Source organism: Shimia sp. MMG029 (assembly GCF_027947445.1).
Classification (GTDB): domain Bacteria; phylum Pseudomonadota; class Alphaproteobacteria; order Rhodobacterales; family Rhodobacteraceae; genus Shimia.
Window position 1 is genome coordinate 1 of the sequence record NZ_JAQJIM010000008.1, and the last position, 114364, is coordinate 114364.

The following is a 114364-nucleotide window of genomic DNA, read 5'->3' on the forward strand; positions in this document are numbered from 1 at the left end:
CAGGCAGCGTGCAGTGGCGGGCTTTGTGCCGTTGATCTGTCTGGGGCGTCGCAGCCGCGATATGATCCCTGCGCTCCCTGAGTAAAGATCCAAGTGCCTGACATGCTGCATGTTGGATCTCACGGCGCAAAAGGCGCGAAGATCTACTTGAAAACCTGTCTTTAAGTCTATGATTTAGATAAGATTTACCTCGTGAAATTTTCCGCTTTGAGACTGCCAGTCAGAGCGCTAGCTATCTGCCCTTGCCGCGCTATTTCTGTCAAAAATCCGTTGACACTTCAGATATGAAGTGGCTTTATATATGAAACGTCAGCCTTTGGGAGGAGGAGGATGATTCCAGCATCCACGCTGGCGCAGGAGGATTTCCTAGCGCAGAACAGCAAGATCACAATGCAGCTTCACGGGATTGGAAAATCATTTTCCGGGGTGAGCGTGCTGCGTGATGTGAGCCTTCAGATTTCAGGTGGCGAGATCCACACACTGATGGGCGAAAATGGCGCAGGCAAAAGCACACTGGTGAAGATCATCAGTGGCGTGCAGGGGCAGAGCTTTGGGGCCATTGAAATCGATGGGCAAGAGGTGCAGTTCAACTCGCCTGCTGAGGCCAACGAGAGTGGCATCGTGATCATGCATCAAGAGTTGAGCCTGATCCCGGAGATGACAGTCGCGCAGAATGTCATGCTGGGCCAAGAGCCGATGATTGGCGGTGTCATGGTGGACAACGGCAAGCTGCGTGAAACGGCCCAAAAGGCGCTGAAGAAGTTTGGCTTCTCTCTGGAAGTGGACACGCTGGTGAAAGACCTGCGGGTTGGCGAACAGCAACTGGTGGAGATTGCGCGGGCCTTGCTGATGGATGCGCGGCTTCTGATTATGGATGAGCCGACCAGTGCATTGTCGCAGGCCGAAGCAGATATCCTGATGGAGGTGGTGCGCGATCTGGCGCAGCAGGGTGTGGCGATTGTCTATATCTCTCACCGCATGGATGAGGTTTTTGAAATCTCTGACCGGGTCACGGTTTTGCGTGATGGTGACATGATCGGCACAACGCTGGCGGCGGATACGACACCTGAAGATCTGGTCCAGATGATGGTGGGGCGGTCTGTTGAAATCAAACCGGTGATCCGCCAGACGCCTGCCGTGTCAGAGACGGTTTTGTCGGTGCGAAATCTGAGTGCAAAGGCGGGTGGTCGTCAAGTTTTGGACGAGGTGTCCTTCGATCTGCGGCGCGGAGAAGTTCTTGGTATCGGTGGCCTGCTTGGTGCTGGTCGCACGGAATTGCTTGAGACGATTTTTGGGGCACGCGGTGACAGCTTTGCCGGGGAGATCCTTGTGCATGGCGAAAGCGTGCGACTGGCAACCCCGTCTGATGCTGTACGTCATGGTTTGGCGTTGATTACCGAGGATCGCAAAGGCAACGGGCTTTTGCTTGACCGCTCTATTGCGGACAATGTGATCTTGCCTTTGCTGCCGTTGAAGTCCCGCTTTGGTCTGCTGTCAAAAAACCGGCGCAATGCAGAGGCCGAAGATGCGATTGCGCGACTGCGTGTGGCGGCGAACGGTGTGGAGCACGTTGTGGGACGTTTGAGCGGGGGGAACCAGCAAAAGGTTGTGCTTGGCAAATGGTTGGCCACATCGCCGAGTATTTTACTTTTGGATGAGCCGACGCGCGGGATCGATATCGGTGCGAAAGATGAGATTTACGATCTGATTGGGCAACTGGCAGATCAAGGTATTTCAGTATTGTTTGCGAGCTCTGAAATATCTGAATTCATGGCGGTTTGTGACCGCATGATCGTGCTCTGTGACGGGCATGTCGCTGGAGAGCTGACGCGGGACGAGATGTCCGTGGACGCGATCAAAGACCTTTCTATGCAATTTGACCAAGCGTGAGCCGAGACATGAGTATGACAGACGCCCGTCCCCCTGCAACTCCCAAGCCTAGTGTCGAGCCAAAGGCTGATCGAAAATGGCTGTTACAGCTTTTGGACAAGACAAAACTTTACTGGGGCCTTGTGGCGCTGATCGTGTTTGGCGCGTTGACCTCGCCGCTCTCGTCCAAGGGCAACAATATCTTTCTGTCGCTTGGCAACCTGACGGATATTCTACGACAGGTTTCGGTGACAGGTATTGTTGCCGTTGGCATGACGCTGGTGATTTTCATTGCTGGAATTGATCTTTCGGTGGGGTCGATAATGGCGCTTGGCACAGTCATCTGCGCAATGCTGTTGACCCAGTCGGGTTGGACGGCTGCGAGCATGTTTTCCGTACCTGCGACCGGCGTGATTTTGTTTGTTGCGGTGGCTGCGCTGATTTTCTTTGTGCAATCGCAGATGCGTGCGGCAAGTACAAAAGATCAACCAAGCGTTCCCTCAAAGTTGCCCTCCATGGCGATTGGTCTGGTGGTGGCACTGGCCGCGATGTTGTGGCTTGGCTTGCAGGTTGATGACAAGTTCGGCGTGATGGGTGTTCTGATTGCCGTACCTTGCGTCGGCATCATCATGGGCACACTCAATGGCGCGCTGATCGTTTATGGCCGCTTGCAGCCCTTCATTGTGACACTGGCGATGATGGTGGGGGCGCTTGGTTTGGCGCGGGTGATTGCTGGACAGGATACCGCGGTTTACCCGGTCTATACCGGCAGCAATGCCGTGCAGGAATTTGACGTGCTGCGCAGCCTGCTGTGGGGCGTGGTGCCGGTGCCGGGGCTGTTTTTCCTCGCCATTCTCGCGATCTTCTTTGTGCTGACGCGTTTCACCACCTTTGGCAGCTATCTGCTGGCGATTGGCGGCAATGCGGAGGCGGCGCGTCTGGCCGGGATCAATGTGAAGCGCAACACCATTGTGACCTATGCGATTGCGGGCGGGCTGTCGGCGCTGGCGGGCATTCTTTATGTTGCGCAATTCCGGCAGGGCAAGCCGGATGCGGGCCTTGGGCTGGAGCTGGATGCGATTGCTGCTGTGGTGATCGGTGGCACTAGCTTGATGGGGGGACGTGGCGCGATCTTGGGTACCTTTGTGGGGGTGCTGATCTTTGGCTTCCTCAGCAATATTTTGCAGCTCAACAACATCGACAGCAACACCCAGCTGATTCTGAAAGGTGTGATCATTATTGCCGCCGTCCTGTTGCAGGAAGGCCGGATCGAAGAATTCCTCTCTGCGGTGAAACGCAAGATCCGTGGAGAGAAATAGCCTTGACCTCGCAGTTTGGAGGACCGGAGATCAGGGCATTTGCCAAACAGCCTACTGGCTGAACCATGACAAGGGAGAAGATTATGCAAAGAAGAACTTTCGGCAAGAGCCTATGCGTTGCGGCGCTCGCAGTTACAACCAGCGCGACAGCGCTGTTGGCAGCGGACAACTATGTCATTGGCTTTTCACAGGTGACAACGGTTGAACCATGGCGTGTGCAGTTCAACAAAGACCTGCGGGCGGAAGCGGCGCTGCATGATAATGTGGAGTTGTTGATTGCGGATGCGAATGACCGCACCGAGAAGCAGGTTGCGGATGTAGAAAACTTCATCCGTCAGGAAGTGGATGCGATCCTGATTTCGCCAAAAGAATCCGCGGGCCTGACTGGTGTTGTGGAACAGGCCACAGATGCGGGCATTCCTGTGTTTGTTCTCGACCGCAACGTGGACACGGATAAGTTTGTGCAGTGGGTCGGTGGTGACAATGAGCTGATCGGCCGCGCGGCGGGGCAATTTGCACTGGACAAACTCGGTGGTGAAGGCAGCGCGTCCGGCACCATCGTCGAAATCTGGGGTGGGCTTGGCACGCAAGCGGCGCACGACCGCGCAAATGGTTTCCATGAAGCGTTTGAGGGTGAAGCCGGTGTGAAATTCCTGCTCGATCAGCAGTCGGGCGATTGGAAGCAGGATCAGGCTTATGACATCATGTCCACAGCCCTGCGCAACTATGAAGATATCTCCATGGTGTATGGTCACAATGACCCGATGGCCTATGGCGCCTATCTGGCGGCCAAAGATGCAGGGCGCGCAGATGACATCCTGTTTATCGGCGTAGATGCATTGCCAGGTGAAGGTGTCACTTGGGTGTCCAATGGTGAACTGGCCGCGACATTCCTCTACCCAACTCCGGGTGCCGAAGGGCTGCGTCAGGCGCTGGCGTATCTTGGGGGCGAAAAGGTAGAAAAATCCGTTGTGATGGGCACAGAAGCGGTCACCGCTGAAAACGCCGACGATATCCTTAAGCGTAATGGCTTGAAGTGATCCCCGTGCGGCCCTTGACCTCCCCCAAGGGTCGACAAAGTCTGCGCAGGAGCTTATGGCTCCTGCGCAACTTGCTTTAAATTCCTGAGCTTAGCGACCGCCGTGACCGAGCCAATCAGCAGACTGCAAAAATACTCCGCACCGGCCCTTGAGAAGGGGTTGGACATTTTGGAGCTTCTGTCGCTGAGACCCGGTGTCGCACTGACACATGCAGACATCGCCAAAGGCATTGGCCGTTCAAAGAACGAGATTTTTCGGATGATGGTGGTTCTGGAAGAGCGCGGCTACATTTGCCGGGGCGAAGGGGATGTGTTTTTTCTTACACCAAAGCTGGGTGAGCTTGGCGGTGTCCGAAACCCGACTGGTCAGATGATTGATATTGCGCGCCCTTTGATGGCGCAGCTTTCCCAGAAAATTGAGCAATCCAATCACTTATGGGTCATTGAAGACAGTAAAATGCGGGTTGGTGCGGCTGCGAGTGCGGCTGGTTCTTACAGTCTTGCATTGAGCGAGGGGGTGCAAGCGCCGGTGTTTGGGTCTTCTGCTGGGGCGTGTTTCCTAGCGGGCTTGCCAGATGCAGATGCCCGTCTGCAAAAACTCGCCACGATGGATGAGTTTGTCGCGGCAGGTGCGTATGCGCCTTTTGATAAGGATGTCGAGGACTGCGCGCGCACGGATGTCTGTGTTCTCTCCCATGCTGAGAATGCCGGGATCGTGGAGATTTCTGCGCCGCTTTGGACCAAAGGTCGCACAAAAGTGGTTGGCGCGTTAAGTGTGCCTATGATCCGCAGCGGCGATCGCCCAAATGAAATTGGTGCGGTGGTTGCCGCATTGAAAGAGACCATAGAAGCCATTCGCGCGAAACTGGTTCTTTTGGCTGTCTTTGAGGAAGTCATCTAAGAACTGGATTTGGTCTTCTTATGGGGTGTGTTGTGTGATTAATCGACCCCACTGCATCTCATAGTGTCCCAAAGCTAAGCCCTGTTTCCACTCCAAAGCAGTTATCCCTGCTCCCGCCATGGGGGCTGAGATTGCGCCAGCCTCGTGATCGGTCACAGTGGTTATGCGCGGTACACAAGCACCGAACAGGATGCGTGGCGCACCACCCGCGCGGCAGTAGAGCCGAGCAGATAGTCAGACAAGTCGGGTTTATGTGACGCCATTACAATGCAACCGATGTCGTTGTCTGCTGCGTATTCCACAATCGTGCGATAGCTGTGACCGGTGACGATCACCGGTTTGACCTCCGGATGGGATGCGGTTTTTTCCCGCAATAGGTCCTTGGCAGTTTCAAAGCCCTGCTGCAGCAATTTTTCACCGAGAGCGGCTTTCGCCATGCTGTGCGGGGATTCGTAGACATGCAGAGCGATGATCTGACCGCTGGGCTTACAGAGCGCCTTGGCGGCTGCAAGTGTTTCGGGTGAAATGTCGTGATTGAGTGCCATGGGCACGAGAATTTTATCGTACATTGCCATCTCCTGTTTGCGGCCACTTGGTGTTCAGATCGGGCTTAATTCCAAGGGGTAAGTATGACTTTGGGCGCGGCCACTGTGCCTGCGTGCAGCTCTTCAAATGTGCGCACACCCGTTTCGAGCGTACGTTCTTCGAACCACTCCAATGATCCCAGACCTCCGGCAAAAAGTGCCTGTGCGGTGTCTTGAAAATCCTGGGAGGTATAGGTGTAAGTGCCAATAAAGGTCACTTCCTGAAGCGTCATGCGTCGAATGTCCAAACCGCCCAAGTCTTCTCCGAGGCCGATATGAGCGACCACGCCTCCGGGTTCAACGTGCGCCGATGCCGCAGCGCGTGTGGCCGCGATACCGACCGCGTCGATGATGAGCGGTGCAGCTCGTTCCGGTTTCGGCAGGATCTGTGCAGTACAATGGTCGCTGAGGAACTTGGCGCGGGCCGGGTTCGGCTCAACAATGTCGACCATTGGCAGCCCTTGGGCACGCAGGCTGAGGTAGCTGGCCAGCCCAATCGCACCTCCTCCGATGACCAATGCGCGTGGTTCCATGGCTGGATGCAGGGCTTCAAGCCCCAATCGCGCTGCGTGCCATCCCACCGCTAGCGGTTCTGCCAATGCCGCTTTACTAAGCGGGAATGTATCCGGGACAGTGACCAGATTTTCGGGAGGCAGCGCGACAAATTGTGCGAAGGCGCCTTCGCGCGGTGGCATGGAAATGATCTGTCGTTGCGGGCAAAGGTTCTCGCGCCCGGAATGACAGGCCGCGCAATTTCGGCAAGTCACCAGGGGGTTGAGTGTCACACGGCGGCCCTTCTCTGGGCCTTCTTCGACGATGCCTGCTGCCTCATGACCGAGGATCAAGGGGGCAGGGCGACGGCTGTCATGACCCAAGAAGGCGTGCATGTCTGAGCCACAGATGCCAACGGCCTCCACCCGTATCAGTGTGTCGCGTTCCTGCATGGCGGGCATGGGGACGTCTTGAAAGCGAAGCGTTTTGGGGGCGTCGTAGATGAGGGCTTTCATTTGGCGGTATATCCTCCGTCGACCATAAGGAGCTGACCTGTCACGTAGGCCGAGGCGTGAGAGCAAAGAAACAACAGGGGGCCGTCGATGTCTGTCATCTGTCCATTGCGTCCAATGCAGGTTTGGGCGGCATTGCGGGCAGCGCGGTCTGGATCTTCAAAGACGGGTTGGGTGAGCTCTGTCGGAAAGAAGCCGGGGCCAATTGCGTTCACGTTGATCCCATAAGAGGACCACGCTTCTGCCATCGCGCGGGTCAGCTGTGCAATTCCGGCCTTTGTGGCTCCATAGGCAATTCCGCCCGGGAAGGCGCGCGTGGTTTGCAAAGAGGCAAAATTGACAATCCGCCCCCATCCTTTGGCTTTCATGGCGGGCGCAAAGGCTTGGCTGACAAAGAAGGGCGCCGATAGGTTGAGAGCGAGGGTTTTGTCCCAGCCGTCGGCGGTGACCTCATCTGCGGATTGCCGCGTGTTGATGCCTGCTGCATGGACGAGGATATCGGGTGTGCCGAAGGGCGCAGAGACTGCATTTCTGAGATTGGAGAGGCCGTCACGGTTTGTCACATCAAACGCAACAAAACCCGACTTTTCGCCAAGCTCTTCGATCAGTGAGAGGAGTTCTGGTTTGCGACGGGCGACGGCAATGACATTAGCGCCAGCGGCAGTGAGTGCAATCGCCGCGCGGCGTCCAAGGCCAGAACTGGCGCCCGTGACACAGGCCGTTTTGCCCGTCAGATCAAAAAGCACACGGGGATCATCCATTGGCAGAGAGGTCGAAGTTTTCGCCTGGGAAGTATTTTGCGAGGCGCGCGTCGGCGGCGCGGGCGTGTCCTTCCATGCCTTCAAGGCGTGAGATGCGCGCTGTGGCCTCTGCAACAGGTTTTGATCCCTCACGCGTGGCCCGCTGCCAGGTTACGATTTTCATGTATTTGTGCACAGACAACCCGCCTGTGTAGCTGGCGGCGCGAGATGTGGGCAACACGTGATTGGTGCCGGCGGCCTTGTCGCCGTAAGAGACTGTGGTTTCTTCGCCCAAGAACAGCGAGCCATAACAGGTGAGGCGGTCGAGCCACCAATCAGGTTCTGCGGCTTGTACTGTGAGGTGCTCTGGGGCGTATTCATCGGAAGTTGCGGCCATGTCTTCGCGGTTGGCGCAGAGAATGACCTCTGCATAGTCGCGCCAAGCGGCGGAGGCGTTGTCGCGGTTCACCTCTGGCAGAGTGGCAATCAGATCGGGGACGCGGGTCAGCACCTCTTCGGCCAAGGCGCGATCATCGGTGACGAGCCACACCGGTGAATTGTAGCCATGCTCTGCCTGACTGACGAGATCGGTTGCGACGATGTGGGGGTCGGCGGTGCCATCTGCCAGGATCAGGCTGTCTGTCGGACCGGCGATCATGTCGATGCCCACGCGGCCAAAGAGGATGCGTTTGGCCTCAGCCACGAACTGGTTGCCGGGGCCGACGAGGATATTGGCTTTGGGCAGACCAAAGAGGCCGAAGGTCATGGCAGCAACCCCCTGAACGCCGCCCATCGCCAGAATACGATCAGCGCCGCAGATATGGGCGGCATAGGCGATGGCTGGGGCCACACCCACGCCGGGCTGTGGAGGGGAGCAGGCGGTGATGTGGCGACATCCGGCAACTTTGGCGGTGGTGACGGTCATGATCGCGCTGGCAATGTGGCTGTAGCGCCCGCCGGGGACGTAGCAGCCAGCCGCATCCACCGGGATCGCTTTTTGGCCGGTGATAAAGCCCGGGATCAATTCGGTTTCAAAGCTTTTTACCGTGCGTTTCTGCATTTCGGCAAAGCGGCGCACATTGTCGTAGGCAAACAGAATGTCGTCTTTGAGTTTGTCAGGCACCAGTTCAGATGCGTGATCAACATCAGCCTGTGTCATCAGGGTTGGGCCATCGTATTTGTCAAATTTGGCCGCATATTCCAGCGCCTTAGCATCGCCACCCGTTTCGATGTCATTGAGGATTGTCTTGACCGTTTCATGCACATCCGAGGCATCGGACTTCGGGGTCAGCGTTGCTTTCTTCAGATAGGTTCGGGCCATAGACGATGTCCTTTTGTGCGCAAGCAGGGTTATTGACCGTAGATGAAATTGGGCAGCCAGAGAGCGATTTGGGGGAAGAGGAAGATCAGGGTGAGGCCGATCAATTGGATCACCATGAACTGCATCATGCCGAAATAGATGTCGCGCAGGTCCCATTCCGGCACGACGCCTTTCAAGAAGTAGGCAGAGAGCGCCACAGGCGGGCTGAGCCAGGCTGTTTGCAGGTTTACGGCTACCAAGATCGCGAACCAGACCAGCAGATCATTGGTGTTTTCAAAGCCCAGATCAAGCGAGGTGACTGTGGGGATCAGGATGGGCACAATGATCAGCACGATGGGCACCCATTCCAGAGGCCACCCCAGCAGGAAGATCAGGGCCATAATCAACATGAGGATGAGCACGGGGCTCATGTCGAGCGACAAGAGAAGCTCGGTCAACATCTTTGGCGTGCCAAGGTTGGAGAAGACGGCGCCAAAGAAATTTGAGGCGGCCACCAAAAACATGATGAGCACTGTGATTTCCAGGCTTTTCAGAAGGGCCTCATAGAGACCGGGGATCGTGAATTTGCGGTACAGTACGGACAGTACAATCGCGCCGAACGCGCCGCAGGCAGAGGCTTCAGCTGGTGTTGCCCAGCCCGCGAGAATGGATCCGAGTGCGAAGGCAATCAGCACCGTGGGTGGCACAAGCCCCATGAAGAATTCATACCAAAGTTCAGAAAAGTAAAATCCTCCCGGTCGGGTTTTGTTGAGCCAGCCGTAGACGGCAAACATCACTCCAATCCACGCGCAGGGCACCACCAACGCGCCGAGCGGAAAGCCGAATCCCTCTACAAGGCCACGGGTGATGAGCCAGATCAAGAAAACCAACGAGGCCATCACCAGAACGACTTCGAGCAGGTAGTATGGAGATGTTTCAGGCTGTTCTTCTGGAGGCAGGATGGGGCCGAGATCCGGGTTCAGCCAACAACGGCCCAGCGAATAAAGTAGGTACAGTCCGGCGAGCATTATCCCGGGGATGATGGCGGCGCGGAAGAGGTCGGTCACTGGCACTTCGAGCACAGGTCCCATCACAATCAGCATGATGGAGGGCGGGATCAGAATGCCCAATGTGCCACCTGCTGTGATGGTGCCTGCGGCGAGGCGCACATCATAGCCGGACTTGTTCATCGTACGGGCGGCCATAATGCCGAGGATCGTGACCGATGCGCCCACAATGCCGGTTGCGGCGGCGAAGATAGTGGACACAAACAGCACCGCGATGAAGAGGGCGCCGCGGGTACGGCTCATCATCATCTGCACCGCTTGGAAGAGCCGCTCCATCAGGCCGGCCTGTTCCATCACGATGCCCATGAAAATGAAGAGGGGCACCGCGACCAGTTGATCAGAGAGCATCACCGAGTTGGTTTGCAGCGTCATCAGGAAGGTGGCGAGTTTGAAATTCGCGCCCCATGTGCCGAAGACAAAACCGAGGAAGATTAGGGTGAAGGAAATTGGGAAGCCCACAAAGATGGCAAACAGCATCACGGCAAGCATGATGAGGCCGATGGTGGGTTTGTCGATGCCCGGCCCGCTGCCAAAAATGCTTTCCCAGACATCACCAAGCGGCAGTACATCGGGGAAGAACACTCCCACGGTGACGACCGTGAGAACAATGGCATAAAACGGTAAGATCCGCAGGAAGATCCGTTCACGCTCTTTTCCCATCTGGTGAAAGGCGCGGAAGAGTTCCGGGAAACCTTGCAGAAACAGCAGTGCGGCGCCAACTGGCATGGCAAGACGCGCGGGCCATAAAATCGGGGCCCATGTGCTGTCTGCTGCGGTTTCATTCACCAGAAAAGCCTTCAGCCAGTATTCTGTTGAAACCCATGTAAAAAACAGCATCGCGGGCAGGTAGAAGGCCATGTAGAGCGTCGCATCGACTGTGGCCTGCGTCTTGGGGGACCACGTGCGATAGAGAAAGTCGGCGCGTATATGCACCCCGCGCAACAGCGCGTAGCCTGCAGCGGCCATGAACAGCACGCCGCCAATCATGCGGCTGATGTCATAGACCCACAGCGTCGGGCCAAGCCCCCAAGCGGTTGCGACACTGTGCATGCCGTTTTGCGTGAGGATCGCAAACAGATTGCGTGAGACCACTTCAAACACGATCGCGAGGATCAGTGGCAGCATCAGAAGGCAGATCAGCCGCCCCGCCCACATGTTCAGGATATCGATTGCCGCAGTGATCGGTCGCTGCCACGGCGTCATGTCTTCTGGCGTCTCACCTGGTTGTTCTGTGCGCCTTTCAGCGATCAGCTCATCGGTGATGTCGAGCTCGTCTGGTGTCACCTCTTCGGCCATCTGGCACGTCCCCGTTGAAAAGTATTTGTGTTTTATCGGTGTTGGTCTGCCCCGAGCGGCTTGGGGCAGACCAAGGTGTAATGCAGGTTTATTTCAGGCTGTCAGCAAACGCTTTTCCGAGGTTTGCGTTTGAAGTCTGCGCCCCTGCCCAGAACGGAACTGCGATTTCGGCAAAGTCTTTTTGGGACTGCCAGACTTCGGCGAAAAATTCATTTTCAGCCGCCGCTGCCTCAAGGGACGCCTGCGCCGCGGTCATATATTCGCTGAAATAGTCCGTTGGGGTATCATGCAGTTGCACGCCGTGGTTTTCTGTCAGATCCTTGAGCGCCTTGCCGTTCTCAAAAATGCGGTATGACATTGCCTTTGACAGGGAGGCATTGGCCGCCACTTCCAGGGCTTTTTTCTCTGTATCTGTGAGACCCTCATAGACATCGCCATTGATGTAGAGGTCTGCGTTCACAACCACCTGATGCAGACCCTGCAGGTAGTAGTGTTTCAGCACTTTCTGGAAGCCAAAGACGGAGTCTGGCTTGGGGCAGCACCATTCAGCGGCGTCAATTGTGCCTTTCTCAAGTGCGGGCAAGATGTCTCCACCGCCCATAGCAACGGCCGCCACGCCGATATCGCTGTAAGCTTTCCCAACCATGCCGGGAGGGGCGCGGAAGCGCAGCTTGCGGAAGTCGTCCATGGAGGCAATCGGTTCTGGGAACCACCCAAGCGCTTCAGGGCCAACCGGTTGCAGCATGAACCCTTTGACGTTTACCCCCATTTCGTCCCAGAGGCGGTCATAGAGCTCTTTACCGCCGCCATATTGAAACCAAGACATGAAAGCGATGTTGTCCAGTCCAACACCTGCGCCCGCGATTGGGGCCCCAAAGAGGTTGGCTGCAGGGTGCTTACCGCCCCAATAGTGGGTCCAGGCAAAGCCCCCCTCGATCAGGCCGCTGTCAACGGCATCTAGCGTTTCACGCACACCCACAACTGCTCCTGCGGGCAGAACTTCGATCTTCACAGATCCATTTGTCAGAGCGGCCACATCGGCGGCAAACTCATTTAGCATTGTCACTTCGTCTGCCTGTGCCGGGATCACGGATTGTACCCGGATCACCGTTTCTGCAAACGCCGCTGATGCGGTCAGGGCGAAGGTCGCAACGCCCACCGCAATGGATTTCAAATTCAGCATTTTAGTTCCTCCCTAGATGTTTGCCTCCTGGACTTGTTTTTGTCTCACCAAGGCCGAAGGCTTTAACCTGGCGGTGTCTTTGTTGGCATGTTGCCCTTCCTCTTTTGAAAACTGTGTCATGGGGTGACGTCCTCTAAGATGAGGTCGCTGGCCTTTTCGCCGATCATAATGGCGGGGGCGTTGGTGTTGCCGCTGACGATACGGGGCATGATGGAGGCGTCGGCCACGCGCAGTCTGTCGATGCCGCGTACGCGCAGACGGGCGTCCACAACGGCAAGAGGATCGTTGCCCATCTTACAGGTGCCTGTGGGGTGATAGATGGTCACTGCCGTTTTGCGCGCCCATTCCAGCGTGCCAGCTTCATCATCGTAGGCGATGTCGCGCCCAGGTGCATGTTCTTCTATGATGTGCGACTTAAGCGGTTCAGTTTGTGCAATTTTGCGTGCGATCTGAATGCCTTTGACGATGGTTTGGCAATCTGTATCGGTGGCCAGATAATTGGGGTGGATGGCTGGGTGGTCGTCCATTTTGGCCGACTTCAGCTCCAAATGGCCCGCACTTTCCGGGCGCAGTTGCAGGACGGACGCCGTGAAAGCAGAGAATTTATGGGGGCCTTCTGCCGGACTGTCCGCACTAAAGGGCTGGATGTGAAATTGGATATCAGGTGTTTCTAGATGCGCCGCAGTTTTCAAAAAACCGGTGCCAAGGCTCGCCGCCATTGTCATAGGGCCGCGCTGGGTTGCCGCATACTGCAGCGCAATTGCGGCCTGCTTGATAATATTGTTGGTCTCAACATTTATTGTGCTGAGGCGGGTTTTGAAAACCGGGCGGGCTTGCAGATGGTCTTGCAGGTTTTTGCCGACACCTGGCAGAGCGGTTTGGGTCGGTATGCCGTGCGGTTTCAAGGTCTCGGGATCACCGATCCCAGAAAGCATGAGGATATGCGGCGAGCCGATTGCGCCAGCGCTTAAGATAACTTCACCCAGCGCGGTTATGGTTGTTGGTTCGCCGTTGATGCGCACGCGTACGCCGGTCGCACGACCATTGGCGAGGAGAACTTTCTCTGTCTGGGCGTTTGTGAGAATTTCAAGATTGTGTCGGTGGCGCGCTGGGCCGAGGTAGGCCACCGCCGAGGAACACCGCCGCCCCCCGCGCATTGTAAGTTGAAAATACCCAACGCCTTCTTGATCTGCGCCGTTGTAGTCTGGGTTTCGCTGGTAGCCTGCGGCCTCGGCGGCATCGATCCAACGATCGACCACGTCACGTGTGAGGCGTGAGTTTTGCACCGAAAGCGGACCTGACGTGCCACGCAACCCGGAATGATCTGGTCCTTCCCACCGTTCTGAGCGCTGGAAATAGGGCAGGACGTCTTCCCATGACCAGCCTGTGCACCCCAGTTGCGCCCAGCCATCATAGTCTTGTGGCTGGCCGCGCACATAGAGCAAACCATTGATGGAGCTTGAGCCCCCCAGCACACGCCCGCGAGGCCACGGAATGCCGCGACCTGCGATGCCCGGATCCGGGGAGGTGTGATAGCACCAGTCGGTTCCGGGATTGCCCATGGTTCGAAAATATCCGACGGGAATGTGGATCCAAGGATTGGTGTCGCGTGGTCCGGCTTCGATCAAGGCAACGTTATGCCGCCCATCAGCTGAAAGCCGATTGGCGAGAGCGCATCCGGCCGAGCCGGCCCCTACAACGACGTAATCAAACTCCAAATTGCCTCCAAAGATCAAAAAATGAGACTTTTTGTCTTGTTTTTTGCTCAATTATTGACGCTACAATGATTCACCGACAAATCAAGAACCTTTCTTACCTAAGGGAAAGATGACCGAGACTGACCGTATACCAACCAATTTACGCACGTTGATGATCTTGGAAGTGCTGGGTCGCAGCGATCGGGCTATGAGCGCGACGGAGATCAACACAGCGCTGGGCTTGCCCAAACAGACAGTGCATCGGTTGTGCGCAACGCTGGAGCAGACTGGATTTTTGACGCGGCAAGGCAATTCGCGGCGGTTTCAAGTGGCGCGGCGGTTGCGAGAGTTGGGGGCTGGATTGCTGTACAATTCGCGTGACCACATCGCACGACGCCAGATCCTCTTGGATGTGGCAGATCAGATTGGCGAGACCGTGAATTACGTTGTGCCGGAAGATGCGGGCATGAGTTATTTGGATCGTGTCGAGACGGATTGGGCGTTTCGTATTCAACTGCCAATTGGCACGCATGTGCCGTTTCACTGTACGGCAAGCGGGAAAAGCTTCCTTGCCAGCCTTGCGCCGGCGGCACGCAGAAAATGTGTTGCATCGCTTACTTTACAGCGGATGACACCGGCGACACATACGTCGCAAGATACCCTTCTTGACGAATTGGAGCTGATTGCAAGTCGTGGGTATGCCTTTGATGAAGAGGAGTTTTTAGAGGGTATGGTCGCGATGGCCGTTCCTGTGAAAGATCCGGCCGGTCGCTTTGTTGCCGCGCTTGCCTATCATGGGCCGACGCAACGTGTGGTGCTCGCAGAGGCTGTTAAGCAAGTCGATGTTTTGCACACAGCAGCCAAGCGGCTGAGTGTCGCGCTTTTTGGCGAGCACTAGGCGTTTCAGGCACATCTCAGACGTGCACAACGCGCAAAAGGAAAAGCCCCGCACGTTTGTGCAGGGCTTTGAACTGTTTCACTTGGCGCAGAGATCAGGCGCCGACCATGCCGACAATTTCATAGGTTTTCTTCAAAATCGGTGCAGCTATTTCACGCGCTTGACCTGCGCCGTGGGCAAGGATTCTGTCGATTTCTGCTTGGTCTTGCATCAACCGTGCCATTTCGGTGGAGATTGGCGCAAGCTTCTCAACCGCCAGCTCTGACAGCATTGGCTTGAATTCAGAAAATTGTTTGCCACCCACATCCGCGAGAACCTGTTCGACAGATTGCTCAGACAGACCGGCGTATATATTCACCAAATTGCGCGCCTCTGGGCGGTCTTCCAGACCTTTGGCTTCAGAAGGCAGGCCTTCTGGATCGGTTTTCGCCTTGCGAATTTTCTTGGCGATGGTGTCCGTATCATCCGTCATGTTGATGCGGGAGGCATCAGAGGGGTCAGATTTGGACATTTTCTTTGAGCCATCACGCAATGACATAACGCGGGTGGCTGCGCCTTCGATCACAGGCTCCGTCACCGGGAAGAAGTCTACACCGTAGTCATGGTTGAACTTCAGCGCGATGTCACGGGTCAGCTCCAGATGCTGTTTCTGATCCTCACCGACAGGCACGTGAGTGGCGTGATATACGAGAATGTCAGCCGCCATAAGAGCCGGGTAAGCAAACAGGCCAAGAGATTGGTTCTGTGCGTTTTTTCCAGCTTTGTCTTTCCATTGTGTCATGCGCTGCATCCAACCCATGCGGGCGATACAGTTGAAGATCCATGCCAATTGCGCGTGTTCGGCAACCTGACTCTGGTTGAACAGGATCGACTTTGCAGGGTCGATGCCCGCCGCAATAAAGCCTGCGCAGAGCTCGCGGGTGTTGGCCGCCAGCGTGGCTGGGTCCAAGAGCTTTGCTGTGATCGCGTGCTGGTCGACCATGCAATAGACGGTCTCATGAGAGCCCGCATCCTGCATATCGACAAAGCGCTTCATTGCACCGAGGTAATTGCCCAGCGTCAGGCCGCCCGAGGGTTGAATCCCGGAAAAGACGCGTGGGGTAAAGGTGGAGGACGTTTGGACCGCCTCGTTCATAGGAATACTCCGTCTGGATTTGTTAACGCGCTTGGCTTACCTACGGTGTCAAACCCCGTCAAGAAGGACGGGCAAGGAGTACAGGCATGTCACATCCCGACGATCAAAGCCCCATCAACCCACTGCCGCCCGTTGTGACGGCATTGTTCCTGATTCTGGCAGGGGTGGAGGCCGTGTTGTGGCTCGGCTCCAAGGGGATACTGGGCGGGCCTACCGCAGTGGGTTGGCGGCTTGAAACCATTCAACGCTATGCATTTTCCGCAGAAATTTATGACTGGATGGTAACCACCGGCAATTGGCCGATGGAACATGTTGTTCGATTTGTGAGCTATTTGTTTGTGCACGGAAATTTCACACACGCGCTGTTTGGCGGTGTTTTGCTTCTGGCGATGGGCAAAATGGTTGGGGAAGTGTTTTCTGGTTGGGCGACACTCGCGATTTTCCTGTTGTCCGGTGTGATCGGGGCCTTTGGCTATGCTGTGGTTTTGGACAGCGAGATCCCGCTGCTCGGGAGCTATCCCGGGGTCTATGGCCTGATTGGCGCATTTACTTTTTTGATGTGGACCCGGCTCGGCGCAGTTGGCGCGCCACAGGCACGCGCGTTTTCGCTCATTGGCATGCTTGTGGGGATTCAGCTGATCTTTGGCCTCATCTTTGGCGGAGCGCCAGATTGGGTTGCGGATGTGATCGGATTTGGCACAGGGTTTGCCATATCTTTTGTTCTCACACCGGGTGGCTGGCAGCGCATCGTGGAAAAAATCCGCCGCCAGTAGAGGCGCATTCTAAGCGGGGTTTTCGCTGTCGATTTTGCGAACAGCGAGCCCCAATGCCAGTGCGCTGACGCCGTTGGACAAAAGTTCAATGGCGAGAAGCACACCGAGCAGAACCGTCGCGGACTGCGGGAAATTGTTCAAAACCATTAAGCCGAGGGCGACTGAGATCACGCCTGAGAGCACGAGGGCCAAGCGGGCGCTGCCTTGGAAATTCAAAAGACCAAAGCCCAATTTGAACGCACCGGAGACAAGGAACAGGATCCCGGCGATCAGTGTCAGCGATAGTAGGCCTTTGAGCGGCTCACCGATGATATGAACACCAATCACTGTGGCGATGAGGCCCAAAAGGCTCCCCACAATTTTCGCGCCAGTTGTCTCAGCTCTGAACGCGGCGAAGACCTGTAGCAACCCCATGATCACAAAACTCCAGGCCACGAACAAGGTGGCTGTGATTGAGGCCGCAAACGGATACACCAGCGCAACAATGCCCAGAACGATGGCCAATACGCCAACAATCATCAATAGGACAGAATTTTTCATTTCCCACTCCATACATAAATCTATGGATCCATCTAAGGGCGAGTGCGCGGGCGTAAGCAACCGTTTATCTTTAAAACATCAGCCTTTGCCGCGCTTTGCTGCGCTTCGAAGGTCCTGCATGTCAAAAGCGCCGATCACTCGGCCAACCAAGGCGTAGATCGAACCGCTGAGTACGACAAGAAGGCCGAGAGCAAGGTAGCGCCACCCCTCTGTGCCAAGCCAGGGTGTGAAGATCACCGAAAGCCACCAGAGCGCGCCGCCCATGACAGTGGCTGCAATACATATGCGCCAAAGACGGCGCCTCAATCTGTCGTCAAAGCGCGCGACGTCTCCGAATATACGTGCGCCAAAAGCAAGCTGAAACACCATGACCCATGCGGCGACGGTTGTTGCAATCGCAGGAGCGAGCCATGAAAGATAGGGGGAAAGACCAACAGCCAAAACAGCATTGATCACCATGGCCCAAACTGCGTATCGAAATGGGCGTTTTGTGTCTTCGCGTGCGAAGAAGAGTGGTTGAAGCAATTTCTGGAGCACAAAGGCTGGCAGGCCAACGGCATAGATCGCAAGTGCGACGGCGATGGCTGCGCTGTCGTCTGCGCCGGTTGCACCACGTTCAAACAGCACCGAAACCAACGGCAGTGGGATCACCAAAAATGCCACTGCGCAAGGGATTGTCAGGAACATGGAAAATTCACCCGCACGCGAAAAGGCATAGCGCGCACCTTCATCGTCGTTGGCTTTGAGGCGGCGGGAAAGATCCGGCAGCAAAACGATGCCGACCGCGATGCCAATCACACCAAGCGGCAGCTGATAGAGGCGATCAGCGGCGTAGAGCCAGCCCAAGGCGCCTGTGGTGTCAGAGGCCACAATTTGACCGACCATCAGGTTAATTTGTACGACGCCGCTTGCCAGAGCCGCAGGTACAGCAATACGCACCATTTCAGACATGTCTGAGGTGTAGCGGGGGCGTTTAAGCCGAATTTTCAGGCCCGCCTTGCGGGTTGCCGTCCAGACCAGCGCAAGCTGCAGAATTCCGGCAACCGGGATTGTCCAAATCAGCCATAAAACAACTTCACCACCGATCCAATGTCCGATCAGCAACGCGGGAATGATCAGAATATTGAGCAAAGTTGGGGCCGCGGCGGCCGCTGCGAACCGCCCGGTGGCATTCAGAACACCGGAAAACAGCGCGGCTAGCGACATGCACAGGATATAGGGGAAAACAATACGCCCATAGCTGACAGTAAGGTCGAAACGCCCATCACCCACGAAACCCTCTGCCGTGAGCCAAACGAGTGCGGGCATGAAAATCATACCAAGCGCGGTGAGGCCAAGCACTGCTGCCGCCAGCAGACTTAACGCATCACTTGCAAAGCCTTCCGGATCTTCTTTGCCTTCGTATCGTTTGGAAAACATCGGCACAAACGCGGCGTTGAATGCGCCTTCGGCGAAGAAACGGCGAAACATATTGGGGAGGCGGAACGCGGCGACAAAGGCATCCATAACGGGACCTGGACCGATCAGCCCTAACAACAGGATTTCGCGTGCAAAACCGAGGATGCGGCTCGCCAAGGTCCAAAACCCAACAGTCATAAAGCCGCGCATCAGGCGGATCGGCGTCATGCGTTGGCCCTTTCTGCGCCAATTTTGATCGCGTCGCGTAGTTTTTTCTCAAGTGCCTTTTGTTTGTTGTCTGCGTGAAATTTCAGGCCGAACATGTCTTTTACATAAAAGGTGTCCACTACCTGTTCACCAAAGGTCGCAATCACGGCGGAGGCGATATATACATTTGAATTTGCAAGTGTCCGCGTGAGATCAAACAGCAGGCCCGCGCGATCGCGGGTGTCCACCTCGATGATGGTGTAGATCTCTGAGCCCTCGTTATCAAAGGTGATGGTTGTGGGAACATTGAAAGCCCGTTCGCGCTTCTTGATCACGTCACGGGATTTAATCGCCTCTGTTGTCACCACTTCACCGGCCAGAGTTTTCTCAATCGTCTGACGTAGGCGGGGCAGGCGCGCGGCTTCATAGGGCTTGTCTTCGGCATCCTGGATCCAGAAAGCCGCCGTGGCGTAGCCATCTTTTGACGTAAATGTGCGCGCATCCACGATGTTGGCGCCGACAAGCGCCAATGCTCCACACATGCGGGAAAAGATCCCGGGATGGTCCGCCATCGCAAAGCAGACCCGGGTGGCGTCGCGATCATCATCCGGATGCAGGTCGATACGGACCTCGTCATCTGGGATATCGCGGAGCAGGGCTGCGAACACCTTGTGTGCCGTGATGTGCAAGCCTTGCCAATAAGGTTCATAGTGGCGGCCCGTCTCTTTCTTCAGGTCTTTGGGGGACCAGTCGGAAAGTTCCTTGCGCAACAGTTTTTTCGCTTGCGCGCCGCGGTTTTCGCGTGTGATTGCCTCCATCCCGTTTTCAAGGACGAGTTTGGTCTGACCATAAAGCGCGCGGATCAGGACGGCTTTCCAGTTGTTCCACGTATCAGGTCCCACGCCGCGAATATCGCAAACCGTTAGAACCGTGAGGAGGTTCAAACGGTCTACGGTTTTCACTGCTTTGGCAAAGTCGCGCACAGTGCGTGGGTCAGCAATGTCGCGTTTCTGCGCCATATCGGACATTAGCAAGTGATAGCGCACCAACCATTCGACGGTTTCGCTTTCGGATTTGTTGAGGCCCAGTGCCGGGGCCACTTTACGCGCGATTTGAGCGCCAAGCACCGAATGGTCGATATCCCTGCCTTTGCCGATATCATGCAGGAGCATCGCAACCATCATCACCTTGCGATTTATGCCGTTTTTCAGAATTTCGGAGCTGAGGGGAAGCTCAGATTGCAGTTCTTCGCGCTCAATTTCCGCAAAATTTGAGATCACCTGAATGGTGTGTTCATCCACAGTATAGGCGTGATACATATTGAACTGCATCATCGCGACGATGGGCTCAAACTCCGGGATAAATGCCGACAAAACGCCAAGCTCATTCATGCGGCGTAGGGCGCGCTCCGGGTTGCCATGTTTAAGCAGCAGGCCAAGAAAAATGCGCTGTGCCTCTTTGTCCGCGCGCACTGTTTCATCAATCAGATGGAGGTTGGCAGTTACCAGGCGCATTGCATCCGGATGGATGAGCATGCCCGTGCGCAATGCCTCTTCAAAAAAGCGCAATAGATTGAGAGGGTCGGCTAAAAATGCAGCCTCATCAGGAACATCCAGGCGGTTGTGCGTGACGGTGTAGCCCGCTTTCACGCGTGGGCGACGCCGGAAAATGCGCTCTAGAAGCGGTTCGGCCTTGGCGTGAATCGCCTCAAGTTTCGTGAGCAGGATGCGGGTGAGATCGCCAACGGAGGTGGTGTGCCGGAAATAATCCTGCATAAAATGCTCAACTGCGCGCCGCCCTCCTTTGTCACTGTAGCCCATGTTGTCTGCAACTTCGACTTGCATATCGAAAGTGAGTTGCTCACTCGGACGTCCAGCGATCAGGTGCAGGTGGCCGCGTACGGCCCAGAGAAAGTCCTCAGCCGAAATAAACCGGCTCAGCTCGTCTTCTCGAAGGACTTCTTTGGCGACAAGTTCGGAGACGTCAGAGATGTGGTAGACATATTTGCCAATCCAAAAAAGCGTTTGCAGATCGCGCAGCCCGCCCTTGCCCTCTTTCACATTGGGTTCGACCACATAGCGTTGACCCTGTTTGACATGTCGCGCGTCTCGTTCATCGAGTTTTGCTTCGATAAATTCGCGTTCTGTACCTTGAAACAGGTCTTCTTCTAGACGTGTTTTGAGTTCGGCGGCGAGCGGTTCAAAACCGCGCAGGAAACGATTTTCCAAGAGTGCGGTACGAATGGTGAAATCTTCGCGCCCCAAACGCAGGCAGTCCTTCACCGTGCGAGAGCTGTGTCCTACTTTAAGGCGCAGATCCCAGAGAATGTAGAGCATGGATTCAATCACACTCTCAGCCCAAGGGGTGATTTTGTAGGGCGTCAGGAACAGAAGATCGACATCTGATTGGGGCGCCATTTCTCCCCGGCCATAACCGCCAACCGCAAACAGCGAGAGGCGCTCTGCTTCTGTTGGGTTTGACAGGGGATGAAAGCGCAGGGTGGCCGCGTGAAATGCCGCTGCGATCAGGCAATCCGTCAACCAAGAGTATGATCGCGTCATCGCGCGCGCCGCATGTGGGCGTTCGCGAAAGGACGCAGCGATCTGGATCATGGCCGCTTTTCGTCGGGCCATCAACAGGGTTACCAGCTCTTTGCGGAGCTGTGTTTCCTTGCCCTCCTGGGAGAGGATTGCACGCAATTCTTCCTCAACTTCAGCGCAGTGGAAGATGTCGTCTGGTGTACAAATCAGCCCCGCTTTCGGCGGGGCTGGAAAGAGATTATCGGCGTTAGAGGCCAGCGCCTGCAAAATTTGTTGGGGCAGGGTCAATGATCACCACCTTCTTGTCACGGATCGTGGCAACAGCCAGACCGCGCTCGTTTGTTCCATCATTCCGTAGGCGGAAAATGCCATTCACGCCTTGAAAACCAGCCCCTTGTGTCAGTGCCGAAGAGGTAAGCGCATCCGAATTGCCTGCTTTCACAAGGGCACCGATGGCCGCGATGCCATCATATGCCAATCCACCAATCGGGTGTGGCAGTCCACCATAGCTTTGCGCATACCGGCTTTGGAACTGATCTGTCAAAGCAGGATCGGGCATGGCGAACCAGCCACCCTGCACGCCTGGCAGTTCAAGGGTTTGCGCCGGGATGTCCCAGCGCGTGAGGCCCATGAACTGCGTGGTGTCAGGACCAAGCCCAGCTTCTGGCATCAGCTGCGTCAGAAGTGGCAGCGCACCTGAGGTATTGGATGTCAGAAACACAGCATCTGCGAGATTCTGCTCGGCAGTCTGTTTGATCACGTTGACCGCAGCGACCACGCCCTTTTGCGAGAATTCGTAGCTGACAGACCCCGCAGCGCGTGCACCTTGCGCTGCAATTGCGTTGTTGATTGCGGTGTTGCCAAGTTCACCAGCGCTGTTTTGCGCATAGACGGACATGATCCCATCTTTGCCATTCGCGCGTGCATAGGCGACCAGCCGATTTGCCGTGTTGTCAAATGTTGGCCCCAGGACGAAAAGGTTGCCGCCAGCGATGGTTGTGTTGTTGGAAAAGGACAGCACATTCACGTTTTTGCTGGCCACAGCAGTTGCCGCGGCATTTGCCGCTTCGCCAAAGACTGGACCAAGGATGATTTTTGCACCCTCATCCACGGCTTTAAGCGCCGCAGCCTGCGCCGTACCGGGATCGCCTGCAGTCGCATAGACGCGCAGGTCAATCTGTACGCCATCCAAATCAGAAATTGCGAGTTTCGCAGCGTTTTCGAGGCTTTGTGCCAGCAGGGCATCGCCAGAGTTGCTTGAACCGGCAGGCACAAGCAACGCAACAGGAACGGGAGCACTTGGCGAAATACGCTGGCCTGTGTTCAGGCTGGACGGGTCACATGCTGCCATGGCAAGAACCGCAGCACTAAGCGCGGCCCCTTTTACAAAGCGCTTGGCAGGTTTAAGAAAAGACAAAATTGGCAAAGCTCCACTCCCGTTGGGGTCGCGCCCGTGATTGAGCCCCGGCCGCGTTGGTGCGAATAATAAACGAGTGGAAAGGCGGGTCTACCCATGAAATTTCAAACGGTTAAATTGCAGCCCGGGTTGTACTTTGTCGCCACACCTATCGGCACCGCACGTGACATCACATTGCGCGCGCTGGACATTTTGGCCTCCGCCGATGTGATCGCCGCGGAAGACACCCGTTCCATGAAAAAGCTGCTGGAAATACACGGGGTCTCGCTGAATGGGCGTCCGGTTCTGTCGTACCACGATCATTCTGGCGAGGGGGCTCGGGCCAAACTTTTGGCGCATCTGGAGGCGGGGCGCTCGGTCGCTTACGCGTCTGAGGCGGGCACGCCTTTGATAGCCGATCCGGGTTATCATCTTTCTGTTGCAGCGTCTGAGGCGGGGCATCTGGTGACAAGCGCGCCGGGTCCAAGTGCGATTATCACGGCATTGTCGCTTGCCGGCTTGCCGACGGATTCGTTTTTCTTTGCTGGATTTTTGCCAAATGCAAAGAAAGCGCGACAAACGGCATTGGAGGCGCTGCGCGAGGTGCCGGGTACATTGGTTTTTTACGAATCTCCTAAACGTGTCGCTGCGATGGTGGCCGATGCGGCGGAGGTGCTTGGCGGCGGACGGCAAGCTGCCGTCGCGCGGGAGTTGACCAAGAAGTTCGAGGAAGTTCTGCGGGGAAGCCTTTCGGATTTGGCTGGCGAATTGCCTGAGCGCCAGATCAAAGGGGAAATCGTTGTTCTGATTGATCGTCAGCGTGGTGAAGCGGCAAGCGAGGATGACGTAGAAGATGCCTTGAGGGATGCGCTTGAAACACTGTCGGTGCGGGATGCCGCGGATGCCGTGGCCAAAGCCTATGGAATCAACCGGCGCAAAGTGTATCAATTGGCGTTGAAGCTTCAGAAGGCGGAGTAAGTTCAGCCGAAAGGCAGTGCAATGGGTGACAAGCGCAGGGCAGATACCGGGCTCAACAACTATCTGGCAGGCGCAGCGGCAGAGGATGCCGTTGAACGCCACTATCTTGACCTTGGGCTGAGGCTTGCTCGGCGCCGCTGGCGCAGCAAAGCTGGCGAAATTGATCTCATTTTTCACGATGGAGAGACGCTGGTCTTTGTGGAGGTTAAGAAAAGCAATTCTATTGAGGCTGCAATGGCACGCTTGTTGCCAAGACAAGTTGCGCGTTTGCGCTTGGCCGCAGAAGATTTTGCCGGGCGCGCGCCGCAGGGGTTGCTGACAGAGATGCGATTTGACCTCGCGCTTGTGGATGATCAGGGCTGCGTTCACATCCTCGAAAATGCGCTTTGTTAGACGTCTGCCCCCATTGCAAGCGGGGCAGGCATGGGCCATGTAGTTTGAGCAACTCAAGAGGTCTTTGACATGAAAATTGCCTTCCAGATGGATCCGATCACCGCCGTTGACATCAACGCGGACAGCTCTTTCCGCATCGCCGAAGAGGCGCAGGCGCGGGGTCATGAGCTGTTTTACTACTCCCCTGATCATCTGGCTTATGAAGAAGGTGAAATCACCGCGCGGGGGCATTCAATGGTGGTGCGGCGCGAGCAGGGCAATCACGTGGATCTTGGCCCGATGGAACGGGTGAACCTTGCCGACTTTGATGTGGTCTGGCTGCGTCAGGACCCGCCGTTTGACATGCACTACATCACCAGCACGCATCTGTTGGATCGGCTGGCGGGCAAGGCGCTGGTGGTGAATGATCCGTTTTGGGTGCGCAACTACCCTGAAAAACTACTGGTCCTTGATTTTCCAGAGCTGACGCCGCCAACGACGATTGCGCGCGATCTGGACACCATCAAAGAGTTCAAGGCCAAACATGGCGATGTGATCTTGAAGCCGCTTTATGGCAATGGCGGCGCCGGGGTGTTCCGATTGGATGCCAATGACCGAAACCTCACCTCCCTGCATGAGTTGTTTACAGGCTTCAGCCGCGAGCCGCTGATCGTGCAGAAGTTTCTGCCGGATGTGAGCAATGGCGACAAGCGCGTCATTCTTGTGAATGGCGAGCCTGTGGGGGCGATCAATCGCGTGCCCGCGGCGGGGGAAACCCGCTCCAACATGCATGTGGGTGGGCGGCCCGAGAAAATCGGGCTGACAGAGCGTGATCTGGAAATTTGTGCAGCGATTGGCCCATTGTTGCGTGAGAAAGGTCAAATTTTCGTCGGTATCGACGTGATTGGTGACTATCTGACGGAAATCAATGTGACCTCTCCCACCGGTATTCAGGAGCTTGAACGCTTTGATGGTGTGAACATCGCCGAGAAAATCTGGGAAGCGATTGAAGCCAAAGTGGCCTAAATGTCTTGGGCGCTGCTCAGGCGGAAGCTGATGGCTTCCGCCAAATGGGGGCGGCGCACGGTGTCGCTTTGATCCAGATCGGCAATTGTGCGCGCCACACGGAGCACGCGATGGTAGCCGCGTGCTGAGAGACCGAAGCGCTCCGCCACATGGCTGAGCAGGCTGCGGCCCTCCGCGTCAGGTGTTGCGATTTCTTCCAGCTTTTGGCCATGGACATCGGCATTCACGCGAATTGTTGGGTCGTCTTGTCCAAAGCGCGCGGTTTGACGGGCCTGCGCAGCCGATACGCGTGCGGCCACGGTTTCTGAGGTGTCCCCGTCATTGGGTAAATCGAGATCTTGAAAGCTGACCGGTGGCACTTCAATACGCAAATCTAGCCTGTCCAGCAGCGGCCCTGACAGGCGACCAAGGTAGTCCTGCCCACAGTCTGGGACACGGGCGCAGGCTTGCGCTGGATCGAACATATGACCGCATCGGCAGGGGTTGGCTGCCGCGATCAGCATGAACTTGCAAGGATAGGTCACATGGGCGTTCGCGCGGGCGATCATGACCTGACCGGTCTCTATGGGCTGTCTCAGGGTTTCGAGTACGGGGCGGCTGAACTCCGGCATTTCGTCCATAAACAGCACCCCATTGTGAGCGAGGGAGATTTCGCCGGGGCTGGCCCGTCTGCCGCCTCCCACAATTGCGGCCATAGAGGCGGTGTGATGCGGTTCGCGAAACGGGCGGCTGCGCGAGATGCCGCCTTGGTCCAACAGGCCTGCGATGGAATGGATCATCGATGTTTCCAAGGCTTCTGCGGGGCTGAGAGGCGGCAGGATGGTGGGCAGGCGCGCCGCGAGCATGGATTTGCCGGATCCCGGAGCTCCCACCATGAACAGGTGATGGCGCCCAGCAGCTGCGATCTCCAACGCGCGTTTGGCGCGTTCCTGGCCTTTGACGTCGCGCAGATCTCGGGCGTTTTTGGGGGTGTGCACTTCGCCGGGCTCAGAGGGTTTGAGGGGGGATTGGCCACTGTAGTGGCGCACCACATCCGCCAGTGTGGCTGCGCCGATCACCTGAGTGGCGGCAACCCATGCCGCCTCGGGGCTGGATACTGCCGGGCAGAGCAGGGTGCGGTCTTCCTCTGCGGCGCTCATGGCGGCAGGCAGCGCTCCAGTGACGCCGACAAGAGAACCATCAAGGGAAAGCTCTCCCAAGCTGACGGTGCTTTCTGAGGCGTCTTCGGGAATGATGCCGATGGCTGCGAGCAGTGCGACTGCGATTGGCAGATCAAAATGGCTTCCTTCTTTGGGGAGATCCGCCGGGGAGAGATTGATGGTGATGCGTTTGGAAGGCAGTGCAATCGCCATTGATGCGAGCGCCGAACGGACGCGATCGCGCGCCTCAGAGACGGCCTTGTCTGGCAACCCGACGATTGAGAAGGCTGGCAAGCCAGGCGTGAGTGCGCATTGCACCTCAACTTGATGGGCCTCAACCCCTTCAAATGCAACAGTGTACGCACGCGCAACCATGCCAAACCCCACCACCAAAACCGATTAACAAACCTTAAAGAATTGGTAGCGGAGGATGGTTAGCGAAAGGTTAACTTAACATGGTCACTGGCATCAGAGGATGGCTGTGAAAGCGGGCCAAACCTCTGGGTTTGCAGCAGTTTTGTCTCTGCAGAACGCGTTGCAAAAGCCGAAAATACGCCCGTCCATTTCCATAAAATGGGTCACGGGTTTGCCTGAATAGGGGCATGTGGTGTTTTCGGAACTTGTGGCCGCAACTGGGATCGCCTTGCGTGGGGTTGGGCCGGGCCAAGCGCGTGTTGCATAGTCTTTGGCATACCAAGGCAGTGTCTGACCTTGGACCATGCCCATGGCACGCCAGCGGCGGAATGCGGGGTCTGCGAGATGGGCCGCAACATAGGACTGTGCCATTTCGCCCATGGGCAGATTGTAACCAGCAATGCGTGCAGCGACTGGTGCAAAAAACGCATCCGCCGCGCTGTAGTCGCCACAGAGCCAAGGGCCGTCCGCGCCGTAAGCGGCGCGTGCGTGTGCCCAAATGGTTTCCAGCCGCGCAAGATCCGCCAAAACGGCGTCTGAAGGCAAAGCATCTTCATAAGACAGACGCAGGTTCATCGGGCAGTCATTGCGCAAGGCAAAGAAGCCTGAGTGCATTTCAGCGGTCAGATTGCGCGCGGTTGCGCGGGCGGCTGGGTCTTTGGGCCAAATGCCTGCCTCTGGGTGGCGGGTGGCAAGCTCTTCTGCAATGGCAAGACTGTCAGACAGGACCGCGCCGTCAGGGAGCTTGACGGCCGGCACAGTCCGTGCCGGCGCGATTTCGCGGAGTTGTGCAGCCACAGACTGATCAGAGAAGTCCACCAACGTTGTGGTGCGTTCAATGCCGAATTTTTCAAATAAGAGCCAGCCACGCAGCGACCAGGACGAATAGGCGTAATCGCCAATGTAAAGATCGTATGTCATGCGATGAAGCTAGCAAAGCCCAATTCATCACAAAAGCAAAACGTTTTGATGGTTTGTATCAAGATGTGTGATTTATTTGGGTTGTCTTCCACCCAGCTTCTGTGACTTTAAAGGAGGTTACAGAAAGATTGTCGATACGATGGCTAAACGCCTCTTCCGCTGTGAGCATCTCGCCGCGCTGTACTTGCGTAAGGATGACGCCAAAGTGCACGACCGCGATCAGTTTGCCCCCTTTGTGGGTTTCGATCAAGCGATCAATGGCGTGGTTCACGCGGGCGCAGACCTCGTTCCAGCTTTCGCCGTTTGGGGGGCGCACATCGCCCGGATTCTCCCAATAGGCCCGCGATAGGACGGGGTCCTCTGCTTCGATCTCTTTGAAATTCTTAAGCTCCCAATCGCCGAAGTGAATCTCACGCAGCTGTGGGTCGTGTGGCAAGCGCAGGCGTTTGCGTTGAATTGCGTCTGCCGTGGTGACGCAGCGTACAAGATCTGAGCTGACTACAATGCCATCGTCGGGCAGGTGATCGGAGAGGCGTGCCAGCGCGTCTGTATCAGACAGGTCGGCAGGCAGGTCAGACCAGCCGACCATCGTCTTTGCATGGGTTGGCCCATGTCGCACCAGATGCAGCTCAGTCATGGCAGCTGTCCTTTCAGAACCATAGGCAACCCGGCAACCACCAAAACGGCCAGATCGGCTTGGTGCGCAAGTGCCTGATTAAGCGCGCCCTGCGCGTTGCGAAATTGGCGGGCAAGTTTGTTTTCTGGCACCACATCCAGACCGACTTCGTTAGAGACGACCACCACACTCGCGTGGCAGTTGCGCAGGGCGGTAAGAAGATTGTCTTGCTCAGTGGCCAGATCGTTTTCAGCCATAAGGTGATTTGACAGCCACATGGTGGCGCAGTCTAGAAGAACCACCGCATTCGCGGGTAAATTCAAGAGCGCCTGTGCTGTTTCCAGTGGAGATTCAATGGTTTGCCAGTCTGGTCCCCGCTGAACCAAGTGTTTTTCAACCTTCGCCTCCATCTCTGCATCAAAGGCCTGCGCGGTTGCCAGATACATCCGGGGCTGGCCGGTGGACACCACCAATTTTTCTGCAAAAACAGATTTTCCTGACGCTGCACCGCCAAGTATAAGGCTCAGTTTTGGAAGCATTTCGGCGTCCTTTCCAAGAGTTGGCGCACCCTGCGGTAAAGCGCATGGGAGGGCAAGCGTGAAATCAGCAGATCACGCGAGGGATCTGAACCGGACTTGCATCCACCGAACAGGGGCGTATTGGTAAAGCCATGAAACAGATGGTGACAGCAGCTGCTTTGGCGTTTGCCTTGGCAGGCGATGCAGCAAAGGCAGAACAGCTTGACCATACCCTTCTGCAGGGTGTGGATGTGGTGTTCTTGGGTGAGGTTCATGACAATCCGGTGCACCACAGTGCGCAGGCAGGGGCAACGCTGGCGCTTGCGCCAAAGGCCATGGTCTTTGAGATGTTGACGCCAGAGCAGGCGGCGCTTGTAACCCCGGAGTTGCTGGATGACGAAGCCGCCTTAGGGCAGGCATTGGCTTGGGATGACAGCGGTTGGCCCGAGTTTTCCATGTATTATCCAATATTTGCTGTCTCAGGCGGTGCGCGGATTTATGGTGCGCAGGTGCCTCGTGGTCTGGCGCGCGAGGTGCTGTCGAGCGGAAACATGGACGCGGCCATGGCTGGGGAAGCGTCGCAATATAAGCTGACAGAGCCTTTGCCAGAAGCACAGCAAACGGAGCGTGAAGCGCTGCAAATGGAGGCGCATTGCAACGCGTTGCCAGAGGAGATGTTGCCGATCATGGTGATGGCGCAGCGGTTGCGGGATGCGCGTCTGGCGCAGTCTGCCACACAGGCACTGCGCGAGACCGGCGGACCGGTTGTGGTGATCACCGGCAATGGCCATGTGCGCAACGATTGGGGCGCGCCAACTCTGATGGATCCAAGCATTTCGGTGGTGACATTTGGTCAACTCGAAGCCGAGCCTGAAACTGCGCCGCCCTATGACACATGGGTGGTCACGGCGCCCGTTGAGCGCGAAGACCCTTGTGCGGCTTTTCAGTGAGTGACCCGATTGTGGGATGACTTGTTTCTGTAGGCTCTGCAGCCTAACCTTTGCCAAATCGGCGTAGAAAGGTCCGCTAAATGCTGACGAACAAACGTATTCTTCTGATCATTTCTGGCGGCATCGCGGCCTATAAATCGCTGGACTTGATCCGCAGGTTGCGCGAACGCGGCGCGCAGGTCACGCCTGTGTTGACACAATCTGCCGAAGAATTTGTGACCCCGCTTTCGGTTTCCTCACTGGCGGGATCGCAGGTTTATCGGGATTTGTTTGACCTGACGGATGAGGCCGATATGGGCCACATTCAGCTGTCGCGATCTGCTGATTTGATTGTCGTCGCCCCTGCCACGGCGGATTTGATGGCAAAGATGGCGCACGGGATGGCCAATGATATGGCCTCGACATTGCTGTTGGCGACGGACACACCTGTTTTGGTGGCTCCGGCGATGAATGTGCGCATGTGGGACCACCCGGCAACGCAGCGCAATCTGGCGCAGCTCAAAGGGGACGGGATCTCTTTTGTAGGGCCCAATGAGGGCGACATGGCTTGCGGTGAATTTGGCCCCGGCCGGATGGCGGAGCCGATGGAGATTGTTGAGGCTGTGCAACGTGCTACATCGGCTGGACCGTTGGTTGGTAGGCGTATTTTGGTGACATCGGGGCCGACCCATGAGCCTATTGATCCGGTGCGCTATATTGCCAATCGCTCGTCTGGGGCGCAGGGCAGTGCGATTGCTGATGCGCTTGTGAAACTGGGTGCTGACGTTGTTTTTGTGACCGGCCCCGCAGATGCTGCGCGGCCCGCAGGGGTAGAGCTGATTGAGGTGGAAACCGCTCAGGAGATGCTGACCGCGGTGCAGAAGAACCTTGCAGTGGATGCGGCGATTTTCTGTGCGGCTGTGGCAGACTGGCGTGTCGCAAGTGCTTCTGACAGAAAGATAAAAAAGACCAAGGGTGGTTTGCCTGTTCTGGAGTTTGCTGAAAACCCGGACATTCTTGCAACTGTGAGCCAGATGCCCACGGGGCGCCCGCCACTGGTCGTTGGATTTGCGGCGGAAACCGATGATGTGATCGAAAACGCCACTGCGAAACGTATTCGCAAGGGGTGCGACTGGATCGTGGCCAATGACGTGAGCCCGGCAACTGGAATTATGGGCGGCAGCGAAAATGCAGTGACCCTGATTTCCAACGAAGGATCAGAGGCTTGGCCGCGCATGGGCAAGACTGAAGTGGCCGAGAAACTGGCGGTGCGCCTAGCAGACGCCCTAGGGGCATGACCCGCAAACGCGGGGTCTCTGGCGGGGATATTTGAGGAATGAGAAGATATGGTAGCGATTAAGCTGAAATGGTTGGACGGGGCGGATCAGGCGCTTGGATTGCCATCCTATGAAACTGCGGGGGCGGCTGGCGCAGATGTGCGGGCGAATTTTGCAGAGGAGAACAGAGGGGGGCTCACACTGGAGCCTGGCACGCGCGCGTTGATTCCCACTGGTCTTTCTCTTGAAATTCCATTGGGTTACGAGGTTCAGCTTCGCCCGCGCTCTGGATTGGCGCTTAAGCAGGGGCTGATGCTTCCGAACTCACCCGGCACCATTGACAGTGACTATCGCGGTCCACTTGGGGTTATTGTAATGAACGCCGGGCAGGATGCGATAGAGATCAGCCATGGCATGCGCATTTGTCAAATGGTGGTGGCGCCCGTTGTGATGGCAGATTTTCAGCTTATTCAGGAGCTTAGCGACACAGACCGTGGGACCGGAGGCTTTGGCTCCACTGGGGTCGGCTGATGCTGCTTGTTCTTGTGATAGCGGCGGTTTTGTGGGGGATCGGCCTTTTGATGGGGGCTCCCAAATCTGCGCGCTTGAGCATGATTTTTATTTTATATCTTGCCGTTATCGGCGTTCAGGCGACCTTTCCGCAAGGGCATCCTCTTGTTGTTTCGACGGGTGGCAGTCTTGCGATGTGGCTGATGATCGGTGGTGCCGTGGCTTTGGTGCTGGCCTATTCAACAGCGCTGCAGAAATTGCGCCAAAAAGCGGACGCAAGGGCCGCAGAGGAAACGCAGGATACAGCCGCAAAAAGCGTGTTTTCAGACACCGAACTCAACCGATACGCCCGCCATGTCGTGTTGCGCGAAATTGGTGGGCTCGGGCAGAAAAAACTCAAAGATGCCAAGGTCTTGGTCATCGGTGCCGGGGGGCTGGGATCGCCCGTTCTGCTGTATCTGGCGGCCGCTGGTGTTGGGCGCATCGGCGTGGTGGATGACGATGTGGTCGACAACTCAAATCTGCAACGACAGGTGATCCACAAAGATGATGCGATTGGCACGCCTAAAGTGCTGTCAGCAGCGGAGGCGATGGTGGCGCAAAACCCTTTTGTGCAAGTGGTGCCATACCCTCGGAGGTTGACTGTTGATGATGCGGAGGAGATCATTGGCGAGTATGATCTTGTGCTGGATGGTACGGATAATTTTGACACACGATACTTAGTAAATGAAGTCTGCGTAGATCAAGGTAAGCCACTGATTTCAGGGGCTTTGTCCCAGTGGGAAGGGCAGCTCAGTGTCTTTGATACAGCCAGCAATACGCCCTGTTATCAGTGTATTTTCCCAGAGGCCCCCGCGCCTGAGCTGGCGCCAAGCTGCGCAGAGGCTGGGGTGATTGGACCGCTGCCAGGGGTTGTGGGAACGATGATGGCTGCGGAGGCAATCAAAGTTATCACCGGAGCTGGTGCGGCCTTGCGCGGTGAGATGATGATCTATGACGCGCTTTGGGGCGAAACACGAAAAATAAATCTGAAGCGTCGCGCGGGTTGCCCTACCTGCGGGCGGCGTTAACCATAAAATTCAACGTCGGTATTGCGTCTGTATCGCGGCGGTAAAGCGACGGTGCAAATTTCGGTGCACGGGATGCGTTAACCTTTGTGTACGCTGCCTGTTGCGTGGCAGTCGCAGGCGATTGCGGCCCCGGCATGGGCTGCTAAGATCGTCGTCAAAGGAGATTCCCGAATGACCAATCCGCTTCTGTCCCATTGGGACACCCCATTTGCGCTCGCGCCATTTGACAAGATCAGCGATGAGGATTTCGCACCTGCGTTTGCCGAAGCGCTGGAGACGCATAAAGCAGAGATTGCGGCCATCGCTGACAATGCGGCGGCGCCGACGTTTGCCAATACAATTGAGGCGATGGAAGCGGCAGGGAGTGGGCTCGACAAAGTGCTGTCGGTGTTCTTCTCTGTGGCAGGGGCGGACAGCACACCAGCACGCGAGGCTTTGCAGCGAGAGTTTTCCCCGAAACTGGCGGCGCATGGTGCGGAGATTTCTGCGAACAAGGCGCTGTTTGGCCGGATCAAAGCGGTATGGGATGCGCGCGAGACGCTTGAGCTGTCAGAGGAGCAGCAGCGGGTATTAATGCTAACCCATCGGGGCTTTGTGCGCGGTGGCGCCGCGTTGGAAGGCGCGGATGACATTCGCATGAAAGAGATCAAGTCCCGACTGGCGGTGTTGGGCACGGACTTCACCCAGAACCTGCTGGCGGATGAACGCGACTGGTACATGACTCTGACAGAGGATGATCTGGAAGGGTTGCCCGGTTTTGTGGTGGATGCAGCGCGCGCTGCGGGAGAGGAGAAAGACGCGGGTGGCCCGGTTGTGACCCTGTCGCGGTCCCTGATCGTGCCGTTTTTGCAGTTTTCTCCACGACGCGATTTGCGCGAGAAAGCCTTCGCTGCTTGGGCCGCACGTGGTGCGAATGGCGGGGAAACGGACAACCGAGAGATCGCTGCGGAGATCCTTTCGTTGCGCCAGGAGCGGGCGGCACTGTTGGGATACGGCAGTTTTGCAGATTATAAGCTTGAAACAGAGATGGCAAAGGCGCCCGGTGCGGTGCGGGATCTGTTGATGGCGGTTTGGGAACCGGCCAAGGCACGCGCCGAAGCAGATGCCGCTGTGCTGACCGAGATGATGCATGCGGATGGTGTGAATGGTGATCTGGCCCCATGGGACTGGCGGTATTACGCAGAGAAACGGCGCAAGGCGGAGCATGATCTGGATGAGGCGGCGTTGAAGCCTTACCTGCAATTGGACCGGATGATCGAGGCGAGTTTTGCCTGTGCGACGCGCCTGTTTGGGCTTGCGTTCAAGCCGCTTGATGTGCCGCTCTATCACCCGGATTGCCGTGCCTGGGAGGTGACGCGCAACGGCGCGCATGTGGCGGTGTTTATTGGCGACTATTTTGCGCGGGGCGGCAAACGCTCGGGCGCGTGGTGTTCGGCCATGCGGGGGCAGGCGAAGTTCCCGGAGGTGCAGGCGCCTGTGGTGATCAATGTCTGTAACTTTGCCAAAGGCGATCCTGCGCTGCTGTCTTATGATGATGCGCGCACGCTGTTCCATGAGTTTGGTCATGCGTTGCATCAGATGCTGTCGAATGTGACCTATGAGAGCATTTCGGGCACCTCTGTTGCCCGTGACTTTGTGGAGTTGCCGAGCCAGCTTTATGAGCATTGGCTGGAGGTGCCTGAGGTTCTGGCAGAATATGCCACCCATGCAGAGACCGGCGCGCCGATGCCTGAGGAGATGCTGAACAAGGTGCTGGGGGCGGCGAATTTCGATCAGGGTTTCGCCACGGTGGAATATGTGGCTTCGGCGCTGGTGGATCTGGCGTTCCATGAAGGCGCAGCACCCGGTGATCCGATGGCGCGGCAGGCGGAGGTTCTGGCGGATCTTGGCATGCCAGCGGCGATCACCATGCGCCATGCGACACCGCATTTTGCCCATGTCTTTGCCGGGGACGGCTATAGCTCTGGCTACTACAGTTACATGTGGTCAGAAGTGATGGATGCGGATGCGTTTGAAGCTTTTGAGGAAGCTGGGGGCGCTTTTGATGCTGATACGGCGAAGGCGCTTGAGACACATATCCTGTCTGCTGGAGGATCGGTGGAGGCCGATGAACTCTACAAGCGTTTCCGGGGTCGATTGCCAGATGTGGAGGCGCTCTTGAAAGGGCGCGGTCTGGCCGCCTGAGGGATCTGAAGTGTTGAAAAACCCCGCGCACTCTTGTGACTGCGCGGGGTTTTTTGTGGCGAGGTAAGCCGGGCTCTGAGGTCAACCGATAACGTCGTGACCCCGGTTCTGCATGCAGCGGATCAACACATCGCGCCGGGTGTGATCCCGCTCTGATGCGGCTTCAGCTGAACCAACAAGCCCGCCAACAGCCGCGCCCACAACGGCGCCTTCCAGAGCGTCATCTGCGTCTGCTACGCCAATCAAGCCGCCGACAACAGCGCCCGTGGCGGCGTATTCAGTGCCGGTGCCGTCAGTAAATGTCGCTGCTTTGGTGTGGCAGTGGGCATAATCATCATCAAAATTGGCATTGCGCGTGCCGTCCACCGTGAGGGGGCGGTCCACTGGTGCTGTGCAGGCCCCAAGGACCATGGAGGCGCAAAGGCAGGCGAGCAATGCATTGTGGGACAGTTTGCGGTTGGTCATGTGTCATTCCTTTGAAAATCGGTTTGTCTTGATGGCGGCTACCTAAGAGGAGTCGTTTTTCAGTTCAAGAGGAAAGTTTTATGTTTTACGATAAAATTTGCATGTAAGCTTTAATTGCTTTAGTGAGAGGCAACAACTTTTGGAGCAAAATCATGAAATTAGTGGCTCGCCTCGCCATGTTAATCACCATTGTCTATTTCACATTCGGCTGGTCTGTTTTGTGGGTCAGCGCGTTTCAGGGGCAGGGGGAAATGCTGGCGGACGCGTTTGACTTGCCGCTGGATATGCCAGTGCCTGGCGCCTTGGCGTTGGTGGTGGGGATGATCATGATGTGGCCCGCGCTGATCAGTCTTGCGCTTGGTTTCTGGGCGCTGGACCGGATTTTATTGCTGCGTGACCCGCAGGATTTCTCGCGAATGGGAGACCACTTGCGCCGCTGTGCATGGGCTTTTCTTGGGTTTTGGCTGCTTAATGCGCTGAATGTGGCCATGCAGCCGATTGTGCTGACCGCGCATCTTGCCCCGGAGATGCGCCCAGAATTTGAGCTGATCGACATAGATGTTGATGTGGTGTTCCTGGTTCTGGCGGCGGTGTTTCTGGCGATCAGTCGATCGCTCAAACAGGCGCAAGAAATTGCTGACGAGAACAGCCAGTTCCTGTAGGAGGCCGCATGCCCATTCGCATCAATCTCGACCTTGAACTGGTGAAACGCAAAATGACCTCGCGCGAGTTGGCGCAGGCCATTGGTTTGACGGAAACCAATCTGAGCCTGCTCAAGTCTGGCAAGGTGAAAGGTATTCGTTTCAACACATTAGAGGCGATCTGCGCGCATCTTGGATGTCAGCCAGGTGACATTTTGGAGTATGTGCCGGAAGAGGAGTAGGTATCACGGGCACTTCCCCTGCCACATCCGCGATGTGGCGACTTCGGGATTTTTTCAGAATGAAAAAAGCCCGGGCGGTGCGGCCCGGGGTTTTATGTGTTTCTGATGCGCAAGGGGCGCGTCAGATGGTTTGATCGTACTCGCCAACACCGGGTTCGGTGCGGATGACAGCGTCAATGTCAGCGAAAATGGCGCGCATTTCCGCTTCGCTTTCGGCACTTTCAATCACAACAACGAGGTTGGGGGTGTTGGACGAGGCGCGCACGAGGCCCCAGCTGCCATTTTCGAGAATGACGCGGGCGCCGTTGACGGTGACGACCTCTTTGATGACGCGGCCCGCGATGGTTTCGCCAGCCTCATGTTTGGCCACCAGTTTGGCCACCAGACGTTCGAGAATGTCGTATTTCTCGGTGTCAGAGGCATAGGGCGACATGGTGGGGGTGGACCATGTTTTCGGCAGCGCTTTGCGCAGGTCAGACATTTTCATGTCTGGATTGCGGTCAAGCATTTTGCAGACTTCCACGGCAACACGCATGCCGCAGTCATAGCCGCGGCCAATCGGTTCGGCGAGGAAGTAGTGACCGGATTTTTCAAAGCCTGCCAATGCGCCGAGTTCATGCACACGGCGTTTCATGTGGCTGTGGCCGGTTTTCCAGTAGTCGGTTTTGGCGCCGGTCGCGAGCAGGTCAGGATCTGCGGCATACAGGCCGGTGGATTTCACGTCCGCCACAAAGGTTGCGTCGGGATAGATTTTGCCCAGATCCTTGGCCATGATCACGCCGACCTTGTCGGCAAAGATTTCTTCGCCTTCGTCATCCACCACGCCGCAGCGGTCGCCATCGCCATCAAAACCAAGCGCGAGATCGGCGCCGGAGGCTTTCACGCTGTCAGACATGTCGTGCAGCATCAGCATGGCTTCGGGGTTGGGGTTGTAGTTGGGGAAGGTGTAGTCAAGCTCACAATGGCTCTCGACCACCTCAACGCCGATGCGTTTGAAGATTTCGGGCGCAAAGGCGGCGGCGGTGCCGTTGCCTGTGGCGCAGACCACCTTGAGCGGGCGCGACATTTTGAAATCACCCACCAGATCGTCAATGTAGGCTTCGCGCACGCCGTCCACGACCTCATGCTTGCCGCCGTCATGGGCGTCAAAATCACCATTCAAGACGATGTCACGCAGTTCCGCCATCTCATCCGGGCCATGGGTGAGAGGCTTCTCAAAGCCCATTTTCACACCGGTCCAACCGTTGGGGTTGTGGGAGGCGGTGACCATTGCCACAGCGGGGGCGTTGAGATGAAACTGAGAGAAATACGCCATTGGTGACAGGGCAGGGCCAATGTCTTTGACATGAATGCCCGCCTTCATCAGACCGACGATCAGCGCCATTTTGATGGCCACAGAATAGTCGCGGTAGTCATTGCCAACGGCGATCACCGGCTCAATCCCACGGCGGCGCATTTGAGTTCCGAGACCGAAGCCAAGCGCAGTCATGCCAGGTAGGTTGATCTCTTCCGGAAACTGCCAGCGGGCGTCATATTCACGAAAGCCGGTTGGCTTGATCATCGGATCGCGCAGAAATTCCCATGTATTGGGACGCACGTCGGCAATCGGTTTCTTCATGTCAAATACTCTCTACTAAAATATGCTTCGGGATCGTCGGAAGCGGGATAAAAGCGGGTCAGATGGCAATTGGATTGGCCTTTGCCAAAGCATCAAATTGCATCAGAGACGTGACAAGCGCACCCATTTGATCAAGCGGGATCATGTTTGGGCCATCAGAGGGGGCATTGTCTGGGTTTTCGTGCGTTTCGATGAAAACAGCGGCAGTTCCGATACTCACGGCAGCGCGCGCCATGACCGGGGCAAACTCACGCTGGCCACCAGAGCTGCCGCCTTGCCCGCCGGGTTGCTGCACAGAGTGGGTGGCATCCATCACGACAGGATAGCCAGTTTTTGCCATCTGCGGCAGGGCGCGCATGTCCGCCACAAGCGTGTTGTAGCCAAACGACGTGCCGCGCTCTGTCAGCAGGATGTTTGTGTTGCCGGTGCTTTCGATTTTGGTGACGATATTGCCCATTTCCCAAGGGGCAAGGAACTGGCCCTTTTTTACATTCACCGCGACACCGGTGTTGCCTGCTGCGAGCAGCATATCTGTCTGGCGGCAAAGGAAGGCTGGGATTTGCAGAATGTCGACCGCCTGTGCGGCAATGGCGCATTGTTCCTCGGTATGAACATCCGTCAGCACCGGCACGCCAAAATCTTTGCGAATGCCATCGAGCACGGCGAGGCCGGCGTCAATGCCCATGCCGCGAATGCCCGAGAGCGAAGTGCGGTTGGCTTTGTCATAGCTGGCCTTAAACACATATTGCGCCCCAGCCGCCTCGCAGGCTTCTTTCATGGTGCCTGCGATCATCTCTGCGTGGTCTTTGCTTTCCAGTTGGCAGGGGCCTGCAATCACGGTCAACGGGAGGTCGTTGCCGATGGTCAGATTGCCAACGTTTACATGTTTCATCACGAAGATACCTGTTCTCTGAGGATGGACGCTGTGAGCGAAATCATCAGATAGATGCCTGAAAAGATGAGGAAGGCCAAGATCGTGTTTTCAAATTTGCGCGGATAAGAGGGATCTTGCGACGCAACGGGCACCACAGATGTGGTCAGGTAGCGCACTTGCCGGTTTGCCTCAAGCTCGGTCTGTTTGAGGGTTTGCAGGGCGGATTGCATCAATAGATCCGCCGTGGCGAGATCGGCCTGTGCCATTTGGATCTGGGCAGTTTGTTGCGCCAGAGATGTCTCCCCTTGTGTGGCCTCTGTCATTTCGCTTTGCAGTCGGGCCAAAAGGGTGTTGAGGCGGCGGATGTCACCGCGCACACCATCGACACGGGCCTGATTTGGGCGCGCATTGTCCTCCAGCGCGGCCAGTTGCAGTTCTTTTTCCTGCAGCTGAATTTGCACATTGGAAATCTGTTGGCGCAGGGAGGCGATCACGCCCTCTGGGTCAAGAATGGTGGTTTCTTGCAAGGCCACCATCGCAGCCTGTGCTTCGCGCCGCTCGGCCTTGGCCTGTTCCAGGCTGAAGCGGGCATCTTTCAGCTGGTCTTCGCGCTTGCGCTGCGACAAATCATCGACGCGTTGTTCGGCATATCCGATCAGAGCCTCCGCAAAACGGGCGGAGGTTTGAGGATCAGGCGTTGCGATTTCCATACGTATCACGCCTTCGGTCGGATCGTAGCCGATTTTGACGTACTTCTTATAGAGCTTGTAGGCCTTTTCGTTTGAGGCATCCACATCGAGGCGCTGCACGGGATCAACCTCAGGCTGGCTGAAGGTGGATTTGAATCCCTCATCGCTGTCCAGACGGAGCATCGCATCCTTGGAGGCGAGATAGCTTTGCGTTGCGATGCTGTCCTGATTGGTTGCAAACTGCGTGCCAGACAAAAGCCCGCCAATACCAGACCCGCCACCCGTCGCGTCGGCTTGTAGGATCAGGAACTCTGATTTGGTAGAGTACATTGGCGTTGCAACAGCGTAAAAATACCAGCCTGCAAAGATTGTGGGCAGGAAAACAAAGGCAGACAGGCGTGCAAGCAACAGCAAAAGACGTCTGCGGCGGCGGCGTGCGATGTCTTTTTGGATTTCTCCGATTTCCATCGCGCGCATTTCGGACGGCGAGACGGTTTCTGTTGAGGGGAGGCCCGCTTTGCCAACAGGCGCGGTTTGGGGCAATTGGATGCGCCCAACAGCAGCAGACTTTTCCGCTTTGTTGGAGGGGATCATATCCAACATGTTGGTGCGTTGAAACGGGTCAATGCCCGCTTTACGCAAAACCCGCACGGCATCATAATCTGAGGTTGCCGGGAGTTCGTTTTTTTGTGCCACACGGCGCGCCAGCCGCAGTTGACGGCCTGTGAGACCCTCACGCTTGATTGCGTCAATCTCAGCGTCTGCGCCTTGTGGCGTCGGCTGTGCGGGATCTTGCGCGTGAGGGGTTTGGGGTGCAGCCCCTTTTTGCGGGAGCACCATTTTCATCTGCGCGCGCGCCTCCGCTGCTTCAGGAGCAGGGGCGCCGCTTATGTCCTGCGCGGCGTCGGCGATCGGTTCTGAGCGCCGGATGCGGAATTTCTTAGCCCTGGGTTTGGTAGTCATAGAGCTGCTTCGCTTCTTCCAAGGTGTCGAACATGTGGAGCTTGCCGTTCAGCAGAACGGCGGCCGAGCGCGCAAATTTCTCAAGAACCTGCGGCTGGTGTGACACGATCACGATTGTGGTGGTGCGCAGGCGTTCGCGCAGCACATCACCGGCTTTTTTGTTAAACTCAACATCTGTTGAGGAGGGCATGCCCTCGTCAATCAGATACATATCAAAATCCAGAGCAAGCATCAGCGCAAAGGTGAAGCGTGAGCGCATGCCAGAGGAATAGGTGCCCAGAGGCTGGTCGAAATATTCGCCAAGATTGCAGAGCCAGCGACAGAAGGCTTCAACATAATCCGGGTCGAGACCATAGAGGCGGGCGATATAGCGGCTGTTTTCCACGGCGGTGTGTTTGTTCACAACACCGCCCATGAACCCCAATGGGAACGAAATACGGCAGTCGCGCCGGATCACGCCTTCATCCGGTTTTTCAAGACCGGCCATCATATTGATCAACGTGGTTTTGCCGGTGCCATTGGGCGCAAGGATGCCCAGAGAGTTTCCCAAGTCCACGCGAAAAGACACCTGCTCAAGGATGACCTTGCGCTGTGTGCCGGTCCAGAAGGACTTACTCACGTTGTCGAACTCGAGCATCGACTGCTCCCGAATACTGCCCAAATATATGTAAGCTGAGGGAAGTTTAGCTTACGATTGTTAACGCTCTGTCGGCGATTTGTCCCAATATGAAGGATTGTAGGTCGTTTTAGCAACTATCTGCGGCAAGATTGCGGCGATAACGACAGAAAATTGAAGCGTATTTCTCACAATTTGTGGTGGGCTGTTGTTGCGGGGCCGAAAGACCACCCTCCAGACGAAAAAAGGCGCTGCAATCTGCAGCGCCTTGGGATGCTCGGTTCGGGCTTTATTAGGCGACGGCCTGCCAGACAGAGCCTGCGATCAGAGCGCCCAACATCGCGTAGCCAAAATAGGCGGCAAACACGCGCGGCTTTACAAGGGCCCAGACAGCGATGGCTGCCGGGATACAGCTGACACCACCCGCGATGACAAAAGACATGGCAGCGCCGTTGGACATGCCCTGCTCCAGCAGACCCGCGACCAGAGGTACGGCGGCGTAGCCATTGAGGTAGGCCGGTGCGCCGACCAATGCGCCGAGCACGATGGGTTTGAAGCCGTCGCCGCCCAGAACCTGAGCAATCCATTCTGCGGGAACATAGTGGATCATCAGGGCTTCAATCACATAGGCGAGCAGCAGCCATTTGAGCAGGAATAAGCCGTTTTCGAGCGTAGTCTCGCGAAAGATCACGCGGCGGTCGCTGTCTTGCCAGAACTTCCATTCGGGTTTGCCTGAAAAGGGTTTCTTTGCGCCACAGCACCCACCAACTTGCGGTTTCTCACGCAGTGGATCCGTGAACACGGGGGTAGATTTCAGAAGCATCGTGCCAAACCCACCGAGCAGGCCGAGGCCAATGGCAGACAGTGTTTTGGCGATGGCAAATTCAAAGCCGAGCGTGCCGGAAGTGATGGCAAACATCGCTGGGTCCATCAGCGGAGAGGCCAGCCAAAACGCCATGACGGCAGAAAGCGGCGCCCCAACAGCGAGCAGAGCGGCGATAAAGGGGATCACTTCACAAGAGCAGAAGGGAGAGAGGCCCCCCAGAAGCGCCGCCAGAAAGATCATCCGGGTTTCGCGGCCCTCAAAGGCTTTGGCGAGCAGAGTCTCTGCGCCGGTTGCCTTGAGATAGCCAATTGCAAAGACAGCAAAGAGGATGAAGGGGGCTGTGTGCATCAGCGCCCCGGTTGTGAAATCCACTGTGGGTATGAATTGCGGCCAATCGAGCACCGCCACCGCGAGCAGAATCACAATGCTGGCCGCCCATGCGGAGTCGATGCGGGCCAGGGTTTTGCGCAGGGGGGATGGAGCTTGCGTGAGATCAGTCATGGTCATGGTCCTTGCAGGTCTGCAGCTCATCAGCGCAGCATTCTTTGAGCAGAAAGGCTGACAGATCGCGCACCGCGTCATAGGCGACGGCGGCGCAGATGATCGAGCGGCCCTGTTTTTGCTGTGTCACAAGCCCGGCTTGGGCGAGGATTTTCATGTGATGCGTGAGGGTGGAACCGGTGACGCCGGTGCGTTTTCCAAGTTCACCAATGGAAAGCCCGTCTGCACCGGCCCGCACAAGACAGCGCAGCACGGCGAGGCGTTGCTCTGATCCGAGGGCGGCGAAGGTGGAGGCGGCCACTTCAAGAGAGATATCGGAGGAATCATTGTGTTTCATATTTCTAAAAATATCGAAATAAAGTCTTCGTGCAAGGTTTATTTCGAATATTGTCGAAATAACTGTCGGCGGGTATCTGTTCTGGCATGTCGTTGATCGAAGAGATTCAAGCCTGCCGCCTCTGCACGGACCGCTTTGCGCATACTGCCACGGCGCATATCCCGCGCCCTGTGGCCTGGTTTCGCCCTGATGCGCGCATTTTGGTGGTTGGACAGGCGCCAGGTGCGCGCGTGCATGAAAGCGGCCGACCTTTCACCGATCGGTCAGGGGATCGGCTTCGGGAATGGATGGGCGTGCAAGATGCTGTTTTTTATGACCGATCACGTATCGCCATAGTGCCAATGGCGTTTTGTTTTCCCGGCTACAACGCCAAGGGCAGCGATCTGCCACCTCCGCCGATTTGCGCAAAAACATGGCGCAGTGACGTGATGGAAACGCTTGCAGATGTGTCCCTGACTTTGGTGATTGGTGGCTATGCACAGAAATGGCATTTGGGCACTAAGACCGGCGTGACAGACACTGTGGCGCAGTGGCGTCGCTTTGCGCCGCATGTCTACCCCTTGCCTCATCCGTCCTGGCGCAATACGGCATGGCTGAAGAAACATCCGTGGTTTGCTGAGGAGCTGTTGCCCAGCCTGCAGGCCCGTATCAAGGAGGCTCTGGCGTGAGCGACATGACCCCACTGGATCAGGCCCATGCGGCTATGGAAGCGGCCCCGCAAGAGGATGCGGCGCGGTTGCGGTTTTATGAGCGGCTGGCAGATGCGGAGCTGTTCCTGTTGCTGGAAAAAGAGGCCGAGGGCGACAAGATTGCGCCAGAGATTTTTGAAACCTCTGATGCAAGCTTTGTGCTGGTGTTTGACACAGAAGAGCGTCTGGCGCAGTTCGTGGGCCGCGTCGCGCCTTATGCCGCGCTGTCCGGCCGGATCATTGCCTCAATGCTTGCAGAGTCAGGTATTGGGCTTGCGGTGAACCCGGAGGTGGCCCCGTCTTCCATCCTAATCCCCGGTGAGGCGCTTGGCTGGCTCTCTGAAACGCTGACCCATGCGCCTGATGAGGTCGAAGCCAAAGTCGAGAGTTTTGCGCCGCCCAAAGGCTTGCCGGAACATCTGATCACTGCGCTGGATATGAAGCTTTCCACCGCGGCGGGGCTGGCCAAGATGGCCTATCTTGTGGCCACCAGCTATGAGAATGGCAGCCGCTCTCACATGCTGGGATTTGTGGACACATTGCCCGGCTCCGAAGGCGCACTTGCCAAAGCGGTGAACGAGGCGTTGACGTTTTCCGGGATCGAGGCGGGGAGCCTTGATGTGGGGTTCTTTGTCGCAAAAGATCCGGTGGCGGCGCAGCTGGCGAAATCTGGACTGCGCTTTGATCTGCCAGAGCCGCCCAAGGCGCAGGAGTACAAACCTGTTGCGCCGGGCAGCGATCCGGACGCGCCGCCGCGCCTGCGCTAGCGCTCTTTTTCCTCTTGCCCCCATTATCCCGAGGGGACTGTGGCAGCGTGCTGCCACAGCGGGGCTTGCCCCTTGTCCGCCTTCAATATCCCGCGCTGCGGTCGACCAGATGCAGAAACGGTTCGCCTGCCACACCGCGCCGGATGTTTTCGGCAATCACCAGACTCGCGGTTTCCGGGCGGGTTTCTGAGGCGATATGCGGTGTGACCGTCACATTGGCATGCGCCCAATAGGGATGGTCGGTGGGCAGGGGCTCCACACGGAAGACATCCAGCGTGGCATGGGCGATGTGGCCGCTGTTGAGCGCTGCCAGCAGGGCGTCATCGTCGATCAGCGGACCGCGCCCGGGGTTCACGATCATTGCACCCTTGGGCATCTGCGCCAAACGCGCGGTGTTCAGCAGATTTTCGGTGGCGGGCGTTTTGGGCAATAGCAGCACCAGAATATCTGCCCGTGCAAGCGCCTGCGACAAGCCCTCATCCCCAGAGAGGCAGGTGACACCGGCCAGCTCTTTGGGCCGGCGGCTCCAGCCGGTCACGTCAAAGCCGATCTGGCTGAGTGAGGTGGCACAGGCGCTGCCAAGTTCACCAAGACCGAGCACTGTGACACGCCGATTTTGCGCGATTGGCGGCACGTGTGGGGCCCAGCTGCCGTCTTGCCTGAGAATATTGCGATCCATATCGAGGTGGTGGCGCATGACATGGCCGACCACCCATTCTTTCATGCCTTGTGTCATGCCCGGATCCACCATGCGGGCCAGCGGCACGTGCAGCGTGGGGTTGCCGACGATACCCTCCACACCTGCCCAGAGGTTCAGCACAGCTTTGAGACGGGTGTAGGGTGTGAAATCCTGCACCGCGCTGTTGGGGGCGTAAACAATGTAGTCCACCTCTTTGGGGGCAAAATCGACGCGCAGATCGGCGGTGAGGTCGAGCGCGTTGAAGGCGCTGTTCAGGTGTGGCTCATAGGTCTGCCAGCGGTCTGGTGTGGCGGCGAATAGCACGTTGGTCATGTGGCAAACACTCCGGACATGTCAGCAAAGCCTTTGATCTCAATTGGGTTTCCAGAAGGATCGGTGAAGAACATGGTGCTTTGTTCGCCCGGCTCGCCGGCAAAACGGGTGAAAGGTTTGAGCACAAACTCGACGCCAGCGGCGGTGAGTTTTTCAGCCAGCGCCTCCCAGTCTGCTTTGGGCAGGATCATCCCGAGGTGGGGCATGGGGACGAGATGGTCACCCACATGGCCGGTGGCTGCGGTGGCAAAAGGTTCACCAAGGTGCAGAGAAAGCTGGTGACCAAAAAAGTTGTAGTCGACCCATGTGTCAGTGCTGCGGCCTTCGGCACACCCCAGAAGGTCGCCGTAAAAGGCGCGCGCTTCTGCCAGATCGCGGACGTTATAGGCCAGGTGAAAGATGCTCATATCTGTGGCTCTCCCTGCATTTCCATTTTTGCGCAGAGAGGGCCACAGTTGGTGCGTGAGTGCAAGGGCGTCTTAGCGGGGGCGATGTACGTGGGCGCTTTGAATAAGGCCGAAGCCAACCATCAGAACCAGCATGGCAGAGCCGCCATAGCTGACCAGCGGCAAGGGCACGCCCACAACCGGTGCAAGGCCCATGACCATGGACATATTCACCGCAAAGAACAGGAAGAAGGCTCCGGCGATGCCGAGTGTAAGCAGCGCGGCATAGCGATCCCGGTTGGAGATGGCGGAGGCGACGCAGAAAACAATGATAAGCGCATAGAGCGACAACAGTGAAATCGCGCCCACATAGCCGAACTCTTCGGCCAGGGTGGTGAAGATGAAGTCGGTGTGTTTTTCCGGCAGGAAGTTCAGGCGACTTTGGGTGCCTTGCATAAAGCCGCGGCCGGTCCAGCCTCCTGAGCCAAGCGCGATTTTTGATTGGGTGATGTGGTAGCCAGCCCCAAGGGGATCCTGAGAGGGGTCAAGAAAGGTGTCGATGCGGCGATATTGGTAGTTCTTCAGGAGTTGCCAACTGGTGCCACGGGACTGGAACACCGCGACCACGACGCCCACCCCCATGCCAATGACGGTGACAAAATAGCCCCAATGCACCCCGGCAAGGAACATTACCATCGCGCCACCAATGACCAGCAGCAGCGAGGTGCCCAGATCTGGCTGGCGCAAGACCAGCGCCGTGGGCAGAAGGATCAGCAGCACAGGCAAGATGACCCAGAGAATGCGCGAGGTTTTTTCTGTGGGAAGCCAGTCATAGTAGGCTGCAAGGCACATCACGAGTGTGATCTTCATCAGCTCTGAGGGCTGCAGGCGCATGAAGCCTAGGTCGATCCAGCGCTGCGCCCCCATGCCGACGCTGCCCATGACCTCCACGCCGACGAGCAATGCGAGGCTGACAAGATAGGCAAAGCCCGACACGGAGCGCCAGAACCAAATTGGCACCATAGCCACAATGAACATGACGATCACGCCCATCACATAGCGCTTCATCTGCGGCTCTGCCCATGGCGTGAAGGAGCCTCCGGCCACGGAATAGAGCATCAAGAAGCCGGCGCCTGCGACGGCGGTCACCAAGAGAAGCAGTGCCCAATTGAGGTAGAGCACTTTGCGCAGGCCGGTGGGAACGTGTTTGACGTTATATTCGAGATAACTCATCTGTGCGCGCTTCCCGATCAGGCCCGATTGCGTCGGGTGATTTCCCGGTTTGGTGCGAGCTTTTCCATTTCTTTTTGCTGCGCTTTGATTTTCTCTCGGTCTTTGGCTGGATAGGCCGTCAGAGGAGGCGGGCCGCCATAAAGTGCCTGAAGCGTGATGTCGCGGCCAATCGGTGTGGCTGCTTTGGAGCCGCTGCCATGTTCGACCACTACCGCCACGGCGATTTTGGGGTTGTCAAAGGGGGCATAGTTCACAAAGAGGCCGTGGTCGCGACGCCCCCATGGCAGGTCTTCGTTGCGGGTCACACCGCGGGCGCGTTCTGCCGCAGTGATGTTGCGCACCTGCGAGGTGCCTGTTTTGCCCGCGATGCGATAGCGATCCTCGATGATGCGCTGGCTGTAGGCTGTGCCTCTCCGGTGATTGGACACGGCGTACATGCCACGCTGCACCTCGGCGAGATGGGCCGGGTTGATGTCGAGTTCGGGCATGTCAGGCACGGGTTGTTCCACACCGTTGATGGATTTCACAAGACGCGGTGGGATGGCTTTGCCGGTGGCCAATCGCGCCGTCATCACCGCCAATTGCAGCGGGGAGGCAAGGACGAAACCCTGCCCGATGGAGGCGTTGGCGGTGTCGCCCACCACCCAATCCTGTCCCCGTACCGAGGATTTCCACTCCCGCGAGGGATTGAGGCCGCGTGCCACACCTGACAAGGGCAGGTCAAATTTCTCGCCGATGCCAAATCGGGCGGCGACCTCAGACATTTTGTCGATGCCAACCTGAATCGCGAGTTCGTAGAAATAGACATCGCAGCTTTCGCGTAAGGCCTGCACAAGATTCATATGCCCATGGCCACCGCGCTTCCAACAGTGGAAGCGACGGTTTGAAATCTTCATATGACCCGGACAATAGACGGTGTCTTCAAAGCCGACGATGCCCGCTTCCAAGGCCGCGAGCGCGGTGATCATCTTGAAGGTGGAGCCCGGTGGGTAGGTGCCCTGCACCGATTTGGCGGCAAGGGGGCGGTGATCATCGCTGGTCAGTTCGCCGTAGTCGGCAACGGAGATGCCTTGGACAAAGAGATTTGGATCAAAGGAGGGCGCAGAGGCGATTGCCAAAAGGTCGCCTGTTTCACAGTCTATGACCACGGCTGCGGCGCTTTCGTCTCCGAGGCGGGCCTGCGCGTAAGATTGCAGCGCGTGATCAATGGTCAGTTGGACATCATCGCCCTGTTCGCCTTCGCGGCGGTCGAGTTCGCGCATCACACGGCCAACCGCGTTGACCTCCACCTGTTTGGTTCCTGCGGTGCCGCGCAAGTCATCTTCCATGCGGCCTTCAAGACCCACTTTGCCAATCTGAAACCTCGGAATGCGCAGCAGCTGATCCGGGTTGTCGATTTTTGAGAGGTCATAGTCAGAGATCGGGCCAACATAGCCAAGCACATGGGCGAGATCGTCTTTGAGCGGGTAATAGCGCGACAGGCCCACTTCGGGGGTGATGCCGGGCAGGGCGGGGGTGTTGACGGCAACCCGGGAGAGCTCTTCCCAACTCACACGATCCGCGATGGTGATGGGCAGGAAGGGGGGAGAGCGGCGCATTTCTGTCATCGCGCGGTCCAACTCGTCTGGATCCAGCTCTACCAAGGTGGCGAGTTTGGCGATGACCTGATCCACATCGTCGGTGTCTTCGGGCACCAGAATGATCCGGTAGGAAGGTTCATTGCGGGCCAGTAGGATGCCGTTGCGATCAAAGATTTCGCCGCGTGCGGGAGGGATCAAACGAATGTTGATGCGATTTTCTTCGGCCAGCAGGCGGTATTCATCAGACTGATCAAGCTGCAAGTGGCGCATGCGAAAGCCAAGACCGGTCATGAAAGCGGCCATGCTGCCGCCCAAAAGCAGCGCCCGACGGGAGAAACGACTGTGTGTTTCTGTCAGCTCAGTCGGTGTTTTGCGCATCAGTTTGCCCCCAAGCCACCGTCCGGTGCCGTTGAGCGCCGGACGCCAAAGAGAAAGTGAGAAAGCACCACAATTACAGGATAGATCGCAATGTTCATGATCACTTGCATCAACATAAGCCCGAGTGGCGGAACCGGCAACAGCATCAGGCTGGCGATAACGCGGTAGCTTACGGCGATCACAAGCATGAAACCCGAGGCGGTGAGCCACTCATAAGCAAAGGTGGCTTCGCGCAGGCGAAAGGAGCGATTGCGCTGCACCTCTGAGACCAATAGCACGATGGCGGCAGCCAGACCCGGTGGGCGCAACAATAAAAAATCCGCGAGCAGAAATACGATTGCGACAAGCCAGCTCGGAACATACTCGGGTTTGCGCAGGGCCCAGACAAGGGTGAGCACCACCATGAAATCGGGGCCTGCCCATCGGCGTGGTGAGGTTTCCAGCGGCAAAAGTTGCGCAAATAGCAGCGCCAGGCTCAGCATCGCAAAGACGCCACGCATCACCCATTTGCGGGAGGGGGCCGTCTCAGCCATCAGTCTCTTCCACAAACACCTCTGGGGTCAGCGGTGCGATCAGAGTGCCTGTGGTTCCGGGGGTTTCCTGACCATGGTGGCGCAGCACGCGCAGAAACTCGAGCCGTTCATAATCAGCGGCCAGGCGGACACGCAGTCGGCCGGACGGGTCGGTGGCAACCTGACCAATCAGCAGCCCTCCCGGGAAGACCCCGCCGTCGCCAGAGGTGACCACACGGTCGCCGGGGCGGACCAGATCAGGTGTTTCCAAAAAGTCGACATGCGGCGCAACGGTGTTGTCGCCGACGATCAAGGCTGATTGGCCTGAGGGTTGAATGCGGGCGGGAATGCGGCTGGAGCTGTCGGTGAGCAGCATCACGCGCGAGGACGAGGCCCCAACGCCAGAAATGCGCCCCACAAGGCCGATGCCGTCCATGGCCGCCCAGCCGTCGACGATTCCATCGCGCGCGCCGATATTTAGAAGGACGGACTGACGGAAAGGAGAGCCGCTGTCGGCCAGAACCACGCCGGTGATATAGGTGAGCTGGGGATCAAGTCGCACATTGTTGAGATCCAGCAAGCGCGCATTTTCCTGGCGCAGCTGGATGGCAGCTTCTTTCCAGGCTTTCATCTGCTGAAGTTCGCGACGCAGCTCGCGGTTTTGGTCTGCTATGCGCTGATAGCTTTGAAAATCGCGCAGCAAATTCACAGTCCCGGTGACGGGTGCCATGGCCCAGTCAAAATTCGGAACCACCGCATCAGTGATCTGCGCGCGGAAACGCTCCACACGTGGGCTATCAATGCGCCAGACCAAAAAGATCCCGATTAGGATCAGCAGAAGAACGCCAAGAAGCAGCCGCCGAAGCGGTGCGGAAAAATCCTCGCCCTGATTGCGGTCTCTGGCCAAGATGCCTCCGGTGATTTTGGGTGTGTCCCATACTACACCGCCGGATGGCTCTCGCCAAACCGGCAGCGTATTTTGGAAAAATTAGCTGTCGTAGTCGATCGCGTGACGCAGCTGTTTTTCGTATTCCAGCGCTTTGCCGGTGCCCATGGCCACACAGTTGAGGCTTTCATCGGCAATGGAAACGGCAAGACCCGTCTGTTCACGCAAGGCAAGATCCAGATCGCCGAGCAGCGCACCGCCACCGGTGAGCATGACACCACGGTCCACAATATCAGCGGCGAGATCAGGCGGGGTGGCTTCGAGAGCGGTCATCACTGCCTCGCAGATCTGCTGCACCGGTTCAGCCAAGGCTTCGGCAACCTGCGCCTGGCTGATTTCGGTCTCTTTGGGGACGCCGTTTAGCAAGTCACGGCCCCGGATTTGCATGGATGCGCCACGGCCGTCATCTGGCATACGTGCCGTGCCGATGGAGGTTTTGATGCGTTCGGCGGTGGCTTCGCCGACCAGCAGGTTTTGTTGGCGACGCAGATAGTTGATGATGGCTTCGTCCATGCGGTCACCACCGACGCGCACGGAGCGGGCGTAGACGATATCACCCAAAGACAGAACCGCCACTTCGGTTGTGCCGCCACCGATATCGACAACCATGTTTCCGGTTGGATCCGTGATGGGCATACCTGCGCCGATGGCCGCTGCGATCGGCTCTGCGATCAGGCCAGCGCGCCGAGCGCCTGCAGAAAGAACCGACTGACGGATGGCACGCTTTTCAACAGGAGTCGCGCCATGTGGGACGCACACAATAATCTTGGGCTTTGAGAACGTGGAGCGTTTGTGCACTTTGCGAATGAAGTGCTTGATCATTTCTTCAGCGGTGTCAAAATCAGCGATCACACCGTCGCGCATTGGGCGGATGGCTTCGATGCTGCCGGGGGTACGCCCGAGCATCAGCTTGGCGTCTTCGCCAACGGCGAGGACTTTTTTCACACCATCTTTGACGTGATAGGCCACCACGGAAGGTTCGCTGAGGATGACGCCTTTGCCTTTGACATAGACCAGCGTGTTCGCCGTTCCCAGGTCGATCGCCATGTCAGATGTAAACAGGCCGCCCAAATTTCCCAGCATATGAATTCGTTCCCAAAATTGTCCCTTAGCATGCGACTCTGTAATCGCAGGCGTCTCCTTATAGGAAGAGGAAACACTTTGTTAAAGGCCCCGGATTGGTGGAAGGCAACATTCTGCCACGAAATTAGGCTGGCGCCACGTTGCGATGCGCGCAACCTAGGAGCTTTCTGGTGTTGTGGCTCGCAGTCCCGTGGGAAAACCTGTTTTAACCGCTGGGCAGCGCGCCGGCTCTTCGATACAAGGCGCGCATGCTGTCATACCAACATATCTATCACGCCGGAAATCTTGCAGATGTCCAGAAGCACGCGCTTTTGGCGGTTATGCTCAACTATATGGTGCAAAAACCCAAACCATTGAGCTATCTTGAAACCCATGCTGGGCGTGGGGTCTATCAACTTGACGCTGACGCGGCGGTTAAGACCGGGGAAGCTCTGGCAGGCATTGGGCGCGCCGAAGACTGGTTTGACAAAGACCACCCCTACATGCGGGCGCTGGAGGCGGTGCGCGCGAAACATGGGGCGGCAGCCTATCCCGGATCGCCAGCCTTGGCGGCAGCCCTCACGCGCAAAGATGACACGCTGCAGTTCTGTGAGTTGCATCCCCAAGAAGCTACCGCGTTGCGTGGGGCGATGCGGGGCAGCGGAGCGAAGGTGCATCAAAAAGACGGGTTTGAAACCGTAATGGGCATTTGCCCCCCGACGCCAAGGCGCGGTGTGCTGCTGATCGATCCGAGCTATGAGATTAAAAGTGATTACAAGGTGTTGCCCAACATAATTGCCCAGTTGCACCGCAAGTGGAATGTGGGTGTGATCGCGCTGTGGTACCCGATTCTACGCGATGGGCTGCATCGGCCGATGATCGATGGCTTGAAAGAAAAGGCGTTGCCGAAAGTGTTGCATCACGAAGTGACCTTTCCCGCAGCGCGCGAGACCCACCGTATGATTGGATCAGGCATGTTCATCGTGAACGCGCCGTTCGGCCTTGAGCAAGAAGCCGCTCATCTGACCGCAAGATTTGACGCCTTGGCGCGCCGCTCCTAAGCGCTGTTCATGGCTGTGTGTCCGCGCAGTTTACGCTATGTATTAAGAGCGATGATGTGCCTGATCGTTGTGAAAACCTTTTGAAAATTAAATATTTATGCGCGCAGGAATTGAAAACCTTACCTTGTGTGTATGGTGCGGCGGGTTGACAACCCTGGGTGGATCATCGAAAACGGCGCGCGTTACACTTGCCTGATTTTTTTGGACTTTTCGACAAAATCATCGTTTCATAGAGTGCAGGTGTATTTTTTTAAGGAGTTCCGAGCGATGATATTATCGCCACTTAAGACCGTTCGAGCGTTTTCGGCGGTCGCAGCAGTTCTAACGACAGTTGCAACAGCCGTGTCTGCGCAAGACAAACCAAACATCCTGGTGATTTGGGGCGATGACATTGGCCAGTCCAACATCTCCGCCTACACCATGGGCATGATGGGCTATCGCACGCCGAACATCGACCGTGTTGCAAACGAAGGCATGATCTTTACGGACTACTACGGTGAGCAGTCCTGTACTGCGGGCCGTGCCTCCTACATCATGGGGCAATCGGTGTACCGTACCGGTCTGTCCAAAGTGGGCCTTCCGGGTGCTGAACTTGGCATGCAGGAAGAAGATCCAACCATCGCCGGTCTTCTGAAAGAAGAAGGGTACGCGACTGGTCAATTTGGCAAAAACCACCTTGGCGACAAGGATGAGCACCTGCCAACCAACCACGGCTTTGATGAGTTCTTTGGCAACCTGTATCACCTGAACGCTGAAGAAGAGCCTGAGAACTTTGACTATCCGGGCGACACTGTGCTGCCTGATGGTCGCACCTTCCGCGAAGCGTTTGGTCCGCGTGGCGTGATCAAGTCTTCTGCTGATGGCGAGATTGAAGACACCGGCCCGCTGACCAAGAAGCGTATGGAAACCGTGGATGAGGAAACGCTGGCAGCTGCCATCGACTTCATCAAACGTGCCAACGATCAGGGCAAACCTTTCTACGTCTGGTGGAACGGTACGCGCATGCACTTCCGCACACACGTGCAGGACACCATGCGTGAAAAAGCCAACCAGATCACGGGCAAAACGCTGGATGAATACTCTGCAGGTATGATCGAACACGACATGCATGTGGGTCAGCTGCTCGACGTGCTCGACGAGCTGGGCATCGCAGACAACACCATCGTTCACTACTCCACCGACAACGGCCCACACTACAACACCTGGCCGGATGCGGCATCGACCCCATTCTTTGGTGAGAAAAACACCAACTACGAAGGTGGCTGGCGTGTGCCATCCATGGTGCGTTGGCCTGGTAAAATCGAAGCGGGTTCTGTGAGCAACGAAATCGTGCACCACATGGACTGGTTCCCAACCCTTCTGGCGGCGGCTGGCCGTCCCGACATCAAGGAAGAGCTGAAAGCGGGTGGTGTTCAGGCGATTGGTCGTGAGTACAAAGTACACCTGGATGGCTACAACATCCTGCCAATGCTGACCGGCGAAACCACCGAAAGCCCACGCAACGAGATCTTCTACTTCTCTGACGATGGTGATCTGACCGCGCTGCGTTATCAGGACTGGAAGTTCATCTTCATGGAGCAGAAAGAGTACAAGACCCTGCGTGCATGGATCGAGCCGTTCACAGTGCTGCGTCTGCCGTTGATCTTCAACCTGCGTCGCGACCCTTATGAGCGTGCGTATCAGACCTCCAACACCTATTATGACTGGCTGCTGAATCGTGCGTACTTCCTGGTGCCTGCGCAGCAGTATGTTGGTCAGTTCCTGGCCACATTCCAGGAGTTCCCGCCACGTCAGAAAGCGGCGAGCTTCAGCCTGGATCAGGTGATGGAAAAAATGTCCTCGCCAGTGGGTGACTGATACTGAGTTGATCTCAGTTTGACAAAAGGCCATCCCGCAGCGCGGGGTGGCTCCAAGATTTTCACTATTTTTTCTTTGGAGTGATTGGGTGATGCGAAAGCTAGCGCATATGGCCGCCTTTGTTGTGAGTGGCGTTGGAGTAACCTCTGGAATGGCGCTGGCAGATCCTTTGCCCTCGTGGAACGATACTGACGCGAAAACGCGGATCATCTCTTTCGTTGAGGCTGTGACCGATCCGGCGTCTGAAGATTATGTCACCCCGGCGGATCGCATTGCGACCTTTGACAACGACGGCACGCTTTGGGCCGAACAGCCGGTGTATTTCCAATTGATTTTTGCGGTCGATCAGGTTGCCAAATTGGCAGAGCAGGATCCGTCGATTTTGACCAGCGACGCTCTGCGTGCAGCGGCGGCAGGCGACTATGAGGCGCTTGCAGCCACGGGCAAAGAAGGTCTGATTGAGGTGCTTGCGGCCTCTCATACCGAAGTGTCACTCTACCAGTTCCAACAGGATGTTGCGGCTTGGCTAGCGGAGGCGCGCCACCCCAAAACAGGCCTGCGCTATGATGAGATGACCTATCAGCCGATGCTGGAGCTTTTGCGCTATCTGCGGGATGAGGGGTTTGCGACCTATATCGTTTCCGGCGGCGGTATTCAGTTTATGCGGGTCTTTGCAGAGGATGCCTATGGCATTCCCCCACAGCAGGTGATCGGCAGCTCTATCACGTCGACTTATGAAGTTGTGGATGGCGTGCCGGTGATCATGAAGGGCGCGGAGCTGTTCTTCAACGATGATAAAGCGGGCAAGCCAATTGGAATTATGCACCACATTGGCAAACAGCCCATTTTGGCGGGCGGCAACTCTGATGGCGATTTCGAAATGCTGGAATTTTCGACGTCTGGTGAGGGCGCGCGTCTGGGTCTGTATGTGCATCACACAGATGCAGAGCGTGAATGGGCCTATGACCGTGAAGGTCATATCGGCGTGCTGAATCGGGGGCTGGACGAAGGCCCGGATCGGGGCTGGCTGATTGTGGACATGGCGCAGGACTGGTCCAAAGTTTTTGCGAACACCAAAGCTGAGTGAGCAGGACAATGACGCCAAGAGAGCAGATTGAGCGCCTTGCGGCCCAGATGGGCGAAAGCATCATTGGTCAGCGCGATGTGATTGACCGGTTGTTGATTGGCCTTTTGGCCAACGGCAACCTGTTGCTGGAAGGCCTGCCGGGCCTTGCGAAAACCCGCGCGGTGAAGGCGTTGGCAAAAAATCTGGAGTGTGAGTATGCGCGCATCCAGTTCACGCCGGATCTGTTGCCGGCGGATGTGACTGGCACGGAGATGTATTTCCAGAGCGAAGGCGGCGGCCAGTTCAAATTTCAGCCGGGGCCGATTTTTGCCAATCTGGTGCTGGCGGATGAGATCAACCGCGCGCCTGCGAAAGTGCAGGCGGCCCTGCTTGAGGCGATGGAAGAGCGGCAGGTGACAGTTGCGGGCACAACCCACAAAATGGCACCGCTGTTTATGGTTCTGGCGACGCAAAACCCGGTAGAGCAGGAAGGCACCTATCCGCTGCCTGAGGCGCAGATGGACCGATTTCTGATGCATGTGCGGATTGATTATCCGCCGCTTGAAGATGAGGTGAAGGTGATCCGGCTGGTGCGCGCCGAAGAGCAGGCGGCGCTGGCTGATACCCAATCCGAAAAGACATCCAATGCGGATGCACCGATGTCGCAAGAGGTGGTTTTTGCAGCACGACGCGAGATTGCGACGCTGCATTGTGCGGAGGCGATGGAATCCTATATGGCGACAATTGTGCAGGCCACACGGACACCTGCAGACTTTGATGGCGACCTTGCAAAATGGATCGACATTGGCGCGAGCCCGCGTGCGTCGCTGGCGCTTGATCGCTGTGCGCGGGTGCATGCCTGGCTGGCCGGGCGCGATTATGTTGACCCGGAGGATGTGCGCGCGATTGCCCCGGATGTGCTGCGCCACCGATTGGCGCTAAGCTATGAAGCGCAAGGCAGCGGTGTCTCTGCTGATCAGGTGAGCGCGCGCGTTCTGTCTGTGGTGGCTTTGCCATGAGCTGGGACGTCTGACCATGAGCCGCCGCGCCAGCATATCGCGCATGGGGCTATCAGCGGCCAGTGTTGAGGCGACGGATGACTGGGATTTGCGGGTGCATGTGACGCTGCCGCATTTGCAGAGTTTTCGGGCCGCCGCACGGGCCATATCTTTCTTGCCGCACCAGCCTGCGCGCTCTGCGTTGCAGGGCAGACACCGTGCGCGGATACGCGGGCGGGGTCTCGATTTTGAAGAGCTGCGCAACTATTTGCCCGGGGACGATGTGCGGGCGATCGACTGGAAAGTCACCGCGCGTTCGGGCGCGCCTTATGTGCGGGTTTATAACGAAGAGCGGGACCGACCAACTTTGATTGTGGTGGATCAGCGCATGTCGATGTTTTTCGGCACGGTGCAGAACACCAAATCAGTCACTGCTGCTGAAACCGCGGCGATTGTGGCGCATCGCGTGATTGATCAGGGCGACCGGCTGGGCGGTATTGTTTATGGGGATCAGGCGGTTGAAGAGTTGCGCCCCGGACGTGGCGCAACGGCGCTGACCCGCTTCTTGAGTGTTTTGACACAGGCCAATCAGCGGCTGCATGCGGATGCTGCCAAAGTGAAACCGATTGCGATGAATGCGGTGCTGCGTGCTGTGTCTCGGCTGGCCACGCGCGATCACTTGGTGATCGTGATCAGCGATTTTGACGCGGCAGATGCGGAAACAGAGCGCCATATGGGCGCGATTGCGCAGCACAATGATGTTGTGTTGGCTTTGGTGACAGATCCAACTGCTGAGAGTTTGCCAGAGCAGGGCGCGGTGACGGGAACGGACGGTCAGCAGCAGGCGCGGCTTGATATGGCGGCAGAGGGCGTGCGGGCAGGGGTTTTGTCTGTGGCTGCGGATCGTACAGACCTCGTGACCGGTTGGCAGAAGAAGATGAAGCTTTCCGTCCTGCCACTGACCACTGCACAGGATACGCTGCCGCAGATTGTGGCCCTGATGGGAGGCGCGCGGCGATGAGTGAGACCGCAGCTGAGACCGCAACTGAGGCCTCGGAGGCGCAGGCCGACAGTCTTGTTGGGCTGATCAATCAGCTGGCAGAGGTGCCAGAGCCTGAGGCGGTTTCGATGATGCCGCAAACGGTGGGATGGGCCGTATTGGCGGGGATGCTCTTGCTCGTGTTGATGGCGTGGGGCTGGCGGGTCTGGAAGTGCTATCAGGCCAATGCCTACCGCCGCGAGGCGCTCGTTGCCCTGGAACAGGTTTCTGGAGATGCGGCAGCGATTTCGGCGCTTTTGAAACGCACTGCGCTGACCGCTTATGGCCGCAGTCGTGTGGCCGCGCTCAGCGGTGAGCGCTGGCTGGCGTTTCTGGACACAACGATCGGAACCAGCGAACCGGCGTTTTCAAACGGGGCGGGGCATGTGCTGGCGCAGGCGGCCTATCGGCCAGAGCCAGTGCCCGCGGGGCCGGACTTGCAGGATTTGGCTCGGCGGTGGATCAAACACCACCCGAGTGCCTCCGATCTGGAGGGGCGCGATGTTTGAGCTGACCCATCCATTTGTACTGTTGTTGTGGCCATTGCCGGTTTTGGTGCGTTGGCTGCTGCCTGCCTATCATCAGCGCGAGTCTGCTGTACGTTTGCCCTTCTTTGAAGCATTGGCAGAGGCGGCGGGCGTCTCGCTGCGCGATGGGGCAATGGTGGTGGCGCACAAACGTTGGGCGCTGGTGGCGGGTTTTGTGATCTGGAGCCTTGTGGTGGCGGCGTTGAGTGGGCCGATGCGGCTGGGACCGCCGCAGGAGATCACCAAGGCAACACGCGATGTGATCCTTGCGATTGATATTTCCGGCTCCATGGACACTGTCGATTTTCCGGGGGCTGACGGCGACGCGCAGCAAAGGTTTGCCGCTGTGCAGGATGTGGTTGGTGCATTTCTTGAGGGCCGCGAGGGCGATCGCGTTGCTCTGATTGTGTTTGGCTCGCGCGCCTATGTGCAGGCGCCACTGACCGAGGATCTCGCAACAGTTGGGGCCATGCTTGGCCAAACAGAGGTGGGTATGGCTGGGCCGCATACTGCGCTTGGGGATGCGATTGGTCTGGCGATCCGCACCTTTGAAGCCAGCGAGATTGAAGAGCGGCTGTTGATTTTGCTGTCTGACGGCAATGACACCGCAAGCCGGATGAGCCCGGTGAACGCCGCAGAGATAGCCAAGGACAACGACGTGACCATGTTTGCGGTTGGGGTGGGGGACCCTGAGGCCAGCGGTGAAGATCAGCTCGATATGGGGCAACTCTCCGATCTGGCAGAACGCACGGGTGGGCAGGCGTTTTTTGCCGCAGATGCGGAAGCGCTGGATCAGATTTACGCGGAGATCGACGATCTGACGCCTCGCGAAGAAGACACCATCAGATGGCGACAGAAAGAGCCGTTGGGGCACTACCTGTTGCTTGCGGCGGTCTTCGTCGGGCTGATTTTGTTGTTTTCGGCAGCGATGCGCATGCCACGGAGGGACGCGGCATGAGCGAGTCTGTGTTCTGGGTCTATGTAGAGGCGTTCCACTTTTTGCGTATCTGGGTGTTTGCTGCGGCTGTGCCTGTGCTTTGGATCTGGTGGCAGATGCGGAGCAGGCAGGGCGCGCAGGCCAGTGAGACGGATTGGATCGCACCACATTTGGTGCAGGCGTTGACCGTGCCGGGGACCTCCCGCAAAGGTGTGCAGCCGATTGATGTGATTGCGCTGGTGATGCTGTTGTTGATTGCCGCCGCCGCAGGGCCGAGCTGGACACGTGCGCCTGCGCCGTTTGCCGCGCAAACCGCGCCTTTGGTGATCGCGCTGCAGGTGTCGCCCTCGATGGAGGCCACCGATGTGGCCCCGGATCGGCTGGAACGCGCAAAGCAGAAGGCGCGGGATTTGCTGGAGCTGCGTGCTGGCGCACGTACGGCGCTTGTGGCTTTTGGCGGCAGTGCGCATGTCGTGGTGCCGATGAGCGAAGATCCCGGCGTGATGCAGCCGTATCTGGAGGGGTTGCGGCCCGATGTGATGCCCATTGAAGGGCAGGATGTGGGCGCGGGCTTTGATGTGGCGCGCACCCTGCTGGCGCGGGAGGCTGCGGCGGGTGGCGTGGTCTTTTTGCTCGATGATTTGTCTGCGGCAGATGCGACCGCTCTGGAAACCGCATGGCGCGATGGTGGTGCGGCGGAGGGCGCTGGCGAGGATGAAGAGGCGGCGATTGCGCAGGCCTCTGTGGCCTCGATGAGCTTTCTCTATCTGTTGCCGGATGGCAGTGCGCTTCCTGCAGGACCGGAGGGCAGCTTTTCGCAGGCGGTCACGGCTGATGGGCGCGATGTGGCTGCGATTGAGCGCTCTTTGGCCTCGGCCTATCAGCGTGCGCAGTTGAGCGACGCGGCGCAGCCTTGGGAAGATCGCGGCGCTTGGCTTGCCTGGCCCGCAGCGCTGTTGCTGCTCATTTGGTTCCGGCGTGGCATGGCTGTGCGTTGGGCGGCACAATTGGCCGTGGCGCTTTGGTTTGTGCTGCCTGCAACCGAAGCACAGGCAGAAGGCTGGCGTGACTGGTTTTTGACTGCGGATCAGCAGGGCTGGCGCGCCTATCAGCGCAAGGACTACGAAACGGCGGCCGCGCGGTTTGAAGACCCTTATTTGCGCGGTGTCGCGCTCTATCGTGGTGGACAATATGAAACAGCCGCACAGGAAATGGCGCGGATCGATACGGCGGATGCTGCCTTTATCGAAGGTATGTCGCAGTTGAAATCACGTGGCTATCGGGATGGGGTGCGCGCCTTTGAGAGGGCGTTGGCGATTGATCCCAACCATGCAGGTGCGCAGCAAAACCTGCCCATCGCCAAAGACATTGTGACCTATGTGGAAACCACACGCGCGCAATCAGACACTGGCGAAGAGTCGGGCATTGGCGCCGATGACACGGTGTTTGACAATGAAAGCGGGCAGGGCGCAGAGACCCAGATTGAGGCCTCTGAGGAAGAGGCCGCTGGCGGGCATCTGTCTGCCGAACAATGGATGCGCACCGTAGACACGCGCACCGAAGACTTTTTGCGACAGCGGTTTCGTCTGGAAGCCGTTCAGCCAACTGGAGATTAAGGCACGTGCGGTTTGTTTTGAAGGTTTTGAGTGTTTGGCTGATATGGGCAGGGCTTGCACTGGCACAGGATGCGCCAAAACTGGACGTGGTCTTTGAGGAGACGGAAACGATACCGGGGCAGCCCCTCACGCTGAGGTTAACAGTGTTGGTGCCGACCTTCATGCCGGAGCCGCCGGTCTGGCCCGATCTGGAAAGCCCCAATCTGATGGTGCGTTTGCCAGAAAAGGCAAGCTCGCCAACGAGCAAGACTGTGAACGGTGAGACATGGTCAGGGATTTCGCGGCGCTATCAGATCACACCGATGGTGCCGGGCAGTTTCGTGATTGCGCCGGGCGTTGTGCGGGTGACCTATCAGGGCGATGCCGGCGGCGTACAGCAGGCGGACTTGCCCGTGCCGGAGATTTCCGTGGTTGGCACGCTGCCTGAAGGGGCCGAAGGGCTTGATCCCTTCCTTGCGGCGCAGTCGCTGACGTTGTCGCAAAATATCGAAGGGGAAGCGGAGAGCCTTGCGGCAGGTGGGAGCCTGACCCGAGTTGTGCAGGCCGAGATCAAAGGTGTTTCCCCGTTGTTCATACCACCGCTTACGCCGGAACAGGCTCCAGATGGTTTGCGTGCCTATCCTGAAAGCCCTGTCGTTGAAGAGAAAGACGATCGTGGGATCCTTTCGGGCACGCGCTCTGAAAAGACTGTTTATGTTGCGGAAGCTGCCGTTGATGGCGTGCTGCCAGCGATGACGTTGAAGTGGTACAACTTGAAGACCAAGAGCGTGGAGGAGGCGACTTTGCCGGAGGTGGCTGTCCATGCGGACGCGCCTGCAGGCGGAGGGCTCTTGCCCGGTGCTGACACGCGGCCAGGTTTGGATCTGCGGCTGATTGGTATTGGGGCGGTGCTCCTGCTTGGGCTGCTGGGCGCTTGGAGTGTGCGCGGGCGGATACTGCGCGGCTTTTGGCGGTTGCAAAGCCAGTGGCGCGCCAGTGAAATATATGCATGGCACGCAGTAAAAGACTCCGTGCGCCGCCATGATTTGAGCGGATCACGCACGGCGTTTTCTGTTTGGCGAGGCCGTATGAATGGATATGCGGTGCCCCAAGAAGAGGCGGTTGAAACCGCATTGCTGGCGCTTGGCAGCGGGTTGTTTGGCACACAGACCGCAGCAGACCAACCTGCGCACTGGCGTGAGCTAAATGCGGCGTTGAAAGACCTGCGGCGCGCGTTGCATAAGGGACGTCGTGTGAGACACCTAGCTTTGGCAGCACTCAATCCGGTGTCTGCAGCCAGGAAATAAAGGGAACGACATGGCCCATTTTTTGCAGGCGTTTCTCGCCTTGCGTACGCCTGCGGGCGCGATATTCGGCTTTGTTGCTCTTGTGTCTCTGGCACTGGCAACCGAGGCGGTGGCGCAGACTGCCAATGCCTCCGATCAGGCAGGCGCCGCATATGCACCCGCCTATGTTGGGTCAGAGACCTGTGTTTCTTGTCACGAAGGAGAGACGGAAGCTTGGCAGGCCTCTCACCATGCCCAAGCCTGGCGCATGCCCAGCGACGCGGTGCTGATCGGGGCCTTTCAAGGGGAAGTCTTTGAACATGATGGGATGCGGGCGCAGTTTGACACCCTAGAGGGCGCGCGCACGGTTACAGTGCGCGAAAAAGACGGTGTGGAGACGGTTTACACACTGCACTCTGTGGGGGGGACGTTCCCCCTGCAGCATCTGATTTTGGAAACGGGGCTTGGCCGTTTGCAAAGTTTCGATGTGGTTTGGGATGTGCAGGAAAAGCGGTGGTTCCACCTCTATCCTGAGCAGGATTTGCCGCCGCAAGATGCCTATCACTGGTCTGGGGCTTACAAGAACTGGAACGCGCGTTGTGCGGAGTGTCATGCCACGGGTTTTGAGAAAAACTATGATTTTCAGCGCAAGCGTTATGCCTCAACACAGGTGGAAATCGGTGTGGGCTGTGAAGCCTGTCACGGGCCGGGGCAGGCACATCTGGATTTGGTCGCAGGGCAGCCTGAGGCGCATTATCAGGTTGCTTTGACCGATTGGGGATTTTCAGCAGATATGTCTGAGCCGCAGGCGGCCATGGAGCAATGTGCAGGATGCCATGCGCGCCGGGAAGCTTTTGGAGACGGCAATCCGCTGCCCGGCACGGCATTTGCCGATGCTTATAATTTGGCGATGCTGCGCCCCGGTCAGTATCATGCCGACGGGCAGATCCTGGATGAGGTTTATGTCTATGGCTCTTTCCTGCAATCCAAAATGCATCAGCAGGGCGTGACTTGCGCAAATTGCCATACCCCACATAGCGGAGAGCTGCTGGCGGAGGGCGATGCGATCTGTACGCAGTGCCATTCAGAAGCGGGGAACCCAGATTTTCCAACCCTGAAACTGACAGACTACCAATCGCCGCCGCACACCCATCACGCCGAGGGCAGCGAAGGGGCGCAATGTGTAAACTGCCACATGACGGATCAGGTCTACATGGGCAATGACTGGCGTCGGGATCACAATTTCCGTGTCCCAAGGCCGGATGTGTCCGCGCGGCTGGATACGCCGGATGCCTGCACGCGCTGTCATAGCGATCAATCTGCGGAATGGGCCGCCGATCAGGTGGCAGGCTGGTTCCCAAATGGGCGCTGGACCGAGCCCCACTATGGCGATGTCTTGGCGCGTGGCCGGGCCAACCCGCAGGCCGCAGCTGCGGATTTGCTGGCGTTGGCGCAGGATGACAGTCAGGCTGATCTGGTGCGGGCCAGCGCACTGTGGCTGCTGGGGCCAGGTGCGACCAGCTTGAACCTGCAGGAAATCGGGGCCTTTTTGGAAGACGAAGACCCACAGGTGCGTGTTGGCGCGCTTCAAGCGCTCAGATCGCGCGCGGCGGTGGCGGCGGCGCCTTACTTGATTCAGGGATTGCAAGATGATGTGCGGGCGGTGCGGATCGCGGCGGCACGTGCCATCATGAGCCAGCCCGCGCACCGCTTGCCAGAGAGTTTGCGCGGTTACATGCGCCAAGCGTTTCAGACGTTTGGCGGCATGGTACGCAATCAAATGGATTTTGCAGAGGCGCATTTGCAGATGGCAGGCTATGCGATGGTTGCAGGCGACACGCGATCCGCGGCGGGTGCATTGACGGAAGCGGTGCGCATCAATCCGCAAAACGTGCAAGCCTGGGCGACCTTGGTGCGGCTGACCGCAGAGCTGCGCGGGCGCGCGGCGGCCAAAGACACGCTTGAGCGGGCTTTGGCGTTCAATCCCGGTGACCTGACCTTGCTGTCTTTGGAGAGCCAATTCTGAGTGCTTTTTCGCCTTTCACGTTGAAACAGCAAAAATCTCCGGGTTTTCAGATTGTTAATTCTGTGCTCCCATTGTTTCAGAAGCCCCGGATGATTATCAATATCGTCTAACGGACGGGAGGGCATTTATGCGCGACGGCACAGTGCTGGCGATCATCGCCATTTTACCATTTCTGGGCGCCTTGGTGCCCGGGGTGATGATCCGGGCAGGGCGCAATGCATGTGCCACTTTTGCGGCGGTGCCAACCGCGCTTGCGCTCCTATTGTTGCTGACACAGGCGCCTGCTGTGATGCGTGGCGAGGTGCTGACCACATCGTTTGAGTGGTTTCCGCAAGTTGGCTTGTCGGTGTCATTCTTCCTGGATGGGCTTGGACTGCTGTTTGGGATGATGATTCTTGGCGTGGGGCTGTTGATCACGCTTTATGCGCGGTTTTACCTGTCTGGTGACGATCCGATGGGGCAGTTTTACACCTACCTTTTGTTGTTCCAAGGGGCGATGCTCGGCATTGTGTTGTCTGACAACATATTGCTTTTGCTCGTTTTCTGGGAACTCACCAGCCTCTCCTCATTCCTGTTGATCGGCTATTGGAAACATCTGCCAGAAGGCCGGCAAGGCGCGCGGATGGCGTTGACCGTGACAGGGGCCGGGGGGCTTGCGATGATCGGCGGGATGCTGATCCTTGGCAATATCGTGGGCAGCTACAACCTGACCGATATTCTGGCGCAGGGGGATGTGATCAAGGCGAGCGAATGGTATCTGCCAGCGCTTATTTTGATCCTGATCGGCGCTTTTACAAAATCAGCGCAATTCCCGTTTCACTTTTGGCTGCCGCACGCGATGGCCGCCCCAACCCCGGTATCGGCTTATCTGCACAGCGCGACGATGGTGAAAGCCGGAGTGTTCCTGATGGCGCGGATGTGGCCGGCGCTGGCGGGTACGGATGCTTGGTTCTATCTCGTGGCAACCACAGGGTTGATCACCATGGTGCTTGGCGCACTGATTGCGCTGTTCAAAGACGATCTGAAGGCGCTGCTGGCGTTTTCCACGGTCAGTCACCTTGGACTGCTGACCATGCTGTTGGGGTTCGGCACCAAGGCGGCGGCAGTTGCGGCGGTGTTTCACATCATCAACCACCTGACATTCAAAGCCGCGCTGTTCATGACAGCAGGTATTGTCGATCACGAAGTGCATACGCGTGACATCAAACGCTTGGGCGGTCTGGCAAAGCTCATGCCCATCACTGCCACCATCGGCACGATCACAGCGTTGTCGATGGCCGGATTGATCCCGCTGAATGGCTTTATCTCCAAGGAGATGATGCTGGAAGAAGCAGCCCACACCAAGTGGTTTGAGAACCCGTGGATTGTGCCTGCGCTGGCCACGCTTGGGGCTTGCCTGTCGGTGGCCTATTCTTTCCGCTTTGTCTTTCACGTTTTTGCTGGTCCGGTGCGCGATGACTATCCCGCCAAGCCGCATGATCCGCCCTTTGGGCTCTATGCCTCTCCTGCGCTGTTGACCATTTTGGTGGTGGCTGTCGGCCTGATGCCACATCTGGCAGAGCCACTGGTGCGCGTGGCGAGTGATGCCGTGGTGGGGTATGAGACCAAAGCCTATCTCAAGCTGTGGCATGGGGTGACCCCAGCGCTTTACATGTCTGGTATCGCCTTTGTGGTGGGGGCAATTCTGCTGTATCTGCATGGCGGGCTTGAACGGATGTGGAATGCGTTGCCGCGCCCTGAGGCCAAGGTGATTTTTGATCGCTTGGTGACAGGGGCAGTGCGCAGTGCAGAGGCGGTGATCTTTACATTGCACAATGGGATCATGAGCCGCTACCTCGCCATATTGATCGTGGTGACGCTTGCCGTTGGCTATTTTGCGTTTTCCACAGCCGATATGTTGCCCCCGACACGAGAGATGCTGCCGGTGCCGCCTTTTGTTTTTGTGGTGTGGTTTGGCCTTTTGGTGGCAACGGTGCTGGTGGTGACGCAGCATCACAACCGTTTCCGCGCGCTTGTGTTTATATCTGTGATTGGGCTCAGCATCTCTGGTGGTTTTGTCTATCTGTCTGCACCTGATCTGGCGTTGACGCAGATTTCCGTGGAGACTGTGACGATCCTGCTGTTGCTGCTTGCGCTTTACTTCCTGCCAAAACACACCCCGCGCGACAGCAGCGACCTGAAACGCACGCGCGATGCGGTGATTGCGATTGCTGCGGGCGTGGGCGTGACGGCGCTTGCGATGGTTTTCCTGACCCGCGACTTCAGCTCGATTTCTGCCTATCACCTTGCCAACTCTTATGAGGGGGGCGGGGGCACCAATGTGGTCAATGTGATCTTGGTGGATTTCCGCGGCTACGATACCTACGGCGAGATCATCGTTCTGGGCATCGCGGGATTGATGATTTACGCAATGATGGATGCGTTGTTGCGCGGCCCTGCGGCGAAGCGGTTGCGCGATCGCGATTTCGCGCCGGATCGGTCTCGGGATCGCCACCCTTTGATGATGGTTGTGGCCACCCGCGCTTTGCTGCCGATTGCGATGATGGTTGGGATCTACTTCTTCCTGCGCGGGCACAACCAGCCTGGGGGGGGATTTATCGCAGGACTTGTGGTTTCGATTGCCTTGCTGACCCAATATATGGCCTCTGGGTTTGCGTGGGCGCAACTGCGGCAGCGGGTGGAATATCACACCTTGATTGGCTGGGGCGTTTTAGTGGCGGGTCTCACGGGCGTTGGGGCGTGGCTCGCGGGCAAGCCTTTCCTGACAAGCGCTTATGGCTATCTGCATTTCCCGCCAATCGAAGAGTTTGAATGGGCCACGGCCATTGCCTTTGACCTTGGGGTGTTCCTTGCGGTGCTCGGCGCGGTGATGTTGATGCTCTACAGCTTGTCGCGGATTGCACGCTTTGCGGGTGAGACAGTGAACGTGGAGCCGATGGATTATGATCCATCAGCGGCCAACCAAGAGAAGTCGGCCGAAAAAGCCGCGTCGCAGGAGGGGCAGTGACATGGAGATGATCGTTGCAAGCACCATTGGTGTTCTGACCGCAGGCGGTGTTTATCTTGTGCTGCGCATGCGAGCCTTTCCGGTAATCTTGGGTTTGGCCCTGCTGTCGTATGCGGTGAACGTATTTCTGTTCTCTACCGGGCGATTGGCCACGGATGCGCCACCAATCCTGAACAAATATGGCGATGCCACTTACAGTGACCCGCTGCCCCAAGCGCTGGTCCTGACGGCGATTGTGATCAGCTTTGGCATGACGGCCGTTTTGGTGATGATTTCGATTGGGTCCTATTTGGAAGCCGACAACGATGAGATGGCGCTGATTGATGAAGAAGCGCCGCCTGATGCGGAGTTTGAAGCCGAAGCGCAGGCAGAGGAAGAGGCGGCACGTGCGCGCGCTAGCCTGAGCGAGGCGGATGCTGCGGACGAAGAAGCACTAAAGGGGCTTGGCGTATGAACCACTGGATTATTGCGCCTGTTATTCTGCCTGCTCTGCTGGCGCCGATCATCGCCTTTGTGATGCGCCACGACATTGTGCTGGCCCGCGCGGCGTCCGCTTTGGGGGCTGTGGCGCTGGCAGCGATTGCAGTTGGGCTGACGATTTTGGCCATGGATGGCAGCACCCATGTGTATTATCTGGGCGACTGGCCTGCGCCTTTTGGCATTGTATTGGTGCTGGATCGTCTCTCTGCAATGATGGTTTTGCTCACCAGTATTCTGGCACTGGTGGTGCTGTGGCATATGATGGCAACGGGCCGCGACCAACGGGGGCGGCATTTCCATGCGCTGTTCCAGTTTCAGCTTATGGGCGTTTGCGGTGCTTTCCTGACCGGTGATGCGTTCAACCTGTTTGTGTTCTTTGAAGTGCTGCTGATCGCCTCTTATGGGTTGATGATCCACGGGGGCGGGCGTGTGCGGATGCGCGCCGGGTTGCAGTATGTGGTGATGAACCTGGCCGGGTCGACGCTGTTCTTGTTTGCGCTCGGGGCGCTCTATGCTGCGACCGGCACGCTGAATATGGCGGATCTCGCAGAAAAAGTGCGGGCCATTCCGATGGAGGATGCCGCCTTGGTGCGTGTCGCGGCCGTGCTGTTGCTGATGGTTTTTGCCATAAAGGCGGCGCTGGTGCCAGTGCATTTCTGGCTGCCTGGCACCTACTCAAACGCACCAGCGCCTGTGGCTGCACTGTTTGCCATTATGACCAAAGTGGGCGCTTATGCGATCATCCGTGTCTATACGTTGATTTTTGGCCCTGACGTTGTGGCCACTGACGGGCTGATCACCACCCTGCTTGTGCCTGCGGCGACGCTCACCCTGGCGGTTGGCGCCTTTGGCGCATTGGCGGCGAAACGGTTTATGCCAATGCTGTCGTTTGCAGTGATTGGATCTATGGGAACGCTGACCTTTGCAATTTCTGGCATGACTCCTGAGGCTATGTCAGCTGCGCTTTACTATATGGTGCATTCAACTTTTGCTGCCGCAGCGCTTTTCTTGTTGGCGGACTTGGTGACGCGCCGCCGCGGCAATGACGCCCTGACGCCGCAGATGGAGACAGAGAAACACGGTATTTTCTCCGCATTGTTCTTTGCAGGGGCCATCGCCATGACCGGGATGCCGCCATTGAGTGGGTTCTTTGGCAAGCTGTTGGTTCTGGATGCAGTGCGCGACACGGCTTGGATGACGGTGGCTTGGGTGGCCATTCTGGTCGGCTCTTTGATCACCATCGTTGGCTTTGCGCGGGCAGGCAGTATTTTGTTTTGGAAAGCAAGACGCAATCCGAATGGGGATCCAGATGCGCAGTGGGTGGCCAGAAGTGACCGCTCCCCGTTGAATGCGCAGAAACTCACATCGATCTTCACGATGTTGTTTATGATGGCCATGTTGGTGGCTGCAGCACGACCGATCTCTGTGTATATGGATGCCGCTGCCGCTCAGATTTTTGACGTCACAAGTTATATTGAGGCAGTGCTGCGCCCTGCCGGGGAGGTGCTGAAATGATGAGCAGACTTCTACCGCACCCGTTTTTCAGCCTCACGCTCACTGTGGTTTGGCTGATGCTTGTCAATAAGGTGACTGTTGGGAATGTGCTTCTTGGTGGTTTCTTTGGCGTGGTTGTGCCGATGATCACCGCGCCATATTGGCCGGGCCGCCCAACTGTGCGCAAACCCGTCCATGTTGCGGGCTACATGGCGATTGTGCTTTGGGATATTGTTGTCGCGAATTTTCAGGTGGCGGCAATCATTTTGTTCAAACGCAACAAAACGATACATTCCCAATGGGTGGAGGTTCCGCTGGACATTACCTCTCCTGAGGCGATTACGATTTTGGCTGGAACGATCACCATGACACCGGGGACGGTCTCTGCCATGCTCAGCGCAGACAGCGCGAGTATTCTGGTGCATTGTTTGCATACCGATGACCCCGAAGCGGTGCGAGACCAGATCAAACACCGCTACGAGCGCCGATTGAAGGAGATTTTCCCATGATCACAATTGCGCTTCATTTTGCCTTCTTCTGTTTTGGTTTCGGCTTGCTTCTGTGTCTGTGGCGTATGGCGCGCGGCCCCTCTGCTGCGGATCGTATTCTTGCGATGGACACCATGGTCATCAATTTGATCGCTTTGCTTGTCCTTTACGGTATCTTGCGCGGCACTGCGATTTATTATGAAGCGGCGATGCTTGTGGCGATGGTGGGGTTCGTTTCGACCGTCGCCTATTGTCGTTTTGTGTTGCGCGGCGACATTATCGAATAGGGAGAGCGAGAGATGTTTGTGGAAGTTTTGATCGCTTTTTTTCTGGTGGTGGCAGGTGTCTTTGGACTTGTTGGCAGTTTCGGGCTCATCAAGTTGCGCGACAGTATGCAGCGGCTACATGCCCCAACCAAGGCGACGACATTGGGCGTTGGCGGGGTGTTGATTGCGTCGATGCTCTATTTTCTTTTGGTCAAAGGCCAGTTGTCTTTCCATGAATTGTTGATCACGCTGTTTTTGTTCATCACGGCCCCTGTGGCCGCGCATTTCGTGTCTAAGGCTTACATTCAAGCATCGATGAAACCTAAGGACCTGCCAAAGTGTGACGGAGCGTATGGATGGGCCGTATTTGACGATCCACCAAACGCCTTTGATCAGGACTGACTTACCTTTGTTGCGTGCCTCTTCAGATCCTAAGTGGCGCGCAAATTCTTATCGACGCCGAATTTGGCTTAGTGACGAGCTGTAAATTTTGCAGCACTTGCCGAAGCTGTAAGCGCATGTTTTAGTGCTATTGCTTTGTTTCGATCCTGTTTTCTGCACCAGCGAATTGGATCTCAAAATCCATATGGGAATATCATATGACTTTTTTTAAGTTCATGCGCATGGCAACCGTGGCTTTGCCTGTTTCTTTGGCTGCGTCCGCAACTCTTGCACAGGACGCGCCAGCCCCCAAGGTTTCTATCGCCGCTGCCTACACAGACGAATTGCTGGATGAAGCGATTTTCATCGGCAAGGGGGAGGCGATCGACAAGGTGGATTTGGTGGCCCGTGTGAGCGGATTTGTCGAAAAGATCCATGTGAAAGATGGGGATGTTGTCTCGGCAGGTGATCTGTTGTTTGAGATCGAGCCTGAGGTCTATGAGGCGACATTGGTTGCACGTCAGGCAGATCTGGCTCAGGCCGAGGCAAATTTGCGTCTGACCGAAGTGGAGTTGGTGCGCAAGACAGAGCTGTTTGAAAGAGATGTGGGCACCGAAGCCGATCGCGATGTTGCGCTGGCTGACAATGAGGTCGCAAAGGCGCAGGTGGAAATGGCGAAGGCCGCCATTGAACAGGCCCAGTTGGATGTGGACTATACCAAAGTGCATGCGCCATTTGATGGGCGCGTGGGCCGCGCATCTGTAAGTGTTGGTGAATTGGTTGGCACCGGATCCGCCTCCCTGATCAACATTGTGCGCACGGCGCCAATTTACGCAGAATTCTCCCTGTCGGAGAAGCAGTTGGTCAGTGTGATGGAGCAACATGACGCAACAGTCGATGAGCTTGCAAACGAAGGCAAAGCGCCAGACGTCCATGCGATCTTGCCGAATGGAGATGAGTTGGATGAAATCGGACGGATTGTGTTTGCGGACAACCGCATTGATCCGACCACAGGTACAATCACACTGCGTGCTCAGTTTGATAACGCACGCGGGCTGTTGCTTGATGGAGCCTTTCTCAATCTTCGCATTTCCAGCGCGGAGCCTTCGCAGGTTCTGATGATCCCACAGGCAGCGGTGCAACGCGATCAGCGCGGCGACTTTGTTCTTGTGGTTGGCGAGCAGCAAACCGTGGAACAGCGCTATGTGACGCTGGGCCGACAGGTTGAAGCGGCCGTGGTTGTCGAAGACGGTATGCGCGAAGGTGAAGCCGTGATTGTCGAAGGTCTGCAACGTGTGCGCCCCGGTGTCGAGGTGGATGCGGTTCTGGCGGGCCAGCCGACAGAGGAGCAATAAGCCGTGTTCTCAACGATTTTCATTAAGCGCCCGAAAATGGCGTTTGTGATCTCTTTGGTCCTCACCATTATGGGGGCCATCGGATACAACGCGCTGCCGGTTGAACAATTTCCTGATATTACGCCCCCTGTGGTAAACGTTTCAGCCACCTATACCGGGGCAAACTCCGAGACGGTGGAAAACACAGTGGCTGCGCCGATTGAGGCGCAGGTGAATGGTGTGGATGACATGATTTACATGTCGTCAGACAGCACCGATACGGGATCTTACAATCTCGCAATCACGTTTGAAGTTGGGACAGACCCTGACATTGCATCTGTGAACGTGCAGAACCGCGTGGCGCAGGCGACTTCTCAGCTGCCGACCGAGGTGACGGACAGTGGGGTTGTGACGCAGAAGTCCTCCACCAACATGTTGTTGATTGTGACGTTAAGCTCGCCCAAGGGCACCTATGATGAGGTGTTCCTGTCCAACTACGCGTCGATCAATATCCGCGATGCACTGGCCCGCGTGAAAGGTGTTGGCCGTGCGGATGTGATGACGAACTTTGAGTATTCGATGCGGATGTGGATGGATCCAGACCGTATGGCGAGCCTTGGATTGACGCCCGGTGATCTGGTGACCGCCATTCGCGAACAGAACCTTGAAGTGTCTGCCGGCCAGATTGGCACGCCCCCGATCAGAACCGGTCAACAGTTTCAGTACACGATCAAATCCAAGGGCCGTTTGACGACGGTAAAAGAGTTTGAAGACATTGTCCTGCGCACCGGTGAGGCAGGCAGTATTGTGCGCATCAAAGACGTTGCGCGGGTGGAGTTGGGCTCCAGCAACTACAATGCCTCTGGTCGCGCGGACGGCAGCCCAGCAACCGTTTTGGCAATTTATCAGGCGCCGGGTGAAAACGCGCTGGCTGTCGCTGAAAAGGTGATTTCAGAGATGGATCGCCTGTCACGGGCCTTCCCCGATGATGTGACCTATGAAATTCCGTATGACAGCACGCTGTTTGTGGAACAGTCCCTGAATGACGTGGTGTCTACGCTGATCCTGACGTTCATTCTGGTGATTTCGGTTGTTTTCATCTTCCTCGGTAACCTACGGGCCACGGCGATCCCTGCGATTGCAATCCCCGTGTCTTTGATTGGTGCTTTTGCGTTCCTTCTGGCCTTTGGCATGTCGCTGAATACGATTTCGCTTTTTGCGCTGGTGTTGGCGATTGGGATCGTGGTGGATGACGCGATTGTGGTGGTTGAAAACGTTGAGCGTATCATCGCAGAGGAGGGCTTGCCCGCCGCAGAGGCCACGCGCAAGGCGATGGGGCAGATCACGGGACCAGTGATTGCCACAACGCTCGTACTGTTGGCAGTGTTTGTGCCTGTAACCTTTATGCCGGGCATAACGGGGCGTCTTTATACACAATTTGCGGTGACCATTTCCGTGGCGGTTGTGATCTCCTCGATCAACGCGTTGACACTGTCTCCGGCGTTGTGTGCCTTGATCCTGAAACCACGCAATCCGGAGGGGCCCAAGGGGCTGCTTAAGGTCTTTGAGCGAAGCGTGGATGGCGCGCGCAATGGCTATGTCGGTATCGTGCGGCGTTTGGTGCGCATTCCACTGATCGCGATCGCTGTGCTGATTGGGCTCGGTCTGAGTTCGGGGACGCTGCTGAAATCCCTGCCAGCAGGCTTTATCCCGCTTGAAGACAACGGAACCCTGTTTGTGGATGTCCAGTTGCCTGACGCGGCTTCGCTTGAACGGACAGAAACAGTGGCGTTACGTCTCAATGAGAAGCTCATGGAGGTGCCTGGCGTGATTGGGTCTGTTCAGGTGAATGGATTCAGTTTGTTGACGGGCTCTGGCTCTAACGGTGCGATGATCATCCTCAATCTGGCGCCATGGGACGAACGGCCCACTGCTGAATTGAGTGCAGATGGTATTTTGCAAAAGGTCTATGGCATCGCCAACCAAGAGATCGCGGCCAGTGTGATTGCCTTCAACCCGCCACCCATTTCTGGCTTGGGCCTGAGTGCCGGCGTTGAGATGAAGGTGCAACAGACCGGGGGAGGCACAGCGCAGGATCTTGCTGCGGCTGTGGGCTCGATCGTCTATGCGGCCAATCAACGTGACGAGATGGCACAAAGCTATTCCACATTCCGGGCCAACGTGCCGAAGGTTTTCGTGGACCTAGACCGGGAGAAAGCCAAGTCCCTGAATGTCTCAATCTCTGATGTTTTCACCACTTTGCAGGGCTACATGGGTTCTATCTATGTAAACGATTTCAACCTTTTTGGTCGTGTTTATCGGGTGATGATTCAGGCAGATGGAGACTTCCGCACACAGGTTGAAGACATCAACGCGCTCTATGTGCGCTCGCAAACCGGCGAAATGGTACCTATGGGGACCCTTGTCACTGTGCGCAATGAGTTGGGGCCTGTCGCGCTCAATCGCTACAACATGTTCCGCGCAGCCACTGTGACCGGTGTTCCCAAAGAAGGGCTCTCAACCGGGGATGCCATCCGCGTTCTGGAAGAAGAGGCGGCAACAGCGTTGCCACCGGGGTACTCCTATGAGTGGACAGGGACCGCGCAACAGCAGCAGGCCGCAGGCGGTTTGGTGATCCTGATCCTGATCATGGCTGTGGTGTTTGGCTATCTCTTCCTTGTGGCTCAGTATGAAAGCTGGACCATGCCCGTTGGTATTCTGCTTTCCGTGACTGTGGCACTCTTTGGCGCCTTGGCCGCGGTGGCTGTCTCAGGTGGGGATGTGAACCTTTACACGCAGATCGGGATGATCATGCTGATCGGTATGGCGTCCAAAAACGCCATTCTGATCGTGGAGTTCGCGATGGAGCGCCGAGCCGCTGGGCTGTCCATCCGTGAAGCAGCGATCGAAGCAGCAAGTCAGCGTTTCCGCGCTGTGATGATGACCGCCTTGTCATTCCTGCTTGGCGTTGTGCCATTGCTCGCCGCGAGTGGTGCAGGCGCGGCAAGCCAGAAAGCGATCGGCGTCGCGGTGTTTGGCGGCATGCTCGCCGCTACGGTGATTGGTGTGATATTGGTGCCGATCCTCTATGTGCTGCTGCAGGGCATGCGCGAATGGATCAAAGGCTTTGGTCGAAAAGCTGAGCCCACAGATGCAGTCTAGCGCCGTATGATATTTGCGAAAAAGGGCCGGAGTGATCTCCGGCCCTTTTTGTTGTCGGTTGCGCACGTGGACTAAACCACTTCAAACCAAGTTTTCATGCCAGCGGACTGATGAGACAGCATGTGGCAATGAAACAGCCACTTACCGGGAGGAGGGGCGACAAAGGCGATTTCGCGCGTTTCGCGTGGCTGCACCAAAAGTGTATCTTTCATCGGACCGAAACCGCCGTCTGGCAGCACCTCTTGAAAGTGCGTGCCGTGGAGATGCATCGCATGGGCAAAGGCCGTGTCATTCGCAATCGGCATGCGAACCAGTTCGCCCTGTCGCAGGGTGGCGAGCGGGGCGTCTGGCATGCCAACGATGCCGTTGAATGCCCAGACTTTTCCCTTTTGTACCAATTCACGCGTGGAGAGGTCTTCACCATCAAATGTTGCGGTTTCCATGCGGCCCATGGCACCGCCTTCCATCACCAGCGGGATCTCGCGGGCTCCTTCGAGGTCGGATAGGTAGGTGACGGGATTGGCAGGCAGCGCCTGGATTGGTCCGCGGGTGGCCACCGCATCACCTGCGAGTGGGATTTCGTGCAGCAAGTAGCCCGTGTCTCGTTCTAGAAAAACAATCTGAAGAGCCTGCGCTTCTGAAGGGTTGACGTCGAGTATCACATCGGCACGCTCTGCCGGCCCAAAGACCAGTGCGCCAAGAGCTTCGGGCGCCTGCAATGGCATGCCGTCGCGCGCTACCACTTTGCCGCTGCCACCTTGAATGGCGATGGTCATGACCCTGTCAGAGGCCACATTGACAAACCTCAATCGCACGCGCGCGTTTTTCTGCAAGGTATCAGGTGAGGGGGTCAGATGGGCGTGGACATAGTTCCCCATACGTCCGGCGTGGGTCCAGTCGTGCATGGCACCAAAGTCATCGGTGATCTGTGCGGTTTCGTCGAGGCGCCAGTCGTCCAGAACGACTACGATGTCATGCTCTACATCAGGTGGAGTGTGTTCTTTGACAACGATCACGCCGTAAAGGCCGCGCGCAACCTGTTCTGTGGATCGATTGTGTGAGTGATACCAATAGGTTCCGGCATCTTTCAAAGGAAAGGCATAATCAAATGTCTCGCCGGTTGGCACTGCATCCTGAGTGAAGCCGGGAACGCCATCCATTGCATTGGGCAGCCGCACCCCATGCCAGTGTATTGAGGTCGGTTGTGGCAGACTGTTGTGCAGCGTTTGTCGTAGGGTGTCCCCCTGTTTGAAGCGTAGGAGTGGGCCGGGGACAGTGCCTTGAAAGCCCCAGATTTCAGTTTTTGGATAGTCGCCAAATTCAGCACCAATCAATTGCATACTTGCCGCTTTGGCTTCCAGAATAGCGCTGGGAGCGTTCGCTTTCGATAGTGTGGGCAAAAGGTAAAGTGCTGCTGTGGCTTTTAGAAACCGTCTTCTAGTTACATTCATTTGCCGCTCCTGTGCTCTCAGTTTGGAATGATCGCGCTGGGTGCAAGGTAATGGATCTCTAGGCGCAGATGCCAATAACAGAGAAGTGAATGCGCTGGATGGCGAATGATTTGGGTAAAGAGGCTGCGAAAGGGCCAGAGTTGGTTCCGGTCCCTTCGCATTCGTGAGGGATCAAAGTTGAATGCGGAAGCGGGCGAAGCCGTCTGGGCCTTCACCTGCGGGCTCAATAGAGACGCCTTCGACGCTGTCGCTGTACTCCGCTGCCTTCGGCCCTGTATCAAACAGGACTGAGGTGTCGGGCAGGGGCGCAAAGGTCCAGTTGGCGTCGGCGCGGGGGCTGATGGTGCCTTTCTCTACAATGTAGCGCACGATGACGTCACGGTTGGTGTCTGGTCCTTCAAACACGATGGTGTCGCCCATAGCACCGGGGAATTTGCCGCCGCCGCCCGCGCGGTAGTTGTTGGTTGCGATGATGAATTCTGCGTTCAGGTCCAAGGGCTTGCCGTCAAACATCAGATTCACGATGCGGTTGGCATCAGCGTTGATCAGCGCGCCTTTGGGATCAAACTTTGAGGGTTGGGACAGGTCGATTTGATAGGTGACACCGTCCACCACATCAAAGTTGTAGGACGGGAAATCCGGATTCAAGAGCACCTGATCGGCTTTGCCCGGCTCCACCTGATTGAAGATCCCGGCGGAGCGCTCGAGCCAGTCTTTGACCTCTTGCCCTGTCACTTTCACCGCGCGGGCGGTGTTGGGATAGAGGTAGAGGTCGGAGACGTTTTTGATCGCCACGTCGCCCTTGGCCACGTCTGTGTAATATTCCGGGCCACCCCGGCCACCCGCCTTGAACGGCGCAGCGGCAGAGAGGATGGGAAGGCCCTCGTATTCGGTGCCTTTCATCATTTGCTCGATGTACCAGAGCTGCGCGATGGAGACGATTTGCACCGAGGGGTCATCGGCCACCAGCGCGAAGTAGCTGTGCAGTGGGGCATCGGTTTTGCCAACGGCGCGGCGCACATAGGCGAGCGTTTCGTCATGCTCTTTCTGTACGGATTTCAATACGTTCTGCTGACTTTCCACCAATGCGGTGATAGTGCGATCCTCGTTGCGCTTGGAGATCGGGCGGGCCTCTGTGCTATGGCTGACGATGCGCCATTCGTTGCCGTCGCGTTCCAGCATGAGGTCGATCAGGCCGAGGTGGGAGCCCCAGAAACCACCCATGGCGGCGGGCTTGCCCATGAGGGTGCCAGCGGCGACGTCGACGCCTGCCATGCCCTCATAAGCGGAGGAGGGGAAGACGCGGTGGTGGTGGCCGGTGAGCACGGCGTCAATGCCATCAACGGCAGCCAGTGGGACGGAGGCGTTTTCCATGCCGTCGGAGTGATCAGCTGCGCCGATGCCGGAGTGGCTGAGCGCGATAATGATGTCAGCGCCTTCTTCTTTCATCTGCGGAACAAAGGCTTGCGCGGTTTCAACGATGTCACGCGCCTGCACATTTCCCTCAAGATGACGGCGATCCCAGTTCATGACTTGGGGTGGTGTGAAGCCGATCACGCCAACTTTGATCTGATGTTTCTCACCTGCGCCATCGGTGATTTCGCGGTCCAGAATGGCGTAGGGTTTGAAGAGGGTTTTGTCCTCGCGAGCGGTGGCGCCTTGCTCCAGAGAAATGTTGGAGAGCACGGTTTCAAAGCCCGCACCGGCCATGGATTTCATAAGGAAATCAATGCCGTAATTGAACTCGTGGTTGCCGATTGTGGCTGCGTCGAAGCCCACGGCGTTCATGGCGGTGATGATGGGGTGGCTGTCGCCTTCTTTCATGCCACGTTCGTAGGCGATGTAGTCGCCCATGGGGTTGCCCTGCAGGAAATCGCCGTTGTCGATCAAGAGCGAATTTGTGGCCTCGTCGCGGATTTCTTTGATCAGGGAGGCGGTGCGGGCAAGGCCGACTGTGTCGCGCGGTTTGTCGGCGTAATAGTCATAGGGGAAAACATGCACGTGCAGATCTGTGGTCTCCATGATCCGCAGATGTGCTTGATTTGTCGAGGCTTTTGCGGAGAACGGGTGCAGCGCGATGAAGCCTGCGGTGGCACCGAGGAAATGACGGCGGGACAGGGTGAATTGAGACATGGGACCCTCGCTGTTGGAAATGAATGAGGCCCGCCAGACAGGCGCCAAGGCGGGTTTAGGGGCAATCAATAAGGTGACTGTAACAGCTATTTGACCGGGTGGATAAACTTCTGCGACGGCGGCGGATGTTTGCGCGTTAACACTTAAATTGGCGGCGGATTTGACGTCGGTATCGCGTCGGTAATGCGGCTGTATTGCGGAGGTGCGATTTTCGGGCGGCGCGGATTAATGTGGCGCGCGGCGCAACGGGGGGAGCGCGCAACACAACATGCCATGTGGGGAGGACTTAAAAACGGACTTGTTGCGGGGGGCAGAGCGCAGCCAAAGGCTGTCAAATCCCGCGAAATTTCTCCGTGGTAGGGCGGGTGTTGGGCGGTGAGTTGTGAGAGAGCGCGGTCCAATGAAACGAGAAGGCTTGCCTCCGGTCAAAGAGGCCAGCCCCCGACACTGGGTGGGGGTGAAGCCCCCTCCCTTGGGGAGGGTCGGGGGCTGGTCGGCTTCGCCGTCCGTGAAAGGGTGGTGACCGCGTGCTGCTGGTTTTCAGAAGGACGCTTTACGGTCTCGCTCACGTATTGCCGTTGCCGGTGAAGCGGGCGGCGTCTGCGGCGGCGCGGCGGATGGCGTTGGATTTGTGGACGGTCTCCATGTACTCGGCCTCCGGGTCGCTGTCATAGACAACGCCGCCGCCAGCCTGAATGTAGAGCTTTTCGTCTTTCACAATCGCGGTGCGCAGGGCGATACAGATGTCCATGTCGCCACCGGAGCTGAAGTAGCCCACACCGCCGCCATAGATGCCGCGTTTTTCCGGCTCCAGCTCGTCGATGATTTCCATGGCGCGCACTTTGGGCGCACCGGAGACGGTGCCAGCAGGCATGCCAGCAAAGAAGGCATCCAGCGCGTCTTTGTCCTCGGCCAGTTCGCCGACGACGTTGGAGACGATGTGCATCACATGGCTATACCGCTCGATGATGAATTTCTCGGTGGGGCGCACGGTGCCGACCTTGGCCACGCGGCCGGTGTCGTTGCGGCCCAGATCGAGCAGCATGAGGTGCTCGGCCAGCTCTTTCTTGTCGGCCAGCAGATCCTCTTCGAGCGCCTTGTCCTCTTCCGGCGTTGCGCCACGGGGGCGGGTGCCTGCGATCGGGCGGATGGTCACTTCGTCGCCAAAGACCCGCACGAGGATTTCGGGGCTTGCGCCCACCACCTGAAAACCGCCGAAGTTGAAGTAGAACATAAACGGCGAGGGGTTGGTGCGGCGCAGGGAACGGTAGAGCGCAAACGGCGGCTGCGGGAAATCCTGTGTCCAGCGCTGCGCGGGAACCACCTGAAAGATGTCGCCTGCCTTGATGTAGTCTTTGGCCTTCTCCACCGCGGCCATATAGCCTTCCTTGGTGAAGTTGGAGGTGGGCGGGGCCACCTCGCGCGCTTCGCCCAGATCGCGTGCGGCCTGTGGCATGGCGCGTTCCAGATCGCGCACCGCATCCATCACACGTTCGGCGGCCTGTGCATAGGCGGCTTTGGCGGATTGGCCTTCGCTGGCCCATGCGGGGGAGACCACGGTGACCTCGCCTTTCACACCATCCAGCACGGCCACCACAGAGGGGCGCAGCATGCAGGCATCGGGCAGGCCAAGCGGATCAGGGTTGATGTTTGGCAGGTGCTCAACCAGCCGGATCATATCATAGCCAAGATAGCCAAACAGACCGGCGGAGGCCTGTGGCAGATCTTCGGGTAGGTCGATGCGGCTTTCCTCAATCAGGGCGCGCAGGTTGGTGAGCGGATCGCCATCCTGTGGCGCGAAGCCATCCGGATCAAAGCGCGCAGACCGGTTGATGCGGCTGTCGGTGCCATGACATTGCCAGATCAGATCAGGCTTCATGCCGATGATGGAATAGCGCCCGCGCACCTCTCCACCGGTCACCGATTCCAGCATAAAGGCATCTTTATGCGCGCCGGTGAGCTTCAGCATGAGCGACACAGGGGTATCCAGATCGGCGGCGAGCCGGGTGTAGACAACCTGATTTTGGCCCGCCTCATAGGCGGTGGCGAAGTCTTCAAAGCTCGGGGTCAGGTCCACCTTGGCGACCTTTCTTATTGGAACTGCGCGTGCACTGCATTCAGTGCCTGCTGATTGATCTCTGCCGGATACATCGCTTGCAGCGCCTCGGCATAAGCCTGGAACATGTCCTGAGACACGCCGCTGGCCAGCTGCGTGGTGATGCGCGATTTGAGGGCGGCGATTTCTGGCTCGTCGTTCGCTGGCTCGGTGATGGCATCAAGGCGCACAAGGATCACGCCGTTTGCGCTGTCAAGGACGCGGATCTCACCGGTTTCCATTTCGAACACGGAGGACAGGAAGTTTGCCGGGGTGCCGGGAATGAAGCCGCCGCGATCCATGCCGGTTTCCTCAACCGCGGTGAAGCCGAAGGAGGCGATTTCGGTGCCTTCGGACAGACGTGGCATTAGCCCGTCAACGAGCGCTTTCAGCGCGTCGGCTGTGCGCTCTGCTGTGACGGCTGCGGCTGCGGCCTCTGTCACATCTTCGAGCGGGGCCGGGTGGGCCTCGGTTTCGCCGTCAAGGCGCAGGGCAAAGATGCCGCCATCTTCAAGCACTTCGATCTGTGGGAAGTCGCTGTCTGTCACAGCGGAGGCGGTGGCGCGGAAGCCCTCGTAGCCTGCAAGCGGGTGATCGACGGCGCTGTGCCAATCGACGCTGCCGAGTTGCATATCGGTTTCGTCAATCAGCTCTTCGAGGGTGGCGCCTGCGGCGAGCAGATCATCGATGTCGGTGATCTGGGTTTCAATCAGACGGCGGGCGCGGTCTGCGGCGAGCTCATCACGCAGGATGGCGCTGGCGTCTTCGAAGCTGGTGTTTTGTGCAGGCAGGATGCCGTTCACGCGGAAGAGCGCCGGGCCAAGGTCGGATGGCACGGGGCCTGCAACGCCGCCCACGGGGGTGAGGAACACGGCTTCGCCCGCGGCGCTGAGCTCAGCTTTGGTCACGTCGCCCATATCCACATCTGCAAGGTCAAGACCACGGCCTTCGACCAGTGCTTCAAAGGTTGCGGTGCCTGCGGTGATTTCCGCGAGCGCGGCTTCGGCGGCGGCTTCATCGCCAAAGGCGAGGCGCTCCACCAGACGGCGCTCCGGGCGGTTGAATTCAGCGTCACGCTCTTCATAGAGCGCCTGAAGCGCGGTTTCGTCGATTTCGACCTGATCGATGATCATGTCCGGGCTGAGCCATGCATAGGTGATCTGACGGGTGGCGGGCACCATGAAGCTGTCCTGATTGGCCTCATAGTAGGCGGCGATGTCGGCCTCCGATGGGGTCTCAACTGGGCGGGTCAGGTTCTCTGCGCTGAGCTGGGCCCAAGTGAAATCACGCTCTTCGGCGATGTAGGAAATCACAGCATCGGCGTAGGCGTCCGACATGTTGAGGCCGGAGACAACTGCGCCTTGCAGCAGGCTGCGGGCGGTGTCCTCGCGCACGCTGTCTTCGAATTCGGATTCGCTCATGCCTGCCTGATCGATGGCAAAGCTGTAGGCATCGCGATCAAAGGAGCCATCAAGGCCCTGAAAGGCGGGGATGTTGAGCAGCTCACTGCGCAGGTTTTCGTCGCCGATGGAGAGACCAAGGCGGTCGTTTTCCGCATCAAGTGAGCGGGTGGTGGCGAGGCGGGACAGCACGAGACGGTCAATGCCGAAAGCCTGTGCCTGCACGAACGGCAGCGACTGGCCGGTCTGTGCCTCAAGGGCGCGCAGCTCTTCCTGAAGGGCGCGGGCGTAGGCATCCACGGAGATGTCTTTGTCGCCCACAGAGCCGACGGAATGCACGGTGCCTGTGAGGCTGGTTGCGCCAAAGCCACCCAAGCCCAGAATGAGCAGGCCCATGAGAATCCAGACCGCTGTTTTAGAGGTTTTGCTCTGCGCCATGTCGGTTGTCCGCCCTGTGATCGTTCAAGTTTCTGAGGGCAAGGTCTACGCGGTTGGGGCAGGGGGGGCAAGCCACATTGGCCTGCCCGGAGGTGCAGAGTGCGCGCTCAGTAGGCGACCGTTGCGAGGCGGTCAAAAAGCACGCCGATTTCGTCGCGATCGACATTGGCAAAGGCGATGCGCAGGGTGCGGGCGGCGTCCGGATCCTCCTCGGGCATGAACATGGTACCTGGCAGGGTGAGGATGGCGTGGTCACGCACAAGCCTTTGGGCGAGATCGTCACTGGCCAAATCGAAAGGATGTTCGAAATAGGCAAAATATGCGCCCACACCACGCAGTTTCCAGCCATTTTTGTCGATTTTTGGTAGGTTTTCGGTGATAGCGGCACGGCGATCAAGGATCTCTTCGCGCTCTTCTGACAGCCAATCGGACAGGTTTTGCATGCCCCAGAGGGCCGCATGCTGGCCAAGCTGGTTGGGGCAGATGGCGACGGTGTCCAGAAACTTCTCGGCCTCCGCCAAAAGCTGGGAGCTGCTGACCATAGCGCCCACACGATGACCGGTGAGACGGTAGGCTTTGGAGAAAGAATAGAGGTGGATCAGCGTGTCCGCCCAATCGGGGTCAGAAAACAGGTCATGCGGCGCGCCGTCACGAGAATCAAAGTCGCGATAGGTTTCATCCACGATCAGACGCAGCCCATGGGCCTTGGCGAGATCATACATCTCCCGCACAAGGGACGCTGGATACTCCACACCGCCCGGATTGTTGGGGGTGACCAGCACAATGGCGCGCGTGCGCGGGGTGATCAGCGGCGCGGCTTGCGCCACATCAGGGAGAAGTGCCGCGCCTGTTTTGAGCGGCACAGCGGTGACGCCCTGCATGTCGAGCCACATTTTATGATTGAAATACCAAGGGGTTGGAACGATAACTTCATCCCCTTCGCTGGCAATTGCGGCAAGCGCTGCGCTGAAGGCTTGATTGCAGCCGGAGGTGATTGCCACCTGATCTGGTGCAATTTCTGCGCCATAGGCCGCGCTCCACTGGCTGGCCACTTCGGCGCGCAACTCTGGCAGCCCGAGCACCGGGCCGTAGAGATGAGCCTCCGCCACGTTCAGTGCCGTGTCGGCAATGTGGCGGCGCAGCGCCTCTGGCGGCGGGGCAACGGGCGCAGCCTGGCTGACGTTGATGAGCGGTTTCTCCTCTGAGAAACGCACGTCCTCAAGCCAGCGCCGGGCCTCCATTACGGGCGGGGCAAAGGTGGCGTTGGTGCGAGACACGGTCATGGCGGCATCCTGAAATCTGTGGTGAGGCCGCCCTATGTGCGAGAGGCGGGAGGATCAGCGGCTTTCCTGCAGAAAAGCCGCCAATGCAAGGATGTGCAAGCAGATGTTTGCCTGAGCGCGTGCGATAGTCAGGATCGGCAGATTTATGGGCTAAGTGGCCTTCCTCTTGCTCAAAATATCCCGGGGGAGTCCCGTCTGTGATGGGGCGGGGGCAGCGCCCCCTTTCACACGCCTCCCCAGACACAGGGCGGCAGATCCTCAAAGATCAGTCGGTGCCGCGATAGGGCTCAACATATTGCAGGGCCATATCCCACGGGAAGAAGATCCATGTGTCCTGGCTGACACCGGTGATGAAAGTGTCGACCTGAGGCTCGCCCTGTGGCTTTGCGTAGACGGTGGCGAAATGCGCCTTGGGGTAGGTCTCACGGACGAGCTCCAGCGTTTTGCCGGAATCCACCAGATCGTCGATGATCAGCACGCCTTCGCCGTCGCCCATCAGCGCGGCATCTGGCGCTTTCAGGATTTCGGCCTCGCGGCGCTGGTCAGCTTTGCCGCCGCCGGAGTGGTAGGATTTCACGGAAATGGTGTCGACCACACGGATGTCGAGCTCGCGCGCCACAATCATCGCAGGCGCCATGCCACCACGGGTGATCGCGACAATTGCGCGCCATGCGCCATCATCAGGGCCTTTGCCGTCCAGACGCCACGCCAATGCCCGGCTGTCGCGGTGGATTTGATCCCAGCTGATGTGGAAACCTTTTTCGTGTGGCAGACGCTCGCTCATGGTGGACTCACCCCTTTGTGGCAGATTTCGGCTCTTCTAGCAGAAGCGCTTTGCTGCGCAAACCGTTTGATTGTTGTGGTTATGGCGTGACGACATAGCGGCCATCTTGCACAGAAATGGCTGGTGGTTGATGGCTGCTGGCAAAGCTGTGGTAGGCGGGGGCGAGACTGTGCCAGTAGCTTTCCCAACGGTGGCCAGAGGCTTTGGCGAGCCGCGCCTGTGTGGGACGGAAAGGGAAGGCGTGGACCGGCACAAAAGCCTGCCCGCCCTTCAGCGCGGCCTCTACGGTGACATAGATTTCTTCGATCATGGGATCGGTCATCGCGTAGCAGCCAACAGAGACACAATCTCCGTGCACCATAAGATAGCTGCCGGTGCGCCCCTGCGCGCGGTCATAGCGGTTGGGGAAGCCCAGATTGAACGACAGATGAAACCGGCTGTTTGGGTTGAGCGCGGCTTTGTCCACGCGGTAGAAGCCCTCGGGTGATTGGCGGTCGCCTTCTTTCAACTTGGGGCCAAGCGCGCCGGAATGGTTGCAGATTGGGTAGGATCTGAAGAGCTGGTATGGGCCCGCCTCTGATTTTAGCCAGAGTTCGAGGGTTTTTTCTTCTTTAAAGATGCGGATGTAGGTTGGTGCCCCAAGGCGGGTGCCTGCATCGGCCATGGCTTTGCTGAGGCGCGGCGTCTGGTAGGCGCGGATTTCAGAAATGCCAGAAAGCGGAGATCGCAGATCAGGTTTCAGTGTCGGGATTTGCGGCGTGTATTGGATGGCAAGCACCGCAAGCGCGCTGCATGCCACAAAGATCGCCAAGAGGCGGCGCATCAAAGCGCTGCGATTTTTATGCCGAGCGCGGCCAGAAGCCCGCCAAAGATGCGGTCAATCCAGTGCTTTAGGCCGACATAGACCTCACGTGTTTTGCTGAAAGAAAACAGGCGCGCCACGGCGGTATTCCAGAGAAACTCTCCGAGGAAAATACACAGGAGCACAAGCGCCAGCGCCGGGGGCGTTGCGTCGCTTGGCACGGTGCCGACAAAGACCGCGCCAAAGAACACGGCGGGCTTTGGATTGGCGAGCTGTGTCCAGATGCCAAGGCGGAAGGCTGACCATAGCGTGGGCAGGGCGGCGGCGTCTTCGCCGTCTTCCAGAGGCACATCTGCGGTGCGCCACATTTTAATCGCGGTCCAGATCAGGAAGGCGGCGCCGCCGATTTTCAGCGCGGTCAGCAGGAAAGGCGCATATTCAAAAAGCAACGCCAGACCGAAGAGGGCGGCGGCGGCCCAGAAAACCGCGCCAAGGCCGATGCCAGCGGCCAGCGCGGCACCGGTTTTCAGGCCATCACGCAGCCCTACGCGCGCTGCCATCAAAACGGCAGGCCCGGGGCTGATCGCAGCCATCAGGCAGAGCGAGATGGTCGCGATAAAGGCAGCGAGGCTCATTTGCGGCCCACCACAGCGTCGATGTCAGGCGCATCCACAGCTTTCATGCCAACCACATGGTAGCCCGCGTCGACGTGCAGGTTTTCGCCGGTCACGCCACTGCCCAAATCAGACAGAAGATAGAGCGCAGAGTTGCCCACATCCTCAATAGACACATTGCGGCGCAGGGGCGAATTCAGCTCGTTCCATTTCAGGATGTAGCGGAAATCGCCAATGCCGGACGCGGCTAGCGTTTTGATCGGGCCTGCGGAAATTGCGTTTACGCGAATGCCGTCTTTGCCGAGGTCTTCGGCCAGATATTTGACAGAGGCCTCAAGCGCGGCTTTGGCCACACCCATGACATTATAATGTGGCATCACCTGCTCAGCGCCATAATAGGTGAGGGTAAGGGCGGAGCCGCCATCTTTCATGAGTTTTTCGGCACGCTGCATCACCGAGGTGAAGGAGTAGACCGAGATGTCCATGGTCATCAGGAAGTTGTCCTTGGACGTGTCGACATAGCGGCCGCGCAGCTCGTTTTTGTCCGAAAAGCCAATGGCGTGAACGATAAAATCGAGTTTGCCCCATTTGGCTTCGATTTCGGCAAACGCCGCATCGACGGAGGCCGCATCAGACACATCACAATCAATCAGTGTGTCCACGCCCAACTGATCGGCCAGTGGCCCGACGCGTTTCTTGAAGGCTTCGCCCATGTAAGAAAAGGCCAGTTCCGCGCCCGCATCGGCGCAGGCCTTGGCAATGCCCCACGCGATGGATTTGTCGTTGGCGAGGCCCATTATCAGGCCACGTTTGCCTGCCATGAGTTGATTTGACATACCGCACTCCCAGTCCCAAATCGTTGTTGCTGACCTTTAGGCGATTGCGCATGGTGCATCAAGAGCTTCACAAAGCAGCTAATCGGCACCATATGCGGTGTGGCCCTAAGGCGAGCGGAGAGAATAGATGACAGACCGTACCGGGATATTTGCGGGCGATGACCCGTTTGAGATTGCACGGTCTTGGCTGAAAGAGGCCGAGAAGAGCGAACCCAATGATCCGAATGCGATTGCCTTGTCGACGGTGGATGCCACTGGCATGCCCAATGCGCGGATGGTGTTGTTGAAAGATGTCGAAGAGGATGCTTTCGTTTTTTACACCAACTACGGCAGTGCAAAGGCCCAGGAAGTGGAAAGCGCCGGTGCGGCGGCCTTTGTGATGCATTGGAAGAGTCTGCGCCGCCAGATCCGTGTCCGCGGACACGTTGTACGCGAAGAGGGCCCAAAGGCAGATGCATATTTTGAGTCGCGCAGTCTCAAAAGTCGGCTGGGGGCCTGGGCGTCAAAACAGTCCCATCCGCTCGGATCGCGGGCCGAATTGATGGCAAAAGTGGCAAAAATCACCGCGCAACATGGCACAAGCCCGAAACGGCCTGATTTTTGGGGGGGATTCCGGATTAATCCCATTGAAATAGAGTTCTGGGCGGATGGTGCATTTCGTTTGCATGATCGCTTTCGTTGGACGCGCGAAACGCCTGAAAAACAGTGGGAAATTGCCCGCTTGAACCCATAGTCATCACAGCAATCGACAGGCAAGCGCATGAAATGCAAGATATTTTTGCGCTTGCCGATTTGCCCCAGATGCAGCAATGATGAGCTTCATCATGGGGATGATACAAACTAAGGTTGAGGCATTGAGTACTCTAGAGAAAGACACCACACGTATCTTTGGTGTGGTGAAGTGGTTCGATCCGGTCAAAGGATTCGGCTTCATTGTTTCTGATGAAGGTGGTCCAGATATCTTGCTGCATGCGAATGTTTTGCGCAATTTTGGCCAAAGCTCTGTTGCGGATAATTCCGTTATTGAGGTGTCGATCCAGACGACAAATCGCGGTGCACAGGCCGTTGAAGTGCATAAAATCGAAGCGCCGATGACAGAGGCTCCTGTGGCTTTGGCGGACTTCGAAGGTATGGACCTGAGTGAGATTCGCGCCACCCCTCTGGAGCCAGCACGGGTGAAGTGGTTTGACAAAGGCAAGGGCTTTGGCTTTGCCAATGTTTTTGGCAACTCGGAAGATATTTTCCTGCACATCGAAGTTCTGCGCCGCTCTGGCCTGGCGGACCTTCAGCCGGGTGAAGCCTTGGCGCTGCGTGTGATCGACGGTAAACGTGGTCGCATGGCAACCGAGGTATTGGCGTGGGAAAACGCAGCATTGGAACTTTCCTAAAACAGAAGAAGGGCGCCGGCCAAAAGATCGGCGCCGTATTGGTCGCAGTGGCTTTGTCTGGCATGTTGCCAGACCGCAGCGCGGCCCAAGGTGCCTGCCGAGAAGACACCCTTTGGATCAAAGGGGACTGGGGGCAGGCGCGATTCTCCGTAGAAGTGGCAGATACGTTTGATGAACGTGCGCAGGGCTTGATGAATCGCCCGGCGATGGCTGCCAGTGGGGGTATGATTTTCATTTATGAGCGCACGGGACCCGTGTCTTTCTGGATGAAAAACACACTGATTCCTCTCGATATGCTGTTTGCAGATGAGGCCGGTGTGATTCAGCACATACATCACGAGGCGATTCCCCTTGATGAGACCCCGATTCCGGGTGGAGAAGCCATCCGATACGTGCTCGAAATCAATGGCGGAATGGCAAAATCTCTAGGAATTACAAAGGGAAGCGCCATGCGGCACCCATTTTTTTTACAAGAAATCGCAAACTGGCGTTGTTAGGGGTTTTCATTCCCGAACAGTGGGGGTAAACGGTGCCTCACGGATCGGGGCGTAGCGCAGCCTGGTAGCGCACCTGTTTTGGGTACAGGGGGTCGCAAGTTCGAATCTTGCCGTCCCGACCACCGTTCCTCTGGGGTAACCCACTGAGGAGAAAGAAAAAAAGCGTCACCTTCGGGTGGCGCTTTTTTCTGTTTAAGGGCTGGTTTGGGCAAGGCGACTTTGTCAAAGTTCTGCGCAAGATGTCGTTTGGTTTTCTTCCATATGTCTACGTCGCTGCGTGCTGCTGTGTGATCGGGTTTCAGGTTGCTTTGATCTTTGGGGCACCGTGGGGCGAGATTACGCAGGGAGGGCAGGTAAAAGGTCCGCTGCCTGCCAGAGGCCGCCTAGTGGCGGTGCTTTCTATTTTCATTTTGGTTGGTATGGCATTCGGGATCACGTCTCAGACAGGGTGGTGGCCACATTGGCCCGCGTGGACCGGTTGGGCTGCTTTGGGGGTGCAGGGTGTGTCCTGTGTTGCGAACTGGATCACGCCCTCACGGCCAGAGCGACGCCTGTGGGCGCCAATTACGCTGGTGATGTTCATCACAGCTAGCATCGTTCTTTTTGCCAATTAACGTGGGTTTGAGAGATGCGACCAGGGGTGTTGCACAAATAAAAAAAGGCGCTGCAAATGCAGCGCCTTTCTTTCCAATCACCGGCGGCTTACAGCAGCGCCAGATCCACAGCACTTTCGCGGCCGTCACGGCCCGCGCGCAGCTCGTAGCTGACTTTTTGGTTGTCTGCGAGGCCGGTCAGACCGGAACGCTCAACAGCAGAAATGTGTACAAACACATCGTTGCCGCCTTCGTCCGGTGCAATGAAGCCGAAGCCTTTGGTGGTGTTGAACCATTTGACGGTGCCTGTGGCCATCGTCGTTTCTCCTGATCTTATGCTGTCCACGGAATGCAACAGCGCGGCTCGGTCACATGATCGAATGACTGAGTCCAAAATAGGAGCAGATGGTCGAAGATGAAAACTTAGCGCTTTTTATCTGTATGCCTTAACGCCGCATTGCAAGCTGTATCGTGTGAAAATTGCATGAAAAGCGGCATTCTGCTGTGCTTGAGTGGCAATTGGGACGTGGTTTTGACGGTTTGAACGGGACTAATCAACCTTAGGGAGAGGGAGTGATTTGGGCTGCACTGTTTAATCTATGGGCGTTGATCGGCGCGCGCGTGGATTATTTTGACCGGTCGGTAAAAAATTGTTGCCTGAGTCGAATCCCTGTGCAAGCCTGAGTGGGTAGCCAAATAGGTGTCTGGGAGGTCTTATGTCCAACACACTGTTCAGCAATGGCATTCAGGCAGGGCGACTGACCTCTGCGGAACTGGCCGAAAATTTTGGGGATTTGCACCCCCGCTTTGATGATCACGAGGCACTTGTTGCCGCGGATCGCTGTTACTTCTGTCACGATGCGCCTTGTATGACGGCCTGTCCGACAGACATCGACATTCCATTGTTCATTCGCCAGATCGCCACCGGCACGCCGGAAGCGGCGGCCAAGACGATTTTGGATCAGAATATTCTGGGCGGCATGTGCGCGCGTGTGTGCCCGACAGAGACCCTGTGTGAGCAGGTTTGCGTGCGCGAGACAGCGGAAGGCAATCCGGTGGAGATTGGTCGCTTGCAGCGCTATGCCACAGATGTGCTGGTGGATGCGGGCGTACATCCGTTTGAGCGCGCAGCCTCCACAGGTAAGAAAGTGGCGGTTGTGGGCGCGGGGCCTGCGGGGCTTTCTGCGGCGCACCGTCTGGCGATGCATGGTCATGACGTGACCGTTTATGATGCGCGCGCCAAGGCGGGTGGGCTGAATGAATTTGGCATCGCGGCTTATAAGTCGGTCGACAGTTTTGCGGAGCGCGAGGTGGACTGGCTGCTGCAAATCGGTGGTATCTCGATTGAGACCGGCAAGAAGCTGGGCGACGGGCTGTCGCTGGAGCGCTTGAAGGCCGAGTTTGACGCGGTGTTCCTGGGCATTGGTCTGGGCGGCGTGAACGCGCTGGGTGTGGACGGCGAGGACAAGGACGGCGTGGAGGATGCGGTGGATTTCATCGCGGAGCTGCGTCAGGCCAAGGATCTCACCCAGTTGGAAATCGGGCGCGATGTTGTGGTGATCGGCGGCGGGATGACCGCAGTTGATGCCGCGGTGCAGGCCAAGCTGCTCGGCGCGCTGAACGTGAGCCTTGTCTATCGCCGTGGCAAAGATCGCATGAACGCCTCAGAATTTGAGCAGGATCTGGCCGCCTCCAAAGGGGTGCGGATTATCACCAATGCGTCGCCCAAAGCGGTGATTGGCAATGGCGCGGTGCGCGAGATCGAGTTTGAGTACACCGATGATGATTTGAAGCCGACGGGGCAAAGTGTGCGTCTGGTGGCGGATCAGGTGTTTAAGGCGATTGGTCAGACGTTGGTGGGCGAAGGCTTGCCGGCGCTGGAATGGGGTAAGATCAAGGTTGATGAGACCGGCCGGACCTCTGTGGAGGGCATCTGGGCCGGGGGCGATTGTGCCACGGGTGGCGATGATTTGACCGTGACCGCCGTTGCCGAGGGCCGCGATGCGGCCGAAGACATTCACGCTGCACTGTCGGCGTAAGGTAGGAGATAAGCGATATGGCCAATCTCGAAAGTGATTTTGTCGGGATCAAATCCCCCAACCCGTTTTGGCTCGCATCCGCGCCGCCGACGGATAAGGAATACAACGTGCGCCGCGCATTTGACGCCGGCTGGGGCGGCGTTGTCTGGAAGACGCTGGGGGCGGAAGGCCCGCCGGTGGTGAACGTAAACGGGCCGCGCTATGGCGCGATTCACGGTGCGGATCGGCGTCTGCTGGGGCTCAACAACATTGAGCTGATCACCGACCGTCCGCTGGAGGTGAATCTGGAGGAAATGGCGCGGGTGAAGCGGGATTATCCTGATCACGCGCTGATCGCCTCGGTCATGGTGCCCTGTGAGGAGGATGCGTGGAAGCGCATCCTGCCGATGATCGCAGAAACCGGCTGTGACGGGTTTGAGTTGAATTTTGGCTGCCCGCATGGCATGGCTGAGCGGGGCATGGGTTCCGCTGTGGGGCAGGTGCCGGACTATATCGAGATGGTGTCGCGCTGGTGTAAAGAGGCCACCGACCTGCCGGTGATTGTGAAGCTGACGCCCAACATCACCAATATTCTTTATCCTGCGGAAGCCGCGCTGCGCGGTGGGGCGGATGCGGTGAGCCTGATCAATACGATCAACTCGATCACCTCGGTGAACCTTGATGCGATGAGCCCGGAGCCGATGATTGATGGCAAAGGCACGCATGGCGGCTATTGCGGCCCTGCGGTGAAGCCGATTGCGCTTAATATGGTGGCAGAGATCGCGCGTAACCCTGAAACCGCGCGCCTGCCGATTTCTGGCATTGGTGGCGTGACCACCTGGCGGGATGCGGCGGAGTTCATGGCGCTGGGGGCAGGCAATGTGCAGGTCTGTACGGCGGCGATGACCTATGGCTTTAAGATCGTTCAAGAGATGATCTCTGGTCTGTCCCAGTGGATGGATGAGAAGGGCTATACCTCCACCGCAGATTTTGTCGGCATGGCGACGCCGAATGTCACCGACTGGCAGTATCTGAACCTCAATCACGTGACCAAAGCGGTGATCAATCAGGACGATTGTATCAAGTGCGGGCGCTGCTATGCGGCCTGTGAGGACACCAGCCATCAGGCGATCGAGATGTCAGAAGACCGTGTGTTCACCGTGAAGGATGACGAATGCGTGGCCTGTAACCTGTGTGTCAACGTGTGTCCGGTGGAGAACTGTATCACCATGCGCACGCTGGATGTGGGTGAGATGGATGAGCGCACCGGGACGCCCGTTGCGGCCGAATATGGCAACTGGACCGCGCATCCCAACAATCCCGCGGCGACAGCTGCAGAGTAAGTCGTCGCAAGACGCAGATGCGCCGCTGCTGGGGATGGCAGCGGCGCATTTTTTTGACGAAGAACAAGCGTGTTGGTGCCGTGGGCTCAGACGGTGAGCAGCTTGCGGTACATTTGTTCCAGATAGGTTTCGGCCCCATCCAGCACATCGGTTTCATCCGCTGTAAGCACGCGAACCTGCGCATCAAAATCGGCGTAGTGCTGGGTTGTGGCCCAGATGGAAAACAGCAGATGGCGTGGTTCAACCGGGGCAATGCGCCCCTCTCTCACCCAGCGGTTGATCAGGGTGACCTTGCGATCAAACAACGGCTTTAGCCCGGTTTCCAGATGCGGGGCCATGCGCGGCGCGCCTTGCACGATCTCATTGGCAAACAGCCGGCTTTCGCGGGGAAACTGCCGGCTCATTTCCAGTTTGCGGTGCACGTATCCCAGGAGTTCCTCAAGCGGTTCCCCCTCGGCGTCCAAGCCTTCCAGCGGGTCCAGCCAGGTTTCCATCAACTGGTTGAGGAGCGTGACGTGAATGTCTTCTTTGCCACTGAAGTAATAGAGAATGTTGGGTTTTGACAGACCGGCCTGCTCGGCGATCAAGTCGAGTGTTGCCCCCCGGTAGCCATGCCCTGAAAACACCTCGAGCGCGGCATCAAGGATGCGTTTGCGATTGCGCTGCTGAATGCGGCTGGGTTTGCGGGTTGGGGCCTCAGGCATATTGTTTTCCATAGCTCGGTCACATTTAGGCTAATAGAGCGCGCTGGCGCGGTCCATAGGGCAATAACGTGCGCGCCTTATGCTCAGCTTAGCGCGCCGATGCCACGCAGAATGATGGATTTGATATTGTTTTTCGCCTCGTCCCATTGCGCATCTGACAGCGGGGCACCGTGGTTGAGGGTTTCGATCTGGTGGCCAAAATCGGCATAATGCTGCGTGGTCGCCCAGAGCATATAGAGCAAATGCCGGGGATCGATGGGCTGCATGCGCCCTTCGGCAATCCAGCGTTCGATCACTTTGACTCTGCCGTTTGTCCATTCTGCCAGCGTGGTTTCGAGATAATCCTGAATAACAGGCGCTCCGTGCATTACTTCGCTGGCCCAGACTTTTGAGCCATCCGGGTGGCGGCGGGAGATCTCCATTTTGGCATCAATGTAGGCGCCGATGCCATCTTCGGGGCCTTCGGCGTTGTCAAAGGTGTCAGCGGCCTGAAGCCAGATCTCAAAGATATTCTGAACCACCTGTCGATAGAGTAACTCTTTGGTAGGAAAGTAATAATGCAGGTTTGCCTTGGGCAACCCGGCCACATCGGCAATGAGCTGCATGGTGGCGCCACCAAAACCGGCCTCCGCGAACACTTTTTCCGCTGCTGATAAAATCAGCGTTTCTGCCTCTTTGCGGCGCAGTTTTTTGCTGTTGGAGGGGCGTGTTGTGGACATGAATGGGGCCTTGAGAATTTTCTTGACCGAATGGTCAGGCTGTGTTGCTCTGAAATTGACCATACGGTCAGGATGACCGTGAAAGCAAGAGCCCCGCCAGCGAGGAACCGACTTAAAAAGTCAGGAATCCAGGCCAAACTAGGGAGTGAAGTCATGGGTGCACCCGGAGAAAATCTGAAGGTGAATGGCGACCGATTGTGGGACAGTCTGATGGAGATGGCCAAAATCGGCCCCGGTGTGGCAGGCGGCAACAACCGCCAGACGCTGACCGATGAGGACGCTGAGGGGCGCGCGCTGTTTCAGACATGGTGTGAAGAAGTGGGCTGCACCATGGGGCTCGATACCATGGGCAATATGTTTGCCACCTATCCTGGAACGGATCCTGACGCCTTGCCAGTGTATATGGGCAGCCATTTGGACACCCAGCCGACGGGCGGGAAGTATGACGGGGTGCTTGGGGTCTTGGGGGGGCTGGAAGTGCTGCGCAGCATCAAGGATCTGGGCATCAAAACCAAACACCCGATTGTTGTGACCAATTGGACCAATGAGGAAGGCACGCGGTATGCCCCGGCGATGTTGTCCTCTGGTGTGTTTGCGGGCGTTCACACGCAGGACTGGGCTTATGCGCGCGAAGATGCGGAAGGCAAGACATTCGGCGATGAACTAGTGCGGATCGGCTGGCGTGGCGATGAGGACGTGGGCGCGCGCAAGATGCACGCGATGTTTGAGCTGCACATCGAGCAGGGGCCCATTCTGGAAGCAGAAGGCAAGGACATTGGCGTTGTCACCCATGGGCAGGGCCTGAGCTGGACGCAGGTCACGATTGAGGGCAAGGATGCCCACACCGGATCGACCCCGATGCCAATGCGCAAGAATGCGGGTCTTGGCATGGCGCGGATTTTGGACAAGGTGGATGAGATCGCCTATTCCCATGCGCCCCATGCGGTGGGCGCGGCAGGCCACATCGATGTCTATCCGAATTCGCGCAATGTGATCCCCGGCAAGGTGGTCTTTACCGTCGATTTCCGCAGCCCGGAGCTGTCGGTGATTGAGGACATGGAAGCCCGCCTCAAGGTTGAGGGCCAGAAGATCGCTGACGACATGGGCCTCACGATTTCCTTTGAGAAGGTGGGCGGATTTGATCCGGTGAAATTTGATGAAGGCTGCGTGACGGCCGTGCGCAATGCGGCGGAGCGTCTGGGCTATAGTCACACCAATATCATCTCAGGTGCAGGCCATGATGCCTGCTGGATCAATCAAGTGGCGCCGACCGCGATGATCATGTGCCCCTGTGTGGACGGGCTTTCGCACAATGAGGCGGAAGAGATTTCCAAAGAGTGGGCGGCGGCAGGCACTGATGTGCTTTTGCATGCGGTGCTCGAGACGGCTGAGATCGTCGAATAATTTAGCGACCGGGAGCGTGGCTCCCGGACCCCGGTACACTTTCCAGAAAGAGAAAGCGGGGCGCAGACATAGCGCCAATGGCGCAGCATATTCAGGGAGTGAAGATATGGCGACGAAAGTCATCAAAAACGGCACCGTTGTGACGGCAGATCTGTCTTATGAGGCGGATGTGCTGATTGAGAACGGTCAAATCATCGAGATTGGCAAGGGCCTCAAAGGCGACGAAGAGCTGGATGCGACCGGCTGCTACGTGATGCCGGGCGGGATTGACCCGCATGTGCATTTGGAAATGCCGTTTATGGGCACCTATTCCAGCGATGATTTTGAGAGCGGCACGCGCGCCGGGTTGGCGGGCGGCACCACCATGGTGGTGGATTTCTGTCTGCCTAATCAGGGCGAGAGCCTGTTGGATGCGATCAAGCGTTGGGACAACAAATCCACCCGCGCCAACTGTGACTACTCTTTCCACATGGCGGTGACCTGGTGGGGCGAGCAGGTTTTCAACGATATGAAGACCGTGATCGAGCAACGCGGCATCAACACGTTTAAACACTTCCTCGCCTATAAAGGCGCGTTGATGGTGAATGACGATGAGCTGTTTGCCTCGTTCAATCGCCTCTCAGAGCTGGGCGGGATTGCCATGGTGCACGCCGAAAACGGCGATGTGGTGGCGGAGATGACCGCCAAGCTGCTGGCCGAAGGCAATGTGGGGCCGGAAGGTCATGCCTATTCGCGGCCCACGCAGGTGGAAGGCGAAGCCACCAACCGTGCGATCATGATTGCCGATATGGCCGGTGTGCCGCTCTATGTGGTGCACACATCCTGTGAAGAGGCGCATGAGGCGATCCGGCGCGCGCGGATGCAGGGCAAACGCGTTTGGGGCGAGCCGCTGATTCAGCACCTTACATTGGATGAGAGCGAGTATTTCAACCCGGATTGGGACCATGCCGCACGCCGGGTGATGTCGCCACCGTTTCGCAACAAGAAACATCAGGACAGCCTCTGGGCCGGTCTGCAATCGGGCAGCCTGAGTGTGGTGGCGACTGATCACTGCGCCTTCACCACCGAGCAGAAACGCTATGGTGTTGGCGATTTCTCCAAGATCCCCAATGGCACTGGCGGGCTTGAGGACCGGATGCCGATGCTCTGGACACATGGTGTGGAGACCGGGCGGCTGACACCCAATGAGTTTGTCGCGGTGACCTCCACCAATATTGCGAAAATCCTGAACTGTTACCCCAAGAAAGGCGCGGTTCTGGTGGGGGCGGATGCGGACTTGGTGGTCTGGGATCCGGCCAAGACCAAGACGATTTCCGCAGGCAGCCAGCAGAGCGCCATCGACTACAACGTCTTTGAAGGGCAAGAGGTCAAAGGTCTGCCACGCTTTACCCTGACACGGGGCCATGTGGCGGTGCATGACGGGGAGATCCGGACGCAGGAAGGCCATGGCAAGTTTGTGGAGCGCGAAGCCAACACCACGGTGAACAAGGCGCTGTCTACCTGGAAAGAGCTGAGCGCGCCGCGCCCTGTGGAGCGCACAGGCATTCCGGCGACGGGTGTGTGATGCGCTTAGGCGGGCACCAGATCCTCAAGCTCGGGCAGGAGGCGCACGCTTTCCTGTTCGTGCGGGTCGGTGCGCGCGATGATCGCGACAGCCTCCACCGTGCCGGTGTTGATCGGCAGGTGGGGCACGCCCGCAGGGATATAGACCAGATCGCCCGGATCGGTTTCCATATAGTGCTCAAGCTTTTCGCCCCAATACATCGCGGCGGAGCCTTCCATCACATAGATCGCCGTTTCATGGCTTTCATGCAGATGGGCTTTGGCGCGACCGCCGGGCGGGATGCGCAGGATGTGCATGCAGATGCCCTGAGCACCGGTGGTTTCGCGGGCAATGCCCTCAAAATAGCTGAACCCCTGTTTGCCGGCATAAGTGCCGCCGGGGCGCAGCTTTTGGCATTTGGTGGGCATAGAAGAAGATGTCATGGGGGCGTGCTCCCGAAAAAGGCAATAATGATATGACTATGACAGATGGGGAGAACGGTGTGTCAACCGTGATCAGCGCCAAGAACCTGAGCCTGACCTTTGAGACCAACGATGGTCCGGTGCATGCGCTTAAGGATGTGAACCTTGATATCAAGAAGGGGGATTTTGTCTCCTTCATCGGGCCTTCGGGCTGTGGGAAGACCACGTTTCTGCGCTGTATGGCCGACCTTGAACAGCCCACGGCGGGGGAGATCACCGTCAATGGGGTGAGCCCGGAGGAGGCGCGCAGGGCGCGGGCTTATGGCTATGTGTTCCAGCATGCGGGCCTGTATCCGTGGCGCACGATTGGCGGCAACATTCGCTTGCCGCTGGAGATCATGGGTGTGGACAAGGCCGAGCAGGACAAATCTGTGAAAGAGGTGCTGGAGCTGGTGCATCTGGAGGGGTTTGAGAAAAAGTTCCCCTGGCAGCTGTCTGGCGGGATGCAGCAGCGGGCCTCCATTGCGCGCGCGCTGGCGTTTCATGCCGATATTCTCTTGATGGATGAGCCGTTTGGCGCGCTCGATGAGATCGTGCGCGATCACCTGAATGAGCAGCTGCTGGAGCTATGGGCGCGCACCAACAAGACCATTGGTTTTGTGACGCACTCCATTCCCGAAGCGGTCTATCTCTCGACCAAGATTGTGGTGATGAGCCCGCGTCCGGGGCGCATTCATGATGTGATTGAGAGCACGTTGCCCAAAGAGCGGCCGCTCGACATTCGCGACAGCCCCGAATTCATCGAGATTTCCCATCGCGTGCGCGATGGACTGCGGGCGGGGCATGAAAATGACTGAGCTGCAGATCAGACGGGCGACGCCTGAGGATGTCGAGGCCATGGCGCAGATCGTCTGTGACTGGGAGGCCGCGACGGAGTGGATGGACTCTGCCTATGGGCCGGAGGAGATTTCCGGGTTTATCCGTGAGGCCATGCCGGAGCGGGAGATGTGGGTCGCCGGAGACCCAATTGAGGGCTATCTCTCCTATGATCCCAAAGCGACGCGCGTGGGCGGGCTTTATTGCCGCAAGAGCGGGCAGGGGCTGGGCAAAGCGCTGATGGACAAGGTGAAAGAGGGGCGTGATGTCCTCTGGCTCACCACCCATGAGCCAAACCTGAAAGCGCAAAAGTTCTACAAACGCGAAGGGTTTGTCGAAGTGAGCCGCCATGATGCGGAGCCGCCTGAAACAGTGCGCGAAGTGCGTATGGAGTGGCGGCGATGAGAAACCTACTCCCGATCTTGACCGTTCTGGCCGCAATTGTGGGCATCTGGTGGTTGGCGGTGGCGCCGATGAACGTGCGCCCCGCGCTGGATATTGCCGAACGGGGCGGTGCAGTTGTGGTGCCGGAAGGCTCAGTGCAGCGCCGCGATGTTTCCGTCTTCAAGCTGATGCTCGACAACCCGTCGCTGGTGGCTGCGGGCTATGATCTGAAGCGGCCGCGGTTGCCGACACCGGCGCAGGTGGGGGAGGAGCTGTGGAAGACAACTGGCGCTATGGTGGCCAAGGGGCGGGCCTGGTCCAAACGCTCGCTGATCTATCACGCCTGGGTGACGTTGCAGTCCACGCTCTGGGGCTTTGTGCTGGGCACCACGGTGGGCATTCTGGGCGCGGTGGCGATTGTTTATAGCCGTGTGTTTGACATGAGTGTGATGCCCTGGGCGATTATTAGCCAGACTGTGCCCATTGTGGCCTTGGCCCCGATGATCATCGTGGTGTCCAATCAGGTGGGCATTGAGGGGCGCGGCGTGCCAAAGGCGATCATCTCTGCCTATCTGTGTTTCTTCCCGGTGCTGGTGTCGATGGTGAAGGGCTTGCGCTCCCCGACGGGGGAGCAGTTGGATCTCTTAAAAACCTATAACACCAGTGGGTTGCAAAGTTTTCTTAAACTGCGTTTGCCGGCAAGCGTGCCCTATCTTTTCACCGCGCTGAAGGTGGGTATTGCCGCAGCGCTGGTGGGCACGATTGTGGGGGAGTTGCCCACAGGCGCGATCAGTGGGTTGGGCGCGCGGATCCTGATCGGGGATCAGTTTGGCACGCCGCTGGCGATCTGGTCGGCGCTGATCTGCGCGGCCATTCTCGCCGGTGTTCTGGTGACACTGATTGACATCACTCAGCGGGTGACACTGCGCAAGATGGGGTTCCACGGATGATCTGGATTGTTGCAATGCTGGTGTTTTGGGCGGCAGCCTGGCGCACCAATGTATGGCTGGCAAACTCGGCCTATGCGGAGCAGACGGCGGTGCGCATCGCGGTGCCGGTGCTGTTTGGGATCACCATTCTGGTGCTGTGGGAGTGCCTTGTGCGTGGCTTTGGTGTCAGTCAGGTGATCTTGCCACCGCCCAGTCAGGTGATGGTGGTGTTTGCACAATCTACCGACATATTGTGGGTGGATTTTGTGCAAACGGTGCTGAAAGGCGCGTTGCGTGGCTTTCTGATGGGGGCGGCGGCGGCCTTTGTTGCGGCGTTGCTGATAGACCGCAGTGCGTTTCTGACCCGCGGGTTGCTGCCGATTGGCAATTTTGTCGCCGCGCTGCCGATTGTTGGTGTCGCGCCAATTTTGGTGAACTGGTTTGGGTTTGACTGGCATTCCAAAGCCGCCGTGGTGGTGGTGATGGTGTTCTTTCCCATTCTGGTGAACACCGTGCAGGGGCTGCGCGCCACGGATGCGATGCAGCGGGATCTGATGCGCACCTATGCGGCGGGCTATTTTCAGACGCTGCTGAAACTGCGCATTCCGGCGGCGCTGCCTTTCATTTTCAACGGGTTGAAGATTGCCACAACCCTTGCTTTGATAGGCGCTATTGTCGCTGAATATTTTGGGTCGCCCACGCGGGGCATGGGATTTCGCATCTCAACCGGCGTTGGCAGCCTGTCGATAGATTTGGTCTGGGCTGAGATTTTTGTCTCAGCGCTTGTGGGCAGCGCCTTTTACGGGGTTGTTGCCTGGATCGAAAAGCGGGTGACCTTCTGGCACCCATCACAAAGAGGTTGAACAACAACCCAAATAATATTCAACAAGGAGAAACTTTCATGAAACTCTCGACGACTTCTTTAACGGCCGCGGCGCTTTCCCTTTTGGGCTCCGCCGCCTGGGCCGCAGATGATGTGACGCTTCAGCTGAAGTGGGTGACCCAATCACAGTTCGCGGGCTACTACGTGGCGCTGGAGAACGGTTTTTACTCGGATGAAGACCTGAATGTGACCATCAAGCCGGGTGGCCCGGACATTGCGCCGACACAGGTGCTGGCCGGTGGCGGCGCTGACGTGACCGTTGAGTGGATGCCAGCGGCGCTGGCGGCGCGTGAAAAGGGCTTGCCGATGGTGAACATCGCGCAGCCGTTCAAATCGTCGGGCATGATGCTGACCTGCCGCAAGGATGCGGGTGTGGCGACCACCGATGATTTTGCCGGCAAGACGCTGGGCGTTTGGTTCTTTGGCAATGAGTTTCCTTTCCTGAGTTGGATGTCGCAGCTGGAGCTGGGCACCGATGGCGGGGACGCCGGTGTTGAGGTGCTGAAGCAGGGTTTCAACGTGGATCCGATCCTAAACGGTCAGGCGGCTTGTGTCTCGACCATGACCTACAACGAATACTGGCAGGTGATTGATGCGGGGCTGACCCCGGATGACCTGACCACATTCAAATACGAAGATCAGGGTGTGGCGACGCTGGAAGACGGGCTTTATGCGCTGGAAGAGAACCTTGCCGATCCGGCCTTTGAGGACAAGATGGTGCGCTTTGTACGTGCCTCGATGAAAGGCTGGAAGTGGGCTGAGGAGAACCCGGCGGATGCGGCGATGATCGTGCTGGAGTATGATGAAACCGGGGCGCAGACCGAAGAGCATCAGGTACGCATGATGGGGGAAATTGCCAAGCTGACCGCTGGCTCCAATGGCGCGCTTGATCCGGCGGACTATGAGCGCACGGTGGCAAGCCTGATGTCTGGCGGCTCTGATCCGGTGATCACTGCGGCACCTGAAGGCGCATGGACCCACGCTATCACCGACAAAGCGCTGAAGTGATTGATCGTCTTCAGTTGAGATGACGAAAGGCCGGGGGCGTCCCGGCCTTTTTTATTTCTGCGGTGATGTGAGCGCCCGGAAGAGATAAGTCGGCAAGCGTGTGATAATTCGACGGGTGAGCGCGGGATATTCCACCTGACCGGCGAGCAGTTGCATATACATCATGCGCACCGTGCCGGAGCGTTTGAAGCTGGCCATCAGCGGCTTTTGCCAGCGCGGGCCAAAGAGGGCGCGGCGTAGGTTGCGGGCGATGCGCAGGTTGCGGTGCATCTCTTTGAGCGCGTTTTGGTAGCGGGGGAGGGCGCTGGCTGGTGCCTCCTCACGGAGCGCTTCACAGGCGGCTTGTGCGGCGAGCTGGCCGCTTTTCATGGCAAAGGCGATGCCTTCGCCGGTGATCGGATCCACCATGCCAGCGGCGTCCCCTGCGAGCAGCACAGAGGCGCGGCCGGGCACCTTGCGGAAATCGCCAAACGGCAGGTGGTGGCCTTTGAACTTGGCCACATCCTCAGGCAGGCCCAGTGTGCGCAGATAGGCGGCCATATGCGCCTTCATATCTGGGTTCTCTGCACGAATGCCCCCGACACCCACGGTGGTGGAGCCTTGTTTTGGAAAGGACCAGCCATAGCCCCACCGGGCGGCGGCAAAATCAATGCGCAGGGGCTGCGCTTCGGGATTTTGCAGCGCCAGCGGGGCTTCGATTTCAAGACCAAAGCCGATGGTTTTGGTGTCAAAAGCCTTGCCAAAGAGGTGGCGGGCGACAATCGAGCTGACCCCATCGGCCCCAATCAGCACGCGACATGTGAGGGTGTCGCCATTGCGGAAGGTGACCGAGGTGTCTGTCATCTCAGTTATGGTGTGGCCTGTGAAATCGGCGACGCCTGCGGCGCAGGCATGGGCAAACATCTGTGCGTCAATGTCCAGACGCATGGTGAGATGCAGGGGCGGCACATCCTGCAGGGTCGCCAGCTCTTCGCCCTGATACCAGAGGGCGCAGGAGGTGCGTGTGACAGCTTGGGAGAGGTCGATGTCAGCGCCGAAAATCTCGCGAAAGTAGCGGCGGCTGCGTTCGGTAAACAGGCCGCCACACAGTTTGCTGCGTGGAAAGCTGGCTTTGTCGATCAAAGCCACACGGGCGCCGTTTTTGGCGGCCCATGTGGCGGCGGCGCTGCCTGCGGGGCCTGCGCCCACGACGATGATGTCAAATTCTGCCATGGTGTATCCTTCGCCGCGCTTCTATCAGCTTTTCCAGGTAAGGCCATACGGATAGGATGGGTCACCCAAGGAAAGGATGCGGCATGACCGAAGAGAAACAGCCCGAGGGCGAAGCGACACTGCGGGTGGCGGCGATGCCCTCTGATGTGAACATCAACGGAGACATCTTTGGCGGCTGGGTGTTGAGCCAGATGGATATGGCGAGCGGCATTGTGGCGGCGCAACGGGCCAAGGGGCGGGTGACCACAGTGGCGGTGGATGCGATGAAGTTCATTCGGCCGGTGCGCGTGGGCAATATCCTTTGTGTCTGGGCCTGGGTGGAACGTGTTGGGCGCAGCTCTATGGCGATCAAGATCGAAGCCTGGGCGGTGCGCCATCGGCGTGGGATTTCTGAAAAGGTGACCGAGGCGGTGTTCACCTATGTGGCGATTGATGAGGAAGGCAATCCGCGCCCGGTGCCGGCAGAGGATGCGCCCTGGCCACAAGCCTGAGGCCGTGTTGCGGGGCAAAGATAGCGTGCGGTCAACTTTGGAAAGCGTAACCTTTTGTTGCTGTTGTCAGTCTCAAAGGAGGCGCCATGTCGACAGACACCCGCAAGATATCCAAGTCCTCGAGAGGCTCCAAGGCGCAGCAGCGCGCACGGGAGGCGTTGGGGCGCAACCTGTTGTTGTTGACCACCGAAACCTGGGTGAGTGATGCGCTGCGCGAAGCGGTGCCGGAGGCCTGGCACCGGCTTGAGCAGGATTGTGATGTTCAGGAGCGCAAAGAGAAGGTGACGCTGTATCTTGATCAGTCCGTGGCGCGGTTTTATCGCGCGATGGGCAAAGGCTATCAGGGGCGTATCAACCGTTTGCTGGCGACTTGGGCGCAGATGAAGATCGCCGAAGAGCTGCGCGTGGAGGCTGCCTTGACAAAGCCATCGGGCCACGAAGGCACGGAGGCGGATGACACCGGCGCAGCGGACGGCGCGGCAAGGGGGCATGGCATTTTGTGAGAGAGGCTGTCATCGCAGCCTGCATGGCGCGCGGTGCGGAATTCGCGCGCGTTTCAATGCCTGAGTAATACGCGTGCAATGTGTTTGACTGGATCAGGCCGTGTTAGTCGCTGTGAGGTCAGGCGCTGTGAAATTCCGTGCTGTCCTGTGCAGAGGCTGCTTTGCGACTGCTACAGGTGAGATAAGATGTGACAAGCACGGCCACAGGTACGCCAAAGCCGAAGGCGAAGTAGGCTGCGGCAGCGATCCAGAGTGTAGACTGTAGCACAAGCAGAACTATGAGGGATGCAACAAGTCCCACAATGCTACCTGGTATGAAGAGTGCGAATGCCATGATGTGCCTGAATCTTCGGGTGTTTCTATTGGGCTTCGAGAATAAGGCAAAATTATGTCGAAGCAAGCGAAGAACTGTATAAGTTGGGTAAATTTTGCGAGAACTTATTTAGGTTTTAGTAACTTATCCCGTTTTCGTAGGTGCGTTTCTTGAGTCGTATGATAGCGCAAAACAATCAAAGATTGCAGTGAGAAATGCCGCCCCTGAAATTGCTGTGAAAATCCATCCAAAATACCAAGCCTGCCCCGCGAGTTGGTCTTCAGCGTAGGAGGCGGCGAACTGGAGTTGGCCGTATCTGGCCGCTGCAAAGGCCAGTAGGGTGGCAGCTCCGAAGGCTGTGATCTGTGCAAAGGTGCTGAGTTTGAGCCGCGCGATGGAGGCGAGGATCAGGCCAATCGGTGTGCCGATGAGGAGGGTCTTCTGGCTCCACCACGGATGCGCGCCGAGTGGGCGGGCCAGATCAAAGGCAATGAAGACAGCCATAAGGAGGGCCGCGGCGAGGGCTGGGACTAGGTGGCGCATGGTGGGTTCCCGTGAGTGGTGGTGCTCAGAGAATGGGAGTGCGTGGTGGGGATGGAAAGGGATGTTACAGACGGCTGGCGGGGGTGTGATGGGGTGTGTTTTTGTGGGGCGGGTGGTGCGCAGCGAGTGCGCACCCTACGGGAGATATTTGGGGGTAGGGTTTGGTTAACCAAGATTGGGCAGACTTAATGGATGTCTTGTTATGTGCGGCCCAAGTTTCCGGGCGCGACGATTTTCTTTACCGTGAATATCGCCCAACGTGATGGCGATCTGTTGGTGCACCATGTTGAGACTTTGCGTGATGCGGTGCGGCGCACGCTGTCGGAGCGATTGTTTTACATTGATGCCTGGGTGGTTCTGCCCGACCACATGCATGCGGTTTGGACTTTGCCGCCGGGGGACAGCGACTACGCAACACGGTGGCGACTGATCAAAGCGCGATTTTCAAGACATGTTCCAAAAGGCAGGCTTCGGCCAAGCCATATTGCGCGCCGGGAGCGCGGGGTGTGGCAGCGGCGGTTCTGGGAACATCATGTACGGGATCAGAGAGATTATGCTGCTGCGGTGCGCTATTGTCATATGAACCCGGTGAAACATGGGTTTGTCGCGCGGGCGAAGGATTGGCCGTTTTCCTCCGTGCATGGGGAGATTGCCGCAGGGAGATGGGCGCAGGGTGCGCGGTTGCCGCGCACCTTTGTTGTGTCTGGCGTTGGGAGGTGGTGCGCAGAGACTGCGCACGCTACGGGGTGAATCAAAACACCCGCGCGGGGCGCGGGTGTTCTGATTTTGAAAGAAACGCGAAGGCGTGTTAGCGCGTGAATTTCTTGTGCTTCAGGCGCTTGGGTTCCAGAGCATCTGGACCGAGGCGGCGTTTCTTGTCTTCTTCGTAGTCTTCAAAGTTGCCTTCGAACCATTCCACATGGGCGTCGCCTTCAAAGGCGAGGATGTGGGTACAGATGCGGTCGAGGAAGAAGCGGTCGTGGGAGATGACCACGGCACAGCCGGCAAAATCCACCAGTGCGTCTTCGAGCGCGCGGAGGGTTTCCACGTCCAGGTCGTTGGTGGGTTCGTCGAGCAGCAGCACGTTGCCGCCTTCTTTGAGCAGACGCGCCATATGCACACGGTTGCGCTCACCACCGGACAGCAGGTTCAGCGGTTTCTGCTGATCGCCGCCTTTGAAGTTGAACGAGGAGCAATAGGCGCGGGAGTTGACCTGCGCGTCCCCCAGCTCGATGATCTCGGCCCCGCCGGAGATCGCTTCCCAGACGGTGTCTTTGTCGTTCAGATCATCGCGGGACTGATCCACATAGCTCAGCTTCACGGTGTCGCCGTATTCCACGGTGCCTTCGTCAGGCTGTTCCTGTCCGGTGAGCATCTTGAAGAGCGTGGATTTACCGGCGCCGTTGGGGCCGATCACGCCGACAATCCCGCCCGGTGGCAGGGAGAATTCAAGGTTTTCAATCAGCTGCTTGTCGCCAAAGTGCTTAGACAGCCCGTTGACCTCGATCACTTTGGAGCCAAGGCGCGGTCCGTTTGGAATGACGATCTGCGCACGGGTGATTTTCTCGCGCTCAGACTGGCTGGCCAGATCGTTATAAGCGGCGATACGTGCTTTGGATTTGGCCTGACGGGCTTTCTGACCCTGACGCATCCACTCAAGCTCGCGCTCAAGCGTTTTCTGCTTGGATTTGTCTTCGCGGGCTTCCTGCTCCAGACGTTTGGCTTTCTGCTCCAGCCACGCGGAGTAGTTGCCCTCATAAGGAATGCCGCGGCCGCGGTCGAGCTCGAGGATCCAGCCGGTGATGTCATCCAGGAAGTAGCGGTCGTGGGTGACGCAGAGGATGGTGCCTTTGTAGTCGATCAGGTGCTGCTGCAGCCAAGCGATGGTTTCCGCGTCCAAGTGGTTGGTCGGTTCGTCAAGCAGCAGCATGTCGGGCGCTTCGAGCAGCAGTTTGCAGAGCGCGACACGGCGTTTCTCACCACCGGAAAGGTCGGCGATATTGGCATCATCGGGTGGGCAGCGCAGGGCCTCCATGGAGATGTCGACCTGGCTGTCCAGATCCCAGAGGTTTTCGCTGTCGATGGCGTCCTGAAGGACGGTCATTTCCTCCATCAGCTCGTCGGTGTAGTTCTCCGCCATTTCGATGGCGATGGCGTTGAACCGATCCACCTTGTCTTTCTTTTCCTTCACACCCAGCATGACGTTTTCACGCACGGTCAGGCTTTCATCCAGCTGCGGCTCCTGTGGCAGATAGCCCACACGCGCGCCCTCGGCGGACCAAGCTTCGCCGGTGAAGTCTTTGTCGAGACCAGCCATGATCTTCATCAGGGTGGATTTACCAGCGCCGTTGACGCCGACCACACCGATTTTCACGCCCGGAAGGAAGGACAGGTGGATGTTTTCAAAACATTTTTTACCACCGGGGTAGGTCTTGGACACACCCTGCATGTGGTAGACATATTGATAAGATGCCATGGGAGCCGACTCCGTTCGCCAAAATCACGTTAGAGCGTGTGATAGCGGAGGGCGCGGGCGGGGGCAATGGAGGTTAGAAATCCGGGAGTGAGAAGCCAGAGAGGCACTTTTCATATATTTCAGGAAGTAATTTGAGGCGCATGTGTCTGTTGTTGCTGTCTAAGCCGAAACTTTGCATGTAGCTATGCGCGTTGCCGGTGATCTGAATATCCGGGTCTTGCGACAGCTCAATTACCCAAAATACCCAGCTAGCAGGCTCTTTCGAAGGCAAAGATCGCATACCGCGGCTATCGTAGCCAAATAAGCGCTGGACTGTCCTTTTTTCAGCCAGCCCCATAAGGGATGCTTCCCGGAGCTTTGGGTCGATTATTGAAAGCACAATTAGTATTGCTAGGGCCATGTATTGGTGTTCATGCTTTAAGATGGGGCTAACTGAAACACAATTTGCAAGCGTAGCGATGCGTTCTAAGTCTCTAGGAGTGGGCATGCTCTCCGCGGGCATATTCCTGATGAGCAGAACGATGCGGTCGTGTATCCAATCCCGATCCTGCCCAAGTTGACTGACGACTTCCTCATAATATCGCGGCGCGCTGTTTGCGTCTGAAACAGAGGTCAATTTCGGAAGTTGGAGGCGGATAGAATAGAATTTCTGGAGGTATCTCTCGGCATTGTTTTCAGTGCCGTGCCGCGCTTTGACGCTATTCGCGAGTTCCTTCAAGTTGGTCCCCAGCACAAAGTGGACCCCATCCACATTGAAGAAATGCTTGATTGTTTCCAATACCGAGAGTGCGTAGTCGGGGCGACAGCGGTCTAATTCGTCAATGACGATGACCAGCTTTTGAGTTGGCGACCCTTGCTCATCAGGGGCAGTAAGCTGGACAAGCGCGCTCCGGAAAGCTTCCATTGCGGCGCGTTTGCCGTCTTCTTTTTTCCAAAATTCATCCAGCGATTTGGCGATGTCGCCGCCTTCCTCTGAGAGCTTGTCGCCAATGTCATTGAGAGCGCCATCTTCGTCTCCGGTCAAAGAGATTGCTTTGCCTACAAATGCAGCGGTGCCCAGCCGCAGCGCGGCTTTGCCTAGAAAGGGCGCGGCGTTCTTGGCGATGCGCCACGCTTTGGCCGATTTGCTTTCTGGGTCACGTTCGATGCGTTCGGATATCGCACTGGTCAATGCAATCAGCGGATCGTCCAGATAATCATGCTGAAACGCATCAAAATAGACCGTCTGTGTGGTGTTGCCCTCGCGCTTAAGATGCTCCCCGACCCAGCATTTCAAAAACACCGACTTGCCTGATCCCCAAGCGCCATCCAGTGCGATGACCAGCGGGTCGTCTATGCGCTCGACAAGATCGGAGAGTTTGTCGCCGGTGGCTTTGCGGCCAAGCTTATCGTGCTTATCAAAGCCGTCTTTGTAGAGGTCAATCTTTGGTTCGGGAATGTAGAGGCGCGCCATTGGAAAATCCTTGGGGTAATCGCCTTATACGTGCGTCTGGATCTGCCGGTTGTCCAGCGTTTTCCGCCTTTACGCAAACTCCAACAGCGTTTGCCCACACCATTGCACGCATAAATGCTGTGAGAGCGAGCGGCTATTGGGCGGGCCTCGCGCGCCCGTGGCGGCGCGGCAAACGCAGAGTTGCACCAAGTCTATGTATTTAGAAACTCACTGATCCTGCGGCGGGTTACATAAGCCACCGGTTGAGGGTGGCGATGAGATCCCGCTTGCGTAGGGGTTTGCCAATGAAATCCGACATTCCGGCATTGAGGCACAGGTTTCTGTCGCTGTCCTGAACATTTGCAGTGAGCGCGATGATTGGACAGGCGGGCGCGTTGTGCTGGGTTTCATGGGCACGTATGTGCGACGTCGCTTCCAGCCCGTCCATTTCCGGCATCGACACATCCATCAGGATCACGTCAAAAGCGGTGTCCTGTGCCGCCTGAAGCGCGGCTTTGCCTGTGCTGACAAAGGTCAGATCCGCTTCGGTGTGCTGCAGCATTTTTTGCAGCATCATCTGGTTGGTCTGATTGTCCTCTGCAATCAGCACTTTTCGACCCGCAAAGCATGCTTCTGCCACCGCGCTGGTGCTGGATACCGTGCATTTGGAGCGATCGTTGATCTTTTTCAAAAGAGCGGGATCAGGCAGCGGCAGTTTCAATGTGAAACTTGAGCCTTGCCCGAGCTGGGATGACACATGGATTTGCCCTTTCATCAACTGCACAAGGCGCTGCGTGATGGCGAGGCCGAGGCCGGTGCCTTCAAAGGAGCGTGACGCTTTGTTGTCGACTTGCTCAAAAGCGGAGAAGATCGTGTCGATACGGTCAGCAGGGATGCCAATGCCGGTGTCGCTGACGATGATGTGCAGTTGTTGACTGGCCAGATCGGTGTCAATTTTGAGGGTCACATCCCCGGTGTCCGTAAATTTGATCGCGTTCCCGACCAAATTCATGAGAATCTGCCGGAGGCGCCCTTCGTCGCCAATGAAGTCTTTGGGGGCATCCTCTGCATAGATGAGCGAAAGGTTGAGTTTTTTTTGCTGCGCAATGGGGGTGAGCAGGCAGATCACATCATGCGCCACGTCATACAAACAGAACTGCTGTTTCTTGATGGTGAATTTGCCGGCTTCCATCTTGGAGAAGTCTAAAACGCTGTTGATGATGGACAGCAGTGCGTTCGCAGAGGTTGTTATGGTCTGCGTATATTGTTTCTGTTCGTCGGTGAGGTTGGTTTCGCTCAAGAGGTCGCACATGCCGATGACGCCGGTCATCGGGGTGCGTATTTCGTGGCTGACGTTTGCCAGAAATTCGGACTTGGCGTTGTTTGCCGTTTCCGCGACCTCCTTCATGTCGCGGAGCATTTCCTTGCGATCTCTCTGGTGGCTGGCGTCCTTGCGCGCGCTTACAAGATTTATCTGTAGTTTTAGCAACAAGCTGCCCATCAGGGCGACGGCCATAAAGATGACAAGGCTCACCATAAACGCCTCTTTGCGCAATGCGGAGAAGGCGGCGGTTGTGGGCGCATCGACAACAAATGCGCCCATCAGATCCCCCATTTTCCATTCTACTTCAGGGGTTTGAAGCGCGTTATGGCAGCTGACGCAATTGGGCTGATTGGCGACGATGGGTTTGACGATGCGCAGATTGAGTTCGCCATCTTTCCATTGGTATTCTGACCATGTCTCGATGGCTGGATTGGCGGCCAAAATGGACATTGTCGCCTCGGCATGAGGGTCAGGCGAAACGCCGATCTCCCGACCGGCGCGGCCCACCGCAACAGCGACCGACCCATCATCCTCTGACTGCAATTCGCTAAACAAATGCAGCGCCTCTGCGCGCAGAGTCTGTGGTGAGGGCATACCAATTGTGCCTTCAGGGCCAAGGTGGCTCGCATAGCTTTCAAAAAACGCCGCGGTGACTTTCCAGATTGCCGCCTTTTCTTCTTCTTTGCGTTGTCTGAAATTGTCCTGACCACTTTGATAGGTCACGGTGCCAACAACAATGCTGATGAGCAGAGAGAGGGCGACCAACAAAAGAAAAGGCAGAGATTTTTTGTGAATACCGGATGCTAGCAAAAGATCTTTCCAGCTTCCGGACTGGTTTTTTTTGCCCAACGCAAGATTGGTAGCAGCGTGATCCATAACTCGACGGCCTTTTAACGGTAGGGCGCTCAGTTTCGATAAAATACAGTAAATTTACTTGAGAAACTATTAACAAATCTCCCTCCAAGAGCCTGCCTGGCGGTGGAGCGGGAGGCGAAAAGAAAAGCCCAGCTTGATACTGTTGGTCTCGCTCCCCCTTCCTAAGTGCATAACGTCAAAGTTTGTGTTAATTTAGCCGCCGGCGCGCATGGTCCTGCGGGCGTTTTGCTCACTGCTTTGGCTGCTGATATCTCGGCCGTTTTTATCTATTGGGCGGGCTCTAGACGCAGGCACTACTTTTGGATAGGTATCTCTCACGCATTCGCTTTATCGGCATATTTATTACTACGAAACGATTGACGGTTATTGGGGGGCAATCATGAAGTATTTTGCTGCCTTAATGATAATATTGAGTGCGTTGATTGGAAGTAACACGCCGTCTCATGCACAGGAGCATGCTCAACCTTTTGTCGTGGGGTGGGCAGAAATTTTACCGTTGTTTCGCGCGCTGCCCGACGAGGCCCCGGGTGGGTTTGGTGTGCAGGTGATGGAGGAAATCGCGGCAAAAGCGGGCTTTGAGATCACCTTCAAGAAGTTTGAGAGCGCTGAGCAGCTCATTCGCGCACAGGCGGCGGGGGACATAGATATTTTGCCGGCAATTGCGGCGCTCCCATTGCTTGAAGACAATAATGTCTTTTCGGCACCAATTGCGACGACCCATATTCGCGTCTTTGTTCGGGTGGAGGATGCAGAAGAATTGCATCCAGCGACCATGTCCGGGAAACTGATCGCCGTGCCCTCCATCCCGCTTGGACCGACCGGTGAGTTTTTAATAGGGCGCAACACGGCGGTTCAGGTGCCGGTGTCAACGCTTTCTGTGATGGAGCTGCTGCGGGGCACTGTGGACGCGTTGATCGCCAGTGACAGTGTCACGATTGCGGATGCGCATTCTTTGCGAGTGGATCACCGACTTGTTGCGGTGGGAGAGCCTCTGGTGAGCTTTGACCGTGTTGTGACAGTGCGATCTGAACTGTCAGATTTGGTGGCACCGATCAATCAGGCGATTTCCGAACTGGAAACAACGGGTGTTTTGGAAGAGCTGCGCAATCAAAATCAGGTCAGCGTTGCACCGCCAGAACCCGAAGTGCTGAGAGCCGGCATTATACACAACCCGCCCTACACAATTATTGGGGCCAATCAGCGGTTTAGCGGGTTTTCTGTTGAGACATTGCAAAACCTCGCATCTGCAGCGGGTATCGACATTCGGTTTATCGAAATTGACGAAGAGGCATATGCGCAGGGGCCGTCGCCTTCACGATATGATCTTCTTGCCTACCAGCCCATCTCAAGTGACGCAGAACTTCGGATGGACTTTACCGCACCTTTGGACAGGTCGGCCTATGCCGTTTTCACGCGACAAGGAAAAGGCACTGAGATCACTGGGCTTGAGTCACTCACCGGGCTGCGCATTGGCATCGAAGCGGCCAGCATCGCCAAACAACTGGCCGAACAACAAAATAATCTGGTGCTGCGCGTCTATGAGACATCAGGCGCGCTTTTGAATGGGCTTCTTGATGGTGATGTGGATGCCATTTTGGCGCCACGTCATACCGTCAGCCTTGCTGCTGCGGCGCTTGGGGCGGAAGATCAGGTGCAGGAAGTCGGAACACCGTTTCACACGATAGACAAGGCGATCGCGCTGCGATTTGGCTTGGGACAAACGCGTGAGCGTTTGAACGCAGTGATCCCGGGGTATCTGGCATCGTCTACGAATTCGCGGATCAGAGAAAAATACTTTGGCACGCCCTCGTTCTGGACCACTGAACGTATTGAATTCTTTAGGAACTCTCTGATACTTTGCGTTTTTGCTGCGATTGGCGCTGCCATTGCCTGGGCGCGCTGGCGGCGCAAAAAAGAGACGCAGGAGCGCAGAAGATTTGCCTCACAACTGATTGATCAAATTCCCCTTGGAATGATCTTGGTCTCTCCGCAAGGGAGCATTGAATTTGCCAATCGGTTTGCCAAAGAAATGACGGCAGACGGCCATAGCCAGCTGGTGAAAGGGCGCAATTTCAGATCGGTTGTTGCGCAGCTCATTGATGATGGGACCATGCTATTAAGGACAACGGACAAAGCAACGGTTCTGGCGCATCTGACACCTGAAGGGCTGCGTGATGCGCATACCAACGAGTTTCAACTGACCAACAGCAAGACCTATGTGCGCAATGCGATCCCGCTGGGCGCCGATGGAACTTTGTTGACATATTTGGATGTCACAGATGATCGTTTACGGCTTGAGGAAATTGAAAACCTCAATTCCCAACTGCTTCAGCAAATCACATTGTCCAATGCGGCCAATGAAGAATTGCGCGCGTTTGCCTATGCCACATCACATGATCTGAAGGCGCCAACCAACACAATTGCGCTGCTGGTAAATGAATTTAACAATTCGGTCGCGTCTAAGATGACCGAAGATGAAATCGAGCTGCTTGAAGATTTAACGGCCACGAACAAACGTATGGCTCAGCTGATCGATGATGTTTTGGAATATACGAACTCCATTGGCAGTGAAATACAACGTACAGATATCGATTTAAATGACGTCCTGTCAGAAGTTTTGGATGACATGAAGGCCGATATTGAAGACAGTGGTGCGCAACTCACATTTTCCACGCTTCCCGCAGTCTATGCCAACCGAGGTCAAATACGACAATTGCTCCAGAATCTTATTGGCAACGCGATCAAGTTTCGATCTGAGGACCGCAGTCCGTTGATCGAAATACATTCCGAGCCGGCGACGAGAAAATGTGTGGCATTTTCTGTCTCCGACAACGGAATTGGCATGCCTTCTGATTTTGTCGACCGCATCTTTACGCCTTTTTCACGCCTGCATGGACATCAAGACTATGAGGGTTCCGGTCTCGGATTGGCGATCTGTCAGCGTGTTGCGGTAAACCATGAAGGGAGCATCCGCGTGACGTCGACAGAAGGCGTGGGGAGCAGATTTACGGTCACCTTAAGAGGGGCAGCAGAATGATAGAAAACCTGATGATGATTGATGACAGCGCAATCGAGCAGAAAATCTATCAGAAAATTGTCACACGGTCAGAGATCGTTAGCAATTTGCATCAGTTTTTTGAACCCGAGCGCGCGCTTGATTTCATGCGCACCAATCGCGACTTTCGCGCTGATGCGATTTTGCTTGATATCAATATGCCGCGCATGAACGGGTTCGAGTTTCTTGAGGCAGCAACATCCGAATTTGGGGCCGATTTCACAAACGCCACGGTGATCATGCTCACCACCTCGATTTCTGATCGTGATATGGAGAAAGCGCGTTCGTTTGAGGTTGTACGTGCCTACATAAACAAACCGCTGAAACTGGATCATCTGGCGATGATTGATGATCTTCTGTCGCAAGACACAGATTGATATCCGTCTGAAAAGGCAGGCATGGCCGTTGGGCTAAGTGAATGGCGCCGTGCACGACGCTGTTCAGTCCCTTGGCGTGATGTGACAGGCTGGTCAGCACTGCCGGTGCAGGCCGATCGCCACTGAGTTAAATTGCGCGCCTGCGCACTTCACCGGGCGTTTTGCCGAACTGCTTTGCAAAAGCGCGCGAAAAACTGGCGGGCTCAGAGTATCCAACGCGCCAGGAGACGGTTTCTATGTTCAGGCCCGCAGACTCAAGCAGCTCGTAAGCAATCGCCATCCGTGTGTCGGTGTAGAGTTGTCGAAAACTCGTGCCTTCATCTGTCAGCCGACGCCGTAGGGTGCGTTCGGTCGTGGCAAGTTTTGCGGCGGCATCTTCGATTTGATAGTCGCCCCCCATGTTATCGACGATGGCATCTCGGACCTGCTGTGACCATTGGGGGAGTGTGCCAGAGTGTTGTTTCAAAAGCGTTTTGCATTGATCGAGGCAAAATTGCAGTGAGACCGGATCAGATTTTGGGAGCGGTTCATCAAGCAAGTCCGCTGGGAAGACCAAAGCGTTGACGTCTTGATTGACTTTGATCGGGAGCGGGGTAAAGGCGGCCATTTTCTGAGGATAGCTGGAATCCTGATCCATAAGGCGCGCCTCAAGTGTGTTTAGATCTGGCTGTTGCAGAAGGTCCCGAATGAACTTCACGGCCACGACCAAGTGTCGCTCCAATATGAAGCGATGCGCGGCGGGCGGGATTCCGGAGGTGTCAAACGTCAAAAAGGCTTCGCCGTTTTTTTCCGACAACGACATTTCTGCCACTAAGAAAGAGAGCTTTGCATAGTCGATGGAGGTTGCAATAGCGGCGCGCAATGTGGGGCTCGTCAGAATGGCGAACCCCCAGATACCAAAAGCGTGGACATGGGTCGCACGCGCCGCTGCAAAGCCCAACCCGACATTTTCCGGTGCAAGCCGCACTAAATTCTCAATCGCGCGGATTTCATCCTTTGTCGTGTGAACGGCATTGGGGTCGTCCAGCGCGTCG

The 114364-nt window shown here is 57.2% G+C and carries 102 protein-coding genes, 1 tRNA gene and 1 pseudogene (1 of these 104 cut by a window edge); 54 read left to right on the forward strand and 50 right to left on the reverse strand.

The window, feature by feature from the left end; genetic code table 11:
- The first annotated feature begins 330 nt into the window (after positions 1–330).
- The 4 genes from PJL69_RS16580 (at position 331) to PJL69_RS16595 (ending at position 5128) form a co-directional block, all read left to right on the forward strand.
- Positions 331–1890, forward strand: coding sequence for a sugar ABC transporter ATP-binding protein (locus PJL69_RS16580; protein WP_271310661.1), 1560 nt, complete (start codon positions 331–333; stop codon positions 1888–1890).
- Positions 1891–1898: 8 nt separating this feature from the next.
- Entirely contained in the window at positions 1899–3188 is a 1290-nt protein-coding gene (locus PJL69_RS16585) for an ABC transporter permease (protein ID WP_271310662.1), read from the forward strand.
- 83 nt (positions 3189–3271) lie between these two features.
- The gene (locus PJL69_RS16590) at positions 3272–4228 is read left to right on the forward strand and encodes a substrate-binding domain-containing protein (protein ID WP_271310663.1); all 957 of its coding nucleotides are present in this window, start codon (positions 3272–3274) and stop codon (positions 4226–4228) included.
- A 102-nt stretch (positions 4229–4330) separates the two neighbouring features.
- Complete coding sequence (locus PJL69_RS16595) at positions 4331–5128, forward strand: IclR family transcriptional regulator (protein WP_271310664.1); 798 nt, start codon at positions 4331–4333, stop codon at positions 5126–5128.
- 161 nt (positions 5129–5289) lie between these two features.
- Here the strand turns inward: PJL69_RS16595 and PJL69_RS16600 are convergent, their stop codons facing one another.
- The 7 genes from PJL69_RS16600 to PJL69_RS16630 all read right to left on the reverse strand — a co-directional run bounded on the left by PJL69_RS16600 (position 5290) and on the right by PJL69_RS16630 (position 14020).
- Positions 5290–5697 carry a universal stress protein gene (locus PJL69_RS16600; protein ID WP_271310665.1) on the reverse strand — a complete coding sequence of 136 codons (408 nt, stop codon included), beginning with the start codon at positions 5695–5697 and terminating at the stop codon, positions 5290–5292.
- Between the two features lie 41 nt (positions 5698–5738).
- A complete protein-coding gene (locus tag PJL69_RS16605; protein ID WP_271310666.1) occupies positions 5739–6719 on the reverse strand; it encodes a zinc-dependent alcohol dehydrogenase in 981 nt (326 codons plus the stop codon).
- On the reverse strand, positions 6716–7477 hold the full coding sequence (locus tag PJL69_RS16610; RefSeq protein WP_271310667.1) for an SDR family NAD(P)-dependent oxidoreductase: 762 nt from the start codon (positions 7475–7477) through the stop codon (positions 6716–6718). The genes PJL69_RS16605 and PJL69_RS16610 overlap by 4 nt, the downstream gene beginning before the upstream one ends.
- Positions 7470–8777: a histidinol dehydrogenase gene (gene hisD / locus PJL69_RS16615; RefSeq protein WP_271310668.1), complete on the reverse strand. Its 1308-nt coding sequence runs from the start codon at positions 8775–8777 to the stop codon at positions 7470–7472. The genes PJL69_RS16610 and hisD overlap by 8 nt, the downstream gene beginning before the upstream one ends.
- Positions 8778–8806: 29 nt before the next feature.
- Positions 8807–11119 (reverse strand): TRAP transporter large permease subunit, encoded by a 2313-nt coding sequence (locus PJL69_RS16620; RefSeq protein ID WP_271310669.1) that lies wholly within the window; start codon positions 11117–11119, stop codon positions 8807–8809.
- An 88-nt stretch (positions 11120–11207) separates the two neighbouring features.
- Positions 11208–12302, reverse strand: coding sequence for a TRAP transporter substrate-binding protein (locus PJL69_RS16625; protein ID WP_271310670.1), 1095 nt, complete (start codon positions 12300–12302; stop codon positions 11208–11210).
- Between the two features lie 116 nt (positions 12303–12418).
- Positions 12419–14020, reverse strand: coding sequence for a GMC family oxidoreductase (locus tag PJL69_RS16630; RefSeq protein ID WP_271310671.1), 1602 nt, complete (start codon positions 14018–14020; stop codon positions 12419–12421).
- Positions 14021–14129: 109 nt separating this feature from the next.
- Between PJL69_RS16630 and PJL69_RS16635 the strand changes: the two genes are divergently transcribed.
- Positions 14130–14897: an IclR family transcriptional regulator gene (locus tag PJL69_RS16635; protein ID WP_271310672.1), complete on the forward strand. Its 768-nt coding sequence runs from the start codon at positions 14130–14132 to the stop codon at positions 14895–14897.
- Between the two features lie 94 nt (positions 14898–14991).
- Here the strand turns inward: PJL69_RS16635 and trpS are convergent, their stop codons facing one another.
- Entirely contained in the window at positions 14992–16032 is a 1041-nt protein-coding gene (gene trpS / locus PJL69_RS16640; protein ID WP_271310673.1) for a tryptophan--tRNA ligase, read from the reverse strand.
- A gap of 86 nt (positions 16033–16118) precedes the next feature.
- Between trpS and PJL69_RS16645 the strand changes: the two genes are divergently transcribed.
- Positions 16119–16805 carry a rhomboid family intramembrane serine protease gene (locus PJL69_RS16645; protein WP_271310674.1) on the forward strand — a complete coding sequence of 229 codons (687 nt, stop codon included), beginning with the start codon at positions 16119–16121 and terminating at the stop codon, positions 16803–16805.
- A gap of 9 nt (positions 16806–16814) precedes the next feature.
- Here the strand turns inward: PJL69_RS16645 and PJL69_RS16650 are convergent, their stop codons facing one another.
- The 4 genes from PJL69_RS16650 to PJL69_RS16665 all read right to left on the reverse strand — a co-directional run bounded on the left by PJL69_RS16650 (position 16815) and on the right by PJL69_RS16665 (position 22910).
- Positions 16815–17345, reverse strand: coding sequence for an HdeD family acid-resistance protein (locus PJL69_RS16650; protein ID WP_271310675.1), 531 nt, complete (start codon positions 17343–17345; stop codon positions 16815–16817).
- A gap of 78 nt (positions 17346–17423) precedes the next feature.
- A complete protein-coding gene (gene murJ / locus PJL69_RS16655; protein WP_271310676.1) occupies positions 17424–18971 on the reverse strand; it encodes a murein biosynthesis integral membrane protein MurJ in 1548 nt (515 codons plus the stop codon).
- Positions 18968–21778, reverse strand: coding sequence for a [protein-PII] uridylyltransferase (locus PJL69_RS16660; protein WP_271310677.1), 2811 nt, complete (start codon positions 21776–21778; stop codon positions 18968–18970). The genes murJ and PJL69_RS16660 overlap by 4 nt, the downstream gene beginning before the upstream one ends.
- On the reverse strand, positions 21738–22910 hold the full coding sequence (locus tag PJL69_RS16665) for a penicillin-binding protein activator (protein WP_441347504.1): 1173 nt from the start codon (positions 22908–22910) through the stop codon (positions 21738–21740). Before PJL69_RS16665 ends, PJL69_RS16660 begins: the two co-directional genes overlap by 41 nt.
- Before the next feature lie 93 nt (positions 22911–23003).
- Between PJL69_RS16665 and rsmI the strand changes: the two genes are divergently transcribed.
- From rsmI to gshB, 3 genes are all read left to right on the forward strand, one after another.
- A complete protein-coding gene (gene rsmI / locus PJL69_RS16670) occupies positions 23004–23864 on the forward strand; it encodes a 16S rRNA (cytidine(1402)-2'-O)-methyltransferase (RefSeq protein WP_271310679.1) in 861 nt (286 codons plus the stop codon).
- Positions 23865–23885: 21 nt separating this feature from the next.
- Positions 23886–24257, forward strand: a complete 372-nt coding sequence (locus PJL69_RS16675) for a YraN family protein (RefSeq protein ID WP_271310680.1) — start codon at positions 23886–23888, stop codon at positions 24255–24257.
- A gap of 69 nt (positions 24258–24326) precedes the next feature.
- The gene (gene gshB, locus PJL69_RS16680; RefSeq protein WP_271310681.1) at positions 24327–25262 is read left to right on the forward strand and encodes a glutathione synthase; all 936 of its coding nucleotides are present in this window, start codon (positions 24327–24329) and stop codon (positions 25260–25262) included.
- On the opposite strand, the gene PJL69_RS16685 is transcribed toward gshB, so the two are convergent.
- The 4 genes from PJL69_RS16685 to cobU all read right to left on the reverse strand — a co-directional run bounded on the left by PJL69_RS16685 (position 25259) and on the right by cobU (position 28891).
- The gene (locus PJL69_RS16685) at positions 25259–26776 is read right to left on the reverse strand and encodes a YifB family Mg chelatase-like AAA ATPase (RefSeq protein WP_271310682.1); all 1518 of its coding nucleotides are present in this window, start codon (positions 26774–26776) and stop codon (positions 25259–25261) included. The two genes, gshB and PJL69_RS16685, sit on opposite strands and share 4 nt — an antisense overlap.
- A gap of 93 nt (positions 26777–26869) precedes the next feature.
- Positions 26870–27736, reverse strand: a complete 867-nt coding sequence (locus tag PJL69_RS16690) for a glutathione S-transferase (protein WP_271310683.1) — start codon at positions 27734–27736, stop codon at positions 26870–26872.
- A 58-nt stretch (positions 27737–27794) separates the two neighbouring features.
- On the reverse strand, positions 27795–28373 hold the full coding sequence (locus PJL69_RS16695) for a histidine phosphatase family protein (protein WP_271310684.1): 579 nt from the start codon (positions 28371–28373) through the stop codon (positions 27795–27797).
- Complete coding sequence (gene cobU / locus PJL69_RS16700; protein WP_271310685.1) at positions 28370–28891, reverse strand: bifunctional adenosylcobinamide kinase/adenosylcobinamide-phosphate guanylyltransferase; 522 nt, start codon at positions 28889–28891, stop codon at positions 28370–28372. Before cobU ends, PJL69_RS16695 begins: the two co-directional genes overlap by 4 nt.
- 131 nt (positions 28892–29022) lie before the next feature.
- Between cobU and PJL69_RS16705 the strand changes: the two genes are divergently transcribed.
- From PJL69_RS16705 to PJL69_RS16725, 5 genes are all read left to right on the forward strand, one after another.
- Positions 29023–29820 (forward strand): ChaN family lipoprotein, encoded by a 798-nt coding sequence (locus tag PJL69_RS16705; protein ID WP_271310686.1) that lies wholly within the window; start codon positions 29023–29025, stop codon positions 29818–29820.
- Positions 29821–29900: 80 nt separating this feature from the next.
- On the forward strand, positions 29901–31097 hold the full coding sequence (coaBC, locus tag PJL69_RS16710) for a bifunctional phosphopantothenoylcysteine decarboxylase/phosphopantothenate--cysteine ligase CoaBC (RefSeq protein WP_271310687.1): 1197 nt from the start codon (positions 29901–29903) through the stop codon (positions 31095–31097).
- 48 nt (positions 31098–31145) lie between these two features.
- The gene (gene dut / locus PJL69_RS16715; protein WP_271310688.1) at positions 31146–31607 is read left to right on the forward strand and encodes a dUTP diphosphatase; all 462 of its coding nucleotides are present in this window, start codon (positions 31146–31148) and stop codon (positions 31605–31607) included.
- Positions 31607–32656, forward strand: a complete 1050-nt coding sequence (locus PJL69_RS16720; RefSeq protein ID WP_271310689.1) for a HesA/MoeB/ThiF family protein — start codon at positions 31607–31609, stop codon at positions 32654–32656. The genes dut and PJL69_RS16720 overlap by 1 nt, the downstream gene beginning before the upstream one ends.
- 171 nt (positions 32657–32827) lie before the next feature.
- Positions 32828–34840 (forward strand): M3 family metallopeptidase, encoded by a 2013-nt coding sequence (locus PJL69_RS16725; protein ID WP_271310690.1) that lies wholly within the window; start codon positions 32828–32830, stop codon positions 34838–34840.
- An 81-nt stretch (positions 34841–34921) separates the two neighbouring features.
- Here the strand turns inward: PJL69_RS16725 and PJL69_RS16730 are convergent, their stop codons facing one another.
- Positions 34922–35305, reverse strand: coding sequence for a glycine zipper family protein (locus PJL69_RS16730; RefSeq protein WP_271310691.1), 384 nt, complete (start codon positions 35303–35305; stop codon positions 34922–34924).
- Positions 35306–35457: 152 nt separating this feature from the next.
- Between PJL69_RS16730 and PJL69_RS16735 the strand changes: the two genes are divergently transcribed.
- Together PJL69_RS16735 and PJL69_RS16740 are read left to right on the forward strand one after the other, a co-directional pair.
- Positions 35458–35967 carry a hypothetical protein gene (locus PJL69_RS16735; RefSeq protein WP_271310692.1) on the forward strand — a complete coding sequence of 170 codons (510 nt, stop codon included), beginning with the start codon at positions 35458–35460 and terminating at the stop codon, positions 35965–35967.
- Positions 35968–35975: 8 nt separating this feature from the next.
- A complete protein-coding gene (locus PJL69_RS16740; protein WP_058241470.1) occupies positions 35976–36188 on the forward strand; it encodes a helix-turn-helix domain-containing protein in 213 nt (70 codons plus the stop codon).
- Between the two features lie 121 nt (positions 36189–36309).
- On the opposite strand, the gene PJL69_RS16745 is transcribed toward PJL69_RS16740, so the two are convergent.
- The 6 genes from PJL69_RS16745 to PJL69_RS16770 all read right to left on the reverse strand — a co-directional run bounded on the left by PJL69_RS16745 (position 36310) and on the right by PJL69_RS16770 (position 42612).
- Complete coding sequence (locus PJL69_RS16745) at positions 36310–37806, reverse strand: phosphomannomutase/phosphoglucomutase (RefSeq protein WP_271310693.1); 1497 nt, start codon at positions 37804–37806, stop codon at positions 36310–36312.
- 58 nt (positions 37807–37864) lie between these two features.
- Positions 37865–38698, reverse strand: coding sequence for a 3-deoxy-8-phosphooctulonate synthase (gene kdsA / locus PJL69_RS16750; protein WP_271310694.1), 834 nt, complete (start codon positions 38696–38698; stop codon positions 37865–37867).
- Complete coding sequence (locus PJL69_RS16755) at positions 38698–40332, reverse strand: capsule biosynthesis protein (RefSeq protein ID WP_271310695.1); 1635 nt, start codon at positions 40330–40332, stop codon at positions 38698–38700. The genes kdsA and PJL69_RS16755 overlap by 1 nt, the downstream gene beginning before the upstream one ends.
- Positions 40310–40969 carry an ABC transporter ATP-binding protein gene (locus PJL69_RS16760; protein WP_209099231.1) on the reverse strand — a complete coding sequence of 220 codons (660 nt, stop codon included), beginning with the start codon at positions 40967–40969 and terminating at the stop codon, positions 40310–40312. The genes PJL69_RS16755 and PJL69_RS16760 overlap by 23 nt, the downstream gene beginning before the upstream one ends.
- A gap of 271 nt (positions 40970–41240) precedes the next feature.
- Positions 41241–42275, reverse strand: coding sequence for a permease (locus PJL69_RS16765; RefSeq protein ID WP_271310696.1), 1035 nt, complete (start codon positions 42273–42275; stop codon positions 41241–41243).
- Entirely contained in the window at positions 42268–42612 is a 345-nt protein-coding gene (locus PJL69_RS16770; protein ID WP_271310697.1) for an ArsR/SmtB family transcription factor, read from the reverse strand. Before PJL69_RS16770 ends, PJL69_RS16765 begins: the two co-directional genes overlap by 8 nt.
- 86 nt (positions 42613–42698) lie before the next feature.
- Between PJL69_RS16770 and PJL69_RS16775 the strand changes: the two genes are divergently transcribed.
- Together PJL69_RS16775 and PJL69_RS16780 are read left to right on the forward strand one after the other, a co-directional pair.
- Entirely contained in the window at positions 42699–43280 is a 582-nt protein-coding gene (locus PJL69_RS16775; protein WP_271310698.1) for a uracil-DNA glycosylase family protein, read from the forward strand.
- On the forward strand, positions 43277–44068 hold the full coding sequence (locus PJL69_RS16780) for an SseB family protein (protein WP_271310699.1): 792 nt from the start codon (positions 43277–43279) through the stop codon (positions 44066–44068). Before PJL69_RS16775 ends, PJL69_RS16780 begins: the two co-directional genes overlap by 4 nt.
- 82 nt (positions 44069–44150) lie before the next feature.
- Here the strand turns inward: PJL69_RS16780 and PJL69_RS16785 are convergent, their stop codons facing one another.
- The 7 genes from PJL69_RS16785 to PJL69_RS16815 form a co-directional block, all read right to left on the reverse strand.
- On the reverse strand, positions 44151–45080 hold the full coding sequence (locus PJL69_RS16785; RefSeq protein WP_271310700.1) for a 2-hydroxyacid dehydrogenase: 930 nt from the start codon (positions 45078–45080) through the stop codon (positions 44151–44153).
- Positions 45077–45487 carry a VOC family protein gene (locus PJL69_RS16790; protein ID WP_271310701.1) on the reverse strand — a complete coding sequence of 137 codons (411 nt, stop codon included), beginning with the start codon at positions 45485–45487 and terminating at the stop codon, positions 45077–45079. Before PJL69_RS16790 ends, PJL69_RS16785 begins: the two co-directional genes overlap by 4 nt.
- Before the next feature lie 72 nt (positions 45488–45559).
- Positions 45560–46699 (reverse strand): rod shape-determining protein RodA, encoded by a 1140-nt coding sequence (gene rodA / locus PJL69_RS16795; RefSeq protein WP_209099246.1) that lies wholly within the window; start codon positions 46697–46699, stop codon positions 45560–45562.
- A gap of 17 nt (positions 46700–46716) precedes the next feature.
- On the reverse strand, positions 46717–48657 hold the full coding sequence (mrdA, locus tag PJL69_RS16800; RefSeq protein ID WP_271310702.1) for a penicillin-binding protein 2: 1941 nt from the start codon (positions 48655–48657) through the stop codon (positions 46717–46719).
- Positions 48657–49190, reverse strand: a complete 534-nt coding sequence (locus PJL69_RS16805) for a rod shape-determining protein MreD (RefSeq protein WP_271310703.1) — start codon at positions 49188–49190, stop codon at positions 48657–48659. The genes mrdA and PJL69_RS16805 overlap by 1 nt, the downstream gene beginning before the upstream one ends.
- Positions 49183–50076, reverse strand: a complete 894-nt coding sequence (mreC, locus tag PJL69_RS16810; RefSeq protein ID WP_209099252.1) for a rod shape-determining protein MreC — start codon at positions 50074–50076, stop codon at positions 49183–49185. The genes PJL69_RS16805 and mreC overlap by 8 nt, the downstream gene beginning before the upstream one ends.
- Positions 50077–50157: 81 nt before the next feature.
- The gene (locus PJL69_RS16815; RefSeq protein WP_209099254.1) at positions 50158–51198 is read right to left on the reverse strand and encodes a rod shape-determining protein; all 1041 of its coding nucleotides are present in this window, start codon (positions 51196–51198) and stop codon (positions 50158–50160) included.
- Between the two features lie 248 nt (positions 51199–51446).
- Between PJL69_RS16815 and PJL69_RS16820 the strand changes: the two genes are divergently transcribed.
- The 18 genes and pseudogenes from PJL69_RS16820 to PJL69_RS16905 all read left to right on the forward strand — a co-directional run bounded on the left by PJL69_RS16820 (position 51447) and on the right by PJL69_RS16905 (position 74181).
- Positions 51447–52238, forward strand: a complete 792-nt coding sequence (locus PJL69_RS16820; protein WP_271310704.1) for a 23S rRNA (adenine(2030)-N(6))-methyltransferase RlmJ — start codon at positions 51447–51449, stop codon at positions 52236–52238.
- 267 nt (positions 52239–52505) lie between these two features.
- A complete protein-coding gene (locus PJL69_RS16825) occupies positions 52506–54095 on the forward strand; it encodes an arylsulfatase (protein ID WP_271310705.1) in 1590 nt (529 codons plus the stop codon).
- Between the two features lie 91 nt (positions 54096–54186).
- Positions 54187–55182: an HAD family hydrolase gene (locus PJL69_RS16830; protein ID WP_441347503.1), complete on the forward strand. Its 996-nt coding sequence runs from the start codon at positions 54187–54189 to the stop codon at positions 55180–55182.
- Positions 55183–55190: 8 nt separating this feature from the next.
- The gene (locus PJL69_RS16835; protein WP_271310706.1) at positions 55191–56180 is read left to right on the forward strand and encodes an AAA family ATPase; all 990 of its coding nucleotides are present in this window, start codon (positions 55191–55193) and stop codon (positions 56178–56180) included.
- A 16-nt stretch (positions 56181–56196) separates the two neighbouring features.
- Entirely contained in the window at positions 56197–57180 is a 984-nt protein-coding gene (locus tag PJL69_RS16840) for a DUF58 domain-containing protein (protein ID WP_271310707.1), read from the forward strand.
- Positions 57177–57707, forward strand: a complete 531-nt coding sequence (locus PJL69_RS16845) for a DUF4381 domain-containing protein (RefSeq protein WP_271310708.1) — start codon at positions 57177–57179, stop codon at positions 57705–57707. Before PJL69_RS16840 ends, PJL69_RS16845 begins: the two co-directional genes overlap by 4 nt.
- Positions 57700–58683, forward strand: a complete 984-nt coding sequence (locus PJL69_RS16850) for a VWA domain-containing protein (protein WP_271310709.1) — start codon at positions 57700–57702, stop codon at positions 58681–58683. Before PJL69_RS16845 ends, PJL69_RS16850 begins: the two co-directional genes overlap by 8 nt.
- Positions 58680–60278, forward strand: coding sequence for a VWA domain-containing protein (locus PJL69_RS16855; RefSeq protein WP_271310710.1), 1599 nt, complete (start codon positions 58680–58682; stop codon positions 60276–60278). Before PJL69_RS16850 ends, PJL69_RS16855 begins: the two co-directional genes overlap by 4 nt.
- 5 nt (positions 60279–60283) lie before the next feature.
- Positions 60284–61564 (forward strand): hypothetical protein, encoded by a 1281-nt coding sequence (locus PJL69_RS16860; protein ID WP_271310711.1) that lies wholly within the window; start codon positions 60284–60286, stop codon positions 61562–61564.
- A 10-nt stretch (positions 61565–61574) separates the two neighbouring features.
- Positions 61575–63569, forward strand: coding sequence for a multiheme c-type cytochrome (locus tag PJL69_RS16865; RefSeq protein WP_271310712.1), 1995 nt, complete (start codon positions 61575–61577; stop codon positions 63567–63569).
- Between the two features lie 127 nt (positions 63570–63696).
- On the forward strand, positions 63697–66576 hold the full coding sequence (locus PJL69_RS16870; RefSeq protein ID WP_271310713.1) for a monovalent cation/H+ antiporter subunit A: 2880 nt from the start codon (positions 63697–63699) through the stop codon (positions 66574–66576).
- A 1-nt stretch (position 66577) separates the two neighbouring features.
- Positions 66578–66925 (forward strand): annotated as a pseudogene (locus tag PJL69_RS16875) (Na+/H+ antiporter subunit C); the annotation flags it as partial.
- Between the two features lie 101 nt (positions 66926–67026).
- Positions 67027–68571, forward strand: a complete 1545-nt coding sequence (locus PJL69_RS16880; protein ID WP_271310714.1) for a monovalent cation/H+ antiporter subunit D — start codon at positions 67027–67029, stop codon at positions 68569–68571.
- Positions 68568–69059, forward strand: a complete 492-nt coding sequence (locus tag PJL69_RS16885) for a Na+/H+ antiporter subunit E (RefSeq protein WP_271310715.1) — start codon at positions 68568–68570, stop codon at positions 69057–69059. The genes PJL69_RS16880 and PJL69_RS16885 overlap by 4 nt, the downstream gene beginning before the upstream one ends.
- Entirely contained in the window at positions 69056–69325 is a 270-nt protein-coding gene (locus PJL69_RS16890) for a K+/H+ antiporter subunit F (protein WP_209099279.1), read from the forward strand. Before PJL69_RS16885 ends, PJL69_RS16890 begins: the two co-directional genes overlap by 4 nt.
- 12 nt (positions 69326–69337) lie before the next feature.
- Positions 69338–69706 (forward strand): Na+/H+ antiporter subunit G, encoded by a 369-nt coding sequence (locus PJL69_RS16895; protein WP_271310716.1) that lies wholly within the window; start codon positions 69338–69340, stop codon positions 69704–69706.
- Between the two features lie 197 nt (positions 69707–69903).
- Complete coding sequence (locus tag PJL69_RS16900; RefSeq protein ID WP_271310717.1) at positions 69904–71040, forward strand: efflux RND transporter periplasmic adaptor subunit; 1137 nt, start codon at positions 69904–69906, stop codon at positions 71038–71040.
- Between the two features lie 3 nt (positions 71041–71043).
- The gene (locus PJL69_RS16905) at positions 71044–74181 is read left to right on the forward strand and encodes an efflux RND transporter permease subunit (protein WP_271310718.1); all 3138 of its coding nucleotides are present in this window, start codon (positions 71044–71046) and stop codon (positions 74179–74181) included.
- A 71-nt stretch (positions 74182–74252) separates the two neighbouring features.
- Here the strand turns inward: PJL69_RS16905 and PJL69_RS16910 are convergent, their stop codons facing one another.
- The 9 genes from PJL69_RS16910 to fabI form a co-directional block, all read right to left on the reverse strand.
- Positions 74253–75632, reverse strand: coding sequence for a multicopper oxidase family protein (locus PJL69_RS16910; protein ID WP_271310719.1), 1380 nt, complete (start codon positions 75630–75632; stop codon positions 74253–74255).
- Between the two features lie 171 nt (positions 75633–75803).
- Positions 75804–77765 carry a bifunctional 2',3'-cyclic-nucleotide 2'-phosphodiesterase/3'-nucleotidase gene (locus PJL69_RS16915; RefSeq protein ID WP_271310720.1) on the reverse strand — a complete coding sequence of 654 codons (1962 nt, stop codon included), beginning with the start codon at positions 77763–77765 and terminating at the stop codon, positions 75804–75806.
- Positions 77766–78330: 565 nt separating this feature from the next.
- Positions 78331–79842 carry an anthranilate synthase component I gene (gene trpE / locus PJL69_RS16920; protein ID WP_271310721.1) on the reverse strand — a complete coding sequence of 504 codons (1512 nt, stop codon included), beginning with the start codon at positions 79840–79842 and terminating at the stop codon, positions 78331–78333.
- Positions 79843–79856: 14 nt separating this feature from the next.
- Entirely contained in the window at positions 79857–81698 is a 1842-nt protein-coding gene (locus tag PJL69_RS16925; RefSeq protein WP_271310722.1) for a peptidylprolyl isomerase, read from the reverse strand.
- 107 nt (positions 81699–81805) lie between these two features.
- Positions 81806–82981: an aminotransferase gene (locus PJL69_RS16930; RefSeq protein ID WP_271310723.1), complete on the reverse strand. Its 1176-nt coding sequence runs from the start codon at positions 82979–82981 to the stop codon at positions 81806–81808.
- A 265-nt stretch (positions 82982–83246) separates the two neighbouring features.
- On the reverse strand, positions 83247–83765 hold the full coding sequence (gene gpt, locus PJL69_RS16935; RefSeq protein ID WP_271310724.1) for a xanthine phosphoribosyltransferase: 519 nt from the start codon (positions 83763–83765) through the stop codon (positions 83247–83249).
- 79 nt (positions 83766–83844) lie between these two features.
- Entirely contained in the window at positions 83845–84588 is a 744-nt protein-coding gene (locus PJL69_RS16940; protein ID WP_271310725.1) for a L,D-transpeptidase family protein, read from the reverse strand.
- Positions 84588–85202: a LysE family translocator gene (locus PJL69_RS16945; protein WP_271310726.1), complete on the reverse strand. Its 615-nt coding sequence runs from the start codon at positions 85200–85202 to the stop codon at positions 84588–84590. The genes PJL69_RS16940 and PJL69_RS16945 overlap by 1 nt, the downstream gene beginning before the upstream one ends.
- Complete coding sequence (fabI, locus tag PJL69_RS16950; RefSeq protein WP_209099295.1) at positions 85199–86017, reverse strand: enoyl-ACP reductase FabI; 819 nt, start codon at positions 86015–86017, stop codon at positions 85199–85201. The genes PJL69_RS16945 and fabI overlap by 4 nt, the downstream gene beginning before the upstream one ends.
- A gap of 127 nt (positions 86018–86144) precedes the next feature.
- Between fabI and pdxH the strand changes: the two genes are divergently transcribed.
- From pdxH to PJL69_RS16970, 4 genes are all read left to right on the forward strand, one after another.
- Complete coding sequence (pdxH, locus tag PJL69_RS16955; protein WP_209099297.1) at positions 86145–86750, forward strand: pyridoxamine 5'-phosphate oxidase; 606 nt, start codon at positions 86145–86147, stop codon at positions 86748–86750.
- Positions 86751–86847: 97 nt separating this feature from the next.
- A complete protein-coding gene (locus PJL69_RS16960) occupies positions 86848–87405 on the forward strand; it encodes a cold-shock protein (protein ID WP_209099596.1) in 558 nt (185 codons plus the stop codon).
- Between the two features lie 62 nt (positions 87406–87467).
- Entirely contained in the window at positions 87468–87902 is a 435-nt protein-coding gene (locus tag PJL69_RS16965) for a DUF192 domain-containing protein (RefSeq protein ID WP_271310825.1), read from the forward strand.
- A gap of 45 nt (positions 87903–87947) precedes the next feature.
- Positions 87948–88024, forward strand: a tRNA-Pro gene (locus tag PJL69_RS16970).
- 580 nt (positions 88025–88604) lie between these two features.
- Here the strand turns inward: PJL69_RS16970 and PJL69_RS16975 are convergent.
- On the reverse strand, positions 88605–88811 hold the full coding sequence (locus tag PJL69_RS16975) for a cold-shock protein (RefSeq protein WP_209099303.1): 207 nt from the start codon (positions 88809–88811) through the stop codon (positions 88605–88607).
- 400 nt (positions 88812–89211) lie between these two features.
- On the opposite strand from PJL69_RS16975, the gene PJL69_RS16980 reads away from it, so the two are divergent.
- Both PJL69_RS16980 and preA read left to right on the forward strand, forming a co-directional pair.
- Complete coding sequence (locus PJL69_RS16980) at positions 89212–90534, forward strand: NAD(P)-dependent oxidoreductase (RefSeq protein ID WP_271310728.1); 1323 nt, start codon at positions 89212–89214, stop codon at positions 90532–90534.
- A 17-nt stretch (positions 90535–90551) separates the two neighbouring features.
- Positions 90552–91856, forward strand: a complete 1305-nt coding sequence (gene preA, locus PJL69_RS16985) for an NAD-dependent dihydropyrimidine dehydrogenase subunit PreA (RefSeq protein ID WP_209099312.1) — start codon at positions 90552–90554, stop codon at positions 91854–91856.
- An 86-nt stretch (positions 91857–91942) separates the two neighbouring features.
- On the opposite strand, the gene PJL69_RS16990 is transcribed toward preA, so the two are convergent.
- Both PJL69_RS16990 and PJL69_RS16995 read right to left on the reverse strand, forming a co-directional pair.
- A complete protein-coding gene (locus tag PJL69_RS16990) occupies positions 91943–92560 on the reverse strand; it encodes a TetR family transcriptional regulator C-terminal domain-containing protein (protein WP_271310826.1) in 618 nt (205 codons plus the stop codon).
- An 83-nt stretch (positions 92561–92643) separates the two neighbouring features.
- Positions 92644–93279, reverse strand: a complete 636-nt coding sequence (locus PJL69_RS16995) for a TetR/AcrR family transcriptional regulator (RefSeq protein WP_271310729.1) — start codon at positions 93277–93279, stop codon at positions 92644–92646.
- Between the two features lie 153 nt (positions 93280–93432).
- Between PJL69_RS16995 and PJL69_RS17000 the strand changes: the two genes are divergently transcribed.
- A complete protein-coding gene (locus PJL69_RS17000) occupies positions 93433–94683 on the forward strand; it encodes a Zn-dependent hydrolase (RefSeq protein WP_271310730.1) in 1251 nt (416 codons plus the stop codon).
- A gap of 106 nt (positions 94684–94789) precedes the next feature.
- Positions 94790–96247, forward strand: a complete 1458-nt coding sequence (gene hydA / locus PJL69_RS17005; protein ID WP_271310731.1) for a dihydropyrimidinase — start codon at positions 94790–94792, stop codon at positions 96245–96247.
- Between the two features lie 5 nt (positions 96248–96252).
- Here hydA and PJL69_RS17010 read toward each other — a convergent pair whose 3' ends face one another.
- A complete protein-coding gene (locus tag PJL69_RS17010; RefSeq protein ID WP_247738653.1) occupies positions 96253–96669 on the reverse strand; it encodes a cupin domain-containing protein in 417 nt (138 codons plus the stop codon).
- A 38-nt stretch (positions 96670–96707) separates the two neighbouring features.
- On the opposite strand from PJL69_RS17010, the gene PJL69_RS17015 reads away from it, so the two are divergent.
- Genes PJL69_RS17015 through PJL69_RS17035 form a run of 5 tightly spaced genes read left to right on the forward strand, consistent with a single transcriptional unit; the run spans position 96708 to position 100728 of the window.
- Positions 96708–97505 carry an ABC transporter ATP-binding protein gene (locus PJL69_RS17015; RefSeq protein ID WP_271310732.1) on the forward strand — a complete coding sequence of 266 codons (798 nt, stop codon included), beginning with the start codon at positions 96708–96710 and terminating at the stop codon, positions 97503–97505.
- On the forward strand, positions 97498–97929 hold the full coding sequence (locus PJL69_RS17020; protein ID WP_271310733.1) for a GNAT family N-acetyltransferase: 432 nt from the start codon (positions 97498–97500) through the stop codon (positions 97927–97929). Before PJL69_RS17015 ends, PJL69_RS17020 begins: the two co-directional genes overlap by 8 nt.
- Positions 97926–98858, forward strand: a complete 933-nt coding sequence (locus tag PJL69_RS17025) for an ABC transporter permease (RefSeq protein WP_271310734.1) — start codon at positions 97926–97928, stop codon at positions 98856–98858. The genes PJL69_RS17020 and PJL69_RS17025 overlap by 4 nt, the downstream gene beginning before the upstream one ends.
- Positions 98855–99700 (forward strand): ABC transporter permease, encoded by an 846-nt coding sequence (locus PJL69_RS17030; protein ID WP_271310735.1) that lies wholly within the window; start codon positions 98855–98857, stop codon positions 99698–99700. Before PJL69_RS17025 ends, PJL69_RS17030 begins: the two co-directional genes overlap by 4 nt.
- Positions 99701–99738: 38 nt before the next feature.
- A complete protein-coding gene (locus PJL69_RS17035; RefSeq protein WP_271310736.1) occupies positions 99739–100728 on the forward strand; it encodes an ABC transporter substrate-binding protein in 990 nt (329 codons plus the stop codon).
- A 51-nt stretch (positions 100729–100779) separates the two neighbouring features.
- Here PJL69_RS17035 and PJL69_RS17040 read toward each other — a convergent pair whose 3' ends face one another.
- Positions 100780–101940, reverse strand: a complete 1161-nt coding sequence (locus PJL69_RS17040; RefSeq protein ID WP_271310737.1) for an NAD(P)/FAD-dependent oxidoreductase — start codon at positions 101938–101940, stop codon at positions 100780–100782.
- 83 nt (positions 101941–102023) lie between these two features.
- Here PJL69_RS17040 and PJL69_RS17045 point away from each other — a divergent pair, with 83 nt between their 5' ends.
- A complete protein-coding gene (locus PJL69_RS17045) occupies positions 102024–102431 on the forward strand; it encodes an acyl-CoA thioesterase (protein WP_209099335.1) in 408 nt (135 codons plus the stop codon).
- Positions 102432–102517: 86 nt separating this feature from the next.
- On the forward strand, positions 102518–102934 hold the full coding sequence (locus PJL69_RS17050) for a BrnA antitoxin family protein (RefSeq protein WP_271310738.1): 417 nt from the start codon (positions 102518–102520) through the stop codon (positions 102932–102934).
- A 118-nt stretch (positions 102935–103052) separates the two neighbouring features.
- Here the strand turns inward: PJL69_RS17050 and PJL69_RS17055 are convergent, their stop codons facing one another.
- The gene (locus PJL69_RS17055) at positions 103053–103268 is read right to left on the reverse strand and encodes a hypothetical protein (RefSeq protein ID WP_271310739.1); all 216 of its coding nucleotides are present in this window, start codon (positions 103266–103268) and stop codon (positions 103053–103055) included.
- A 123-nt stretch (positions 103269–103391) separates the two neighbouring features.
- Positions 103392–103790, reverse strand: a complete 399-nt coding sequence (locus PJL69_RS17060) for a hypothetical protein (protein ID WP_271310740.1) — start codon at positions 103788–103790, stop codon at positions 103392–103394.
- 192 nt (positions 103791–103982) lie between these two features.
- Here PJL69_RS17060 and PJL69_RS17065 point away from each other — a divergent pair, with 192 nt between their 5' ends.
- The gene (locus PJL69_RS17065; RefSeq protein WP_271310741.1) at positions 103983–104540 is read left to right on the forward strand and encodes an REP-associated tyrosine transposase; all 558 of its coding nucleotides are present in this window, start codon (positions 103983–103985) and stop codon (positions 104538–104540) included.
- Between the two features lie 58 nt (positions 104541–104598).
- Here the strand turns inward: PJL69_RS17065 and ettA are convergent, their stop codons facing one another.
- The 3 genes from ettA to PJL69_RS17080 all read right to left on the reverse strand — a co-directional run bounded on the left by ettA (position 104599) and on the right by PJL69_RS17080 (position 109898).
- A complete protein-coding gene (ettA, locus tag PJL69_RS17070; protein ID WP_271310742.1) occupies positions 104599–106266 on the reverse strand; it encodes an energy-dependent translational throttle protein EttA in 1668 nt (555 codons plus the stop codon).
- Between the two features lie 73 nt (positions 106267–106339).
- Positions 106340–107719: a KAP family P-loop NTPase fold protein gene (locus PJL69_RS17075; protein WP_271310743.1), complete on the reverse strand. Its 1380-nt coding sequence runs from the start codon at positions 107717–107719 to the stop codon at positions 106340–106342.
- Positions 107720–107945: 226 nt separating this feature from the next.
- Positions 107946–109898, reverse strand: a complete 1953-nt coding sequence (locus tag PJL69_RS17080) for an ATP-binding protein (protein ID WP_271310744.1) — start codon at positions 109896–109898, stop codon at positions 107946–107948.
- 400 nt (positions 109899–110298) lie between these two features.
- On the opposite strand from PJL69_RS17080, the gene PJL69_RS17085 reads away from it, so the two are divergent.
- Together PJL69_RS17085 and PJL69_RS17090 are read left to right on the forward strand one after the other, a co-directional pair.
- Positions 110299–112935: an ATP-binding protein gene (locus tag PJL69_RS17085; RefSeq protein WP_441347505.1), complete on the forward strand. Its 2637-nt coding sequence runs from the start codon at positions 110299–110301 to the stop codon at positions 112933–112935.
- Complete coding sequence (locus PJL69_RS17090) at positions 112932–113330, forward strand: response regulator (RefSeq protein WP_271310746.1); 399 nt, start codon at positions 112932–112934, stop codon at positions 113328–113330. The genes PJL69_RS17085 and PJL69_RS17090 overlap by 4 nt, the downstream gene beginning before the upstream one ends.
- Positions 113331–113457: 127 nt before the next feature.
- On the opposite strand, the gene PJL69_RS17095 is transcribed toward PJL69_RS17090, so the two are convergent.
- A protein-coding gene (locus PJL69_RS17095; protein WP_271310747.1) for an AraC family transcriptional regulator crosses the window boundary here: on the reverse strand, positions 113458–114364 show its 3' portion. It continues 122 nt past the right edge of the window; only the last 907 of its 1029 coding nucleotides appear in the window; its start codon lies beyond the right edge, outside the window; the stop codon is at positions 113458–113460.

Excerpts from the sequence above, each read along its gene's own strand:
- rsmI (WP_271310679.1), top strand. The coding sequence starts at position 23,004 with ATGAAATTTCAAACGGTTAAATTGCAGCCCGGGTTGTACTTTGTCGCC.
- PJL69_RS16735 (WP_271310692.1), top strand. The coding sequence starts at position 35,458 with ATGAAATTAGTGGCTCGCCTCGCCATGTTAATCACCATTGTCTATTTC.
- PJL69_RS16605 (WP_271310666.1), bottom strand. The coding sequence starts at position 6,719 with ATGAAAGCCCTCATCTACGACGCCCCCAAAACGCTTCGCTTTCAAGAC.
- PJL69_RS16825 (WP_271310705.1), top strand. The coding sequence starts at position 52,506 with ATGATATTATCGCCACTTAAGACCGTTCGAGCGTTTTCGGCGGTCGCA.
- PJL69_RS16740 (WP_058241470.1), top strand. The coding sequence starts at position 35,976 with ATGCCCATTCGCATCAATCTCGACCTTGAACTGGTGAAACGCAAAATG.
- PJL69_RS16725 (WP_271310690.1), top strand. The coding sequence starts at position 32,828 with ATGACCAATCCGCTTCTGTCCCATTGGGACACCCCATTTGCGCTCGCG.
- PJL69_RS16775 (WP_271310698.1), top strand. The coding sequence starts at position 42,699 with ATGTCGTTGATCGAAGAGATTCAAGCCTGCCGCCTCTGCACGGACCGC.
- PJL69_RS16585 (WP_271310662.1), top strand. The coding sequence starts at position 1,899 with ATGAGTATGACAGACGCCCGTCCCCCTGCAACTCCCAAGCCTAGTGTC.
- PJL69_RS16870 (WP_271310713.1), top strand. The coding sequence starts at position 63,697 with ATGCGCGACGGCACAGTGCTGGCGATCATCGCCATTTTACCATTTCTG.
- fabI (WP_209099295.1), bottom strand. The coding sequence starts at position 86,017 with ATGTCAAATCAACTCATGGCAGGCAAACGTGGCCTGATAATGGGCCTC.
- PJL69_RS16865 (WP_271310712.1), top strand. The coding sequence starts at position 61,575 with ATGGCCCATTTTTTGCAGGCGTTTCTCGCCTTGCGTACGCCTGCGGGC.
- PJL69_RS17035 (WP_271310736.1), top strand. The coding sequence starts at position 99,739 with ATGAAACTCTCGACGACTTCTTTAACGGCCGCGGCGCTTTCCCTTTTG.
- mrdA (WP_271310702.1), bottom strand. The coding sequence starts at position 48,657 with ATGCGCAAAACACCGACTGAGCTGACAGAAACACACAGTCGTTTCTCC.
- PJL69_RS16730 (WP_271310691.1), bottom strand. The coding sequence starts at position 35,305 with ATGACCAACCGCAAACTGTCCCACAATGCATTGCTCGCCTGCCTTTGC.
- PJL69_RS16695 (WP_271310684.1), bottom strand. The coding sequence starts at position 28,373 with ATGACTGAGCTGCATCTGGTGCGACATGGGCCAACCCATGCAAAGACG.
- PJL69_RS17020 (WP_271310733.1), top strand. The coding sequence starts at position 97,498 with ATGACTGAGCTGCAGATCAGACGGGCGACGCCTGAGGATGTCGAGGCC.
- PJL69_RS16890 (WP_209099279.1), top strand. The coding sequence starts at position 69,056 with ATGATCACAATTGCGCTTCATTTTGCCTTCTTCTGTTTTGGTTTCGGC.
- PJL69_RS16650 (WP_271310675.1), bottom strand. The coding sequence starts at position 17,345 with ATGAAAAATTCTGTCCTATTGATGATTGTTGGCGTATTGGCCATCGTT.
- PJL69_RS16990 (WP_271310826.1), bottom strand. The coding sequence starts at position 92,560 with ATGCCTGAGGCCCCAACCCGCAAACCCAGCCGCATTCAGCAGCGCAAT.
- PJL69_RS16815 (WP_209099254.1), bottom strand. The coding sequence starts at position 51,198 with ATGCTGGGAAATTTGGGCGGCCTGTTTACATCTGACATGGCGATCGAC.
- PJL69_RS17000 (WP_271310730.1), top strand. The coding sequence starts at position 93,433 with ATGGGTGCACCCGGAGAAAATCTGAAGGTGAATGGCGACCGATTGTGG.
- PJL69_RS16705 (WP_271310686.1), top strand. The coding sequence starts at position 29,023 with ATGAAACAGATGGTGACAGCAGCTGCTTTGGCGTTTGCCTTGGCAGGC.
- PJL69_RS16635 (WP_271310672.1), top strand. The coding sequence starts at position 14,130 with ATGACCGAGACTGACCGTATACCAACCAATTTACGCACGTTGATGATC.
- PJL69_RS16840 (WP_271310707.1), top strand. The coding sequence starts at position 56,197 with ATGAGCCGCCGCGCCAGCATATCGCGCATGGGGCTATCAGCGGCCAGT.
- gshB (WP_271310681.1), top strand. The coding sequence starts at position 24,327 with ATGAAAATTGCCTTCCAGATGGATCCGATCACCGCCGTTGACATCAAC.
- PJL69_RS17055 (WP_271310739.1), bottom strand. The coding sequence starts at position 103,268 with ATGGCATTCGCACTCTTCATACCAGGTAGCATTGTGGGACTTGTTGCA.
- PJL69_RS16855 (WP_271310710.1), top strand. The coding sequence starts at position 58,680 with ATGAGCGAGTCTGTGTTCTGGGTCTATGTAGAGGCGTTCCACTTTTTG.
- preA (WP_209099312.1), top strand. The coding sequence starts at position 90,552 with ATGGCCAATCTCGAAAGTGATTTTGTCGGGATCAAATCCCCCAACCCG.
- PJL69_RS16620 (WP_271310669.1), bottom strand. The coding sequence starts at position 11,119 with ATGGCCGAAGAGGTGACACCAGACGAGCTCGACATCACCGATGAGCTG.
- PJL69_RS17015 (WP_271310732.1), top strand. The coding sequence starts at position 96,708 with ATGACAGATGGGGAGAACGGTGTGTCAACCGTGATCAGCGCCAAGAAC.
- PJL69_RS16785 (WP_271310700.1), bottom strand. The coding sequence starts at position 45,080 with ATGACCAACGTGCTATTCGCCGCCACACCAGACCGCTGGCAGACCTAT.
- PJL69_RS16960 (WP_209099596.1), top strand. The coding sequence starts at position 86,848 with ATGATACAAACTAAGGTTGAGGCATTGAGTACTCTAGAGAAAGACACC.
- kdsA (WP_271310694.1), bottom strand. The coding sequence starts at position 38,698 with ATGAAACATGTAAACGTTGGCAATCTGACCATCGGCAACGACCTCCCG.
- murJ (WP_271310676.1), bottom strand. The coding sequence starts at position 18,971 with ATGACGCCGATCCGCCTGATGCGCGGCTTTATGACTGTTGGGTTTTGG.
- PJL69_RS16835 (WP_271310706.1), top strand. The coding sequence starts at position 55,191 with ATGACGCCAAGAGAGCAGATTGAGCGCCTTGCGGCCCAGATGGGCGAA.
- PJL69_RS16940 (WP_271310725.1), bottom strand. The coding sequence starts at position 84,588 with ATGCGCCGCCTCTTGGCGATCTTTGTGGCATGCAGCGCGCTTGCGGTG.
- PJL69_RS16770 (WP_271310697.1), bottom strand. The coding sequence starts at position 42,612 with ATGAAACACAATGATTCCTCCGATATCTCTCTTGAAGTGGCCGCCTCC.
- PJL69_RS16745 (WP_271310693.1), bottom strand. The coding sequence starts at position 37,806 with ATGAAGAAACCGATTGCCGACGTGCGTCCCAATACATGGGAATTTCTG.
- PJL69_RS16645 (WP_271310674.1), top strand. The coding sequence starts at position 16,119 with ATGTCACATCCCGACGATCAAAGCCCCATCAACCCACTGCCGCCCGTT.
- pdxH (WP_209099297.1), top strand. The coding sequence starts at position 86,145 with ATGACAGACCGTACCGGGATATTTGCGGGCGATGACCCGTTTGAGATT.
- PJL69_RS16995 (WP_271310729.1), bottom strand. The coding sequence starts at position 93,279 with ATGTCCACAACACGCCCCTCCAACAGCAAAAAACTGCGCCGCAAAGAG.
- PJL69_RS16880 (WP_271310714.1), top strand. The coding sequence starts at position 67,027 with ATGAACCACTGGATTATTGCGCCTGTTATTCTGCCTGCTCTGCTGGCG.
- PJL69_RS16790 (WP_271310701.1), bottom strand. The coding sequence starts at position 45,487 with ATGAGCATCTTTCACCTGGCCTATAACGTCCGCGATCTGGCAGAAGCG.
- PJL69_RS16900 (WP_271310717.1), top strand. The coding sequence starts at position 69,904 with ATGACTTTTTTTAAGTTCATGCGCATGGCAACCGTGGCTTTGCCTGTT.
- PJL69_RS17060 (WP_271310740.1), bottom strand. The coding sequence starts at position 103,790 with ATGCGCCACCTAGTCCCAGCCCTCGCCGCGGCCCTCCTTATGGCTGTC.
- PJL69_RS16625 (WP_271310670.1), bottom strand. The coding sequence starts at position 12,302 with ATGCTGAATTTGAAATCCATTGCGGTGGGCGTTGCGACCTTCGCCCTG.
- PJL69_RS17025 (WP_271310734.1), top strand. The coding sequence starts at position 97,926 with ATGAGAAACCTACTCCCGATCTTGACCGTTCTGGCCGCAATTGTGGGC.
- rodA (WP_209099246.1), bottom strand. The coding sequence starts at position 46,699 with ATGAGTTATCTCGAATATAACGTCAAACACGTTCCCACCGGCCTGCGC.
- PJL69_RS16885 (WP_271310715.1), top strand. The coding sequence starts at position 68,568 with ATGATGAGCAGACTTCTACCGCACCCGTTTTTCAGCCTCACGCTCACT.
- PJL69_RS16580 (WP_271310661.1), top strand. The coding sequence starts at position 331 with ATGATTCCAGCATCCACGCTGGCGCAGGAGGATTTCCTAGCGCAGAAC.
- PJL69_RS16850 (WP_271310709.1), top strand. The coding sequence starts at position 57,700 with ATGTTTGAGCTGACCCATCCATTTGTACTGTTGTTGTGGCCATTGCCG.
- PJL69_RS16915 (WP_271310720.1), bottom strand. The coding sequence starts at position 77,765 with ATGTCTCAATTCACCCTGTCCCGCCGTCATTTCCTCGGTGCCACCGCA.
- PJL69_RS16945 (WP_271310726.1), bottom strand. The coding sequence starts at position 85,202 with ATGAGCCTCGCTGCCTTTATCGCGACCATCTCGCTCTGCCTGATGGCT.
- PJL69_RS17045 (WP_209099335.1), top strand. The coding sequence starts at position 102,024 with ATGACCGAAGAGAAACAGCCCGAGGGCGAAGCGACACTGCGGGTGGCG.
- hisD (WP_271310668.1), bottom strand. The coding sequence starts at position 8,777 with ATGGCCCGAACCTATCTGAAGAAAGCAACGCTGACCCCGAAGTCCGAT.
- PJL69_RS16820 (WP_271310704.1), top strand. The coding sequence starts at position 51,447 with ATGCTGTCATACCAACATATCTATCACGCCGGAAATCTTGCAGATGTC.
- PJL69_RS16755 (WP_271310695.1), bottom strand. The coding sequence starts at position 40,332 with ATGACTACCAAACCCAGGGCTAAGAAATTCCGCATCCGGCGCTCAGAA.
- PJL69_RS16895 (WP_271310716.1), top strand. The coding sequence starts at position 69,338 with ATGTTTGTGGAAGTTTTGATCGCTTTTTTTCTGGTGGTGGCAGGTGTC.
- trpS (WP_271310673.1), bottom strand. The coding sequence starts at position 16,032 with ATGAACGAGGCGGTCCAAACGTCCTCCACCTTTACCCCACGCGTCTTT.
- PJL69_RS16685 (WP_271310682.1), bottom strand. The coding sequence starts at position 26,776 with ATGGTTGCGCGTGCGTACACTGTTGCATTTGAAGGGGTTGAGGCCCAT.
- ettA (WP_271310742.1), bottom strand. The coding sequence starts at position 106,266 with ATGGCATCTTATCAATATGTCTACCACATGCAGGGTGTGTCCAAGACC.
- PJL69_RS16980 (WP_271310728.1), top strand. The coding sequence starts at position 89,212 with ATGTCCAACACACTGTTCAGCAATGGCATTCAGGCAGGGCGACTGACC.
- gpt (WP_271310724.1), bottom strand. The coding sequence starts at position 83,765 with ATGAGCGAGCGTCTGCCACACGAAAAAGGTTTCCACATCAGCTGGGAT.
- PJL69_RS17065 (WP_271310741.1), top strand. The coding sequence starts at position 103,983 with ATGTCTTGTTATGTGCGGCCCAAGTTTCCGGGCGCGACGATTTTCTTT.
- PJL69_RS17090 (WP_271310746.1), top strand. The coding sequence starts at position 112,932 with ATGATAGAAAACCTGATGATGATTGATGACAGCGCAATCGAGCAGAAA.
- PJL69_RS16910 (WP_271310719.1), bottom strand. The coding sequence starts at position 75,632 with ATGAATGTAACTAGAAGACGGTTTCTAAAAGCCACAGCAGCACTTTAC.
- coaBC (WP_271310687.1), top strand. The coding sequence starts at position 29,901 with ATGCTGACGAACAAACGTATTCTTCTGATCATTTCTGGCGGCATCGCG.
- PJL69_RS16690 (WP_271310683.1), bottom strand. The coding sequence starts at position 27,736 with ATGACATACGATCTTTACATTGGCGATTACGCCTATTCGTCCTGGTCG.
- hydA (WP_271310731.1), top strand. The coding sequence starts at position 94,790 with ATGGCGACGAAAGTCATCAAAAACGGCACCGTTGTGACGGCAGATCTG.
- PJL69_RS17010 (WP_247738653.1), bottom strand. The coding sequence starts at position 96,669 with ATGACATCTTCTTCTATGCCCACCAAATGCCAAAAGCTGCGCCCCGGC.
- PJL69_RS16930 (WP_271310723.1), bottom strand. The coding sequence starts at position 82,981 with ATGACCGTGTCTCGCACCAACGCCACCTTTGCCCCGCCCGTAATGGAG.
- PJL69_RS16965 (WP_271310825.1), top strand. The coding sequence starts at position 87,468 with ATGTTGCCAGACCGCAGCGCGGCCCAAGGTGCCTGCCGAGAAGACACC.
- PJL69_RS17040 (WP_271310737.1), bottom strand. The coding sequence starts at position 101,940 with ATGGCAGAATTTGACATCATCGTCGTGGGCGCAGGCCCCGCAGGCAGC.
- cobU (WP_271310685.1), bottom strand. The coding sequence starts at position 28,891 with ATGCTTCCAAAACTGAGCCTTATACTTGGCGGTGCAGCGTCAGGAAAA.
- PJL69_RS16975 (WP_209099303.1), bottom strand. The coding sequence starts at position 88,811 with ATGGCCACAGGCACCGTCAAATGGTTCAACACCACCAAAGGCTTCGGC.
- PJL69_RS17075 (WP_271310743.1), bottom strand. The coding sequence starts at position 107,719 with ATGGCGCGCCTCTACATTCCCGAACCAAAGATTGACCTCTACAAAGAC.
- dut (WP_271310688.1), top strand. The coding sequence starts at position 31,146 with ATGGTAGCGATTAAGCTGAAATGGTTGGACGGGGCGGATCAGGCGCTT.
- PJL69_RS16720 (WP_271310689.1), top strand. The coding sequence starts at position 31,607 with ATGCTGCTTGTTCTTGTGATAGCGGCGGTTTTGTGGGGGATCGGCCTT.
- PJL69_RS16610 (WP_271310667.1), bottom strand. The coding sequence starts at position 7,477 with ATGGATGATCCCCGTGTGCTTTTTGATCTGACGGGCAAAACGGCCTGT.
- PJL69_RS16590 (WP_271310663.1), top strand. The coding sequence starts at position 3,272 with ATGCAAAGAAGAACTTTCGGCAAGAGCCTATGCGTTGCGGCGCTCGCA.
- PJL69_RS16765 (WP_271310696.1), bottom strand. The coding sequence starts at position 42,275 with ATGACTGATCTCACGCAAGCTCCATCCCCCCTGCGCAAAACCCTGGCC.
- PJL69_RS16830 (WP_441347503.1), top strand. The coding sequence starts at position 54,187 with ATGCGAAAGCTAGCGCATATGGCCGCCTTTGTTGTGAGTGGCGTTGGA.
- PJL69_RS16675 (WP_271310680.1), top strand. The coding sequence starts at position 23,886 with ATGGGTGACAAGCGCAGGGCAGATACCGGGCTCAACAACTATCTGGCA.
- PJL69_RS16760 (WP_209099231.1), bottom strand. The coding sequence starts at position 40,969 with ATGCTCGAGTTCGACAACGTGAGTAAGTCCTTCTGGACCGGCACACAG.
- PJL69_RS16925 (WP_271310722.1), bottom strand. The coding sequence starts at position 81,698 with ATGGCGCAGAGCAAAACCTCTAAAACAGCGGTCTGGATTCTCATGGGC.
- PJL69_RS17050 (WP_271310738.1), top strand. The coding sequence starts at position 102,518 with ATGTCGACAGACACCCGCAAGATATCCAAGTCCTCGAGAGGCTCCAAG.
- PJL69_RS17080 (WP_271310744.1), bottom strand. The coding sequence starts at position 109,898 with ATGGATCACGCTGCTACCAATCTTGCGTTGGGCAAAAAAAACCAGTCC.
- PJL69_RS16805 (WP_271310703.1), bottom strand. The coding sequence starts at position 49,190 with ATGGCTGAGACGGCCCCCTCCCGCAAATGGGTGATGCGTGGCGTCTTT.
- PJL69_RS17030 (WP_271310735.1), top strand. The coding sequence starts at position 98,855 with ATGATCTGGATTGTTGCAATGCTGGTGTTTTGGGCGGCAGCCTGGCGC.
- PJL69_RS16845 (WP_271310708.1), top strand. The coding sequence starts at position 57,177 with ATGAGTGAGACCGCAGCTGAGACCGCAACTGAGGCCTCGGAGGCGCAG.
- PJL69_RS16600 (WP_271310665.1), bottom strand. The coding sequence starts at position 5,697 with ATGTACGATAAAATTCTCGTGCCCATGGCACTCAATCACGACATTTCA.
- PJL69_RS17085 (WP_441347505.1), top strand. The coding sequence starts at position 110,299 with ATGATAATATTGAGTGCGTTGATTGGAAGTAACACGCCGTCTCATGCA.